This window comes from Bradyrhizobium elkanii WSM2783, from assembly GCF_000472865.1.
In the GTDB taxonomy this organism is placed as follows: domain Bacteria; phylum Pseudomonadota; class Alphaproteobacteria; order Rhizobiales; family Xanthobacteraceae; genus Bradyrhizobium; species Bradyrhizobium elkanii_A.
Map to the genome: position 1 here is coordinate 1 of NZ_AXAP01000015.1, position 107,154 is coordinate 107,154.

Below are 107,154 nucleotides of genomic sequence, written 5' to 3' on the forward strand. Positions count from 1 at the left end.
CTTCGTGCTCTCCTCGGTGACCGGGCTTTCTTGCCACCGTCGCCCTTAGGGATGTTTCCATCCCTTAAGGACTTAGCGCCAGCGTCGGGGCGCCAGGACCACACGACTTCGCCGTCCGCGAACAACCGCGCTCGTCTTTCGCGAGCCGTCGCGTCCACCGCATCTCACCGCGCGTTCGTGACGTTGCGCAACGCCCCTCTCATCGGGTGAGACGCGCGGAGTTAAATCACTGATTTGCCCGATGACGGAAGCGGAATGTTTTTCGCGCGAAGACTGGACGGGCCAAATCATGTTGTAATCGCAGGCGAATTTTTCTCCTCGTCATTCCGGGGCGTCCGAAGGACGAGCCCGGAATCCATTTCTCCACCTGCGCCCGCCGTCCGACGGATTCTCTGATGTGCATTCCACATCATAGCTCGCGACTTTGTCGCGCCCCGGAATGACGAGGAGGAGAGAATTCGCGCTACCACGCGTTTTGATGCGCCCGGCAGCCTTGCATGGCCGTGGGTTGATCCGCTGTGGCGGCTGCCGTAAGCGTCGGCGATGACCAAGCCGACCATCGGCCCCGATGCTTCAATCCAAAAATCGGATGCGAAACCAGCCCTGCTTGGGGTCGCCTGCGGCCTTGGCGCAGCGTTGTGCTGGGCGCTCGGCTTCGTCTCGACACGGCACGGGCTGAAAGTCGGATTCACGCCCGCGGACCTGCTGATGCATCGCTACGTGTGGTCGGGCATCGCGTTCCTGCCGCTCGTGCTTCGCGCCGGACTAGGCAATCTCTGCGGCATCGGATGGGGTCGTGGACTGGTGCTGATGGTGCTCGGCGGACCCGTGATGTCGATCATCAGCTATACCGGCTTCCTGTTCGTGCCGTTGGGGCATGGCAGCCTCATCCAGCCTTCCTGCGCGACGCTCGGCGGCCTGTTTCTCGCCGCCGCTTTGCTGAAGGAGCGGGTTTCGTTTTCGCGGGTGTTCGGTGCGGTCGTCATCGTCGGCGGCCTTGCCGTGATCGGGGCTGAATCGATCGGCCATATCGGGCCCCACGGCGTGCTGGGCGACCTGATCTTCGTCCTGACGGGATTGATGTTTGCGGTCTTCGGTGCGCTGCTGCGCCATTGGCGCGTCTCCGCCTTCTCCGCGGCCACCGTCATCAGCGTGCTGTCGCTCTTGCTCCTGCCGGTCTATGCGGCATCCGGCGGGCTCGGCCGCGTGGCGGCGCTGGGCCTCGGCGAAAACGCGCTGCAGGCCCTGGGGCAGGGGATCCTGGCCGGTCCCGCGGCGCTGTATCTGTTCGCATTTTCGGTCCAGCTCCTCGGCGTCGCCCGCGCCGCGGTCTTCCCGGCGATGGTGCCGGCACTGACCCTGCTCGTCGGCTGGCTCCTGCTCGGCGAGCCCCCGACGGCGCTGCAGGCGACGGGGCTGGTCCTGGTGCTGTCCGGATTCTATCTGGCGCAACGCCAGCGGTAGAGGATCATCCGGTAGTTCGGCGACAGCGCGTAGGATGGGTGGAGCGAAGCGAAACCTATCATCGTCACGGATCGCAGTTGATGGGTATCGCTTCGCTCCACCCATCCTAAGGGCTGTTACGGGTAGACCGGACATCGTCGAGAGGTGGCCAAACCGACATAGATGACCCTTGACAGACTGGACCGCGAGCGTTGGGCAACCTTTGACCGAAGGCAGGCGCGGTTTTTGAGGCCCGATCGTTCTAGTTTTTTGTGTTGAAAGAAAGTGTCAGCACATTGCTTTAGCGCGCAACTTCTGCCGTGTTGTATGGTGCCACTACCACCCAAGCTAGTAAATTTGAACTCGGGGACAACATGGCGGTCAAAAATCTCCCTCTTGGGTTACTTGAGGTTAATCGAGCCAACGACCGACACGGCGAACTTGAAAACGAGACTGCTGCAATCGCTTGGTTGTTCGCAGAGCGTGAGCAGCACATGCGTAATCTCACAAAGGATATCGTCAATTGCGGCGAGATCTACGAGATGCCGCTTGTCTCCCCGGAGAAGAGCAAATTCATCGTATTCGATGGCAACAGGCGCGTAACTTGCCTAAAGCTCCTCGAAAATCCGCGCCGAGCACCAACGACTGAGCTTCAGATGTTCTTTCGGGAGCAACGGGCGCTTTGGAACGGAGCCTTTCCTGAGAACGTTCAGTGCCAAATTGAAGCTGACCGAGATCGTATCGATGAAATTCTTTACCGACGGCACACTGGCACTCAGAGCGGTGTGGGCCAGAGCACGTGGGACGACAGGATGAAAGCGATCTTCGTCGCTCGCACGGGCAAAGGTACTGGCCCGAGCGTTGCCGACGAGATCGAGAAACGCTTGATGAATGCACATTTGCTCCCGGCTCGCGGTAAGATTCCTCGCTCCACGCTTAATCGACTACTCTCAGCAGAGCCGTTTAGAAATCGAGTCGGTTTCACCATGACGGGAGGCCGGTTTGAATTCACACACGACGAAACTGTATCGCTCGCAGCACTAGCTCGGATCGCAGGGGATTTATCGCGCCGCGAAATCGTGTTGGGAGACATTTGGGATGTAGATGGAAAGGAAAGCTACCTCAATCAACTTGAGAAAGAAGGTGTTCTTCCGAACCAGTCTCATCTAGTCAAGCAGAATGACGGCGCAACGACCAAGTCAAAAGCCGCTAGGGCGAAACCATCAGCTAAGGCCACTCCGACAGCCCGCAAAACGCTCATTCCTCAAAAGAACTTTGGTCTGAGCTGGCCCGGGCGCCTTCAACGACACCATCAAATATGGGAAGAACTTCAGTTCTATCTTGAACTGAAGAAGCATCCCAACGCAATTTCAGTACTGCTGCGAGTTTTGATCGAATTGTCGCTGGAGAACTATATCGGGGCCGAAAACGTTGCAGTTCACGAAAATGATAAGCTCGCGAATCGCTTAGAGAAAGTCGGCCACCATCTCGAAGCTGCTGGCAAAATCGATAACAAGCAGATGACGTCATAGGCATATTTGCAGTCAGCGTGCTTTGAGAGATCTTCGTAATTGTCGAAGTGCATACCTACGATGGACAGGTCATATATGCGCCCGACGAACTCGTGATTATCGGAAGGAAGAATATACTGCTTGAGAAATCTTGTGGCCACGCGGGTTACTTTCAGATCTGTATCCGTCTCGTTGCCGTTCGTCGGAACGTCGAACGTGCCATCTTGGTAAGTGCCGCTGATGGCAGCCCCTGGCCCAGGTCTGAATATGGCCCATAGCTTAGGGCCTTTCGTCCATCCGGACGTCGGCTCGTCAGCGTAGAGCGGATATAGTTCGGATCGATCGCCATTGTCCCGACCCATCGACTTCCGAAATGAAAAGCCCCGCCGTTGCTGGCGGGGCTTTGTGCGTTTCAGGCTAGGGGGCCTGCTTTGCCGCCATTGGGGAACAAACTTATAGGGAACCAACTTTGCAACGGCTGCAATGGCCAATAAGGTCTGAACTGCATAGGATCATTGCGCGATCACGAACACCCGGTCGTACTTCCGCACGTATCGCACTTCATGCACGTGCCGTTCCGCACCAGCGTGAAGTTGCCGCACTCCGAGCACATCTCGCCTTCGTAGCCCTTGGCTTTCGCTTCCGCTCGGCGTTCGGCCTTCGTCGGAGCAACCGCAGCGGCGGTGCCGGCCTTGCTCCAGTGCCCGACCTTCTCCGCAGGCGAGAGGTCGTGCTCCGTCTCCTGCTTCAGCGCGACTGCGCCTTCGATGGTGTCGGAGACGCGGGATGCGCCTTGCGAGGAGAGGGCGGTGACGCGGGAGCCGCCGGCGGGAGCGTTGTCGGCGTTTTGGCTGACCGCGGTCGAGCCGCCGCGCATGACGACGAGGTTGTCGGTGCGCGAGCGGGTGAGGCCGCGTGACAGGTACTTCGTCGCCTGGTGTTGCGGCCCCTCAGGCTCCTTGCCTTCCTCGACGCCCTTGCCGAGCGCGTCGAAGCCGCTCTCGGTGGGATCGACATGGGCGAGGTCGAAGCGGGCGAGATAGCTCACCGCGAGCTCGCGGAAGACATAGTCGAGGATCGAGGTCGCATACTTGATGGAGTCGTTGCCCTGCACCGGGCCCGCGGGCTCGAAGCGGGTGAAGGTGAAGGCGTCGACATATTCATCGAGCGGCACGCCGTATTGCAGGCCGAGCGAGACCGCGATCGCGAAGTTGTTGATGAAGGAGCGGAGCGCGGCGCCTTCCTTGTGCATGTCGATGAAGATCTCGCCGAGGCGGCCGTCGTCATATTCGCCGGTGCGCAAGTAGACCTTGTGGCCGCCGACCACCGCCTTCTGGGTGTAGCCCTTGCGGCGATCCGGCATCTTCTCGCGCTCGCGCATCACCACGATGCGCTCGACCAGCTTCTCGACGATCTTCTCGGAGACCTGCGCGGCACGTGCGGCCATCGGCTTCTCGTACAGCGCCTCCACCGCATCGTCCTCGTCCTCATCATCAGAGATGAGCTGCGAGTTGAGCGGCTGCGACAGTTTCGAGCCGTCGCGGTAGAGCGCGTTGGCCTTCAGCGCCAGCTTCCAGGACAACAGGTAGGCGGACTTGCAGTCCTCCACCGTGGCGTCGTTCGGCATGTTGATGGTCTTGGAGATCGCGCCCGAGATGAACGGCTGCGCGGCCGCCATCATGCGGATGTGGCTCTCGACCGAGAGATAGCGCTTGCCGATCTTGCCGCAGGGGTTGGCGCAGTCGAACACCGGATAGTGTTCGGCCTTCAGATGCGGGGCGCCTTCCACCGTCATCGCGCCGCAGATGTGCACGTTGGCCGCCTCGATCTCGCGCTTGGAGAAGCCGATGGCCGACAGCAGGTCGAAGCCGGGGGCGGCGATCGCCTCCGCGCCGATGCCGAGTGTGTCGCGGATGAAGTCCTCGCCGAAGGTCCACTTGTTGAAGGCGAACTTGATGTCGAACGCGGTTGGCAGCGCCTTCTCGACCTTGGCAATCGCCTCGTCGGTGAAGCCTTTTGCCTTCAGCGTGGAGGCATTGATGCCCGGCGCGTTGGACAGCGAGCCGTGGCCGACAGCGTAAGCCTCGATTTCCGCGATCTCGCTCTCGCGATAGCCGAGCGCGCGCAAGGCTTCCGGCACCGCCTGGTTGATGATCTTGAAATAGCCGCCGCCGGCGAGCTTCTTGAACTTCACCAGCGCGAAGTCGGGCTCGATGCCGGTGGTGTCGCAATCCATCACCAGGCCGATGGTGCCGGTCGGCGCCACCACGGTGGTCTGGGCGTTGCGATAGCCATGCTGCTCGCCGAGTGCGAGCGCATCGTCCCAGGCCCTGGTCGCATGCGTGACGATGTCGGCTTGCGGGCAGGAGGCGTGGTCGAGGGGCACCGGGTTGACCGCGAGCGCCTCATAGCCGGCCGCGTTGCCGTGCGCGGCGCGGCGGTGGTTGCGGATCACCCGCAGCATGTGGGCCGCGTTCTTCTTGTAGCCGGGGAAGGTGCCGAGCTCGGCCGCGATCTCGGCCGAGGTCTTGTAGGCGATGCCGGTCATTACGGCGGTCAGCGCGCCGCAGAGCGCGCGGCCTTCCTTGCTGTCATAGGGCAGGCCCATGGTCATCAGAAGGCCGCCGATATTGGCGAAGCCGAGGCCGAGCGTGCGGAATTCGTAGGAGAGCTCCGCGATCGCCTTCGAGGGGAATTGCGCCATCAGCACGGAAATCTCGAGCACGATGGTCCAGAGCCGGCACAGATGCTCGTAGGATTCGATGTCGAAGCGCTTGGTGGTGGTGCTGTAGAAGGTGAGGAGGTTCGCGGACGCGAGGTTGCAGGCGGTATCGTCCAGGAACATGTATTCCGAGCACGGATTGGACGCACGGATGTCGCCGGACGCCTTGCAGGTGTGCCAGTCGTTCATCGTGGTGTTGAAGTGCAGGCCCGGATCGGCCGAGGCCCAGGCGGCGTAGCCGATCTTCTCCCAGAGATCGCGCGCCTTCAGCGTCTTCGTCACCTTCCTGTTGGTGCGGGCGATCAGGTTCCAGTCGCCGTCGGTCTCGACCGCGCGCAGGAAGTCATCCTTCAGCGATACCGAGTTGTTGGAGTTCTGGCCGGAGACGGTGAGATAGGCCTCCGAATCCCAGTCGGTGTCGTAAACGTCGAACTGGATGTCCTTGTAGCCTTGCTTGGCGAACTGGATCACCCGCTTGATGTAGTTGTCGGGCACCATCGCGCGGCGCGCGAGCTTGATCTCGCGGCGCAGGGCAGGGTTCTTCTCGGGATCGAAGCAGTCGTCGCCCGAGCCTTCGCAGTTGACGCAGGCCTTCAGCACCGCCTTCAGGTGCTTCTGGTTGATCTTGGAGCCGGTGACGAGGGCGGCGACCTTCTGCTCCTCCTTCACCTTCCAGTCGATATAGGTCTCGATATCGGGGTGATCGATGTCGACCACGACCATCTTGGCCGCGCGGCGCGTGGTGCCGCCGGACTTGATCGCGCCGGCGGCGCGGTCGCCGATCTTGAGGAAGCTCATCAGACCCGACGAGCGGCCGCCGCCGGACAGCTTCTCGCCTTCGCCGCGCAGGCGCGAGAAGTTCGAGCCGGTGCCGGAGCCGTATTTGAACAGGCGCGCCTCGCGCACCCAGAGGTCCATGATGCCGCCGTCGTTGACGAGATCGTCCTCGATGCCCTGGATGAAGCAGGCGTGCGGCTGCGGGTGCTCGTAAGCCGATTTGGACTTGGTCAGCTTGCCGGTCTTGTAGTCGACGTAATAGTGGCCCTGGCCGGGGCCATCGATGCCATAGGCCCAGTGCAGGCCGGTGTTGAACCATTGCGGCGAGTTCGGCGCCACCATCTGCTTGGCGAGCTGGTAGCGGATCTCGTCGAAGAAGGCCTGCGCGTCTTCATCCGAGGAGAAGTAGCCGCCTTTCCAGCCCCAATAGGTCCAGCAGCCGGCGAGGCGATCGAACACCTGCTTGGCCGAGGTCTCGCCGACATAGCGCTCGCTGTCAGGCAACAGCGCCAGCGCCTCGGTGTCGGGCACCGAGCGCCACAGCCAGGAGGGGACAGTCTCCTCCTCGACCTTCTTCAGGCGCGCAGCGACGCCGGCTTTACGGAAATATTTCTGGGCGAGCACGTCGGAGGCGACCTGCGACCAGAACTCGGGCACCTCGACATTTTCCGCACGGAACACGATGGAGCCATCGGGATTGCGGATCTCAGACGTGGTCAGCCTGAAATTGATCCCGGCGTAAGGAGATTGTCCCGCAGTGGTGTTGCGCCGTTCGATATGCATGCGTCGTGCCCCGTCTTCTGCCCGGCCCCCATTGCCGCAGGGGTGATCCGGAAATGTTGTTCCTAGAGCGAGTCCCTGGTCCCATCCTTCCGTCCAAAGGGTGGGGGGGCCAGAGCCCCGCAAGCTCAGCCGGTGGACCGGCCTGTTTCTCTCGATCGCCGGTATCGGCTGGCACCGATCCGGCGACGGCACGTCCCTGACCGGCCCAGGCGGACCGTTCGGGTCATGCGTTCAACGCCTCAAAACTCGTAACGCGACAGGTCACCAATGGGCCTTTTCCGACCCGTTATTGGCGTCCCAAAATGCCCGGGAAATTCCGGGAGGAATTTCCGAAATTGCGGGCAGCAAAGCCCTTCACCCGCAGCCTGTTCGGCTGACGGAGTGGTCGTTCTGGACCCTTTTGGGAGCGACCGGCGGGGACCCGAAACACACTCGCGCCGAACAAAATGAAAGCTAGGCCAAGTCCGTGACGCCCGTCAAGGATTAGTACGAGTTCCTGAATCAAATACTAAATATGGTGGAAAAGGGAGGATAACAGGGGCCGTGCCGCGCCTGTGACCCGGCCAAGTATCAGTGAGTCCTGAAGGATTCCCAAGAGAAAAAAATCTCATGTCGGCTGTGGAACAACGGCTTCGCCCGCTTTTCACAGGGCAGGTATTTTTGGCGTCTGACGGATTGAATTCCGAAGACTCACGTGAGCTTACGGGGAAGTTACGGACAGGTATGCTGGCGGGCGCGTGGTCGGCCGCCCAAATCGAAGGCATGGTCGCCGCCGATTCCATTCCCTGCCGGGCTTCATGACAGAATCAAAACCGAGCGCGCGCGGCCGACTAGCGCCTGCGGGCTTCCTGTTCCTCGCCGTCACGTCGGTGGGCTGGGGCTTCAACTGGCCGGTGACGAAGTACCTGCTAAGCGAGCTGCCGCCGCTGACGCTGCGCGGCTCGACCGGTGTGATTGGGGCTGTGCTGCTGGCTCTGCTCGCGGTCGTTCGCGGGCAGAGCCTGTGGGTCGGGCGCGAGATGTGGCTGCGCTTGATGCTGGCGTCGCTACTGAACGTCACCGGCTGGATGGTGCTGATGGGCCTCGCACTGCTCTGGCTGCCGGCCAGCGAAGCCGCGCTGATCGCCTACACCATGCCGGTGTGGGCCTCGCTATTGGCCTGGCCGGTGCTCGGCGAACGGCCGACGCTGCTGCGCACGATCGCGCTGGTGATGGCGTTCGCCGGGCTCGCCGCCATCATGGGCGGCAACGGAATTGCCGCGAGCCGCGAAAAGCTGCCGGGGATCATCATGGCGATCACCGGCGCCTTCGGCTTTGCGCTCGGCACGGTGCTCGCGAAAAAGCTGCCGTTGAAGATGACACCGATCCCGGCGGCGGCCTGGCAGATCGGGCTCGGCTGCCTGCCGGTGGCCGTGGCCGGTCTTCTCGTCGAGACCTCGCATTTCGATCGCGTGACGACGCTCGGCTGGTGGCTGCTCGTCTATTCGATCCTGATCCAGTTCTGCATCGCCTATGTGAGCTGGTTCGCCGCGCTCAGGCGGTTGCCGGCCTCGATCGCGGCGATCGGCACCATGGCGGTGCCCGTGATCGGCGTGGTGGCGTCCGCCATCGCGCTGGGCGAGCCGCTCGGGCCGACGCAGGTCGCAGCGCTCATCTTCACGCTCGCCGCCGTCGTGCTGGCCACGCGATCGTAGCTGATCGACCCCTTGTGTCGTTACTTCAAAGCGCGCGTCGATGCCGCTGATTGACCGAGGCATTCGTTGACGGTGGTGATCAGCGCCTCCGGCGTGAAAGGCTTGCGCAGGCAGCGCGCGGCGCCGAGCTCCAGGGTCATGCGCAGGAAATCCGGCGCACGCTCGGCGTTGGCGAAGGCGTAGCCGGACATCGCGACGATCGGGATCTCGGGCGCGCGCTCGTGAAAGATCCGGATCGATTCGAAGCCGCTCATATGCGGCATGAAGACATCGATCAGCATCACGTCGAAGCTTCGATCCTCGAGCGCGACCATCCCGGCTTCGCCGCCGTCGGCGACGGTGACGTCAAACCCCTTGCGCTTCAGACAGACCTCGATGGCGGCGCACACCATGGGGTCATCATCGACCACGAGAACGCGCGGCACGATGGATCCTCTTGTTGCGATGATATCTGCATATGCCGACCCGCACGGCCGACTGTTTGATTAAGGCGGAAGCGCGATAGCACGTCTGCAAGATGCCGTGCATATGAGATTCGCTTACAGCCGAATTTATCTTCTCAACAAAAAGGGCGGCTTTCGCCGCCCTTTTTCACGCGAAAGGAATCAGCCGGTCAGGGGCAGGGATGACGCTGACCGTCATAACCGAGATAGGTTCCCGACGCCGGGTCATAGGACTTGTAGCGCTGCTGGCAGTAAGCGACGTCACCGCCGCCAGGCGCGACCGCAACCGCGGCGCTGTCATCGTAATAGCCGTCGTCGTAGTAGCTCGGTGCGTATCCATAGCCGCCATAATAGTCGTCGTAATAGGCGCTCGACGCGAGGGCGCCGCCGATCACGGCACCTGCAGCAATACCAGGCCAGACTCCGTAGCCGCGGTGACCATAGCCGCCGCGCCAGCCGGGCCGATACGCACCGCTCCACCCGGGCCGGCCACCACTCCAGCGAGGATTAGCAACCGCGCCGCCGCGGAAGGCGGGAGCGCCCGCGAACTTGGTGCCAAGGCCGGCTCCGCCGCCGGCAAAGCTGCCGCCTCGGAAGCCACCGCCGCCGCCGCCGCCGGCAAAGGCGCCGCCCCGGAAGCCGCCGCCTCCACCGGCAAAGCCGCCGCCGCGGAATCCACCTCCACCGCCTCCAATGGCCGCTCCGCCGCCGCCGACCCGCCCGGCCGAGAACTTGGTACCCTGCGCAAAGCCTTCGCTCGGCACCACGAGCGGCAGCACCAGCGCGAGCGCCGCGGCGGTGCCTAAAATCTTGAGATTGATCATCATTGGGACTCCATCTGCGGGACATGGCCCAACCCTTTCCGGGGGCCGGCGTTCCCGAGCCTCGCGCCACTTCATTGCGCGGGGTCTCAGCCTGTCAGATAAGAACTGTATGGCGAATGAACGGGTTAGACCGAATTCCGCGACAATTGGCCGCCAACACTGCGCTGTGATGTTCCGCTCTGGGGCACAACACGTGCGGCAATCTGGACAATTCGATCCGCCGGTGGCATCACAGCCCAACGATCCCGAACCGGCCGGCGCTTCATGAAACAATTCCTGCTCAAATTCTTCACGTGGTGGAACGGCCAGACCTTTGGCACGCAGCTCTGGACCTGGCGGTTCGGCGAGCTCGTCGGTACGGACGAGCAGGGCAATCGCTACTATCGCACCCGGGGCGGCAAGATCGATCCGGTGCTGCATTTCGAGCGCCGTTGGGTGATCTATAACGGCTACGCCGAAGCCTCGCGCGTGCCGCCATCATGGCACGGCTGGCTGCATCACGTGGTCGACCTGCCACCGACCGAAGAGAAATACACGCCGCGGGAATGGGAAAAGCCGCATGTGCCGAACATGACGGGCACGCCGGCGGCGTACCGTCCGTCCGGCTCGACGCTGGCGAGCGGCCGTCGCCCGAAGGCGACCGGCGACTACCAGCCCTGGACGCCCGCAGGCTGATCAACCTCATTCGTACGTTGTGCGAGCGCGCAATTGCGCGTGCAGCGCACGCGTGCCTGTGAACAGCGGTAACAGCGGGGACGAGCAACACGACCTCCTTGCACGTCACGCGCGATCGGAGCTCAATAGGAGCATCTTACGGAGATGGATGACCATCGCGTCGGATCGGGCTCCAGAATCGCGACTGCCCCGATGAGCAGCGGCCTCCGAGTGGGATGCGGCCGGGACATAGGCCCCCCGGTGCAGACGTCCTGAAATCGCCCGTTAATGTGAGGCCACCGTAAGACAGGAAAGGCCGCCCGGGAAACCTGGCGGCCTTTTTCTTTGCGTTGAAATTTATGCGAGCCGTGCCGCGGCGCGGGCGATCATCTCGCCGCGGCGCGCCTGTGACGATGCCATCTTCTCTTTCATGAAGGCGAGGATTTCGGCCGGCGCGGTGTCCGGCGAGCCGGCGTTGAACGGCGGCTTCGGATTGTATTCGAGCCGAAGCTGGATCGCTTCCGCCGTCCTGCGGTCGACGAGTTCCGACACCAGCGTCAGCGCGAAATCGATGCCGGCGGTGACGCCGCCCCCGGTGATACGGTTGCGGTCGATGCAGACCCGCATCCGCGCCGGGATCGCGCCGAACGCGCCAAGGAAATCGATCGCCGACCAGTGCGTCGTGGCGCGATAGCCCTTGAGCAGACCGGCGGCGCCGAGCACGAGCGAGCCGGTGCAGACCGAGGTGACATACTTTGCGCCCTCGGCCTGCTTGCGCAGGAAAGCGAGCATCTCCTCATCGTTTGTCATGTCGTCGGCTCCCATGCCGCCGGGGACGCAGATCACGTCGAATTGCGGGCAGTCGGCAAAGCTGACCGTCGGCATCAGCGCCAGCGCGGTGTCGCTCGGCACCGGTTCGATCCGTTTCCACACCAGATGCACCTTGGCCCCGGGCACGGAGGAGAACACCTGCAGCGGACCGGTGAGGTCGAGCTGCGTCACCTTCGGAAACACCAGAAGTCCGATCTGTAGCGGGCTGGACATGGGAGCACCTCAATATCCGTTGACCGCGACAGAATGGCATGGCGGCCTCATGTCCAAAATGGCATAATTCCCTCATTTCCGGACAATCGGTGTCCTAAAGAGTATCTTGGAGACCGACAGGAGAAGGTCAGATGATCGGCGTCCTCATCTTCCCCGAATTTCAATTGCTGGATGCCGCCGGCCCGATCTCGGTCTTCGAGATCGCCGCGCGCTCTGCCGACAATCCGCCCGCGCTGAAGGTGATCGCGGTAACGCCGGGGCCGGTGCGTTCGTCCTCGGGCGCCGAGATGCTCGCGCGAGGGCTGCGACCGTCAGCGGCGATCTCGACCCTGATCGTTGCGGGCGGCGAGGGCGTACGTATGGCGGCGAGGTGCGCGAAGACGCTGGCATTCGTGCGCATGCTGGCCAAGCGCGGGGTGCGCATCGCGAGCGTCTGCTCGGGCGCCTATATCCTCGCCGAAGCCGGCCTGCTCGACGGCCGCCGCGCCACCACGCATTGGCAGCGGACCAAGCATTTCGTTTCCGCCTATCCGAAAGTGAAGCTCGAGCCGGATCGCATCTTCACCCGCGACGACAACATCTGGACCTCGGCCGGGATCAGCGCCGGGATCGACCTGGCGCTGGCGATGATCACGGAGGACTATGGCGAGGAGATCGCGCAAAAGACCGCGCGGCACCTCGTGCTCTATCACCGCCGCAGCGGCGGCCAGTCGCAATTCTCCTCGCTGTTGGAGTTGAAGGCTGCAAACGGCCGCTTCGGCCCGCTGCTCGCCTGGGCGCGCGAGCATCTCGATGCGCCGCTGACGGTCGAGGACATGGCGGAGAAAGCCGGCATGAGCTCGCGCCACTTCACCCGCGCCTTCGTCGCGGAGACCGGCACGACGCCATCGAAAGCGGTGGAACGTTTGCGCATCGAGGTGGCGCGGCAGCGCGTGCAGTCCTCGGGGGAAGCCATCGAGCGCGTCGCGGAGGCGACCGGCTTTCGCGATCCCGAGCGGATGCGCCGCGCCTTCATCCGCGCCTTCGGCCAGCCGCCGCAATCGCTGCGGCGGGCGGCGAGGGCAGGATAACTGCCCGCTCGGTTACGCGTTGAGCTGCTTCAGCCATGCGCCGATATCGCTTGCGGCGACATTGGCCTGATTGAGCAATTTGCCCATGGTGAAAAAGCCGTGGAATTGGCCGGGAAAGTGCTTGTAGGTCACGGGCACGCCGGCTGCCTTGAGGCGTTCGGCATATTCGTCGCCTTCATCGCGCAACGGATCCGCGCCGGCGGTCAGCACATAGGCCGGCGGCAGGCCGATCAGGGTCGTCGCACGCGCCGGCGACGCGCGCCAATCATGCGCGTCAGCGGCGCTGCTGAGATAGTGATCGCGAAACCAGCGGATGACGGAGTGGGTGAGGAGGATGCTGGTCTCCGGCTCGCTGTGCGAGGGATGCGTCATCGCGAAATCGACTGCCGGATAGATCAGCACTTGTCCCGCGATCGCAGGACCATTGCCGTCGCGCGCAGCGATCGCCACGACCGCGGCGAGATTGCCGCCGGCGCTGTCACCGCCGACGCAAAGGCGCGCGGCATCGATGCCGAGCTGCTTCGCGTTTGCCGCCACCCATTTCGTCGCCGCGATGGCATCGTCGATGGCCGCAGGGAATTTGTGCTCTGGCGCGAGACGGTAGTCGACGGAGATCGCGATCAGCTCGCCTTCATCGGCAAGCTTCCGGCAGACCACATCATGGGTGTCGAGATCGCCGATCACCCAGCCACCGCCGTGGAAGAACACCAGCGCCGGTGACAGGCCGTCCTTCTGGCGCAGCTTCTTGGGCCTGTAGACCCGCGCCGGGATCGTGCCGTGGGGCGCGGGGATCGACAGCGGTTCGACCTGTGCCAGCTCCGGCGGCTCAGGATTGCTGACAAAGCGCGCCTGCGAATAATACGCACGCGCTTCCGGGGCGGTCAGCGTTTCGTAAGCGGGGCGGCCAGCCTCCTGAAAGGCCTTGAAGACGGCGGCGGCATCGGGATCGAGAACGATAGGCATATTGGGGACGGGCTTCCTCTGAATCATCCGGTCCGGTTTTCCGGATTTTTTGCTGTTTTCCGCGTGGCGGTCCGCAGACCTCGGCGAGTGCTGGAACTATCTCATGGGGCAGGGAGCCTGACCAGTGGCGGAGGCCCGCCCTTTCCCCGCCGGAAACGGCGGGTTGGACACATGTGCTTGTTTTTTAAGGGTTGTTTTAATTCTGGCGCTGCGCGGTCCCGGAAACGGTCCCGGAAACGATTGGTTTTCGGGACCGACTCAGTTTGACGCCCAGCAAGTTGTCGAACGTGCGCGGCGTCTCGTGCCGGTAGGTCTTGCGGATAGTCTCAACCGACACGCCGCAATATTGGCTCACCAGTTCGATATCCACGCCCGCGTCAAGGTACCACGTGATTGCGGTGTGGCGCAGCGTGTGGCGCACCACCTTGCGGCGCTTGTCGTCAGTCCCGAGCCCAGCCTTCTCAACGAGACTTTCCCAGCCATCGTGAACGCGCTTCACGGGCTTGCCCATGAATTCGACAACGGAGTGGTTAGAGATGCCAAGCCGCTTCCAGCGACGCATGTGCGCAAGCAGGCGAGGCGGCAGCGGCACCGTCGGCTGCTGCTTGCTGGTCGCCTCCTTGTTGTCTGGCTTGCGCTTGAAGATGCCGCGATCCAGGTCAACATAGCCGCGGCCGATGGTCGGGATTACGGCGGCGTTGCAGATGTCGCCGTTGCGCGAGCCAGTGTAGAGACCGACAAGGATGTATCGCGCGAGATGACGCAGCGTGTGGCGACCTTTGCTGGTCGCTAGTTTGGTCGCCTTGCGATATCGCCAAGCGGTCCACAACATTTTCGCGGCCTCGCCGCGCTCTAAATAGCGCTCGCGAGACTTTGGCGCGGGCGGTAGCGTCGCACTAAACTTCGGCTGGATGCCGCCCTTGGTTTTCTTAACGCAACGATTGATCGCCGCCTGCAATAACTTCAGATCACGAAACGCTGATGCGCCGGTCTCTGTTAAGCGCTCTTCGGCGTACCGTTCTTGCAGCGCGCCATCGAGATCGCCGATGGTGTAATCGGCAAACCAATTGCCGATGCGCTGTATGGCAGAGATCAGTTGGTTCTTGTACGTCTGATCGATGTTGCGCTTACTGATGTGTCGAATTTCGAGCGAGCAAACGTCGGTGATCTTAATCGTGTTTACGTCGTTAGCGCTCAGCGCCTTCTTTGGGTCGTGCTTTTTGGTGATGTACGCGGCGAGGGCTTTTTCAGCTCCTGCGCGATCATGTTCATAGCATCCCGTGCCAGCGTCTTTGTCGCCGTCGCGGATGATCCACATGGTTTCTCTACCGGCACGCTTCTTTTTGCGGAGGTAGGGCGGCTTGCTTGGACGCGGCATGACGATCTCATTTCCTCTATAGCGGCAAGCGTGACGTAATACTTGCCAGCGATCAATTCGTGCGACACTTGCCCGGTGACAACCAACCTACGCAAAGCAGAAACTGACATCGAGCCATCAGGGAAAGCCAATTGAGCTGCTACTTCGAGGCGCAATGGCGTTGACGTAGTGATGTCAGTCGGTGCTGGGATTTTGGAACGCATCACTCAACTCCCACTATATATAGGGCAAAATGCCCGCTATCAACCGTCCCGGTAGTTCTTTGATTTTGATCAGTTTTTGCCGCGCGATGCGCGGCCACCAGCATCACCGAGACGATCGCGCTCAGCGCCAGATAGAGCTTCGGTGCGGTGATCATGATCATAGCTTTCGCACCACCGGGATATCCAGCAGGGCCATATAGTTGCAGCCGCGCTGCCGGATGTTGGTCAGCACGTTGCAGCGGTCGCAGCTGCCGTACTCGTGGAAGGTGTTGGGGGTTTCCATGGTCAGCCGGGCGCCGCAGCCGGCGCAGGTGAATTTCTGGAAGACCGTGGCGCCCATGGCAATTCGCTCATCGGCCTGGCGCCGGACTTCTTCAAACGGATAGTCCTGATACTCAGTCGCTGTCGCCATTGAACTGCCTCGACGCTGGAATCTTGCTGCCGATGTTCTGATGCAGTTGATCGATGAACCAGCCATAGACCTGGCGCTTGGCATCGTTCGAAACGATCACGTCAAGCACCCGGTGAATATTGCTGCCGAACGCGCCAAGGATCACGGTGACCGGCGTGTCGTCCGGAAGCCGTTCCAGAATGTCACCGATATCGTCGGTGAGTTCGGTCAGTAGCTCACAGAGCGCTTCACGCTCTCGTTGCGTCATCACTGGCATGAGGAGTCTCCCTTGCGTGATTGGAACGCGTGCGCGCCAGCAATCGCATGACGCGGTTGGCTTCACTGATGAAGTCGTGGCGATGACAGTGCTCGCCGTCTTGTCGGCACTGATCGCCGCAGCACAGGGCGATCAATAGGTCGGTGTAGATATCGTGAGTCATGTTCCGTGAAGCCAATTGAAGAAGGGTTCAGGCGACGGGGACGAAGTCGCCGAGCGCCAGCCGGATCTCGTTGTCGTATTTGCGGCAGGTGTACATGATCGTCGTATGATCGCGGTCGAAGGCGCGACCGATCCGGCGCCACGACGCGCCCGAGACCACGTGCGTAAACGAGATCAAGATCTGACGGATATGGATGATGCGCCGGCCGCGGGACCTTGCGCGGAGATCGTCGACCTCGACACCGAAGGCGCGGGCGCCGGCATTGCGGCACGCCACCGTCGCAGACCAAGAGGGACAACCGTCGATACGGCGATGCACTTCGGCGAGCGCCCAGGCCAGGCGCTCGGCGTCGGTGGTCAGTTCAAGGCGATAGGAAAAGGGAGCGGGGGTCGCGGGCTCGGCGAGTTTCAGTAGCATCGGTAGCCCTCCTGCCGTTGTCGCTCTTGGGAGGCGACTTCACGCAGGAAAGATTAACCGACGATACTTGTCAACGAAATTTCACGCTCGATTGAAAAGTTCAACCGGCGGGATATCAGAGCGGGTGCACAACAGCCATAACGCGACCGATGATCCGCTTGTCGGGGAGCTGGGTCGTGCCCCATACCACGTTGGCGCCGTCGGCATCGCCTTGCAGATAGACACCGGGTTCGTTGTCGATCCCGGTGCGCGATTGATCGACGATTGCATAGTCGCCGCGCTCTAGTTTGGTTTCGCCCTCCGACCAGCTCGCCACCACGCGCATCACCATGACATCGGTAGGCGAGCAATTGAGACCCTTCTCTAACGTCGTGTGGGAAATCATCCAGTGGCCGAATTCGTGCGCGACGCTGAATTGGGCGGTCTGCCAATTCGTGATCAGTCGGGCAAGCTTCCGATAATTGTTGACCTCAGGAACGCGCTGATACGCTTCATCTATAGCGGTGTTGTGCGCTTCCGTCGTCGTCGGGCGGCGCTCGAGGGTTGTCATTGTGGCCGCAGTCAAACTGCTTTTGCCAGCACCTGCGGGGACCTCAATGTTAGCGAAGTCCGGTGGCGGCCCTGACCCGGTCAACAGCCAATCCAAAGACACCTTTGTCATCTCAGCAAACTTGATCAACTTGCTGATCGGAATGTTTTCCACCGCGCCGGTCTCCCACGTCGAGAGCGCATTACGGGACATATTGAGCCTTTCGGCGATCTGATCGGCATGCAGTTTCCGCCCCAGCCGAACCGCTTTGATGCGGTCGCCGATACGGTTGCCGGCTAGGAGCCTGGCTAATTCTGCGATCGGGCCGGTCATTAGATCGTCAGGAGCGTCGGAGGGCATCAAGTTCCTCTTCAATGGTGGTGGATAGCTGTCTTCACGCTTGGCTGATTTCGGCTTATCCCTGATGCCTCACCAGCAAGCGAGGCGAGGCGATGCCGAAGCGGAAGGCAAATGCCGTGATCGAGGCGATCCGGACCCAGCGCGGGCTGGCGGCCAAACTGGCAAAAGTGTGCGGAATCTCGCGGTCGGCGGTCTGGAAATGGCAGCAAGTACCGGCCGAGCACGCCCTGGCAGTCGCAACGTTCCTGCAGCTGAAGCGCCATGAAGTCCGGCCTGATCTCTACCCTGCCAACCTGCCCGAAGAACGGGTAGGTGCCTAACGACTCTGTCATCTGCACTGAAGACCTATGTCAACTTTTTCTCACGGTCAACTAACCATTGCAATGCCAGATGAAAAATTCCCAACCCGCGATCCCACTGCCGCCTCCCGTCCGGGTTGGGAAGAGTAAGTCGCGCAATCGCAGTTACCTCGGCGCGCCCAGCGAACACCAGCTCCAGGTGCGGGTCCTCGAAATTCTCGCCTACACCAAACGTCCCGAGATTTTTGTTTTTGCGATTCCGAACCAGAGCAACCGGCATATCCGCAACGCAGTGCGGATGAAGGCCGAAGGTCTTCGGTCGGGCATCGCCGATCTCTGCATTCTGTTTCCACGCGACGAAGGGTCGGTGGCCTGGCTCGAGCTAAAGAAGCGCGGCGGATCGCTCACCGACGAGCAGAAGGGCTTTCGCGCGATCTGTCAGCGGCTCGGGATCCGCTGGGCCGTGGCGAAGTCGGTCGAAGAAGCGCTCGCCGTGCTGCAGGGCTGGGGCGTGCTCAAGCCTGGCGTGGTGATTCTATGAGCCAACGCGCACGCGATAGTCACGACAACGATTGCCTTAAGGCGGCGCGCCGGTTCGTCAACTGGTTCGACGCGCATGAGGATCGTTTGCGCGAGCAATTTATCGAGGCGGATTTCTATGAGTTGCAGGAAATTGCGGATCGTTGTCGGGAGCAACTGCGATGACGCTGTTCCGCGATTCCTTATCCGACAAGTTGACCCAGCCTGATCCAACACTGACCCGGCAGGCGCGCGCGACCTATCCCGGCATGGCGCACTTCGCCGGCACCTATGGCGACAGCAACATGACCTGCCGGCAATGCCTGCACTGGGAGCACCGCGCTTACGCCTATCACAGCAAGAACGGCAAATACCACGGGCTGATCAAGCCGGCGCCGTGCCGCAAATACCGGGCGATCACCGGCAAGACCGGCCCTGCGGTGCCCGACAATGCCGAGGCTTGCAAATATTTCGAGTGGAATGTCGCACATCCGCGGAGGTTTGCCCAATGACCGACGACATCACCGCCAATTACCACGGCGGCCATCCGCGCAGCGTCGAGGCGCACGAGGCTACCAAGCCGCGCAAGAACACGGACTATATCCGGATTCTTCAGCTGCTGCGCCAAGAGCCGGCGGGTCTCACCTGCGATGAAGCCGAGATCCTGCTTGGCATGCGCCACCAAACCTGCAGTGCGCGCTTCTCTGACATGAAGCGCAAGGGTTGGTTGGTGACGCGCGGCAAGCGCAGGACGCGGTCGGGCTGCAGCGCCGATGTGCATTTCGAGGCGTCGACAGCATGAGCAACAGCTTCGAACGATATGCGGCGATGGCCGCGCCGCGTCGCGCCAAGCGGGTGCGCGCGGTGCGGTCGGAGTCCGACGCACCGCCGGTGCCGAGCGCGCTGGAGCAAGAGCAGCGCGATAACACCGCGCAGTTCCAACGCTACCAACGGGCGCTGCGGACCGAGAGCGCCGCCATGCTGACCGGAGAGCACGGCGCGGACTACCGGAGCTTGCTGGCGCTATTGAACCGGCTGACGCCGCAGTGCTCGCGCGAGCTGCTGGACTATGTGAAGGGCGCACGCTGGATCGCCGCCTGCAACCTCGAACAGAAACAGACCGTGCTGTCGATGATCGACATGGCGATCACCCGCGCGCGCGTGTGCGCCGGCCTGCCGCCATTCGACGACGCATTACCTGGTGAAGCCGACAACGTCTTCCTGATCATTCGAAGAGAAATCATCCAGGAGTTAAGCACATGAAGATTATCTCGGCCTCCGAACGATTACAGGAAGACAAGGGCGTCAAGGCGTTGATCGTCGGCCCGGCTGGCGTTGGCAAGACATCGCTGCTGCGTACGCTCAATCCGGACAACACGCTGTTCGTCGACTTGGAAGCCGGGGATTTGGCTGTGCAGGATGTTGCGGTCGACAGCGTTCGTCCCGATACCTGGGAAGCCTGTCGTGACTTGGCCTGCTATCTCGGTGGCCCCAATCCGGCATTGCCCGACACCGCGTGCTATTCGCGCGAGCATTATCGCGAAGTCCTCAACACGTTCGGCTCGACCAACACCCTGGCCAAGTATCATACCTATTTCATCGACAGCATCACCGTCGCCGGCCGGCTGTGCTTTCGGTGGTGCGAGCAGCAACCGGAATCCTTCAACGAACGTGGCAAGAAGAATGTGCTGGGCACCTACGGCTTGATGGGCCGCGAGATGGTCAACTGGTTGGTGCATCTGCAGCATGCCCGCGATCGGAACGTCATTTTTCTCGGCCTGCTCGAAAAAGAGCTGGACGACTTCAAGATGGTACATTGGGAGCTGCAGATCGAAGGCTCCAAGACCGGCAAGGAATTGCCGGGCATCGTCGATCAGATCATCACCATGCAGTTCATCGACTTCGGCGACGGCAACCCGGTTCGCGCGTTTGTGTGCACGCAGCCGAACCCGTGGGGCTACCCGGCGAAGGACCGCGCCGGCCGGCTCGAGCAGATCGAAGAGCCGCATCTCGGCAAGCTGCTGAGCAAGCTGACGGCGAACACGCCGCGCAAGCCGCTTGACCACACCCTTTCCCCAGCAACCGAAACCCAGGCAGCATAGGAGCACAGCACCATGGCTTATGATTTTAACGCAGCTGGCGAACAGCGTTCGTTCAACGAGCTGATTCCGGACGGCACCGTGTGCCCGGTGCATCTCACCATTCGTCCCGGCAACGCGGGCGAGGGTGGCTGGCTGAAGCGCGCGGCCGACGGCGGCAGCATGGCGCTGGATTGCGAATTCACCGTGGTCGAGGGGCCCTATGCCAAGCGCAAATTCTGGACCCTGATGACGGTCGAGGGCAGCACCGAGGGCCATGCCAAGGCCGGCGAGATCACGATGTCGCGCCTGCGCGCGATCCTCGAAAGCGCCCGCGGCATCAAGCCGAGCGATGAAAGCGAAGCGGCGCGCATCGCCCGTCGGGTCAATTCCTATGGCGACTTCGATGGCCTGCGGTTCCTCGCCCGCGTCTCGGTCGAAAAGGGCGGCACCCAATATAAAGACAAGAACGCGCTCGACATCGCCATCACGCCGGATCGCAAGGAATGGACCCGGGTCGAGCAGGTGGCCAAAACCGCGGGCGCCACGCCGGGCCAGCATCAAGCCGCCGCGGCAGTCCAGAAGCCGGAATGGGCGAAGTGATGGCGAAGATCACCCATCAGATGACCGATGACGAATGGCAGGTTCGCGCGACCGAATCCGCCATCGCCGCCTGCCGGGATCTGTTGAAGGGTGGGATCAATTCCCGCGCGACGCTGGCCTCGCTCGGCAATATCGAGTGGGGCTGGATCGCCGCGGCGTCGGTCTTCGCCTGGATCAAGGTCCGCGCCGAGCAGGCGGTGGCCGAAGGCATCTCGCCCGAGGTCACCATTCGCACCATGAGCCATCAAGTCCCTGGGCCATGGGAGGCGGGGGCGATCGAAAGCATCCTGCCAGCGCTCGGCGATATTAAAGGAGTCGATTGGTCGAAGCCGGTCGGCTTTTGGTCGAAGCAGGAGATCATCCGCTTCGCCTTCCACATCAACATTCTGGTCAACAAGGCGCTGGCCGCACGCGACAAGGCGCAGGTCGGCGCCATCGTCACCAGCAACAAGGACACGGTTGAGCGACTGCACAGCGCCGCCAATGGCGGACCGTTGATGTCGCATGCGGAAATACACGACGAGGACATTCCGTTTTGAGGAGTAGCCGATGGCTATGCTCGACTTCAACCGGGCGAACCTAAGCGGCAGCGAACTGAACATAGCGATCAACGGTCTGCTCGATGCTGCCGCACTTCAACAGCAACGGCTGGAGCGTAGCCGGGACTATCTCGGCGCCTCGATCATCGGATCCGAATGTCTGCGCAAGGTGCAATACGACTGGATGTGCGATTCGATCTTTCCGGCGCGCACCAAGGCGATCTTCGATCGCGGCCATGCCATGGAGGAGATCAGCGCCCGGGCCCTGGCCCAGGCCGGTTTCCGCATCGAGCGCAACACCAAGCGCACCGAATTCTCGACCGCCGATGATCGGTTCAAGGGCCATGCCGACGGCATCATCTTGGATGGACCGCAGGTGAAGGGGCTGCGCTATCCGTGCCTGTGGGAGCACAAGGCGCTCGGCGACAGCGGCTGGAAGAAGATCGAGCGGGACGGCCTGCGGCGGGTCTACCCGGTCTATTGGGATCAGTGTCAGCTCTACATGGCCTATCTCAATCTCGACGAAAATCCGGCGCTGTTCACCGCGGTCAACGCCAACACCTGCGAGCGGTTGCATCTCTTGGTGCCGTTCGATGCGGCGGCGGCGCAGGCGGCATCGGACCGCGCGGTCCGCGTGATCAAGGCAACGCTGGCCGGTGAATTGCTGCCGCGCATCACCGAGAAGCCGGACGATTGGCGCTGTCGGATGTGTTCGCGTCGCGAGCGATGCTGGAACGGAAAGGCATAGCCATGGGTGCAACGGAAAACGCTGGGTTTACCTCAGGGACGGCAGATTATTTCTGCATACAGAAAATGATGGGCCGCGGTTTCTTCGTCGTGGTGCCGAAGCATTTGAGGAGGAGGTCACGCTCGACGCGTTGAAGAGATATCCCGCTCTGTATGAAGAGGCCAAACGCTTGTTGCGAGATGAATAGAAGACCATCGTAATGTGTGGGAGCCGCGATCATGGCGAACGACCTGAAGACGAGCCACCTCGAATCGGAGATCGAAAAGCGACCCCACCTCGCCAAATTTTTCGACCGGGTCAATCCAACCCAAGGCCGATTGATCTTTGCGATTGATGCCACGGCCTCACGCCAGCCGACATGGGATATTGCCGCCGAGCTGACGACCCAGATGTTCGAAGCGATCGACAGCGTCGGCAGGTTGGAGGTTCAACTGGTCTATTATCGCGGCCGTGAGTGTGTCGCGTCACGCTGGTTTTCCGACGCCAAGTTGCTCGCGCAATTCATGTCCAAGGTGATCTGCATCGCCGGCATCACTCAGATCGAAAGAGTGTTCGCGCACGCCGTGAAGGAAAACCGGAAGAAAAAAATCAACGCTCTCGTCATGATCGGCGATGCTTGCGAAGAACACCCGAACGAACTGTTGGACCAGGCCCGCTTGTTGAGCGATGTGCCGATATTCATGTTTCAGGAAGGCGCCGACGAGCACGTCGCCAGGGTTTATGGCCAGATCGCGGATATCACCCACGGCGCGTTCTGCAAATTCGATAGCAATGCATCGCAACAACTTGCGGACCTGTTGAAAGCCGTCGCGGCGTTTGCTGCCGGCGGAATCAAGGCGCTGAGCGCTCAGAACAGTGACGCGGCAAGGTTGCTACTGACACAGATGAAATCATGACCACGGGCATGCTGACCGAAACCACCGCCAAGCGCATCGCGACGTTGTTTCGCATGCTGAGCAGCGAGTACCCGGGCGAGATCCTTGGTGCCGTGGCGGCCATGAAGCGGCTGTTTGCCAATGAGGGTCTGAGCTTTCATGAGATCGCCAACGTCATCGAAAGCTGCAATGGTGAGATCGAGGAGCGCAAATACAGCGATGCCGATGCCGAGATCATCTTCCAGCGCGGGGTCGAAAAGGGGCGCAGCGAGCAGCAGCCACCACCGTTGGACTATTATGAAGAGGATGGCTCACCGCGCTGGCATGAGATCGCGCTGTTCTGTCGGAATAACACAGCAAAACTGAAAGGTGATTGGGAGCAGGAGTTCATCACCGACATGGTCAGCAGGACGCTGGTCAAAACGTTGACACCTCGACAACAAAAATTTCTGTTCGCGATCTTTGTGCGGCTTGGGGGTCCCTATGATGCCGCCAGGCCATTGAATTTCGGGTGATGCATGACCGAGTCCGGCGGCATCATCGACTTCAACTTTGCCAAGCTGCAAAGCGAATTGGGCAAGGCGAGCCTTGATGTCGGCGATATCCGCGAACGGCTGAACGCCAGCGCGCGGTCGTTCGTCGAATGGCTGTTCTCTGGTCGCGCGCTGATCACGCGCGGCGGCCATGAGGCCCGGATCGGCGATGTCGACGGTAATGTCGGAACGTCATTGTCGATTCATCTGACCGGATCGAACACCGGCCTGTGGAAAGACCACGCCACCAGCGAGAGCGGTGACCTGATCACGCTGTACCGCATGTACATGGGCTACGGCGAAAGCAAGGATGATTTCAAGCAGGCGATCAAGGAGATCGCCAAGGATTTTCTGCACGATCCGATCGAGGTCGAGCGGCCAACCTTCAGGCCGACGCCGGAGATGGTGATCCGGTCCAAGAAGGAGAAGTTCGGCACCAAGCCGCGCGATGACGATGTCGAATTGGGCGCGCCGGTCGCCACCTTTAAATATTTCAACACCCGGGGCGAGATCACGGCGTCGGTGGTGCGCTATGAGCCGGACGGCACCCGCGCCAGCAAGACCTTCCGGCCGTTCTGCTACCGCGACTTCGACGGCAAGAAGCGCTGGGCCGCGGGCGCACCGGATATCCGGCCGCTGTACCGGCTGCCCGAGATCTCGCTGAGCGGTTCGGTGATCCTGGTCGAGGGCGAGGGCAAGGCCGACGCCTTGGCCAGGCTCGGCATCGAGGCGACCTCGGCGATGCAGGGCGCCAATGCCCCGATCGACAAGACCGATTGGTCGCCGCTCGCCGGCAAGCGGGTGACGATCTGGCCGGACAACGATCAGCCGGGCTTCGACTATGCCAACACCGTCGCCAAGCGGCTGCTACAGCTGAACTGCACCGTGTACGGCATCAACCCACCGGCCGATGCCCCGATCGCCTGGGATGCCGCCGACTGTATCGCCGAGGGCCGCGATCCGCACGAGCTGATCAACGCGGCGGTTTTGTATTCGGGGCAGGACGATATCCGCACCCGGGTCCGAATTCGGATCATCGATATCGATGATCTGGAAAACCTGCCGGCGCCGCAATTCCTGATCGACAACGTCATCACCGAAGGCGGGTTGTCGGTGCTGTGGGGCCCGCCGGGCGCGATGAAGTCGTTCGTTGCCCTCGACATGGGCTTGTGTGTCGGCACCGGTTACTTATGGCATGGCAAAACTACCAGGCTTGGCACCGTGGTCTATCTTGCCGCTGAAGGCGCGCACGGTCTCGGCCAGCGCGCGGTAGGCTGGCGCAATATCCGCGGCAAGGGCCTGGCAAAGCCGAAGTTCAAGATCATTCCGCATTCAATCGCGATGACTGGTGTCGACGATTTGAATGCGCTGATCGAGGCCATTCTCAAGCTCGATGAACTGCCGATCCTGATCATCATCGATACGCTGGCGCGCACGTTCGGGGCCGGCAACGAGAACCAGCAGTCCGACATGAATGCCTACGTCAACGCCGCCGATAAACTGCGCGAGGCAACCGGCGCGCATGTGATGATCGTGCATCATTCCGGCGTGCACGAGGTCAATCGCGAGCGCGGCTCCAACGTGCTGCGCGGCGCCGCCGATACGGTGATCAAGGTCGCCCGCAAGGGCAACAAAATCGACATCGTCAACCGCGCGCCGGCCGGCAAGCAGAAGGATTTCGAAGAGTTCGACACTGTCAAGCTGCGCGCGGTGATCGAGCATTGGCAGACCGGCGAGAACGGGGAGGTCGACCATTCGACGGTCATTCTCACCTTGCGCGAGGACGGCGACAAGGAGGTGGACATGGATCAAGAGCCCAAGACCGAGACGGCACAGGAGACCAAATCGAGGGTGACCGGCAAGAACCAGAAACTGGTGCTCAGCGCCCTCAAGGCGTCCGCTGAGCCGCTGACGGCAACCACCCTGATCCTGCGCACCGGGCTGGACAAAAATCGCATGTACGAGGTTCTGAACGATCTGGTCGAGAAGGGTCTGGTGGCTTGTGAGGACAGCGCTGACGGCAACGCCGCGCTCTGGAACATCACCGATGAGGGCCGCGATGTTCTGTAGCTGTTCATGGTCCGAAAGCACGTTTCGGATCCGTTTCGGACTGCTGTTTCGGACTTTGCAGGCTCGCATTTGGCCAGTCCGAAAGTCCCGACGTGGCTCCGACCTGCTTTACCTAAAGGTACGCAGTCGGGACATTCGGACTGGCCAAATTCGAAGCAACGAGGTCCGGAAAGGGGAGGTTTTCAGAAAAATGGGTCGTTCGATAAATCGACGCGAGCAGTTTCCAAACACGATGAAGCTTATTGCAGAGCGGGACGACCTTCAGCTCTTTAATCGCGATTTTGCCGACAAGGGGGAGTGGAGATCGTTAAGGCTGATCAAAGGTGGCAGGAAGTCGCGTCGAGTTCCAAAGCGAAGCTTCTGGCTTGGTTGGAATGGTCAACGTCTTGCACGCAACCATGATACCGGCGTGCTCGCCGAGCATTACCCGGAAATCTATGATTGGGTGGTTGCGGAATTGGAGGCCGCGCAATGGTGAACGTGAATCGCCACCCGGTCGACCAGCTCGCCGACGTGCGCGCCGAGATCAAGACGCTGCAGGAGCGCGAGACCGAACTGAAGGAAGGCTTGCTGCTCGAGGACGCCGATCTGTCGGGCAGCGAATACTACGCCCGGATCGTGCCGCTGACCCAGCATCGGCTGGATCGGAAATTGTTGGAGCAACGTTTTGGCCAGCGAGCCGTGGAGGAGTGCTGCAAGGATGTCGAGACGGTGCAGATCCGGTTGGTGCATCGGGAGGAGGAAGGTTGAATGACGACCTTATTACGACGCGCTCAAGATCTGCTGCCATTCGATCCGCTTGACGAACAACCGATGCTGCCATCGGTTTGGACTGGCGAGCATGTTGGTCTGCGGTTGGTCGAAGCGATGCAGACGTTGCGATTGCTGCCGGGCGAGGGGCTTGGATCGCGGAGTGCGTGGCCGCCGTACCTCTATGAGTTCGATGATCTGGTCGAACAGCAGCGGCAGGGCGAGCTGGAGCGTACACAGCAAATCCAGAACCGCACGCGGGTGTCGCCGAGCCTGACGGAGATTTCGCGGATGGAGTTGGTGATCTGGTGGCCGATGCATTTTCTGATGTTCGGCGCGCCGCATCTGGTCGAATCCGTGATGTGGCTCTCGCACGCCTACTCGATCGAGCGCGATGCCGAGTGGGTGGTGCGCAAGCGCGGCGGCTTCGCTGACACCTGGCGCGCGCGTCATGCGCGCGGGTGCGAGATCATCGCCGAGGGTTTGATGGCCGAGAAGGTGAGGGTATTCTGATGGGCAAGCACAAGGAAAGGCTGGTTGACATCGCGGGCGATAAGACGGGCGAGACCGAGAGGGCCTATCGGATTTTCGACGGTAAGAAAACCGAATGGGTGCCGAAGTCCCAGGTTGAGTACAACGAGGATGATGGCACGTTCACGATGCCGGAATGGCTGGCGAAGGAAAAGGAATTCATTTGAGATTGCCACAGGGCGATCGAAAGGAAGGTTGCTGCATATGGCCCCGCCGCGAAAGAAACACAGAAAGCCTGGTGAAACGCATGCCGTTCATTTGCGGTTGCCGGCGGACGTCTTCAGACGGATCGAGGCGAAGGCCGCGATGGCAGGCTGGCCACTCAATCGCGTCGTCGTCAAGGAGTTGGTCGCTTTCCCAGATCTGGAAAAGCTGAAGAAACTTGGCGAGCTGATCGCGGACATGGAAGTTGTTTTGGCGCGACACGGAGCTAGGCTCAAGGAAAAGGAATTTATCTGATGATCGAGCTGCCACAGGGTGCCGCGCGCGACTATCTGCAGGTGTTCGGTGTGGCGGCGATCTATGTGGCGGTGTCGCCCGATGGCCAGTGTTGCCGGATTGGCAGCTCGCTCGATCTGGCGCGGACGCAGGGCTTCCTGGGCAGGTTTGAGGTTGATCAGGTGTTTTGGGTGCGAGACGCCAGGACGGCGCGGCTGGTGGCGCGATTGGCGCGGGCCGGTCTGCCGACGTTGGGTGGTGGCCTGGTGCGAGCGTCGAGGGAGATCGCCGGCCGGGCGGTTGAGGCGGCGGCAGGGCGCCTGGGCATGCGGCTGACCGAGCACCAGGCAGCGCTAATGAGGGTGTCCAGCGCCCTCGACCAGGTTGATGCGATGTTGGCGCTGGCCCATGCCGACGGCGCGCTGAGCTGGTTTAACCGGGCCTACAGGGCTTATCGGCTGGCCAGCACTGGAAGGACCATGCTGTACGGGGAAGCCAAGGTGAGGCTCCGCAACGCCGTGGTGAGGCGGATCATGGCCGGTGGCGACCTGCAGGATCTGCGGGAAGAGATCTTCGGCGAGGCTATCCACCACCAATTCAAAAAATCTGCTTGAACCGTGAGCTGGGGAGGGGGTTCTATACGCGCGCACGGGCTCCGCCCGAGGTGTGTTTGATCGGCTTCCTGGGCGTTGCCCTAGGGACCGGTTTTTTCATTCGTCACCATCGTCATCGCCATCGTCGTCATCGTTGACGACGCGCTTATCGCTGAGCCGGTCGAGGATGAACCTGATTTGGGCGGGCTTGACGCCCGCGGTTCTCAGCACTTCTTCCGGCCCGATGTCCTTGGCCAGCATCAGCTCGAGCACCATGGCCACCGGCCGCGCCACGTGATTGTTTTGCTTCCATCGCCGTGCCGTGCGTTCGTTGACACCGAAGAAAGTGGATGCGCCGCGTTCGGTCCAACCCAGTCGGGTCAGGATCTCGAGATAGCGTTTCGTATTCATGGTCGGTGCTGCCATCATGGCGTTGATCCCTTAGGGCTTCTTGGCGATGGTGTTTCGTACTGCGCACCAGGAGGGTGCGCAGGGTCGAAACATCACCCGTCGACTAGATCGTTGCTTACGACGATTCTGAGCAATTGACCATCAACGTAACGGTAGTTCACCGGGTCATCGCTTTCGGTGGCGCGATATTCCCGCACCAAGGTCCAGCGCATCGCGAGATCGCGCACATTGGCCTCGGCCTCTTCTTTGGTGGCAAAGCGCAAGGCGTTGCCGACCCATTGGCCGCTATTGTCGGCGATGACTTCTGGCTTCCAAGACATTGCAAGGTATCCTTCCGGGCTTGGCCCATTTGAATGAAGCGGGAGCGCTTCGTTCTGCGCACCGAGCGATGCGCAGGGTCGAAAAGCTCGCAGCCTTGCGTTGTCAGTTCGGCTTGTTGCGATAGCTTCGTTCGATGATCCGACCGCGTGGGTCGTAGGTGGTCGTGGTGCTGCCGCTGGTCGATGAGCGCGCCGAGACGCGCCCGCCGGCATCGTAGAACGTGGTCGTGCCTTGGCTATCGGTAGCGGAGCGGCCGATCACCCGGCCGCCCGCGTCGTAGTGGGTTCGCTGCCGCGCCTGGGCGGCGGTCAACGTGACCGCAACCAACGCGGCAGCAGAGATCATCAACTTGATCATTCTCATTTTTGCTTCTCCTTAGCGTAGCGATGGCGAGATGGTGTAGCAGCGCGACATATTGCCGGATGAGCACACCATCTGTGGCCGCATCGGAATTTTGATGATTTCCGGGTCAGGCCATATGCTGCCGTTCACGATCAGCGGCGCTGCAAGGATCGCAAGGCTGGTGCTTCTGGGATCGAATATCGGAAGCTCCGGTGGTTTGGTGTGTTTTGGCAATACCGGGATCGGCACGCTTGCCCAGATGCTGTCGCTTTGCGCGTGGCTCGCGCCACTCAACGCGATGACAGCGGCAACAGTAGCTATGATCAGTCTCATTTCAGGTTATTCCTTTGTGATGCAATGTGAGAAATTTATCCGGAGGCGCGCTCATCACACCGACCCGTCGTCTTTCTTGCCGGGCCTCACCGGTGCGCTCGGCACGGGCGATGTCGGCGGTACGGGCGACGTTGCCTGCGGCTGTCGCGGCACAGGCGACGTGGCGGTGCCCCCGCTGTTGGCGATCTTGGCGATGCAGAACTTGAACCATTTCGTTGCATGGCGACTGCCAATCATCTGCGCTGTCCAAGGCGGCTCATTGCCTTCCTTGAACGAGATCACAAGTTGATCGGCATCGGCGAAGTCTTGAACGAACCCGACAGCCTGCTCGCTCGCGATGCTGATCTGGATCAGCGAGCTGCCGCTGGTTGAGGTTATCGTCGTGCCAGAGCCCTCGCGCACGCCCCTGTCGAATGAGATCGACATCGGGACACTGATGTCGGCCGGGAATGCCCAGTTCGACTTGCTGATGTGCATGAACAGCCCGGTTTCGTTGGACCATTTCATCGATGCGGTGCCGATTGCGCCGCTGGGGAACGTCCATTGGCCGGAGATGACGCACATCGGCCTCCCTTCACTGTTCCGCGCGTAGTGGCTCGTTTGCCAGTAATTACCCGTATAGAGCCGCGTGACGTTCTCAGCCTGGGCGGCGGTGGTAGTCAGCAGCGCCGCGGCTGCGGCCATAACAAGATGTTTCATTCCTAGTTTCCTTCCGGGCTTAGCCCATTTGAATGAAGCGGGGAGCGCTTCGTGCTGCGCACTGGGAAATGCGCAGGGTCGAAAAGCTTCCGACGATTAGCGGGGACCAAACGGAAACGGGGATGGCACCGCGATTTGTGGCGATGACGGCGGTCCGTCTGGCCGGCATTCGGCGGCGGCGCGGATCGAGATCTTGTGCCCCTGCAGTTCGCGCTCGATCACGCTCGGATACAGATCGCGCGCCGCGGCCTTGCAGGCTTCGCGATTGGCGAAGTCGGTCACGACCGACGACACCGAGACCGAGCCGGTATCGGTGAGCGCGAGCACGGTGGCGAACAGTTTCCACATCGGCTTAGCCTTGCAGCGGCGGCACTGAAGAGGTGACGGGCAGGGGTGGTTGGCTGACTTCGATCCAGCCCTTGCGCCGATAGCTATCGACGATGATGCGATAGGCGAAGAAGGCATAGACGAACCAGCCGACCAAAACGCCGAAGCCGCCGAACGGTACCAGGAAGATAAATATCAACGCCGTGATGCCGGCGTGCAGCCACGCTTCTTTGTAGGCCAGATAGAAACAGCCGAAGAAGAACGTCAGCCAGAACGCCGAGCCTTTGTTGATCCTGACGACCGCACCGGTCTGAGGGTTGCGAAAGGCAGTCTCGTAGGCTTGCGGCTGGGACGGCACGCTGAAGGGCCGGCCGGTGCTGCCCATCGCCGGCATTGCGATCACTTCGGCGCGCAGCTTCTCGAATTCGTCTTGGCTGATCAGCCCCTGGTCGCGCATTTCGGCCAGCTCTTTGATCTTGTCGATTTTGTTGGTCATCTAATCCAATCTTTCCGGGCTTAGCCCTTTTGAATGAAGCGGAGTTGCTTCGTGCTGCGGCGACATGCGCCGCAGTGTCGAAACATCCCGGCTAGTGCAGTTTGGCGTTCGCCGGTTTCTGATGCAGTTGCGCTAAAAAGGCTTCGATCAGCTTTTGCATGCGTTCCAGGTTGGCGAGCCGTTGCATGATCAATTCGATTTCCGACATCGTTAGTATTCACTCGGTGAACCAGAGGTCGATGTGGTCGAGCGGAAAGTCGGTGAATGCGATTTCCTCGCGATAGACGACGTTGTCGTTGCCGTCTTCGCACACCAGCGTGGCTCGATTGTCCGCGACCTTCAGTTTCCAGACCTGAAATTCTTCGGTGCGAACGACCGGCTCGAGCTGCAGCGTCGCGACCTTGTCGACCAGCCAGTATGCGCCGGCCTTCTCGGCGAGATACTGCACGCCTTCGGTGTAAGTGATGTTGCGCATCAGGCTGTGGCGAAACCACTGCTCACTGCCAGTGAACTGCGCCAGATCAGCATGGGTAATGCTCGTCATGGAATTCCTTTCCGGGCTTAGCCCTTGAATGAAGCGGAGCGCTTCGTGCTGCGCAGGTGACGAGCTGCGCAATGTCGAAAAGCTCGCCTTCCTATGTAAGCGGGCATTTTGCCCGCTTTCTATAAGTAGGGCATTTTGCCCGGTTTATCAAGGTCAGCTGCAGAAGGAACTGCGCCATGTGCTTTACCCTCGGATGGCTCGAGCAACTGATTGTTTGGCTGATCGTGGTTGGCGCGGTGGTCGCCATCATCAAGCTTTTGATTCCCTTCCTCGACAGCCTGACCGGCATGCCGATCATCGGGCGGATCCTGATCATCGTGCTGTGGGCCATCGTGGCCATAGCGGTGGTGATCCTGGTGTTTGGGCTGCTGTCCTGCCTGTTGGGAGGGACAGGCACGCTTGGCTTTCCCCACCCAATCCGGTAGCCGCGTCGAGGATCTGCCGCCTTATCCGCCTGCACCGCCTTCAATCTGCAAGGGCTGTTGAGCCTGACCGGTAACCAATAACCTCGTTGTATCAATGGGTTGCATGCGTAGAAGGCCATGCTACGTGGGACAGGTCAGGTTCCCTATGAGAACAGTTGTTCACGTGAGGGAATACAACGAGAACACGTGCTTGGCGTGCAATGCCCATGCGTTTGCATGGATAATGGAATTAAACAACTGAAATTATTGAGGAATATTCTTCCAAGGGGAGGGGGGAGGTTCGGAAAATCCGAAGTTCCTTAAGTTCCCAGCGCGGCGGCGCTCCAAAATCTGCGGCCGGAAAATGGAAATTCTGGGTTCCGGGATAAATCTTCTACAGATCTAAGATATCGAGATCACGACAAAAATAGCTACAAACGCAAAATCGTCCAAATCCACTTAGCAGCAGCCGTCCCTCCTAAGTGAGTTGCCCGTCGCCCCCCCCCCCCCCCGCGAACGGTAATAGCGCACCACTCGCAGAGCTAGAGGAATTTCTCTTTTGCGTCAGCGGGATACCGTTGGTGAGAAGGGCCGGAGTTCCGTTCTGATTATCCGAAAATGCAGGAGTTCCCATGCCCGGACCGCCCAAAACCCCGACGCAGCTGCGCATGCTGCGCGGGAATCCCGGCCACGAGGCCATCCCGAGAGGTGAGCCGAAGCCGCGGGGTTACGACAAGGTGCCGCCGCCGCCCAGCCGCCTCAAGGATGAGGCCCGCGACGAATGGCTCCGCCTGGCGCCGGAGCTGCACCGGCTCGGCCTGCTGACGGTCGCCGACATCGCGCCACTGATGCTGTACTGCGACGCTTACGGCACCTGGTGCGAGGCCCAGGACGCCATGACCGCGATCAAGGCCGATGACCCGCACCATTTCGGCCTGCTCACCAGGACCGAGCGCGGCATCGCGGCCAACGCCCTGGTCAAGATCGCCCGCGACGCCGCCCACGACCTGCTGCGCTACGCCCAGGAATTTGGCTTCACGCCGGCATCCCGGACCCGGATCTCCGGTGGCGCTTCCGCCGAGCCGGAAAGTAAATTCGGCGAACTGCTCGCGAACTGAATATGAGCGCGCTGCAGCGGATCACGACGCGCCCCGATCGCGTCATCCGCTTCATCGAAAAACTCACGGTGCCGAGCGGCATCGGAAGCGGCAAGCCGTTCCGGCTCGAGCCGTTTCAGAAGCAGTTCATCCGCGACATCTACGAGCCGCACATCGGCGCCAATCGTGCAGTGCGGCGGGCGATCCTGTCGATCGCGCGCAAGAACGGCAAGACCGCGTTGATCGCGGCGATCGTGCTGGCGCACCTGGTCGGCCCCGAGGCGATCGTCAACGGCGAGATCTATTCAGCGGCCAATGATCGTGATCAGGCGGCGATCGTGTTCAAGTTTGCGAAACAGATCGTTGAGCTGGAGCCGGAGCTGCGCGCCCAGATCGAGATCATCCCGTCGACCAAGACGATGGTGGCGCGGCGCACCGGCTCAGTTTATCGCGCGGTCTCCAGCGAGGTCGGCACCAAGCACGGCTATTTGCCGAGCGTCGTGATCTATGACGAGCTGGCGCAGGCCCGCAACCGCGACCTCTACGACGTGCTCGACACCGCGTTTGGCGCCCGCGAGGAGCCGCTGTTCATCGTGATCTCGACCCAGTCGAATGATCCGGAGCACGTGCTCAGCAAGCTGATCGATGACGGCATCAGCAAAATCGATCCCTCGATCGTCTGCCATTTACATGCCGCCGACGAAGAATGCGATCTCGACGACGAGACACAATGGCTGAAGGCCAACCCGGCGCTCGGCGTCTTCCGCAACCGCGAGGATTTGGTCGCCGCGGTCCGCAAGGCCAAGCGACTTCCGGCCGAAGAGCCCAAGGTCAGAAACCTTTTCCTCAACCAGCGGATCTCGCCGATCTCGAGCCTGATCTCCAGAGCGGAATGGATGGCGTGCGGCGGCACCGCTGACGACGCCGCGCTGGTCGACGGCGAGGATATCTATTTGGCGCTCGACCTTTCCAGCGTCGCCGACCTGACCGCGCTGGTCGCCGGCAGCGCGGAGGAGCCGGTGCGGATCCAGCCGTTCTTCTGGAAGCCGGCCGATCATCTTGCCGATCATTCGCTGCGCGACTTCGGCGCCGGCACCCACCGCTATGAACAATGGCGCGACGCCGGCCATCTGCTGGCGTCATCCGGCCGTTCGATCGATCCCGAAGCCATCGCGCTTACGATCGCCGAGCTGGTCGGCCGCTACAACGTCAAGGGCCTGGCCTACGATCGCTGGCGCATCGCCGATCTGATGCGCGAGTTCGATCGCATCGGGTTGGCGGCGTGGGAGGACAAGGGCGCCGAGGCCGCGAAGAGCCATGAGGACGGCTTGCGCATGGTGCCGTGGGGTCAGGGCTACCGCGACATGGGGCCGGCGATCGACGCGCTCGAGCTGGCGGTGATCGAGCGCAAGCTGATCCATCCGCACAATCCGTGCCTGACCTGGAACATGGCCAATGCGGTGGCGACGATGGATCCGGCCGGCAACCGCAAGCTCGACAAGGACAAGGCGCGCTTCCGGATCGATGGCGCGGTGGCGCTCGCGATGATGCTGGGCCTGCGCTCGCGCGACCGCGTCACTGAGCAGCCTGTCGATATTGAGGCGCTGATTGCGTAGGAGCCGGAAGATTGCGTGTGCTGGTGTGCGGTAGCCGGAAATACCGCAATCGCGATCATGTCTGGCGAACGCTCGACCAGCTGCATTGGGTGACACCGATCACTTGCCTGATCCATGGCGGTGCAACCGGAGCCGATGCGTTCGCGGCAGCGTGGGGCAAGGCCTTCGACATCGAGGTGCTGGAATTTCTCGCCGACTGGCACAGGCTGGGGCCGAGCGCCGGACCAAAGCGCAATGCCGACATGATCAAGTATGGCGAGCCCGAGCTGGTGATCGCGTTTCCCGGCAACAGCGGCACCAACAACATGATCGAAAAGGCCGAGGCTGTCGGGATCCCGGTTGTGAGGCAGGCATGAGACCGCTGGACAACATCACACCCAAGATCTGGGTCGTGCTGATCATTGGTGTGGTGGTGCTGATCGCGATGGTCTGGCTGCTGCCGCCATGATCGATCGCGACGACTGGAGCGAGCGCGAGCTGCAGGATGCCGAGGCCTACGCCACCACTTGCAGCAACGTGATCAGCCACATCCTCGGTCAGCTCGGCGCTGTCGAGGTGGCGCTGTCGGAGGATAAGCGTGCTGCGGTCGAGGTCGCCGCGCTGCTCGAGGCCGCGGTGCATCTGGCGCAGGACAAGCTGCAGCTCAATGCCGACGACTTCGCTGTTGCGGCTTGCGAGATGTATATGCGGATCAGGTCATGAGCTGGTGGAAGCTGCAAACCTTCTACGGTGTCGAGGAGCCGGAGAACGGCAAGCATCGCGGCGACTGCGCGATCCAGACGATGTTCACCGACGACCGCGCGCTGCAGGCCGCGATAGCGGCTTCCCGTTTGCGCGACGACATCGGCTGGGTCGACGTCACCGACATGATCACCCACAAGCTCCGACGCGAGTATATGCGATGAAGAGGAGAGGCAGAATGCGAACCATGGTCTTTGCTGTGGCTTTTGCCGTTTTTGGCTTCCTGGCCACCGAAGCCTCCGCCGGCACGGTGCTCAACACCACGCAGGCCGATGTGAAAAAGCAATGCGAGGGCAAGACCAAGTGCAGCACCGCCTGCGGCTCCACGCTCTGCAACTATGTTTGCGATGATCCGAAGCAGCAATGCACGGTCGCGATCTACATCAAGCGTCCGCCGAAGCCGCCGACGCGTCCGATCCCGCCGATCGGCACGGACGGCACGACTCGGCGCTGAGTCGCCCACCGATGATCGCCGCTCTGATCGTGCTTCGCCTGGTGCTGTTGCATGGTCCGGACGGTCACGAGATCGCGCTCAATCCGGAGCAAATCACGACGATGCGGGCGGCGTTGCCTAGCGGTCAAAACAAATATCTGACCGGCGACGCGCGCTGCATGATCTCAACCAGCGACGGCAAGTTCGTCAGCGTGGTCGAGACCTGTGACCAGGTGCGTCAATTGATCGAGGACGCGGAGAAATCCCAATGAGCGATCATCCGGGCCGAATGCTTTTGGTCATGATTGCCGGTCTCATGCTGCTGCTGACCTCTGTCGCCGCTCCGGCGAGTCCACAGAGCAGGGGCTTCCATGGCGGCTCCGGCTTCCGGGCGGCGACCATCAGGCCACCCGTTGTGCAGCCGCAAAGCCGCAAGTCCTGCTACCGCCGCCGGCTCCACCAGCTACTTGCACTCGGCCATGATTACGACCTGGCCCAGGAAGAGGCGTTGTTGATTTGCGGATGATGAATTCATGGGGAGTTCGTATGGCATGAGTGACCATCCTTCCTGCATCGATATCTCGCACTGGCAGGGCTTTCCGGATTTTGAGGATGTTGCGGCGCAGGGCGTCGTCGCCTGCATCATGAAAGCGACCGAGGGCACGAGCTACATCGACCCCAACCGCGCCACCAATTATGTCAACGCCACCGCCGCCGGCATCGCGTGCTGTACCTACCATTGGATCAAGCCAGGCAATGCTGCCAAACAGATGGAATTCTATCTGTCGGTGGTTGATCCGGTTGGCGGCGAGAGAATGGTCATTGACTATGAGGAAGATGGCCTTCGACTTCAGGAGCTTTTGGAAGCGGTGGAGGTTCTGAAGGCCGATCCGCGCGAGCTGCAGGTCACGGTTTACAGCGGTCATCTCCTGAAAGAGCAGCTTGGCACCGACTGCAACGACTATCTCGCCGAGAACACCGACCTTTGGCTTGCGCAATATACCGACGGCACGCCGAGCTGGCCGAGCGGCACCTATCCGCATTGGACCTTGTGGCAGTACTCAGAGAGCGGCGAGGTCGACGGCATCGACGATACCAATGTCGATCTCAACCGCTTCGATGGCGACAACGATGAGCTGGTGCGGTGGATCAGCCCGGCCGGGTTCGCGCCGCCGAAGCCGCCGGAGCCGGAGCCCAGCGAGGCTGTGATCGTCGACATCACGGCACCGACCAATCTCCCGGTGCTGGTGACGGTCAACGGTGCCGAAGTGCAACAGCGGCGTCGCCGCCCTCGGTTGCGGGTCCCGCGCGGGCCTGATCTCAGATGAGCCGATGGCGCCACTGGCTCGGCAGCCCGACCGGCGCGCTGTGGTACTTCGGCACGGCGTGGGGCCTGATCCTGCTGTACTGGTTCTGGTTTTGGTGGACCGAGCCATAGATGGACGAAAGCTCGACCCGCACCCAGTGGCAGCACTTCTATGACACCGCGGTCTGGCAGCGTCTGCGTCGGCTGCAGCTCACCCACGAACCGCTGTGCAAGATGTGCCTGGCGCGTGGCGTGGTCACGCCGGCCCGGGTTGCCGACCATGTCGAGCCGCACAACGGCGACTGGAATAAGTTTCGGCTCGGCGCGCTGCAGTCGCTCTGTTTCGACTGCCACGACATCCATAAGCGGCGCATCGAGTTGCGCGGCTATTCGAGCGACATCGACGAAGACGGCTGGCCGATCGATCCAAAACATCCCGCGAACAGGAGAGGGTGACATGGCACTGCAGGTTCTGAACGGCCCGTTCATTCAACCGGGCGAATCCTTGTCGGACGCGCACGACTGCACTGCCGGCAGCATCATCCGCCTGACGATGCCTGGCGTATGGACGCCGGCCAACATCTCGTTCCAAATTTCGACCGATGGTGCGCTGTTCAACGACCTCGTCGATTTCGACGGCGATTATGTGCAGGTGCCGATCGTCGCCGGCTCCGCGCTCGTGGTCGCGCCGCTCGTCGACTACCTGAAGGCGGTGGCGTTCCTGAAGATCAGATCCGGCACGCCGGATCATCCGGTGCCGCAAGCCGACCTGCGCGAGTTCGCGGTGGCGATCGAGGTCGCCGGAGCGTGACTTGCCGATTTTGCAATGGCGTTGCGCGCATGGTGAGGCTCCAGCTGTCACGCTTCCGTGCGCCGCGACGGTCGCCATTGCGCCGCACGACGACAGCGTCGATAGCAACGTCGTCCTCATCACCGGCAAAGGCACCATCGAGTCCTTCGGCGACGGGCCGCATATCATCAAGCGGGTCCTCTTCGAGCCCGGCATCACGCTGAAGCATTCGGCTCAGCTGCAGCTACTGAGCTGCACCGACCGCGAGATCTCCACCGCGGCAGTCGGTTGGTATGCCTGCGATGGCGCCGGCCACTGGCATGAAGTCCATTTTAGCGCGACCGGTGCGGCCGAGCTGACGCGCCGGCTCGAGGTCATCCTGCGCCGTTTCGACGAGATCGAGGCGCGGCTAGAGCGGCTGGAGCAACGCAGCGATGTCGACCATTGAGCGGCAACGTGCGGCGTTGCGGCGTGAACGGTGGATGCAGACCAGCGCGCATTCGCTTCGCCTGCTCGGCCGGCTTTATACGCGCGACTTCGATCCGAGCCAGCCGCGCGACGAGCACGGCCGCTGGGTCGATGCCGGCGGCAGCGATGGCGGCGGTGCGGCGCCCGTGATCGACACCGCCAAGGTCGAGGCCAAGACCCAGAGCAACGTCACCGCGGCCAGTGCCAAGGCGCTCGCCAACGGCGTTGAACCATTGCCGGGCAGCAAGGGCGAGCATCCCAACACGATCGGCTCCCGGCAACCGACGGCGAAGGGCGCCAAGCTGGCCTACGGCCAACCCGACGTCGCGTCGATGAAGCTCGACCCGAAGCGCTACGCCCACGACATCGCGCTGCTCGGCAACGCCGACTTCTATCCGAACTTCCGCGCCAAAGAGATGGCCGGTTCGACCGATGCCGCAACCCGCGCCGCGGTCGAGCACATGAAGGACAATCTGAAATTCCTGTACAGCTTCGCCGATAAGTCGACCCAGGTCTGGTACGACGGCGCCCGCGCCCTGGTCGACGACCGCGCCAAGCTCTGGGGCTTCAACGACGCCAGCGTTGCCGGGGTCTATGCCGCGCTGTCGCCGACCAAGGACTGGGATCAGAACGTCCACATCGCGGACATGCTGATGAAGACCTACAAGACCCAGCAGGGCCACCGCTGGGACGACGCGATGGAGGAACAGGCGAAGACGCTGTGGTCGGACAAGAACCAGGCCGTGGTCGACCTGGTGCGCGGCAAGACCCTCGGCGAACTGACGAGCCCGGCCGAGAAGGCGCTCTGGATCCGGACCTACGACGAGACCCACAACTCGACCGACTACCGCACCGTGCTGCCGAACGGCGCGCTCGGCGCCATCGTACGCAACAAGGACGGCAGCAACGCCAAGGTGGTCTGGCAGTCCCTGGCCTCGATCACTAACGCGGTGAAGGCGCTGGAGGCCAATGGCGATACCGCGACGATCTCGGCGGCGATGGGGACCGCGCACAAGGTGCGGTCGTTCTACAACAACATTCTTGATCCGCATTCCGCCAATGGTGACGTCACCATCGACACCCATGCGGTTGGCGCCGCGCTGCTGCGTTCGCTCAGCAACAAGACAGTGCCGGTGCTGCACAATTTCGGCCTGGCGCCCGACAAGGCCGACAAGCCGGAGGGCTGGGAAGCCGCCGGCTCATCGGTCAAGACCGGCTTAAGCGGGCTTTATCCGGTTTATGCGGAGGCCTACCGCGAGGCCGCCAAAGAGCTGGGGATTCAGCCGCGTCAATTGCAATCGGCGGTGTGGGTGGTAAAACGCGAGGCCTTCGGCAACCTTAGCAAAAAGCAGATTGCCGCCGTCGAGGACGCCTGGCGCGCCTATCACGACGATCCGAAGGTGACGCTCGAGGCGACGCAAGCGACGATCGCCGAGCTGGCTGGATTGAGGAAGCATGAACGACACGACCCAGAACGACATCATCAAGCTATTGAAGGAAGCCGGCGTCCCGGTGACCCGCGAGAATTACATCAATCTGAATTGGGGCGAGCCGCTGCCCGAGTGGACGGCGGAGCTGGAAATGGAATTGCCGAAAGAATTGCAGGACTGGTCGCTGTTCGAGACGCGCGACGGCGAGCTGCAGCTGAAGAAGTAGCGCAGGCGGAGCGCGCCCGCCGCTGGAGGCAGCTGCGGCAGAAGTGGGACGAAAGCCAGCACCCGCGCGATCCCGCCGGCACTTCGACCGGCGGTCAGTTCACCTCAAGCGGTGGCGGTAGCAGCAGCGGTGAAGCCGCCGCCGCGGTCCCGGTCGACGCCGAAGTCGTCAACGTCGGCGGCGATAAATGGAATCAGGAAATTGCCAAGGAGCTGGAGCGCGAGTATCAGGCGGCGCGCCCCGAGCTTGAGGAATTGGCGGCAGGGGCGGTTGGCGAATCCACCGTAACCGACGCGGATGAAGACGAGGAAGATCCGCCCTACGTCCCGGAAGAATGGGATTCGCTCTCGGGCGATGACCAGGAAGAGGCCGCGCAGGAATACAAGAGCAAGAACTACGACGACTACCTGCAGAGCGAGAGCGATAATTGGTACAGCGAGTATGCGCCCGACGATGCCCGGGTCTTGGTCGCGGAAAATTACAACGACGGCACCACGACTGACTGGGTGAGCGAAACGCTCGATGATCTGCGCAGCGACCGCAAGGCCGATGGGCTGCCGGACTTTCCGTTCACCGATCAGCAGATGATGGATGCGCTGACGATTGACTACGAAGCCTATGGCGGCGGCTCGACCAACGATCCGGAATTTTCCTGGGATGACGACAAGCTGACGGCGCCGGCCGGCTACGATCCGGCACAGCAGACATTGCCTGGCGTCGAGCCGCTGAAGCCGGAAGATTATCTGACGCCGAAGATGCGCGACGAGATCGAGAAGGCGCTCGCGGCGGAGTTCAACAAGCAGGGCGACGATCTCGCCGGCAAGATGGATCCGCCGGATTACCTCGGCGACAGCGCCAATGAATTCCTCGAGGAGTCCTGGAATTCGATGCAAGATTCGGAAAAGTTCGCCTGGCTCGAGAGCAACACCAACATCCTCGAAAAATACCAGGAAGCCGCCGAGACAGCGGACGCGCCGCAGGAGCTGGTGGTCGAAGCGCTGCCGAGCAAATTCGATCCGTTGCAGCAGAACGCCAGCGCCGAGCAGTATCAGCGCACCCAGGCTTTAGCGCGCTATCTCTCCGCCGAACGTGCCGTGCAGGTGCTGGAAGATCGCAAGTTGCCGGTGCCGAGCCGGCAAGCGCTGGCCAATATCGACAGTCAATTGTGGGGCGCCTGGAAGAGCAGCTCCACCTCCAAAAACGGCATGCTGCTGCAGGTCGCGACCGCCGATGAGCTGGAGGGCCGGCTCAATGCCAAGACCGCGACCGAGATCAACCGCGATGAGATGAAACGCTACGCCGATCAGTATTATGCGAACATCGGCGGCTACAACGGCGTTAAGGCCTACGTGCGCGCGAAATGGGAAGTGACGCAATATCTGCTCGACAAGGGCGGCATCAAAACCCTGCAGCTCTATCGTGGCATTCGGTTGCCGCCCGATGTGATTGCGAAACGGTTCAAGCATCTGCCGGCCGGCCGCCAGATCGAGGGCCACACTTTGATGCCGACTTTGGAGGTGGTGCGCAACGGTGCCGCCTCGACGTCGCTCAATGCCGGTGTCTCTAACGGTTGGGGCAATAGCGACAACCGGATCGTGTTGCGATTGGAAGTGCCGCGCACCGCAGCGCTGTCGGTGCCGGCCTACGGCATCAACGTCCATAGCGAGCGCGAGGTGGTGGTCGCCGGCACCGCCTGGAAGGGCTGGGATGCCTGGAAAGACACGGCCCCAGAATTTCATAAGGTACCGTTGGCGGCATAGCGATGGCCAACAAGCCCGAGCCCTACAAGATCGACATTGTGCTGATGGAGCTGCAGCAGCATCTGCCGCACTGGCTCGACCCCAAGGAACGCTATCCGGAAAAGTTCGACGCGATCCGCGACAAGCATCGCGAGCGCTGGATTGCTGAGCAGCAAGCCAGGGGCAAGAAGGCAAAGCGCGCCAAGCGCTTCCGAGACCTCAAGCGAAAATTTCTCGCGCGCTGACTGTCTGAAACCTTAGCGGAATTTCTGACGTCCGGAGTCTCTGGCTCCGGCGGGAGGCGGAGCTATGCCGATTTCACCACCGCACAACGGCGAAAGCCAGAGTGCATTTATGTCGCGCTGCGTCCCCGAGATGATCGGCGAGGGCGCCGACAAGCGACCGCAGGAGCAGGCCAACATTTGGCGCGAGAACAAGACGGCCAAGCAGATCGACCCCGAGGACTACGACGATCGGAGTGAGTTCATGTCCGATTGTCTCGAGGAAATTGGCGATCAAGACCAATGCCAGCTGATGTGGGATGAACGCGCGGCGAAAGGCGTCGTGCACAAGACCCACGCCGAGACCGTCAACGGCATGGACTTCGTGCTGTCGGACGAAACGCCGGATCGCATGGACGACATCATTATGTCGGACGGCTGGGATCTCGAACATTTCAAGAAAAATCCGATCGCGCTGTTCAACCACAAGAGCGATTTCCCGATCGGCAAATGGAAGAACCTGCGCGTCGAGGGCAGGGCGCTTCGCGGTCACCTCGAGCTGGCGCCGGCAGGCACTTCGCCCAGGATCGACGAGATCAGGCGCCTGGTCGAGGCCGGCATTTTGCGCGCGGTCAGCGTCGGCTTCCGGCCGATACAGCGCCGGTCGCGCAACGAAAAGGACGAACACGGATTCGGCGGCAGCATCTTCACCAAGAGTGAACTGGTGGAGACCTCGCTGGTCGCCGTGCCGGCCAACCCCAACGCATTGGCGGTGGCCAAGTCACTGAAGATTTCTCCCGCAACCATCGATCTCGTCTTCGCCGGGCAAGGCAAAGGGGACGGCATCAAGCGGCGCGGGCTCAACGGCGGGCAAGCCAATCGATCATACGGGAGTGATGGAAAGGGCACGACGATGTCGCTTGCTCAACAGTTTTCTCAACGCATTACCGCTGCGGAGAGTCGCCTGGTCGATCTCCGCGACAAGCTGACCGAACATTTCGCCAACGTCGACGATGAAAACGTCAGTGACGAGCAGCTCGAGACCGCCAGGGATCTCAACGCCAGGATCACCCAGGAAGAGCGTAGCCTCGAACAGCTGCGGATGTCCGAGCGGAATCTGGCCCTGGCCAGCAATGATGGTGGCCGCACCGTCATCCACAACAACGTGACGCGCAGCAACGACGACGATCGGTCGCAGCAGCGGCCGTTCAGCATGCCGAAAAAGAAACTGGATCCGCTCGACCTGTTGGTTCGCGCGGGGACCGTGCAGTTGTTCTCGCACCTGCGCCATGAGCCGCTCGACCAAGTTCGTCGCGCGATCTATGGCGAAGACGAGATGACCAGGGCGGTGATTGACTGGGCGACCAGGGCCGCCACCGCGCCGGCCAAGACCACGGTCACCGGCTGGGCGGCGGAGCTGGTCGGCCAGATCAACGCCGACTTCATGGAGCTGCTGCAGGCCAAGGCGATTTATCCGCGGCTTGCAGGGATGGGGCTCGGCCTGACGTTTGGTCGTAATGGCCGGATCATCATTCCGACCCGGAGCCGGACGCCGACCGTTGCCGGCTCGTTCGTCGGTGAAGGCATGCCGATCCCGGTGCGTCAGGCCGCGTTCACGGCGGCGACCCTGACGCCGAAGAAGATGGCGGTGATCACCACCTGGACCCGGGAAATCGACGAGCACTCAGTGCCCGCGATCGAGGGGCTGTTGCGCAACGCCATCCAGGAAGACACCGCGGTGTCGCTCGACAGCGTGCTGCTCGATACCAACCCGGCGACCACGATCCGGCCGGCGGGCATCCTCAACGGTGTGGCGGCTCTGCCGGCGACCGCTGGCGGCGGCTTCGCTGCGCTGGTTGGCGACATCAAGCAGGTCTCTGGCGCGTTGCTCACGGCCACGATGGGCAATGTGCGGAAGCCGGCCTGGCTGATGAACCCGCAGCAGGTGATGAGCGCTGGTCTCACCGCGGCGCCGGGCGTGGGTGCTTTCCCGTTCCAGGCCCAGATCGCGGCCGGCAACCTGCAGGGGTGGCCGATCATCGATTCCGGCACGGTGCCGCTCGGCACGGTGATCGCGGTCGATGCGGCGGACTTCTGCACGGTCGGCGGGGAAGGGCCGCGGTTCGAGATCTCGGACCAGGCCACGCTGCACCTGGAGGACACCACGCCGGCCGATATCGGCACGGCTGGTACGCCTCCGGTGGTCGCAGCTCCGGTCAAGTCGATGTGGCAGACGGACTCGCTCGCACTTCGTCTAATCCTGCCGATCAACTGGACGCTGCGCCGGAGTGGTGTTGTGGCCTGGGTGCAGGGCGTGACCTGGTAGACGACACAAGGGGCCGCAACGTGCGGCCCCTTTTGTTTTGAGGGGTGTGAACATGGATCGCATTGAAGAAGCGGCGCGGCAGCAATTGGCCGACGACCGAGAGCTGCGGCGCCTGATGCTGGAAGCTGCCCTTGCTGCATCGGACGTTCAACCGACTCCGACGCAGCTCGAAAACGACATGGCTGTCGTGATCCGTATCCCTTTGGAAAAAACTTATGACGGCAGCCCGATCGACCCCAGCTCTCCGGATCCGACCGAGCCGAGTCCGCCTGAGCTTCCACCGCCGACGTTGGCAAGCTTCACCCCAACCACAGCCGTGGCGCCGGCAACACTGACGCTGACGGCAACCGGCGCCAATTTCGGGCCGGACTGCAAGATCGTCTTCAACGGTAGTGAGTGTGCGACGACGGTCGTGTCCTCGAGCGAAGCGACGTGCTCGGTCACTGGCGATGTTGCCGCCACTTACGATGTGCTGGTGCGTGGCTTGAAGGGCGACAGCACCACTCAGCAATTCACGTTTACGGCCGTGCAACCGGAGGAGACCAAACGATGACCGATCAAGCCAACGAGCAGAGGGAAGCGGCCAAGAAGAAACTCGCCGAAGCGCGCGAGGCCCGCGACAAGGAGAGTGAGCGCATGGCCAAAGCCAAGCCGACTCCGACCCAGGAGGAGAATGACCTGGCGCGGCTCGGGGTCTACGTCGGCGAGCACGAGGACGATGGAAGCGGCCCTGATCCACATCAGCCTGGTGCGGCGCGCAAACCCGTGGACCATCAGAAGCGTCAGGTGGAGGCGGACAGATCGGCGCAGCGCAGCCCCTACAGCACCAGGGCCTCGTCGCCAAGCCACGAATGACGGTGCGTGGTTGGCTGTCACGGGCAGCTGGTCGCCTGATTGGCAAGGCCGAGGGCGAGTATCGCCGCGGACCCTGGTATTTGCCGGTGACCGGCGGGTGGTTGCCTGCCGGCGTCGGCGACAGCATCAACTGGTGGCAGAACGGCTACAATGTCGTCGGCCCGTCGACCCAGTCGGCGATGGTGGAGGCCTGCGTCTCGGCCTATTCGCAAACGGTGGCGATGTGCCCCGGCGATCACTGGCGGCTGAATAGCAAGGGCGGACGGGAGCGGGTGAAGAATTCGGCGCTCGCCCGCCTCTTGCGCCATCCCAACGAATACCAGTCGATTTCCGACTTCCTGCTGAACGCGACCCGCTCGCTGTATCTCGACGGCAATACCTATGCGCTCGGATTGCGCAACGACCGTTACGAGATCGACGAGCTGCATCTGATGAATTCGACGCTGTCGCACCCGCGATTGGCGGACAATGGCGAGATCTTTTATCAGCTCTACGGCAACGACGTGATCAACCAGAAGCTCGGCGAGACCGCGCTGCTGGTGCCGGCGCGCGACGTGCTGCACATCCGGCTGCACACCGTCCACCATCGGTTTCCGGTGCCGTTGGTCGGCGAGTCGCCGGTCGTTGCCGCCTATGATGACATCGGTGTCGGCGCCGCCATCGCCAAACAACAGATGGCGTTTTACCTGAACGAAGCGCGGCCCAGCGCGGTGCTGTCGACCGATCTGAAGCTCGACAAGGACCAGGTGCAGGCGCTGCGCGACCGCTGGAACGACCAGGCGCGTCAGCTGCATCAGGGCGGCACGCCAATCCTGACCGCAGGTCTGAAGGTGCAGCCGTGGTCGGTCGGCGGCAAGGACGCTGCGACCGCCGAGATCCTCAAGCTGTCGAATGAGCACATCGCGCTGGCGTTCCGGATCCCGCTGCAGATCCTCGGCATCGGCGGCACCACCTATTCATCGACCGAGCTTTTGATGCAGAGCTGGATCGCCTCCGGTCTCGGCTTTGCGCTCAACCACATTGAAGAGGCCTTCGGCGTGCTGTTCGCGCTGAAGGGCCAGCCGGACGAATACATCGAATTCGATACCGCGGCGCTGCTTCGGTCGGCGCTGAAGGATCGGATCGAGGCGCTCGCGCGCGGCGTACAAGGCGGCATCTATGCACCCAACGAGGCCCGTCAGAGCGAGGGCCTCGATGCCGTTCCGTTCGGCGATGAACCCCGCGTCCAGCAGCAAGTCGTGCCGCTGTCGGCGGCGGCTGCGATCCCCGCGGCGCCGTCGCCGAACGCGCCGCCATCGGCTGAACCGGTGCCGCCGCCGCCTCCCGAGAAGGGCAATCGCGATGCAATCCAACGGGAAGTCCGAAACCTATTTAGAGTCGCCGACCGCGCCGGCCGCCGAATGTCTTCTTGATGCATGGCGCGAGGCGCTCGGCGATGCGCTTGATATCGAGCGGCGGCAATGGCAGCGCGAGCGCGCGCTGATCGAAGCCCAGGCACAGACCGCGATCTCGAAAGCTGAGACTGTCATTGCGGAGCTGCGCGCCGAGTTCACCGCCTTCCGCACCGAGATGGCCGAACTGGTCAGGACACGGCTGGCCGAGCTGAAGGACGGCGCCCCTGGCGAGCGCGGGCCGATCGGTCCTGTCGGTGAGAAAGGCGATCCCGGGCCCGCGGGAATTCCCGGAGAGCAGGGTTTGCCTGGACCGGCAGGCCCGCCAGGCGCCAGTGGAGAGTCCGGTGAGCCGGGTTTGCCGGGGCCGGTCGGTGAGCCCGGGCCGGAGGGAAAGCCGGGCCCGGCAGGGCCGCGCGGCGAGCCGGGGGCGGCTGGACCACAGGGCGAGCCAGGAGCGCCAGGCGAAGCCGGCGAGCGCGGCGAGCGCGGCGAGCAGGGCCCGCAAGGTGAACGCGGAGAACGGGGCGAACGGGGCGAACAAGGAGAGCGAGGCGAACATGGCGAAAAAGGCGAACAAGGCGAAAGCGGCGCGCAAGGGCCACAAGGCGAGCCGGGCGAGCAAGGCGCTCGCGGCGCTCAAGGTGTCCCCGGTGAAAAGGGCGAGCGCGGTGAAAAGGGCGAACCCGGTACGGCGGGCCAGCCGGGGCCGATAGGTCCGCGCGGCGAGCCGGGCGAGCAAGGCGCTCGCGGCGCTCAAGGTGTCCCCGGTGAAAAGGGCGAGCGCGGCGAAAAGGGCGAACCCGGTACGGCGGGCCAGCCGGGGCCGATAGGTCCGCGCGGCGAGCCGGGCCCCCAAGGCGCGCGCGGCGAAAAGGGTGAACCTGGTGCGGCGGGCGCGCCGGGGCCGATAGGTCCGCGCGGCGAACCCGGTCCCCAAGGCGAGCGCGGTGACGACGGGCGCGACGGCGCCCCAGGCGAGCGCGGCGAGAAGGGGGACAGGGGCGAGACCGGTGCATTGCCGATGGTCCGCGCCTGGACCGACGACGACGTCTCCTATGCGGGCGACGTCGTTTTCTGCGATGGCGCCACCTGGCAAGCCAAGAAAGACACCGCGCAGAAGCCGCCGCACAAGGATTGGATCTGCCTGGCCGCCGCCGGCCAGGATGGCCGCGATGCCGTGATGCCGACCATCGTCGGCACTTACCGCGATGGCGGGATCTATTGCGCGTTTAACATCGTCGCGTTGAACGGCTCCAGCTTCATCGCCCGCAAAGACAATCCCGGACCATGCCCCGGCGACGGTTGGCAGCTGATCGCCTCCGCCGGCAAGCCTGGCAAGCCGGGACCGAAGGGCGAGCAGGGCGCACCAGGGCAGCGCGGCGAGCGCGGCCTGCCTGGTCTGACGGTGGTGGGCTGGAAGGTCGACCCCGAGGACTATTCGGTCACGCTGGTCACGTCGGACGGCGAGATCGAGCCGCTGCGGTTGCGCCGCCTGTTCGAGCAATTCCACATCGAGACACGCTAATGGCTGACATCACGATCAAGGTGCTGGCGCCGGCCGACAGCTATGATCTGGTGACGCTCGACGAGATGAAGATCATGCTCGGAATCTCGCCCTCGGCGACGACCGACGATCCCCAACTCGAGACGTGGATCACGCAGTATTCCGACGTGATCGCGACGATGTGCAATCGGGTGTTTGCCAAGGAGAAGGTCGAGGAGACCTGGCGCGGCGATCTGCCGCCTTACGACACGCAAAATGGTCGGATCTTTCTCACCCATTATCCGGTCGCCGATGCCGACGTCGAATTGGTGAGCGCGAATGGCACCGTGATCGATCCGGTGAGCTATGAGATCGAGAACCGCACTGGCAAATTGCAACTCTTCAGCTCCTGGTCGGAGCCACTCCGCATCACCTATTCCGGCGGCTACGATTTGCCCGAGGAGACGCCGCCGGCCTTGAAGCAGGCCTTGGCGATCATGGTCGGCGCGGCGCGCATGCAAGCCGCGCAACAGCTCACCAGCGGCATCCGCTCGATCTCGCACCGGGAAAGCCGCGTGCAATTCTTCGATGTCAACGCCGCGATGGCGAAGATGGGCGGCAGCGGCCCGATCGGCATGGCCGGCGATACCGTCAACGCGCTGCTCTACAAGTACATGCGGATCTATGTTTAGCGTCGTACTCGACGACGTCATCAATCTGGTGACCAAGTTCGACACGCTCGCCAAACAGGTCAGCAATCTGCATCAGGCCGTGCCGCAAGAGCTGACCACCTGGCAGCGCGAAGACATGCGCCGCAAATATCCGAACATGACGGTCGCCGCGCCCGGCAACCAGACCGCGGCGATCACCCTGATCTGGCCGCGCGCGCGGTTCGAGCGACCACAGCAGTCCGGCAAGCAGCCGAACACTGCGCGTGGGCCGAAAACCTATCGGCCCAAGGGCGCCGGTCCTGGCCGGCAGCCGGCTTCGAACCGGCCGATCCTGCGCGAGGTGCTGAAGGATCAGCTTGACCAGCGCATGCTCACCTTGACGCAAGAGGCAATGCAATGGCCGTGAACCTCGACGTGCTGCTGCAGGCGTCGATCTTCGACGTCTGGGCGGTGCCGGTGACGTTCGTGCCGTTCGCCTCGCAGCCGATGGCCGGCAGCTATCAAGGGCGCGGCATCCTCAACACCTACAGCGCCGATGTGATGGGGATGGACCATCACATCTATTCCGATCAGCGCACCATTCTCGACATCCGCGAGAGCGAGTTCAGCGTGCTGCCGCAGCAGAACGATCACGTCATCATTCCGGCGGACTGCAATGGCGTGCCGAAAGGCGAGTACCAGGTCACCGACACCACCAGCGACGGCGGTGGCCAGACCGTGCTCGAATTGAAGAAGATCGACACCAGGACCGGCTGATGGGCATCACCGACACCCAGAGCTATTCCCTGGTGATCCGCGACATTTTCTACGACGTGCTGGCTGCCGATCTGTTCTTCGCCAACTACCACAAGCGCAAGAACAAGATGCTGCAGGTGCAGAGCGAGCTGATCCCTTATCTCGGCGTCTACATCATCGACGAGACCATGTTGCCCGACGGTGATCCCAACGCCGGCTGCATTCGGTTCTCACATACATTGCGGATCGGCTTCTCGGTGATCATCGCCCACAACGATCCGGTGGTCGCGGAGCAGACCATCGACGCCGCGTTCTGGCACATCATGCAGCGACTGTGGCGTGACCAGTACATCATGAACGTGCTGGACACCTACAATCCACATACCGGCATTTCGAACCCGGACAACACGCGGATCGAGAGTATCACCCGCGGCACCCGCCGCCATGTGTTCGGCACCGCGCAGTTCAACAACGAAACCCCGGTCGCCGAGCTGCAGTACGACGTCTCGTGTTTCTATCGCACCGACTGGTGGCCGGAGATCACCGACACGCTCGACGAGATCGACGTCAGCACCGGGATCAAGATCGGCGATACCCCCGAAGAGATGGCGCAGCGTCAACAGCTGCATGCCAAGTACGTCTTCGCCCCTGCACCTGAAAAGGAAACGGAGAAAGCAGATGACTGAGAAAAACATTTCGCTGCGCAAGCAGCGTCAGAATGAGCGCCTCGCCAAGGTGCGGTCGTTCCAACCGAAGGGCGTGCGGGTGCTGCCGGCCAGTGATGAGCTGCGCAAGGTTTTGAAGCATCCGAACGGCATGGGCTTCCGGCCCGAGGGCTCGAGCGAATGGCCGAACGATCGCTTCACCAAGCGACGGATCGCCGATGGCTCCGTCACGCTCGAGGGGAGCGGAGCGAAGAGCGAAGAGAAGCCACCGCCACGACGATACAGCCAACGATCCGAACCCAGCAGCGCCGCCTAACCAGCGGCGCTTTTCATTTGAGAGGAGGCGTTCATGCCGATCAGCTTTGCCAACATCCCTGCCAACATCAAGGTGCCGCTCTACTGGGTCGAGGTCGACCCGTCGATGGCCGGCCTGCCCTCGATCAATCTCCGCGCGCTGATGGTCGGCATCATGACCGCCGATGGCGACGCCACGCCCGACGTGCCGATTCCGATCGGCAGCCAGGCGCAGGCCGACATGCGGTTCGGCCAGGGCAGCGAACTGTCCCGCATGTTTCAGGCCTACTACGCCAACAACTTCGCCAACGAGGTCTGGGGCCTGCCGCTGGCAGAGCCGGTCGGCGCGGCGGCAGCATCCGGGACCATCACCGTAGTCACGGCGCCGGCTGAGGCCGGCACCATTCATCTCTACATCGCCGGCACCCATGTGCCGGTTAATGTCACGCCGACCGACACGATCGATGTTATCGCCGCGGCGATTGCTGCCGCGATCAATGAGGATGACACCTTGCCGGTCACGGCGGTGGCAGCTCCAGCGCCAGCCGCCACGGTCACCTTGACCGCGATGTGGAAGGGCATTCTCACCAACGACATCACGGTGTCGCTGAACTATTACGGCGCCCGCGGTGGCGAGAAGCTGCCGCCCGGTCTTGAGATCACCCTGCCGACCGACGGTCTGTTGACCGGCGGCTCCGGCACGCCCGTGTTCGACGACGCCATCAACAACATGGGGGAGGAGCCGTTCGAATACGTGGCGATGCCCTACACCGACAGCTCGTCGCTGTTCGATTGGGACCAGGAGTTCGGCTTCACCGATGACGGCCGTTGGGGTTGGCAGCGCCAGCTGTTCGGCCACGTGTTCTCGGCCAAGCGCGGCACCTACGCCGACCTGCTGTTGTTCGGTCAGCTGCACAACTCCGGCGTCGAATCGATCATGGCGTTCGAAGTGGCGTCACCGTCGCCATGCTTCGAATGGGCCGCCGCCTATGCCGCCAAGGCCCAGCGCGCCCTGGTCAATGATCCGGCCCGGCCGCTGCAGGCGCTGTCGTTCAACAAGATCAAGGCCGCCGGCATCCACGAGCGGTTCAATTTCGCCGAGCTGAATTCGTTGGCCTCGAACGGTCTTGCGATCCAGAAAATCGGCGCCGACAAGCAGCCGATGATCGCCCGAGAGCAAACCACCTATCAGTGGAATCTCTACGGTCAGACCGACGATGCCTACGAGCTGGTGACCACTTTGGCGACGCTGGCCAAGCTGCTGCGCAACCAGCGCCACGCCATCACCTCGAAATTCCCGAGGCATAAGCTTGCCAATGACGGCACGCGGTTTGGACCCGGCCAGGCCATCGTCACGCCTGGCATCATCAAGGGCGAGCTGATCGCGCAATATCAGCAGGATATGTGGAGCGGCCTGGTCGAAGATCTGCGCAACTTCAAACGGCACCTGCTGGTGGAGCGCGATCCGGACAATCCGAACCGCGTCAACGTGCTGTATCCGCCGGACCTCATCAACCAGCTGCGCATCTTCGCCGTGCTGGCGCAGTTCCGCCTGCAGTACGACCGCGGCATCGACAACGTCATCATCGGCCAGAACCAGCCGCCCTACAACGCCGCGTCGAACGCATAACCATTAGGAGGGAAACATGGCACAGAGAATTGCGGGCATCGCCTTCCTGACGGTGGACGGCGTGCAAATGGCAGTGCGCGGCAACTTCACGGTCAGTCCGTCACCGGTCGAACGCACGATGATCGCGGGACAGGACGGCGTGCACGGCTATCAGGAATTGCCGCGCGTGCCCTACATCGAAGCCGATCTCTCGACCATGCCAGGCTTCTATCTGGAAGACCTGATGGACGAGACCGACGTCACCGTGGTGGCGCAGCTCGCCAACCACATGCAGTACACGCTGATCGCGGCCACCTGCAAGGGCGGGTTCGAGAACAACACCCGCGACGGCCAGGTGCGGGTGCGCTGGGAAGGCGTCACCTGTGAGGAGGTCAGCATATGAACGTTAGCCCGAAGCGCGAAGGCTTCATCAACGACGAGGGCGACAATCGGATCGCGCGTCCGATGGTCGACGTCACGCCGGAGAAGCCGGCGGCCGAGAGGAAGTCGCGCCCCGTCCAGGAGCCGGCGATCGAGCCATCGCCGGCCGAGCAGGATCCGGGGTCGACCGAGCTAGAATGGCCGATCACCGTCAAGCTGCTGCACAAGCCGATCCGCAACAACAAAGGCGAGAAGATCCGCGAGATCACCCTGCGGGAGCCGCGCGCCGCCGACATCAACCGCTATGGCAATCCGGTGCGGATCGACCAGGAGGGCGAGGTGCGGATCGAGGAGCGCAAGATGACCTTCATCATCGCCGCGCTGTCCGACATCCTGCCGCCGTTCATCGAGGACATGCATCCACGGGATTGGAACAGCGTGGCGTTTCGCCTGCAGCGTTTTTTTCTTCCCGATCCAGCGGCTTGGTAGGCAGCGAGGACGACGTCATCCTCGACTGCTATCGGCTGGCGCGCTGGTACCACGTCAACCCCGACATCTTCCTGTCCATGCCACTGACTGAGGTCGCGACGCATCTGCATCGCACGGCGCAACTCGATCGCGAACAGCAGCAGGCCAAGAGTGAAGACGACTAATGCCAACGGAAGAGGAAGAGCTACGCTTAACCGTTAGCCTCGTCGACAATGCGTCGGCGGGGATCGCGAAGCTGCGCGAGGAAATGCAGAGCCTCGGCGGCGGCGCGACCGCGCAGGGCGTGGAGAAGTTCAAGCGCGAACAGAGTGCGCTGCAGGAATCCGCCAAGGGGCTCGAGGGCGAGGTTTCTAACCTAGCCGGCGGGCTCGCCAACATGGGCAAGGTCTCCGCCACCACGGCCTTGGGCGTTACGGCGCTCGGTTATGCGTTCTACAAAGGAGTCGGCTTTGTAAAGGACTGGGCGGCTAGCCTGCGCGAAATTCAGCAGGTAAGCCGCGCCATCGGTGTCGGCGGCTCTCACATCAAGAACATGATCGAGCAGTTCGGCGCGGTTGGCGTCAGCGCCGAGACGGTGGTGTCCAACATCGCCAAGATGTCCGACACCATCGCGGAGGTCGGGAGAGCGGGCAGCCAGCTCAAGGACGAGATGATCCGGAATGCCGGCGTTGCCGGATCAGGTGCTGCTCAAGCCATGAAGGAGCTGCTCGAGCAGCTGCCGAAACTGGATTCTGCGGAAAAGCAATATACCGCCATCGCGCAGGCGCGACATAACATCATTCTCAATTTGATGCGCGACCAAGGGAAGTCGCTGCAGGAAGCGACCTCGATCGCGAATAAGTGGGCAGCGCCGTTCCTGGACAAGAGCCTGCTCGGCGCGCTCGAAGCAGTCAAGGAGCAGACCGACGCCTGGTACAAAGCCGAAGAACGGCGGATGCAATTGGGGACCGAGTTTTCCAACCAGCTCGGTGAAATGGCCCAGACGTGGTCGTCGATCAGCGACATCATCAAGACGTTGCCGCTGCCGGCGCTGACCGAAGGATTGAAGGTCATCAATCAAGACCTCAGGGATATCCTCTCGGTATTCCAGGCGATCGAAAAAGTCGTCATTTTCATCGAGGAGACATGGGCGAAAGTTACACAAACGAAGCCGGATGAGGCGAAACGGAATATTCAGGAACGGTTCGGTCGGTTTGGTCTGGGCGTTACACCAGAGCAGCAGGAGCAACTGAGGCAACAGCAAGGTCAGCAAAAGCAGGCCGACGAACAAAAGCAATCGATCGACGACAATAAGAAGGCGACCGAAGAAAATACCGGGGCGCTGAATTCGATCGGCAATATGTTCAAGGGGCTGTTCCATCGATCGGCCTATGGCGGTATCGGCGCTGGCGGCGAAGGTTACGGTGGCATGGTGCAACGGGCTTCGTTGACCGGCGCCAACAATGCGCTGGTACAGCAGGCATCGTTCCGAGACATGGTGCAGCAAGCCGCCTTCACGCCCGGCGGTGGCTTGGGACGGACGCCGGGCGGCGCGCCGATGTTCGGCGGTGGTGGTGGCAGTTGGGGCGGCGGTGGTGGTGCCGCCGACTACAGCGGCGCGGGCGGCGTCGTCGGTGGTGGGGCCTTTGGCTATAGCGGCGACGCGCAGGGCGGCGCTGGTGCGTTTCCATCCGCTCCCGGAGGCGGTGGCGCCGGGGCGGCCGATGGCAGCGGCGGCACGCCGAACGGCAGCAGCGTCGGCCCCGGCCAATCCGCCGCGGGCAATGCAGCCTCCGGCAACGGTGAGGTCGGACCGGCGGCGGCGCTGGCCTTTGCGCGACAGCATCTCGGCGAAGACGAAATCAAAGATCAGACCAAGCTGAGCGGCTTTTTCCGCGAGCAGGGCATCAAGGTCAATCCGGCAACCACCGCATGGTGCGCGGCCTTCGTCAACGCCAATCTCAAACAGGCCGGCCTCAAGGGTTCTGGCTCGCTGGTCGCGACGAGTTTCTTGAACTACGGCTCGGCGGTCAAATCAGGGGACGTGCAGGCGGGCGACATTGGCGTATTGGCGCGGGGCCGCCGCGCCGGTCAAACCGGCGGCCATGTTGGTTTTCTCACGGGCAACACGCGGAAAAATCCGCGAACCGGTGAACTGGAAGTGGAGATGCTCGGCGGCAACCAAGGTGGCACCGCCTCCGGACGTGGCGGCGTCTCAACTCAGTGGCGGCCGGCATCGCAGGTAACGGTGCGCCGCCCGGACTATACGCCCAACGGGCAGACCGCCGGTCCCGGCACCGGCAAGGGCGCGGGCGAAACACCGGCCCCGGCCGATGGTGCACAGGCTGCCGGCGGGTTGACGGCAAATCCGCATGATCCAAGCGACAAGAGCATTCCAGCTTCGATCCGCAATGCCAATGTCGGGGCTTCATGGCCGCGTGCTGCAGATGCAAAGTATGGCGGCAGCGTTGGCGTGCTCGGCGATCCCGCCAACAAGATCGGGAAATTTTCGACCGTTGAAGGCGGCATGGCCTCCAACATGGAATTGCTGGCACAAAAATATCAGGGAATGACGGTCTCCTCGGCAATCTCTAAATGGAGCGGAAGTCATCGGTCTCGCGTCCCCGGATTTGCACCGGGAGAGACGGTCACGGCGGACATTCTCAACGATCCGGAAAAACGCCGCGCATGGTTTCACGCGCTGGCGAAAGCCGAGGCTGGCAAGGATTGGGTCAGCGACGAGCAGATCGATCGCGCCTACGACATCTACAAGGCCGGCGGGATCAAGCAGTGGCAGGCTCAAAGAGAAGGGGCTGGCGCAACAGCGTCCTTACCGGGTGGCAGCTCTCAGAGCGCTTTCCGCAGCGGCGGTGGCTATAGCGTTCTCGCCGAAGACCGCCAGCAGATCGACAAATCGCAGGCCGCATCCACCAAGGTCGAGGGCAGCGGCAAGATCCGCGTCGATGTCAACGCGCCGAAGGGCACCAAGGTCGGCGCCGAAGGCGGCGGCCTATTCAAGGACGTCGAGGTCAACCGACAGACCCAGATGGAGCCGGCGCGACGTTCGGCGCAGGCCGCCGACGAACCGATGAACATCTAAAGAGGAAAACGATGGCAACGGTGTTCGACCTGCCAACGGCGTGGCGCGATCGGTTGATGCAGGCGTCGTTCCGCAACGCGCGCTTTCACTGCGAGGTCAACAGCCAGGAGAGCGGCCGGCGCATCGTCGAGCACGAGTTTCCGAAGAAAGAGCTGCCTTACGCCGAGGACATGGGCCGCGTCGCGCGCGCGTTCACGCTACGCGGCTACTGCATCGTCTATCCCTACGACGACGAAGCCAACGACATCCTGTACCGCCGCAACTACCAGCTGGCGCGCAACCGCTTGATCCTCGCGCTCGAGGAGGAAGGCCCGGGCCGGCTGCGGCTGCCGACCCTCGGCGACAAGATTGTTGTCTGTCCGCGCTACCGGGTCACCGAGGAAGAGCGCTTCGGCGGCTTTTGCGTGTTCGACATGACCTTCCAAGAGCAGGGGATCGATCCGGCGCTGTGGGTGCCGATCGTCGACACCGCGGGCGCCCTAATGAATGAAAGCCGGAACATGCGCAACGAGGCGCAACGTGTGCTCGCCAATCCGCCAGCCGAGATCAATGCATGAAACGGCAGGACGCGATCGAAGCCGCCGGCATCGTCGATCGCATGCTGGCGAATTTGATCGCGACCGTGCCGTCGAAAGGCCGCGCCTGCTCGCAGGCCCGCACCACGATCGGCGACACCCGGGCCAACGCCTTCAAGCTGCTGATCGAGGACGCGATCGGGCCGCCGCTCGACGCCTGCTTCGATGAGGCCAGGTTGGCCGGCACGACATTGCAACAGATCGAAAGTGTGCGGCGGCAGCTCGATGCCGAGATCACGACGACGTTGGGCGGCATCCTGGTGAAGAATGCCAGCGTACGGTTCTGCCTCGCCACTTCCGGCGCGATCATCGCGACAATGGATTTCGTCAGCCGGCAGGACGTCGCCCAGCGGAAGAGCGAGATGTCGCAGCCCTTCGCCGAGGCCGCCGAGATCGCCGCCGACGACATGGACTCGATGAGCTACCAGGCGCTGGTGAGGCTTCATGCCGCGATCACCAACCACCTGGTCGAGACCGCGCGCCCCTTGCCCAGGATGCTCAACTATCAGTTTGCCGATGTGCTGCCGTCGCTGGTGCTGGCCTATCGGCTCTATGACGACGCCTCGCGCGCCGACGAAGTCCGCGAGGAAAACAAAATCGTGCACCCCGCGTTCTGTCCAATACAAGGCCAGGCGTTATCGCAATGACCCCACGCGAGCGCTGATCCATGCCGAGGCCGCAGGAAGTCGCGCAGCTGGCGGTCGCCGGCAACATCTTCGAAGATTGGGAAACCGTCGAGGTGTGGAGCGATTGGGCGGAATCTTTCAGCCACTTTCGGTTCACTGCGGCCGAGCGCGATACCCTGGTGACGACCGCACGCGGCAAGGTGCCGTTATGGACCCGGCTGCAATTCAAGCCGGATGATCCCTGTACCATCCTGCTCGCCGGCCGGCTCGCGATCACCGGCTTCATCGAGACCCGGCAGGTCGCCTACGACGCGCATCAGCACGGCGTGATGCTGATCGGCAAGAGCCTGACCGCCAATGCGGCGAAATCCAGCGTCGACACCAAGACCGGTAATTTCGACAACAAGAATATCGTCCAGGTCGCGCAGGAAGTGGTCGCGCCCTACGGCGTCGGCATCAAGGTGATCGGCGCGCCAGATCTGACGCCGTTCCCGAAACTGCAGAACAGTCCCGGCGAGCTGGTGTGGGATTTCCTCGAGCGCATCGCGCGCCCGCGCGGCGTGGTGATGGGCTCGGATGCCCACGGCAATTTCCTCTTGATCGGCGAGCACACCGGCCAAGTCGTCACCGAACTGGTCGAGGGGATCAACATCAAGTCGTGCCAGTGCATCATCAATCATGAGCACGTCTACACCGAGCACGACGTGCGGGGCCAACACGCCGCCAGCGACGACAACTCCGGCACCAAGGCCAGCGAGCTGAAATGCATCGCCAAGGGCATGTCGGGCGCGATGTTCTCGAAACTGATCACGCCGGCCGAACAGCCGGTGAAGACCCAGGCCGAAGTTTGTAACCGCGCCAGGTACGAGGCGATCTGGCACAACGGCACCAACGTCACTGCGACGATCACGGTGTACGGCTGGCTGCGCGATGAGCAGGCGCTATGGGCGCCAGGCGATGACGTCCACGTCTATTCGCCGATGGCGATGCTGGACATGCCGATGAAGATCCAGCGCGTCACCTTCACCCAGGACAGCCAAAGCGGCACGCAGACCAAGCTCGATCTGGTCGCGCCCTGGCTGTTGCGCGATAGCCTCGGCTGGGATGTGCGTCATCCCAACCAGCCCGGCGGCCAGATCATCAACGAAGCGACGCCATCGGCGATACAGACATCAGCATAACGGAGTTACCCATGCACCGTGCCACACCGCTCAATTCATCGTTCGTCGGCTACGTGTCCGGCGGCGCCCGCAGCGTCGTCGACAAGGTCGATGACACCAAGCTGATGCAGGAGATGGGCGGCAACTTCATGGCCAACGAAACCCGGCAGGCGATCGAGGCCGCGCAGAACTACGGCTTCTCGTCGGTGACGTTCGATGCCGAGAAAGACCAGATGGGCAAGATCATCGGTAGCGCCGAAACCTTCGTGAACTTCAACGGGGGCAATCGGTCGTTCCCGTCTGCGGGTACGATCGACGATCGCCGCCACCGGATGTTCAAGCTGGAGAAGGGCGACACCGCGATGTTTCGCGGGCGCGGCGACAAGCAGCAATTCCACATGACCAAGGACGGCGGCTTCTGGACTGCACCGCAGGACAAGACCGTGCGCATGCATTTGCTCGAAAAGGACAGCGAGAGCAATGACAGCGTGCAGCAGCAGAGTGATGAAGAGATCGCCGAGCTGGCCAAGCGTGGCGTATTTGTCAGGCCGCTCGCCGAGGGCGGCCAGGAATCCACCACCGAGGATGGCAAGAAGCAGAAACGCGGCCAGGAAGCGCTCTACAAGGACGGTCAGAAATCGAAGATGTTTGTCGAAGTCACCAAGGACAAGACGCGGATGGGTGGCAAGACCTGCCACATGGCGCTCGACGACGGCAACACCTACGTCCATGCTCATTCCGACAAGAACGTCTATCTCGGCGCCGAAGCCGGCAAGGGCACGTTTTCGATGCTGGTGACGCTCGATGGCCCGTGCGTCAACAGCAAGGGCAAGATCGGCTGAGCCGATGGCCGGCGAGATCAATGTCCCTGACATCCGGCTGGTCCAGAACAACGTCTTTCCGAAATACTCGGTCACGGTTGACTGGTCGTTGCTGCCGAACGGCACGCTGGACGATCGCCAGGCGCTGGCGACCGCGGTGATCGTCGCGCTTGGCACCGACGCGCTGGCCGACAAGGACGACATCCTGCCCGATCCGGATTCCACCAACCGCTGCGGCTGGTGGGGCGACCTCGACGCCGAGCTGATCTGGAAGGGCTGGCCGATCGGCTCCAAGCTCTGGCTGTTGCGGCGGGCCAAGATCAACTCTGCCGCCTCGCGCGAAGGGGCGACGCTGGTGCTGGTCGAGGAATACATCCGCGACGCCATCCAGCCGTTCGTCGATCGCAGGATTTGCACCGGCTTCGATGTCTGGGCGACGCGGGTCGACAAGCAGCGCATCGACGCACTGATCCGGATCTATCGCGGCCCGGAACGCGAGATCGAGCTGCGCTACGCCGTGCTGTGGGACGCATTAGCGGGGTCATAGATGCCTTGGGAAACACCGGCCCTGCGCGAGGTGCGAAGCCTCGTGCGGGACAGCATCCGCGTGTCGCTGCCTGGCGCCGACGCCAACGTGCCCAACAGCGTGCTGCGGGTGCTGTCGGACAACCAGGGCGCGCTGTGCCATCTGACCCTGCAATACATCGACTGGCTGGCGCGGCAGCTATTGCCCGACACCGCCGAGACCGAATGGCTCGATCGCCACGGCCAGATCTGGCTGGTCAACGCCGACGGCTCCAAGGGTCGGAAGATGGCGACGCTGGCCTATGGCACCGCGCGCTTTGTCGGTGACGGCGCCGTGATCCCGGCTCACACCCAGATGCAAAGCGGCGTCGCCATGCCGCCCGGATCGGACTCGCCGTACAACGTGGTGACGTTCGAGACCTTGGAGGACATCGAGACCTCGAGTGGCGGCGTCAACGGCAGCATCCGGGCACTCGATCCTGGCTCGTACGGCAATCTGCCGGCCGACAGCGCGCTGGCGATTTATCCGCCGGTCCCCGGCGTCGAGACCATCGCCACCGTGGTCGGGATGACCGGCGGCACCGACACCGAGACCGACGAGCAATTGCGCGACCGGATCCTGCGCCGGATCCAGAAGCCGCCGATGGGCGGCGCGGTGCATGATTACGAAGCCTGGGCGCTGGCGGTGCCAGGCGTGACCCGGGCCTGGGCCGCGGTCGAGATGGGCATCGGTACCATGACGGTGCGCTTCCTGATGGACGATCTGCGCGCCGACAATGACGGCTGGCCGGAGCAACAGGACATCCACGCGGTCGCCGGCTACATCGACAAGATGCGGCCGGTCACGGTCGAGGATTGCTTCGTGCTGGCGCCGATCAAGCAGTTCCTGGACATCACGATCGCCGAGCTGGTGCCCGACACCGAGGAAGCCAGGGCGGAGATCGAGGCCAGCGTCAGCGAAATGCTGAAGCTTCAGGCCGCGCCAGGCCAGACCATCTACGCCGCCTGGATCAGCTACGCCATCATGAATGCGCCGAGCGTGCAGTCGTTCCGACTGGTGACCGACGACGATTTTGTCATGCAATCAGTGGGGCACATGGCGGTGCTGGAGAACATCATTTACGAGCAGCCATGAGAGTGCGCCGATGAGTGATCGCCATATTCGCCGCTCCGGTGACGAATACCGCGATGCCTTCCTCGAGCTGTTGCCGCAGGGCCAGGCTTGGCCGAAGCACACGATCGACAGCGTGCTCTGGCAAACGTGCGACGGCCTCTGTCAATATTGGGGCACGGTCGACGGCCGCGCCGCCGATCTCCTCGAGCGCGAGAGCGACCCGCGCATCACCATGGAGCTGTTGCCGGACTGGGAGCGCAATTGGGGTCTGCCCGATCCATGCTACGCCGAGCCGCAAACCATCGGCGAACGACAGCGCGCCTTGGTGCAGCGGATGACGCTGTGGGGCGCGCAGTCGCGCCAATTCTACATCGATTTCGCGGCCCAGCTCGGCTACGGAATCACGATCTCCGAATTTCGCACCTTCGAATGCGGGCTCGATCGCTGCGGGGACAGCCGCGTCGTTGGCGACGGCTCCAACCCGATGTTTCACGACAATTTCGTGCGCGGCTATCTGCCGGTCTACAACCCGAACGGCGAACGCATCGCCGATGGCGAATTATCGGAATGGCCGAACTACGGATTGGGGCCGCCGGAGAACCGTTACTATTGGACGGTGCATGTCCACACCACCAGCCTGGTCTGGTTTCGCTGTGGTGGCGGTGGCGGCCAGACCGGCATCGATCCGCACTTACGTATCCGTCGCGCTGAGGATTTGGAGTGCGTCTTGGAGCGCTGGAAGCCGGGCCACACGATAATCATTTGGGATTATTCCGGCCTACAGCCGAGCGATCCGATGGCGGGCACGCCGTAACGGCTCATTGAACCCTTCTCGACCTGAAACACGGTGGCCCCGGCGCGGGCCGCCGCAAAAGGACGCGCGCGCATGAAGTACAATCAGCCCTACGGTTTGGCAGAAGAGGACGTGCTCTATAGCGTTCCCTTCGTGAACGGCGATCCCTCGATCGGCCGCGCCGGCTCGATCCCGCCAGCGGAGAGTATCGAATACGACCAGCGCGAGATCATCGCGGTGATCCAGTGGGCCTACGACCACGGCTACGTGGACTACGCCGCGCAGCTCTGTCAGGCCCCGACCAACGCCGACCTGACGCAACTGCTTAAGGCAATCTGGGGTCTCGTCAATTCGCGCTTTCTGCAAGCGCCGCGCGACTACTATGTGAATGCCGTTACTGGGAACGACGCCAACGACGGGCTCTCCGCTGCCAAGCCGTTCAAGACCTTACAGAAGGCGCAGGACACCTTGGTGCGGTTCAATTTGAACGGCTACAACGTTACCGTCCATGTCGCGGCAGGCACCTACGCGCCGGTCAATATCGGCTCAATCGGTGGCGCTGGAACGGTCTCGTATGTCGGGGACACGTCCAACCCGGCCAACTGCCTGATCGCAGCAAGCGTCGGCCCTTCTGTCGGCGTGATCGGGACCGGCGACTATCGCTTCTATGGCTTCAAGTGTACATCGGCGGCGAATGACGTGGGCGTCCCGTCAACCTGCTTCTGGGTGTGGGGCACCGCGACCGTCGCTCTATATCAAATCGAGTTCGGCGCGACCATCGACGCCCACATGATCACGGTCAACGGCGGCTACATCGGGTGCTTCGGGCCGTTCAAGGTCACGGGAAACACCAACAACCATTATTATTGCGGTAGCGGTGGGCGCATTCTCAACACGACCTATGCGCCAGCGCTGCTGGCCTTGACGATCCCCAATCCAATCACCGTGACCCGTTGGGTCTATTGCGACGGTGCCAGCGGCACCGTCATGAAGTACGGCACCATCACCGGCTTCGCCAATGTCACCGGCCAAAAATATACCGCCGTGCAAAACAGCATCATCGATAGCGTGGGAGGCGGCATCAACTATCTGCCCGGAACGATTGCCGGTACAACCGCGAGCGGAGGACAGTACACATGAGCGCCTATGATCCTTACAATTGGTACTGGCTCGCCGACGATGCGCGGCTGTTCGCCAGCGCGACCTCGGCGCTGATCCAGTCCGACGATCCGGCCTATGTGGCGTGGACGCAGCAGGGCAACGCCGCAACACCGTGGCCAAGGGATGACGCCGGGGAGCAGACGCCCGCCGAGCTGCAGCGCGCGCTGTTTCCGTATCGCATCCACGTCGATCTGAAATCCTACGCCTTCATGGTGCGCGAGCAGAAGGAACTGGGCGGCATGCCGGTGACCGGCATCGCGGGCTTGACGGAAATCCGCACCGGTCCTTCGACGCAGACCTTGCTTGAGCGCTATCACTCGGTCGCCGCCGCCGACCCGCAATTCACCGTCACGTGGGTGCAGCCGGATCGCAGCACCGTCACGCTGGACGCGACCGCCATCAACAGCCTGTGGAGCCAGCTCGCGACGTTCATCGCCGGCACTTACGATTCCTACGCTCAGGCGGTCTCCGGCGTCGACGGCGGTACCATCACGACCACGGGGCAGATCGATGCCATCTTTGGCGTGACGCTGCAGCGGGCTCAAAAAGTGGACATCGGCTGGACGTCGTGACATGGCCATCGTCAACATCACGACCATCAACGACGCCGACTTCTATCGCAGCTTCATCTACAAGACGGTTGCTGACGTGCCGATTGATCTGACCGGCGTGCAGCTGCGCATGATGCTGCGCAAGCGCGCCACCGACGTCACCGTGTGGCTGCACCTGTCGAATGGCGACGAAGGCGGCATCACCATCATCGATGCGGCGGCCGGGCGGTTCAGCGTGCTGATCACACAGGCGCAGCTGGAGCGGTTACCGATCGATGAGTACGAGCACTCGCTGGTCATGACCTCGGCGGGCGGCACCGAGCAAACCTCGGTGTGGCGCGGCACGCTGACCAATCAGGCGGGGCCGTCGCGATGACCGACATGGACATCGTGACCGAACCGGTCTCCGATGTTGAGGTCATCAACGACAGCGACGTCGATGTGATCCTCGTCCCCGAGCAGGGACCGCCCGGACAACAGGGACCGCCCGGTCCGCAGGGGATACAGGGACCGGTCGGCCCGATGGGTCCGCAGGGGCCAACGGGCACATCCGGCAACACCGTGCGCTATGGCGCGACCGATCCGACCGCAAGCGTCGGCGTCAACGGCGACTTCTACGTCAACACCACCACGCATTTCATGTTCGGCCCGAAGGCGGGCGGCGCATGGCCAGCAGGCACCTCGCTCGTCGGGCCGCAGGGACCGCAAGGCCCTCAGGGCATTCAGGGCGTGCAGGGACCGCAGGGCACTCAGGGCGTGCCCGGAGCCGATGGCAACACAGTGCTTTATGGCACCAGCGATCCGGCAGCGGGCGTCGGCGTCAACGGCAACTTTTACATCAACACGACCACGCATTTCATGTTCGGCCCGAAGGCTGGCGGCGTGTGGCCCGCTGGCACCTCGCTGGTCGGGCCGCAGGGTCCGCAAGGCATTCAAGGCCCGCCGGGGGTCGGAAGTCCGGCGACTGCGCTGCCATTGATCGATGGTGTTGCAGCGGTCGGCGTCTCGACCAACTTCGCGCGCGAGGATCACATCCACCCGTCCGACGTGGCGGCGCAGGCGGTGCGTTTCGATGTCGCGCAGTCACTGACGGCGGCACAGCAACAGCAGGCGCGGCAGAACGTCTACGCCGCCCCGTTCGATGCGCTGGCGTTCAACGGCATGCAGATCAACGGCGGGATGGAGGTCAGCCAGCAATTCGGCACGGGCGGCGTTGCAGTCCCCGGTTATCCGGTCGATGGTTGGTATTACAGCAAGGTCGGCACTGCCGTCGTGGGCATAGGCCAGTACGCCTTTGGCGCTTCGGGTTTCGGCTTCAACAACCTGCTGGCGCTGACCGTTTCGACGGGGCAGGCGGCGATGGCGGCGGGCGATGTCTTCCTCCTCCAGCAAGTCATCGAGGGGTTTCGCGTGGCGCGGCTGGCGTGGGGCACGTCGGGGGCGCAGCCGATCACCATCGGCTTCTGGACCGCGCATGCACGGCCCGGTCTCTACTGCGGTGCGGTTCGCAACATCGCGGCCGCGCGCTCCTATGTCTTCACCTACACCCAGAACGCGGCGGGTGTGTACGAGTACAAGACGGTGACGATCCCCGGCGACACAACCGGGACCTGGAACAAGGACAACAGCAACGGCCTGTCGGTCACCTTTGCGATAGCGTGCGGAACGACCTTCACCGCGCCTTCTGCCAACAGTTGGCTCGCCGGAAATTTCGTCGCCGCGCCCGGTCAGGTCAACGGTGTCGGGGCCACCAGCGATGTCTTCCGCCTGACCGGCGTGATGGTGTTACCGGGCGTTGAGGCACCACCCTCTGCCCGCACACCGTTTATCATGCGCTCGTATGATCAGGAGCTAACGATTTGCCAGCGCTATCTCCAAGCGCCGCTTACCACTAATTACGGTCTGTCGGGCTACCTTGCGGCGGCCAACATTGCGCGCATCTCTGTTCCGTTCCGCACGGTGATGAGGGCAGCTCCGACGTTATTGGTTGTGAATGTAGGACTATGCATTGTCAATTGGAGTGGAGGCAATCCCGCTGCAACCAGCGCCTCGCTGCTTCAATCTGGCCTTGGTGCAGCCGGTGTCGATCTCACTTGCGCTGGTTCTACATTCTCAGTCGGTCAAGGCTGCGTTGCAGGCATGCCAGCCGTTTCGCTCCTTTTCGATGCGAGGCTCTGATGGCGGACTATCAGCTCACCGCAACCGACATCGTGATCCGCACCGCCGATGGCGCGTACATCCCGAACGATCCCGCCAACCGCGATTGGCAGGAGTATCAGGACTGGCTCGCGGCCGGCGGCGTGCCCGATCCGGTGAAGCCGCCGATCAATCCGCAGCTCGACACCAAGCCCGCAAAGACAGCCGCTGAAATCTTGGGAGCAACCTAAATGTCCGCGCTCGACCAGATTGCCACGGCCTCCGATCCGACCTTCGCCGGTCGCGTCATGATGCTGATGTTCAAGACCGCGCAGAACGTCGCCAGCGAGGACCCGGCCACCGCCAACCACGCCGAACGCATCAACTACGCAGGCTTGGTGATCCGGGGCGAGGAGAAGCCGCAGCTGGTCGCCGCCCACGTCATCTCATCGAACCCCACCATCTCGGCAGCCATCGAAAGCGACCCGGCGGCGCTGGGCTCCAACGTGCCCGACGGCGACATCGAGTTCGCGCTGGCCTCGATTTGGGACGCGCGTTCGCTGGCGTTTGCGGCGGCTTGATAGACGCCCTGACGGAGGAAGAAAAAGAAGAGCTGCGCCTGCTGCGCGCGGTGGTGATCTGGGCGATAGCCATGGCCGCAGTGATCCTGCTCGGCATGTGGGCATTGTCCTGAATGAATCGGACGGCGTCGCCATTCGGGCGGCGTCGGGACCGATCCTGGAGTGAAAGGCAAGCTAAACCTGCTTCTTTGTTTAACTCCCAAACGCGACTCCTTTAGCCCTCGCTTCGGCGAGGGCTTTTTTTGTGGCCGGAAAAACCAACACGAACGACAGTCGATCACAGCCACACCTCAACGATCTGCGGCTGGTCGCCTTCCATCCGTGCCAGCGGCGTCAGCCCGGAACGGGCGAGACATTCGTGCAGCGGCTCCAGTTCATGGGCCACAATGATGTCGTCGGTCGGCACCGGCTCCGGAGTGCCCTTGCCGGATTCAAACCGTCGTGCCACGAACGCAGCGGGAAAGTCGCGCGGGTGGTCGAAGACCGTCCACGTCGACAGCATACCCCGCTGCGCGGCCTCCCACTGGCGCGTCATCACGAGCTGAACCGGGTCCCTCACGGCTGCACACCCAGCCGCTTCGCAATCGCGGTTGCTGTCGGATTGTTGAGCGCGTCGCGGAAGTCGGCCGGGTCGAGTTTGTCGGCATATTTCCGTGCCACCTCCAGCATCCGCAAGCTCAATCTTCTCGATGCGGCCGTGTTGCCAGCGACGATAGCCTGCTCGGACGCGATCAGTAGCGGCTCAAGCTCGGCGATGAATTGTTGCTTCAGGTGCGTCATGCGTGACCCTCTTCCTTCGGCGCGTAGAGCGACACCAGATTGACCGCGTACTCGCCGGGGGCGTATTCCTCCATCCACATCTTGTCGGCCGGGAACGGGACGCCGAACTCCTTGGCAATCATCTTCACCGCCTCCGGGTTCGGGCACGCGCCTTTTGTCGAGCGGCCCACGACGCTGACCGAGAGGTGCGCGCAGAGACCGGCGGGCTGATCCTCAATCGAGAACGCGGCGCGGAAGCCGCCGGGGAAAACGACGTGTTGCGACGCCGGACGTTCGTAACCGGCCTTGCGGTCTTTTAGCTCCAAGACATCGGTATCGGCGACCATGCCGTCGCGGAGCGTTTCAAACGACAGCGGGTGGGCCTTGGCGTAGGCGACGAGTTCGGCAATCTTTTCGCGCTCAGTCGCACCAATCATCAGTACAGCCATTGGTCTCTCTCACTCGATAATCTTCACGGTATCATCCCAAATCGCCGTCATCGTCTGACTGCATCCCTCGTTCTGTCAGCCAACGTTTCGAGTGCATCCGCGCCTCCAGCGGCAGACTGACGACCGCGGTGCGCGCCTTGTGCATCATGATCTCAAGCACCTCGCGTGACGGACAGGGAACGCCCGGTCGCGCCAGGCGGAAGAAGTACGCGCAGCGATCTATGTCCAGCGACATAAGCATCTTGTTGCGCTCCTCGTTGAACCGCTTAACCGCTGCGTTTTGCTCTTCGGTGTTCATTCATCGTCTCCCGTCAATTTAAACGCGTGCGCCGGCGGCAATTCCTTTCTGGAATTGCCGGGGCCCGCTAGGAGCGAGGCAGCGCGATCTTGGCGGAGGCACTTTTTGGTTTTTGATTTTGCCGTTCTGCTTCCAGGACCGCCGAACGCGTCGCATCCAGCGACTTCTTAAAGTGGGCCAACGTGGCAATTGTTCTATTGATGATTGTTTGTTTTGCGTTAACGCGCGAGAGCGCGCGCGAAAGCTCATGGCGTTCTTTCGCACCCATTCCAATTGCCTATTCCAAGTAAACACCGAAGGCTTTTCGCAGTGCCTTCATCACTGCAATCCGACGTGTGTTGCGCACGCGGAAATCCTCTGACCTGCGCCAATTCAGTTCGGGCCGGTCCAAATCGGACATCACCGCCAAGTCGCCGAGATGGAAATGAGGCATGGGCATCTGCAAGGTTCTTCGTAAAAAAACGCGAGGCAGGTCCGGCTCGTCATGGCAACTTACCGTTCCCGCCCCGCGCCTCAACAACGACTGACTGGGGTCTGGGGGCAGAGGCAGGTCAGTCGCCGTCGATCTCTTCGACCATTTCGTGCATTCGGAATTTGATCAATCGGAAGATCGGTTTCATTGCCTACCACTCCCGATCCTTGACGCGCCGGTTCAGCGTCCAGCGCTGGCTGGCTGGATGCCATTCGCCTTCGAAGTAGGCCTTCGGATCGGTGCCCATCAGTTTCAGGATCGTGTAGTCGAGCTTTTGTTGCGTGACGTGCTTCTGATGGCGGTCATAGATCAGGGCAGGCGCCTTCGGATCATTGCTGGCCAACGGCACCTGGACTTTGACAATTTCGGTCATGACAAATCTCCTGATTCGATCTTCTACCAGCGTCATTGCCATCCTCGCTTTAGCATGAAGCCGTGTGCCCATTGCTGGGTGTAGTCGCAGAACGGACAAATCCAACCGCGCACGGTCGGAAACAGCGCGCCAAGATCGCCACCGACAATGCGATGATTGCCGTCGTTGCGGTTGGGACAGGTAAACGGATGAAAATTGCCATGACGTTGGTAGAAGTCGAGGTTGACGACTTCGTCGGGGGTGAACGCGCTCATGATGCGCGTCCAATTTTCCAATCGACGACGAAGACCGGCACGCCGGGCAGGTGCGACCACTCGACGAAATAGCCCAAGCCGACGTCCGGATGCGAGATTGAGCCGAGCACCTTGCCGCGCGTGCCAATTGGATTGGCGTCGCGTGGCTCAGACTCGACCTTGACGATCTGTGTGCCGTTCGGCAGCGCGCCTGGCGCCTGCTTGGTGCTGAAGATGATACGCGTCATTGCTCACCCCGCAGTCGGGCTTTCATCTCGGCAGGCATGTCTGGCATCATCTCCCGGATGACGCGGCAAACGCCGCACACGTTGATGCCGTCGTGGGTGCCGAAGTTAATGATGGTGCGGCAGCATTCTTCGCAGATGAATTCGACGCAGGCTTCTTTTTGTGGGCTCATGGCTAAAACCAGTTTTCAAGGATCTGTGGTTCATCGGCGAAGTCGCGCGGCAAGCGCATCAAACCGCGATGGAGGAGGGACCGACGCAAATCGGTGAGATCGGATGACCGGATCGTGCACTGGGTGGCGTGGTCGCCGTCAACGCTGACAAGAAACTTTCGAGCGATATACCCGACCGGGTAATCGGTGGGATGATCGAAAATGACCCAGATGGCAAGCATTATGCCGACCCCCTCGAACGCGCGACACGTAACTCGAATTCTCGAGCGAACTTGCGCAGTTCCTGGTCGATCAAGTCCATCTTGTGCAGATCGGCCGGCGTCGGCTCGCGGTCGGAATCCATGATCACCATGATGCTGCTAAACAGATGCTGTGCCCCGGCGAAAAACGCCATGCGCATTTCATCGAGCTGATCCTTCGGCGCGTTGGGATGCAGCACCGCCAAACGGAGGCCGACCCAACCGGCTTCGATCAGCAAGCCATTGTCAGCGAGTTCTTTGGACAGACGTTCCAGGTGCGCACGGTCAGCCATCATTGAACTTCCTGTGCTGCTCGCTGCCGCGTGGTGCGCGGCGTATCGAGGTGAGATCGATGTCGATCAGCGGCAAAGCAGTGATCGCAAATGAAAAACCACCGGTTCTCCGGGTCGCGCCAGATGCCCTTGGCGGCGTGGCACAGGACGCAATCCCGCTTGTGGGACGTGGCGCGCGCGATGAAGCGGCGGCGGGTGCTGGTGTTGTCGGTCATTCCTCGGCCTCGGTCGCTATGAGGACAGTTTCCGTCGCGGCAGCAATCCCACCAAGCGGCCTTCAGTCGTGCCCTGCTCGAGGGAGTAGAATTGCAGGGGGCCGAGGCGCGGCTTGGCGTCGTCCTTGCGAAGAATTAACCGGGTCGCCATCGTCAAGCCTTCTTTCTCGTCTTCACCCGAGAACATCAGCACCTCCACGCGCCTGGGATGAGAGTTGGCGCCGAAACGATGCAGACGTTCGTGATCTTCGGCGCTCAACTCGCCACCGACCATCCAACCCTCGTCGATGAAGACGACGCGGCTGGCATTCACCGTCTTCAAGACCACGCGAATCAAACTTGCGATCATGTCTTTATCGTTCTCCGGCGGGATCGTGATGACGACGTCCTCGCCTTCGCCGTCGACGAAATGAAGGATCGGCCTGATTGAGCCCATTCGTTCGAAGCGCTCGCCAACCAGCTCTGACGCGATCTCGATGAATTCGTGCAAGCCCATTTTGCATTCCCACGCGCGTTATCGGTGTTCCACGTCGTTCAGCTGGCACAGTCGGATGCCTTTGGTGGTCAGCTGATAGATGTCGCAGTCGATCCGGTACTCGCTCACGTCGGCGCGGGTGATCCAGACAATACAGCCATGACGCATCAACCACGAGACGGCAGGCAGCACATCCTGGTGGAGGAGCGCGCAAGAGCGTGGGACAGCGATCTTGTCCAGGGCGCTGCGGCGCTCCAGCACCCGACGCACTTGCGGCGTGATCGTTAGCTCTGGTCCATCAGGCTGTGCTTCCATGGCTGTGGGTTTCCTCTATCGTTTTTTGCTGTTGGTCTTGGCCTTCTCTCGGGCACGCGCCTGTTGTTCACGCCACTTTGCAGCGGCTTCCAATTCCTTTTCGAAATCGAGCTTTTCGGTTTTGACGAACTTCTCTTCGTAACCGAGTGCCGACATCGTCGCCATGATGGTGGCGTGCTTCGGGTCCTTGGTGTCGCCCTCGAACCAGCCATCGAAGGTCGAGAGAGCAACGCCAGACAGCTCGTGCAGCATCTTGCGTTTGTTTTTGGCGAACATCCCTTCGTCCTGGAGAACGGTTCGCATTTTATCGATCACCGGGTTTTTTGTTTTCCAATTGTAGGTACGGTACGACATGATGAAGCGTGCCATGATTTTACGCCTCGTCCCCTGGTTCTGGTTGCGGATGTGGTTCGGATGCTGTTGCTCGATTGTGGGCGCGCTGCTCTTCATCCTCCTTCAGGATGACCCGAACTCTGTCGATAGCCGGATCCTTGTCTAGAAGATTGTACGTTCGATACATCTTGATGACGCGTGCCATGACTTACGTCTCGCCCCCGAGTTGCAGTTGCGAGGATTCTGGTGATGCGGGCAGCGCGCCTTTTGCCGTCAGCTCGAATTCTCCGCTTGGGCGTTTCTTGAGGAAGCCATCGCGGCGCGCGCGGTCAATGATGCCTCTAACGCTTTTTGACGAGACGGTTTCGCCAAGCGCGGCCCTGATCTCGGCGAACTTCATCGGCCCGCTGTCGGAAAGCACCTGACGTAGCGCGGTCAGGCCGGTGCCGCGTTCGGCGCGTCCGCTGTTTGGCTTGAGGACAGCGTGTCCGTTCCTCTTAGCGGGAGGATGGGATCGCGGTTTCGGCAGGGCAGGGGTCGTCGGTTTGGCGGGCGCATTGGTGGGCGCTTTGCCGGTCATCAACTGCATCGCCTTAGCGCTGAGCTTGTATTCGCCCTTGCCAACCTGTTGCAGCACGCCTTTCTTCTTCAGTGCGTAGAGGGCGCTATACGTCTTGCTGCGAGCGCCGCCAAGTTCGGCCTGCACCTCATCGACGGAGATCGGCCCGCCGTTCCGGTCGGCAAACATTGCGACCATGGTTTGCTCGGTGCTCATGCCACCGGGACGCGCGGCCGGCGTCGGCTTTTCATCGAGCAGCGCCAGATGCAGCTTGATAATGCCCGGCATTTTCTTCAGCGCGATCAGCACCGGCCCGACCGCGATGTCTTCGACTTCCAGATAGATGGGTAGAGTTGCCATGACGATTCTCTCTCTAGTGTTGGTCACATCTGCTCAATGCACAAACTGCATAGTGAGTGGTCCCGGAATCCAAATGCAGTGTTTCAAAAAATCCAAATGTTTGGATTGTGTGAAGGGCGTGTTTTCAGCATCGTTGCAATACTTCCTCATACCCACGAACGAATTCGCAGATCAGCAGTGCAGATCAACCGCAGTGTTTTCAGCATTGTGATTGGATACGCGCGGCAGTGTGTTCTCACATCGCCCTTGCGCAGGCGCAGCAGGTTCGCTCCCAACCAGTTGTGTCCCGTGTTGCGTCCGTAACAAAATCCAAATTTTTGGAAAGGACGATCACGTGTTGGTTGCAAGCTTGGCGCAAGTCACCCGAATGTGTCCAGTGCCTCACGCAAAGAAAAAAGTGCCAACTCGTGATACATTGCCGAGCGCTCGTGATTGCGTCGCGGATCAGTTCGGAAAATGTTGTCGCGGCAAATCGTGAAGCCGCAAAGTTGCTGCAATGGGAGGGGAGACCGAACGCGCAATTCGGTTAGAAAGTAAAATGAAAAATAAGAAAGCAAGAACGGCGACCGCAACGGTCGGACATGATCAGCACATTGAACTGTCCGCCTACGCTGCAATGGCACAATTCGTCCTGAACTTTCGCCGCATGAACAGCCAAGACCCGGTGTTCGCGGATGAGGATGTGAACCTGCCGGCGTCCAGGGGTCGCGCGTTGACGCTGATGGTTGTTCGCATTGCAACGGCGAGCCAGCGCACCGTCACCATCGCCGAGATCGCATCTCAACTCGGAATGCCGCATTCGACCGTGAGCGGCCACGTCGAGTGGTTGGAGCAGAAAGAAGCGATCAGGCGACGACCGGATAAGCGGATCGAAGCGGCGCCGTTCGATATCGAGGCATTGCTGGAGTGGCTCGACATTCTGGCAGCGGATAGCAATCGCTTGCAAGCCGCGATCAATCTGCTGCAGACCAAAATCGATCGGGAGTATCCGGTGGGCGAAAACGGTCGTAAGAAAAAAATCTAACGCCGTTTGACGTTGACGGATCGCAACTGACTAGCGGGAATCCGGAGCGCCTTCGCCAAGGCGGGGATGTTCTTTTCGATAATGCGGTTCGCAACTTCCCATTGATAAAGCCGGCTGGTGGTAACGTTGCATTCGAAAGCGACAAGTTCGGCGCTTAGTCCTTTGCGCTTGCGGGTTTGGCGGATCAACTGGCCGATGGTCTGCTTGGTCGGCCTCGGCGGACGTTTCCCATTGATCTTCTTTTTCTTCATCAGGAAACGTCGCCTCTCTAGCCATGGGCTCAACATAGGGTTGTTTATATCCACGCCCCACGCGGGCGACAATTTGAACAATTCTAGAAGACCGTGGAATGACACAGGGACACGGCAAAGTGAAAAATTTGGAGTGGCACGACGAATACCAGAATCGGTCAGAAGTAGGCCGATCAAAGGGAATGCAAGTGAGCAACATATGTCGAAACTGGCCACAAGAATATTGATTGTCGACGACCACCCGGTGGTGTTGTCCGGATGCCGGGCGTTGTTCGCTTCCGACCGTGCAATCAAGATCGAGGAAGCCACCGACGCCAGGTCAGGCCACCGGGTTTATGTTAGCAGGAAGCCCGATGTGGCCGTGATCGACATCAACCTCCCGGATGTTTCCGGCTTTGAGTTGATGCGCTGGATTCGCAAGGACGATCCGGCAGCCAGGATCATGATGTTCAGCACGAACAAAGACCCGGCCGTCGTGGTCCGCGCGGTGGAAGCGGGCGCCCAAGGCTATGTTTCCAAGGCCGACGACCCCAGGGTGCTCGTGAAGGCCGTCCGCACGATCGCGGCAGGGGGCACGTTCATATCGCCGCACCTGACGAAGGCCGTGACCTTTTCGGGCGCCGCCATCAAGGCCAATCCAGTCTCGCTGATGTCGCCGCGCGAACTGGAGATCCTGCGGCTGCTCGGCCGGGGCGACAAGATTGGCGAGGTCGCCGCGGCGCTCAGCATCTCCTACAAGACCGTCGCCAACACCACCTCGCGTCTGAGAGAGAAGCTCGGCACCAAAAATCATTCCGACCTGATCCGCATCGCCGTCGAAATGGCGTTGGGCTGATCCTTCATCCACCGCGACGCAGGCGTTATGTCCGGAAAGTTGGCGCGCCGCCCTTGACAAAGCCGCAATGCGGGCGCTTCTACCGCGCCGCCACGCCGTAAGCTCTCGGTTACTTCGCACTAGCAACTATGCACCAAGCACCGGGCGCGTCACTTGCTGGCACCCCTGAGACAGACGCCGTAGAAGTCGGATACTTCGCTTGAAGAGCCCCGGTCGTTGGTTCGATTCCAACCCGGCCCGCAAGGGCCGGTAGCTTAGTGGTAGAGCAGGGAAAAGGTGCCGGTTTCGCCTTTTGCTCTGTCTCACCGGTTGCGGTCGTGGTCCCGGACGATTGGAGTGGCCGCCGTAGGAAGCGGTTACTTCGTTGGATGAAGCGCCTGCCGCTGGCAGGCTTGGCCGTTCGAGTCGGCAAGTCCGCTTTCCGCCTCTCGCGCCATTCCACCCGTCTCGGGAGAATGCAAACAGGAGCGACCGATGCGAACCAACATCCGCGCGACGAACGCCCTTCGCACCCACGAGGGCGCCATGGCCCATCCCGTCAATACCGAGCAGGCGCTGCGGCGCTCGGTGCTGTCCTGCCTCCTGTTCGAGAAGGAGTTCTATGAGGACGGCGTCGAGATTTCCGCGCGCATCAAAGCGCTGGCGGAGAGCCTGCCGCCGGAGATCGTGGCCGCGCTCGCCGTCGAGGCGCGCACCGTCATGCATCTGCGCCATGTGCCGCTGCTCCTGCTCGAGGTGCTGTCGCGCACCGCCGCCGGTCGCACCGACGCGCTGGTCGCCAGGACCATCGCGCAGGTGATCGCGCGCGCCGACGAGATGGCGGAGTTTCTGGCGATCTACACCGCAGGCGGCGACCGCCGCGCGGCCACGGCTGGCCATGGCCGCCAGTTCACCGCGCAGGTGATGCGCGGCCTCGACCTGGCGCTGCGAAAGTTCGATGCTTACCAGCTCGCCAAGTACGACCGGGCCGGCAAGGTCAAGCTGCGCGACGTCTTCCGCATCGTGCGGCCGAAGCCGGAGGACGATGCGCGGGCGGCCTTCTTCAAGGCGGCCAAGGACGGCGCCCTGCCGGCGCCCGATACGTGGGAGGTGGCGCTGTCGTCCGGTGCCGAGACCAAGCGGGAGGTGTTCGAGCGTCTCCTGACCGGCGACAAGCTCGGCTACCTGGCGCTGCTGCGCAACCTGCGCAACATGGCGGAGGCTGGCGTCGATCGCGACCTCGTCACTGACAAGATCGCACTGCGCAAGGGCGCGGCCCGCGTGCTGCCGTTCCGCTATGTCGCGGCGGCACGCGCAGCTCCGCAGTTCGAGCCGGCGATCGATCGGGCGCTGCTGGCGGCGATCGGCGAGATGAGCAAGTTCGGAGGTAAAACTGCCATCCTCGTCGACGTCTCCGGCTCGATGAACGAGAAGCTGTCGGCGAAGTCGGACCTGACGCGGATGGACGCGGCGGCGGCGCTGGCCGCGATCCTCCCCGGCGACGACGTGCGGCTGTTCTCGTTCTCGAACCATGTCATCGAGGTGCCGGCGCGGCGCGGCATGGCTGGCATTGATGCGATCCTGCGCAGCCAGGGCCATCAGGGCACTTACCTGGGCCGGGCGGTGGCGTATATGAACGGCCTTGGCGCTGACCGCCTGGTGGCGATCACCGACGAGCAGAGCCACGACACCGTGCCGCCGCCAGAGATGAAGTACGCGTACATGATCAACGTCGCCTCGAACCGGAACGGCGTTGGCTATGGCCGCTGGACCCACATCGACGGCTTCAGCGAGAACGTGCTCCGCTTCATGCATGCGCATGAGGCCGACGACTGAAGATAGAAGGGGGCTCGCCGCAAGGCGGGCCTCCTAGCCGGATCAGCCTTTAGGACAAAAGATTTGATTCGCCGTGGCTGATACATAGATCAGCGCCATGACCAAGAACCTTGAATTTGCCCTGCCGAAGAAGGGCACCACGGTGCCGGCAACCGCCGACTGGTTCCACGAAGTCAAATACGACGGCTATCGGCTGATGGTGATCCGTGACGGCGCCAGCGTGCGGCTGCGGACCAAGGGCGGCCACGATTGCACCAAGCGGTTTCCTTGGATCGCCGAGACCGCCCGCCAGATCCGCACCAAGCAATTCGTGCTCGATGGCGAGGCGGTGCTGCTCGGGGTCGACGGCGTCAGCGACTTCGACGGGCTACATTCCGGCAAATACAACGAAGAGGTGCAGCTCTACGCCTTCGACATCTTGGCCGACAATGGCGAGGACGTGCGCAAGCTGCCATTGTCGATGCGCAAGCTGAACCTGGAGCGGCTATTGGCGCGGCGCGCCAGCGGCATCTTCGCGGCGCCGTTCGAGCGTGGTGAGATCGGGCCGGATCTGTTCCGGGCCGCCTGCAACATGGGGCTGGAAGGGCTGGTGTCTAAGCACAGCGGGCGCTGGTATGGTGCCGGACCATGCAGTCACTGGATCAAGGTCAAGAACCCGCAGCATCCGGCCTATCGACGAGTGCAGGATCAGTTCTAGGAAAAAGATCGAGGGAGGCAAAAATGCGTTTCTCTCCGGCCCTTATCGCGTTCGCTCTTATCCCCTCGCAATCGTTTGCGCAGTCGCCTCTCAAAGACGGTCACTACGTGATGCCGCCGCACGACCTGTTCGTCTCGGGCGGCGGTACAAACATAACAGTCAACTTTCGCTTTAGGCCGGACAGACGCTGCCCCAACACACTCGACAACGCTCTCGACTACGTGCTTCCGGCCGGCTATGCGGGTACTCCAATCAATTATGTTGCCGGGCGTTGCAACAGTAAATTCGACTGCGATGGCATTACGTATAGATGTTCTAGTCCGACACCAAAAGAGCATCCCAACCCGACGACATTCCGCCAGCCGCCCGCGGCAAATCTCGTAAACGTCCAGTCCTCCTGGGTAAGCGGCGATTTCGCCTTTACGACGCCCGTTATGCCTGTTTCAACGAAGCGCGCACCAATGGGCAAGTTCGAGATCGTTGAGCAGTCGCCGGACAAAAAGCAATGGACGGTCCGGCTAATTGGGCCGCTACGCGCTAGACGTTGATCAGTTTGGATATTTCGCGTGGAGTATGCGTATGCGTTTCTCTTCCTCAATTGTCCCACCCTCTGACGACATTGATGTCTATCTGGTCCTGGATGAGGTAGGCCACCAGTTGGGCCGGGTGTGGCGCGAGACCGACGAGGGTGACACCGACCGCGCCACTCTGCTGCGCAATCTGATGGAGGGCCAGTACAGCAGCCCGGTTCGGATTGTCAGCTTCAACACCGCGGAAGGCTGGTCGCGCGATGTCTCGGAGGAGATCGCCATCGAGCTGAGCCAGCGGTGCGCCGAGCGCGGCGAGATCCCAGAGCCATTGGCGGCGTTCATCGGCCGCCATGGTGAACCGCCGGCAATCCAGCTGGCGTTGCCGATCCAGCTATAAGCGATCGAGTTGGAACGGGCGTGTTCTGGCGGGGTTCTATTGTCGCACGCACGCTGGCTCACAACGTGTGTGTACGGTGACGAACTTGGCAGCTCCGGCCGATGCGACGGCTGGGCTGCTTTTTTTGGTGAAGGACCCACGTGACGAAACCGAATTGCCCGGTGTGCCATGGGCTGGGCTGGGTGTGCGAAAATCACCCTGATCGTCCTTGGACAGAGGAGGTTTGGGGATGCCAGTGCGGCGCCGGCATGCCATGCGAGGAATGTAACCGCGGCGACGGGATTGATGAGCCTGATGTGAGTGGGGTTCTTGACGAGACGCCGCCGATCAAACACTAGGGCGCGTACTCATTAGATCATCGTCGATGTCCGTTCGCCTCCACACCAACCGCCTTGTGCAACCGCAGCAAATGTCGCGACTGGCCACAAGGAGGCACTTTATTTCGGCCGGTTCAGCCATTCGTCGCGGGTGATCTCCCAAATCTCTTCCATCTGTCGGCCTGATACATACTCGTGATATTGAGTTCTTATCACTCGCATTCCGCTGCGCTCCGAAATCCGGCGTGATTTGAGATTGGCTACAGCTTTGGGCGCGCGAAGCACGGCTTTTCCGAGAACGCCAAACCAATAGTCCGTAACCGCGTCGCTTGCCTCTTGCATGAGGCCCTGGCCCTGCATGGTTGGGTCGAGCCAAAATGCGCGGTTTGCGTCAGACCCATCTATCAAACTGATTGCGCCGATCAGCCGATCGGGCTTTGCCGATAATCTTATTGACCAATGCCACTGTGTTCCTTCTTCGATCGCTGGCAAAGCGATGTCGCGGATGTATGTCAGTGCTCCGTCGGAGGGATAGGGCCAAGGAACTCGGTTCGTCAAAAACCGAACGACTTCCCACTGTGGGAAAAGACGCTGCACTGCATCGGCATCCGCGATTTCTAGCGGCCGGAGAAGCAGGCGAGCGGTTGTTAGAACTGGTACCTGAGCCTTCATAGTAATTGAGTATTACACACAACAAGGGCTCTCGCCACTCGCACTCAAGGCGAGGCTACGCTCGCTGGTTGAGACATTGCTCTGTCAGCGCCCCTAGCATGTTTGCTGCCCCTGAAGAGACGCTCCGGGGCTTTCTTTTTGGGCGGCGAGGGCGGAAACGAATTTGAGTAGCACGTGTCACAAGTGCACAGACGTCCTGCCCATGCCGCGCTTGGCTTGGCACGCAACCTCTCGGCCGATCGTCTCGATCCTCAAGCCCGGTGGTCGGCCAAAGAGGAGGCCGGCCCCGGCGCGCTCTCCAGTCGCGTCGCTGTGCACGATCCGTCCTGTGGAGACTACGCAACGAAGCATTGAACGCGCTGATCGATCAGAACTGATCCTGCACTCGACGATAGGCCGGATGCTTCGAGTTCTTGACCTTGACCCAGTGCGTGCACCGGCCTGCGAGGTAGGCGCGCTCGCGATGTTTCGACACCAGCCCCTCCAGCCCCATGCGGCAGGCGGCCTCGAACAGTTGAGGGCCGATATCGCCTTGCTCGAACGGGGCGACGAAGATGCCTTCGGAGTGACCGCGCAACAGCCGCGCGAGGTTTGCCTTGCGCATCGATAGCGGCAGCTTGCGGTGGTCGTCGCCATCGCCGGCCAGGATGTCGAAGGCGTAGAGCTGCACCTCGTGGTCGTGCTGTCGCGAATGCAGGCCATCGAAGTCGGAGATACCATCGACACCGAGCACCACTGCCTCGCCATCGATCACAAAGTGGCTCTGCCGGATCTTGCGCGCGGTCTCGACGATCCACGGGAAGCGCTTGGTCCAGTCGGACCCGCCCTTGGTTTTCAGGCGCACGCGGTCGCGCTCGCGGATCACCATCATCCGGTAGCCGTCATGCTTGATCTCGTGGAGCCAGTCCTTTCCGGCGGGAACGGATATGCCGCGGGTAGGAATACAGGGCTGAAAGATGTGCGCGGGCACGTTAGCCCGCCTTGCGCTTTTTCGCCGACTTCTTTGCTGGCGTCTTGGTCGGCCGTGCCGCCGGCGCGCCCTTCTCTGAGGCGAGGCTTTGGCGGAGCGCGTCCATCAAGTTGATGACGTTACCGGGCGCGACCCTTTTCACCGCGGCGATCGGCAGCCCATTCTGCTTCTTAGCCAGCAGTTCGGCTAACGCCGCCTCGTAATGGTCCTCGAATTTATCCGGCTCGAAATGGCCGCTCTTCTGCTCGACGATGTGCTTTGCGAGGTCGAGCATGTCCTTCGTGATCTTGACGTCCTGGATATCGTCAAAATATTCGGACTCGTCGCGCACCTCGTAGGGGTAGCGGAGCAGCATGCCCATCAAACCCTTGTCGCGGGCCTCAAGCGCGATAACGTGCTCGCGGTTGGTTAGCACGACGCGGGCGAGAGCGACTTTATCAAGAGAGCGGATGGTTTCGCGAATGACGGCATAGGCATCGTGTCCGACCTTGCCATCAGGCACGATGTAGTAGGGCCGGACCAAGTAGAGGTCGTCGATTTCGCTCCGCGGCACGAATTCATCGATCTCAATCGTTCGCGTCGATTCTAGAGCGATGTTGTCCAGCTCGTCTTTTGTGACCTCGAGGTAGCGGTCCTTGTCGACCTGATAGCCCTTGACGATGTCCTCGTTGGAGACTTCTTCGCCGGTCTCGGCATCGACCTTCAGATACCGGATCCGGTGCCCGGTCTGCTTATTGATCTGGTTGAAGCTGATCTTCTCGGATTCCGAGGTCGCCGGAAACAGTGCGATGGGGCAGGTCACCAGGGACAGCCGCAGAAAGCCCTTCCAATTGGCGCGCGGGGCCATTTACTCAAAACTCCACCTGTACTGAATTGGCTCAATATAGGGGGAGGCGAGGGGAAGTGGAGTCGGAACTGCGATTTAGCAGTCCGGACAGGTATCCCCGATGCTTGCCCTGACCTCATCCAGCGCGGCGATGCAGGCCTCGGGTGTAGCGCCTGGGAAGGGGTTCCTCCATGCTTCTTCGCGGGCTCGCTGCCAGGCATCCGGATCGCTTCGATCGATCCGGTGGCCATGATGAGGGCATTCGACCACCGCACCCTGGTCGATCAACGCGCCGAGGGCCCAGCCTTGCAATGTGCGGTAAGCCGGGCGCGCTGATTGCAGCGGGAGCTTGCGTTGTGGGTGGGTTGGCATATCGACGGCCCCGAATCGTTTCGATGCCGTGAAATATACCATTCCTGTCAACTCGCCCCGTTCGCGAGAGAGTTATTCCCGTTGTCCCGTGCTCCGGAGCTTGGAACACTACGGGCATTCGTCATCTCTCTTCGGGAAGGGCTCGTAAGCCTTATGGCCCAAGAACGTGCTTGCAAAACTTGCAGAGCCCGGCGCGTATCAAGCGCCTCTTTCGCCCTAGCTCGGCATTCGCCGATCTTGTCAACAATGTCCTGACGGTGCACCATCGCTTGAACCCCTCCAGCAGACGCGGCGGCTCGCCAGGTGCCGGGACATTGCAGACCGCGAATAGCCGACCCGGCATGTAATTCAACGGCGAGGACGGCCTCTACGGGCGAAGACCAGACCAGCGAGTTTATCCGCCTCAGCTCGAAGCGCGCCGGCCTGTTTCATGGCTTCTATCCGATCTGGCCCCGGCGGCATGGCCCGCGCGTTCTCAAGGGCTTTTGTCGCTTGGGCATCCAGTTCGGCGCGCGACTGCCCATTTATGACACTGTCTTCCTTCATCTAGCGCTTTGAGTTGCCCCGATCTTCGCCGAAGCCATGAAGAAAGGCTCGCTGCTGTTACCCAACCTCAATAGCATTTGACCTTCCTAGCCATAAAAGAAGTCGTCGAATGGAGTCCCCTCCAAGGCCGTGCGCGCCTCAAGACGCCGGACGATTCAGGACAGCGGGCGTGACCGACTCAGGAAGACGAACGACTCCCTTGCACCCGCAGCTTGTCCGATACTGGGGCTTTTTCTTGGCGGCGGCCAAGTTAGGAACGGAGCTGTCGTCGCGTCGTTATGCCGGTGCGCACACGAACACCAACCGTGTGAGCGACGCGCAAACAGCAGCTCGGTCCGACCCCCGGCCGGGCTGCTTTGTTTGTCATAACATGACCAGCCATGTCCGCGAGCTAGTACAGGTCGAGGCCGTCGGATGCTAGCTGCTTGCGCTCGTGGAAGGGGTCCTCGGAGACGTCGGGCTGAGAGGGAGGCCGGTACGGGCGAGGGCCTGAAGGGCTGACTCTTCTTCCGACAGCCGTCGCTCGATGTACTGTCGCTCCAGCTCCGTCAGCCGAGTTCTGAGCAATTGGCGATAGCGGCGAATATTGTTGCGATGCGAGCGCATGCGAGCAATGGACTCGTCGATCATCGTCGGTTCACCTAGTGTTGGCTATGTCGATCCTCTGGTGTTTAAGGGGAGGCCCCGTCAACGAAAATAGGTGGGACTGCGCGCCGATCAAGGAGCAATACTGACCCGATTCAGGCAAACAGCTCGGCACCTTCCGGCGTGATCTTCACCGCGCGCGATCACGCAAACAGCAGCTCGGCCGCGCTGCTTTGTTTAGCTTTGTCATTGTCCTAATTTGGCTGCACCAAGCGACCGGCCATGCATTAAGACGTTCATGGCTGAGTCATTCGGCACCGAATACACGATTGTTGAAGTAACGGCGGACGACGCGATGACCCGCCCAAGCCAGCAACTTTGGGCCGCTGCCGCTAAACCGAGCCAAGCCCTTACTCTAGTTCTGACAGCGGTCCCAGAAGGTTGGACGGCGGAGGTTGCGACTGGACACGTGAGGCTCCAGCAATTGAAAGAGCTGCAAAACCTACACCTCAAGCCTGGCGAAGTGCACAAGCTGACGAGGTAGCCTCGGCTCATTGCCTTCACCGGGAAATGCGGCCTAGTTTATCGGGGAAGTGGCCGCGACGGGCGACACTAGTGGTGCCGGCGCGCCTGCCCCGTCTGCAATGTTCCGCAACCGGGCGAAGCACCGCGCCTTCCAAGGGGCTACGCGACGTCGTTTCAAACAGCTTCAACCACTCGAAGAGCGGCTGATGGATGAGGCGAAGCGCCTCCGCGATGAAGCTAAAAAGCTCCCACTTGGTCGTGAACGGGAGAAGAAGTTACGTAAAGCGCGCTACGACGAAACCGCCGCCCAATTAGCCGAGTGGCTAACATCTCCCGGGCTAAGATCGCCGGTCTAGGTAAATAGCTCGGCGCCTTCCGGCGTGATCTTCACATAGGTGCGTAAGCCAGGGCAATCCGCGCTCGATCGCGGCGGCTTTCCTCGCAAAGAAGGCACTTCATTGGTAATCCCCACGTTCCAAGGCTGGACATTGCCGTCAGCGGCGTATCATTAGCCTCAGCAGCTTCCCCCGATTCCCCCTGATGCTGGGGCTTTTTTGGGCGGCTGCACCAACTTCGGAACGGGCCTTTCGTGGCGAAGTTATGTAGATGCACACGGGAGCATCAGACCGTGTGAGCAGGCGCAAACGGCAGCTCGGTCCTACACTCGGCCGGGCTGCTCTATTTTGGTGATTCGATGCCCGTCATGTCAGTGGTCGGCCCGGGGACTCCGCTGACTCCTTGTTCTGGCCCGGCGCATTTGCGCAATTGCCCCTGTTGTTGCAGGCCTGCGCAGGCGGAGCAACCGTCGTCAGGGCGACGACAAGAGCGGCAACCATCTGACGTCTCCTTTCTGACTGATATTAAATTTGAAATAAAATAACATATAAAAAATTTTAAACATAATTAGTTAAATGCCAAACCTTCCTGACCATATCAAGTTCCGCTCCTTCCAAGGAGGGCGGCTCGTATGCGCATTTCAATACGCACTGCCAAAAAGCTTCGCGAGCAAGTGGCGTCAGATAGGGACATACTCGCACGGAAGATGTCGGATTTACGTTTGCTTCGAAAAATCGTAGCCGACGCTGAAATTGCCGCTAGTTCCCGCGGCAGCAGACTGCGGGCATCGCTAAGACGAACCGCGCGCCCGGCGAACGTGGCAGAGGCCACAAATGCGGTCTGATCGCTTCGGTGATTCTCACAAACCCAACCTCTGTCTTCGCAAAGAAGGCACTTCATTTTCCGAGCGGTCTCCTATTCCCTAGGGACTCCAGCAACCTACATGCTGCTGGAATGTTAACGGCTATCACCAACTATCGGTGATGAGAACGCCGGGCAGCGCTCTCGCCCACTGTACGGAGCAGCGCCATGTTTAAGCGGCGTCGTTTCAAACAGCTTCGACCGCTCACAGAACGCCTGATCGAAGAGGCGAAGTGGCTCCGCGAGGAGGCTAAGGTGCTGCCACCCGGCAGTGAGCGGAACAAGAAGTTACGGAAAGCGCGTGAGGACGAAGCCGCCGCCCATATCGCTGAGTGGCTAACATCTCCCGGCTAAGACCGCCGATCTGAGTGCAATTCGCGCTTGGCACTTAACGCATGTTGCAGCGGCTCTACCCCGCCCGTGATTGTCTATTGGCGGTAGCCTCTGCGGCGTCTGCGCCGCGCCTCCATGCCCACTTAGATGCGCGGGCGCGGCACTGTAGCGGTAGCCCTTGTCAGCCCCAGCCCGTGCGCCTTAACGCGCGCCAATATTGCCTCCAACGAACCACAAGAGGTGCGCTTGGGGTGCACGGCTCGGGCTGCGAGTCGGAGATTTCTAGACAAACAGCTCGGCACCTTCCGGCGTGATCTTCACGTAGGTGCCGCTCTCGTGCATCCAGAGCCACCCGCGCTCGATCGCGAGCTTTAGGCCCGCCCCGTATTCCGCCGGCTTGGCCTTGTCCTGAAAGAGCATCGGGTAGTTGATCTTCTCGATGTGGATGCGGCCGTCCTGCACGGGCTCGACGGCGTGCGCGATCTCCATCAAGCGGCGCGCCGCGGCTTCTGGATCGGCGTAGGTCCTATCTTCGACGAATTTCATGCTGCGAGTTTATCTTCCTTGTCGGGGCCGCGCATGACGATCTTTAGGGCGTCGTCCGGCAGCGGCCGCTGGAGCGCCTTGGCCTCATCCCATGGCGCGCGTAGCCAGACGTCGCGCTCCTCGTCCGTCGTGAGGATGACCGGCATGGCCTTGTCATGGATCGGTTCGACGACCGCGTTCGCCTCGGTGGTCAGGAAGCCATAGACGAGGTGAGGGCCGGGGACAGGCTTCGACTTGGTGCCGCGGTCGCCCTTGAACTCCGTCCAGATGCCAGCAAAGGCGGTAAGCGGCCGATCGTCGTTCAGCGCGAACCAGACCACGTCCTTTTTCTTCGTCTCCGGGTTAGGCTCGGGCGCGTATTCAGCAAAGCTGTTGAAGGGTACGAGGCAGCGGTTTTCTGGCTTGAGCCAGGCGCGCCAGTATTTTGAAGCGGTATTGCGGATATTCGTTACTGGTCCTCCGGGCTTTTGCGGTGGCGGCGGCATGCCCCATCGCATCATGACCATCTCGCGACCGTCAGAGGCGTCGCGGATGACGGGCGCCGGATAGTCTGGAAATACGCCTGGCATCGGCGGCAAATTACCCACGTAGCGGTTGAGGACGCGGAAGAGGGCGCGGATCGCTTCTTGGTTGGTCGTGATCGAGTAGAGATTACAGATGGCGCACCTATACCGTTTATTTTGCGGGTCGATTGTGTCTTGCCAGCCAAAGCAGGAATGCGGCCAGCGCCAAGCCTGGCAAGCCAAACCAGAGCCATATTACGAAAGCTACGTCGTAGTCGACGGGTTCTCGTGCGCTCAATGCGATCCAAAGCGCTAAGGCCGTCGGGAAAAGGCAAAAAACAGCCGTCAGACTAAACGCGTTTGATCTCATGCTGACATCAGTCTGCGGTGCCTCTGATCATGTGCTCGGAATAAACGTGCGCCTCAGTACCAGCAATGTCGATTGTGGCACCGCAGAAACAACGTGAAACTCCGGATGTCGTCTGCGTCGGTAGCTTCATCCCCGCTTCCCACATTGCGTGTTTCCAGGCGGTGAAGACCTGTGACTGTTGCCATGCCTGGAAATCGGCCTCGGTGCGGTTCGCCAGCAGCGCCTCCCAAGCGGCTTCAAAATCGGCGCGGGCGGCCTCGAAGGTCTCGGCGGTGCCGGTCTGGTGCTCGCCTGGTTTGGTCCCGGGATAGAAGCCGCAGCTCCACTCCCACGGGGGCTCGGATCCCGGGGCGCCATTGCGCCTCGCAATGGTGCCGACGCACACGTCGCCGTAGTGAACGCGCCAGCATTCCTCCGGCCGCGTTGGATCGCGCCGGCGCGTCAACTCGAGCATTAGTCCTCTCCGGGATAGCGCCGTTGCCGCGGCGCCACTTGATGCAGCTCCGTCGGTGGCCGCCTTCCCGCCTTGGCGCACTTCACACAGCGCAGCCTGCTTGCAAGATCATGGATGAACGTGGTGGCGGCGTGGGACAGGGTGGCGAGATCGACGCTGCGCGGCGTCTTGCAGCGGGAGCACCTGATCTCGAGCCAGGCGTAGCCGCCATTGATGGCCTGATCGATCGTGGGCGACGGATCGATCGGGCCGCCATCAGCCCACATCCGCTCGTTCCAGCTCTGGCAGGCGAGGCCGTCCGCCTCCCGGATCAGCGCCTCACCGGCGGCGCGCTTTTCGGCGGCGCGCTCCGCGAGAATCTTGGTCATCGCCCGCGCTTTCGTCAGCTCCTTTGCGAGCGCTTTCCGGTCGCCGCCGGATAGTGGGGTAGGGTGATGTTTCGGGGCCATGGTAAGGGATAATAAGCCTGTGAACAGGACGTGAACATGGCGGGCTTTTAGCGCATCCGACAAAACGTCCAACACGCTTCACCGCCGGTTTTTAGTCCTTGATTTTTCGACTATCTCTCCAATTACTTAGATGCCTCTCACGTCGCAAATGTGAGACGTTCCGTAAGACACGCCTCGCCCCAAATATATGACTGCGCCTTCCATCGGACCGTTGGCCGCCGTCTTATTCGGCTCTAAACTGAAAATCGGTCAAGCTGTAACCAAGTTCACCAGCGAATCAGATAAGCCAAGGCACTGGCAGCCTTCAAATAGGAGCGGGATCATGACCAAATTGCTAAGCCGAGTTGACTCCGCTGCAACCAAAGGTGCAAGAAGGCAAGCGGCGCAATCCCACGCTTCTATGCTCTTGACCTATTCCTCCAAAGAAACGTCCAACACGACAGTTCGAGCGAAAAGCGGACATAGCGGTGAAAAACGGAAAATCTCGAGCCAGACTAAGCAATCCCGCGATAAATAAAGGAACAGTCCTCCCACCACTTTACGGACCGGGAGATGTTGGTCGCGTTGCGTCCGTGGCGAGCGCAAATGATCTCCCTCCAGAGCAGTATCGCAGTCAGTTCAGGCGCGACTATGCGCGCTTGATCCACTCCCCCGCGTTCAGGCGTTTGCAGGGCAAAGCACAACTCTTCCCCTGTCAGGAGAACGATTTCTTCCGTAATCGAATGTCACACTCGCTGGAGGTGGCGCAGATTGCGAAGTCTATCGCGATTAAGCTCAACGATCAGCATCCGTATTTTCGGTCCAACAACATCAACACCGATCTCGTCGAATTTGCTGGACTAGCGCACGATATTGGTCATCCACCCTTCGGTCATAATGGCGAGGAGGAGTTGGATCGGCAGGTAATCGAACACGGCGGGTTCGAGGGAAACGCCCAAACGCTGCGCATACTTGCGCGCCTAGAGAAAAAACAAACGTCGCAATATCCGCACAGCGACAGTGTGCCTACCCCTGTCGCAGACGGTGGCGATTGCAGACTGGGATTGAATCTGACGTATCGATCACTGGCTGCGATCCTTAAGTATGACCGTCAAATCCCAACGAATGAAGATGCGCGCAAACGGAACGGGAGCGAAAAAAAGCCGGTAAAGGGCTATTACGCGGCCGAGAACGCGCTAGTAGCGAAGATACGGACCCACGTAGCAGGTTTGGACGTTACGGAGGGCATGAAAACAATCGAGTGTGCGATCATGGATATTGCAGATGATATTGCATACTCGACCTACGACCTTGAGGACGCATTCAAAGGAGGCTTCTTAACGCCATTATCGATCATCTCAATGCCAGATGCCGCTAAACAGGCAATTGTGGCCAAGGTAAAAAAGCGGATTGATGAAAATTACTCCGACTTGCCAGGCCACGAGCGCGAGTTCAGCTTGACCGAGTACAACGCCACACTGCGTAGCATCTTCTCCGGTGTGCTGAATATCGAACTCCCACAGTTTAACGGCAATGGTGAGGTTGATGTAGTTGACCGCAACGCTGCGATTATTTCGCTTACGGCGGATATCTCAAACAACTTGTGCAACAACGGATATTATAGGACCGAGTTTACATCTGAACTGGTCGGCAGGTTCGTGCGTGCCGTCGATGTCTGGCACTTGGACGAGGCTAGGCCGATGCTGTCTAAAGTGCGCCTATCCATCGACGCATTCATCGCCGTCGAAGTCTTGAAGACCGTTGCGTTCAACGCCGTTATCATGTCGTCTCGATTAAAATCTGCGGAGAATCGGGGCCAATCGGTCATCGAACAGATTTTTCAGGAACTGAAGGAGGATGACGGCTACCTTTTGATGCCAGAGGATTGGCGTGCGCTGATCGAAGCGAAGCCTGGTGATACGGAATGGAAGCGGCGAGCGATTTGCGACTACATTGCAGGCATGACAGACGCGTACTGCATCGAGTTCTATGAGAGGATTTTGGGGCGGTCCGCACCTTCGATCCAGAAACCGCACTGAAGATGGGCTCACCCGACAATGGTGTTGGATCGCCAAGCGCAGGTCCGCTGCTTACTCTCGCTACGTCCCCGTACGGTTGTACCCATGGCGTTGGGGCGGCTCATTTCTTATGGTGCTCAGCAACCCGGGAACAAAAATCGTGTTCGAACAGACCTTTAAAAACATTGACGACGTGTTGTGGAAAGAGGCTGGCTGCGCCACCGAGCTTGACTACACCGAGCAAACGTCGTGGATATTGTTTCTCAAATACCTTGACGACCTTGAGAGAGCCAATGAGCAAAAGGCCGAACTTCAGGGCAAGAAATACACTTACATCATTGACAAGCCGCACCGTTGGTCAGCATGGGCTGCGCCCAAGAAGCGCGACGGGACTTTCGACCACGACAAGGCACTGACTGGCGACGACCTCATCGACTACGTCAATCGCGAATTGTTTCCATATCTGCAAAGCTTCAGGACGCGTGCCGAAGGTTCGAACACTGTCGAATACAAAATTGGCGAAATTTTTGGTGAGATAAAGAACCGCTTTCGAAGCGGCTATTCGCTGCGCGACGCGCTCGAATTGATGGATGGTCTGAGCTTCCGCTCCCAGGACCAGAAGCACGAGCTGTCGCATATCTACGAAGCCAAGCTCAGAAACATGGGCAATGCGGGCAGGAACGGCGGCGAGTACTACACGCCGCGCCCGCTCATCCGCGCAATGATAAAGGTGGTCAGGCCGGAAATCGGGCAGCGTATCTATGACGGCGCGTGCGGCTCAGCTGGCTTCCTGTGCGAGGCTTACGATTACTTGCGTGCCAAACAGGACCTGTCGACCAGGGATCTGAAGACGCTTCAAGAAAGGACATTCTTCGGCAAGGAAAAGAAGAGCCTCGCGTACGTGATCGCGATCATGAACATGATCCTGCACGGTATCGAGGCGCCAAATGTTCTGCACACAAACACGCTTGCCGAAAATATCAACGACATTCAGGAGAAGGACCGTTTCGACATCGTGTTCGCCAATCCACCGTTCGGGGGTAAGGAGCGCCCGGAGGTTCAGCAAAATTTCCCGATCAAGACCGGCGAAACCGCGTTCCTGTTTCTTCAGCACTTCATCAAGTCATTAAGGGCCGGTGGTCGGGCGGCCATCGTGATCAAGAACACCTTCCTGTCGAATACCGACAACGCTTCGGTGGCTCTTCGCAAGGAGCTGCTGGAAGGCTGCAATCTGCACACCGTTCTCGACATGCCGGCCGGCACGTTTCAGGGCGCCGGAGTGAAGACGGTTGTGTTGTTCTTCGAGAAGGGCGCGCCCACACGCAAGGTCTGGTTTTACAAGCTTGATCCCGGCCGCAACCTTGGCAAGACCAATCCGCTCAACGACGACGACTTGAAGGATTTTGTCGCGTTGCAGGCGAAGTTCAAGGACAGCGAGAATTCCTGGACGGTCGATGTGAAGAGCGTCGACAAGGTGACCTGTGACCTCTCAGTGAAGAACCCGAACAAGGCCGACGAAACGGAATTGCGCGATCCGAAGGATATCATCGCCGAGATGGCGGTACTGGATGCAGAGAGCGCGGAAATCCTCGCAGGTATCGGGAGGATGCTGTGAGGGATGAATGGAAATCGAAACCTCTGGGGGAAGTAACAATCTTCCTAAATGGCTTGTGGAAAGGTGAAAAGCCTCCGTTTATCACCGTAGGCGTCATTCGAAATACGAACTTTGCCAAGGATGGCTCCATCGACGATTCAGACATTGCTTGGTTGGATGTCGAGGCAAAGAAATTCGAAAAGCGGAAACTCAAATTGGGCGACATCATCTTAGAGAAATCAGGTGGTGGCCCAAAGCAGCCAGTAGGGAGAGTTGCTCTCTTTGAAAAAGAAGAGGGTGATTACTCGTTCAGCAATTTTACCTCTGCGATTCGAGTGAACGACCCGCGGGAGTTGGATTTTCGGTTTCTGCATAAATTTCTCTTTTGGAAATACACTTCTGGCGTCACCGAATCGATGCAAAGCCATTCGACCGGCATCAGAAATCTGAATGCGGAGGCATACAAGGACATTGCGGTGCCGCTTCCCCCACTCCCCGAACAACAACGCATCGTCGCCATTCTGGACGAGGCCTTTGCGGGTTTAGTGACCGCGACCGCCAACGCTGAGAAAAATCTCAAGAACGCCCGCGAGTTGTTCGAGAGCTATCTGAGTTTCATCCTTACCCAGACTGGAGCTACGTGGGAGAAAAGGAAGCTTTCAGAAGTGGCGCGAGAGTTTGGTCGGGGTAAATCGAAGCATCGCCCGCGTAACGATCCTAAGCTTTACGGCGGGCCTTATCCATTCGTGCAAACGGGTGACATCAGCAACGCCGATCACTGGCTTACCGACTATACTCAAACCTATAGCGCTTTCGGAGTAGCGCAAAGCCGCTTGTGGCCTAAAGGGACAGTATGCATTGCCATCGTGGGAGCAACTGTCGGCGAAACGGCGATCCTAAATTTTGAAGCTTGTTTCCCAGATAGCGTGATTGGGATCGTGGTTGATGAAAAGATCGCGGATGCCGAGTATGTGGAGTACCTTCTTCAATCCTTTAAGGCTTTCTTAAAAGAAAAAGGCAAGGGCACTGCTCGCGACAATATTAATCTAGGGACGTTTGAAAACCAGTTATTTCCGTTTCCAGCTCTCAAAGAGCAGCGGCTGATTGTGGATCGCTTGAATCAGATGGCATCGCGGAAACGAGACCTCGAAGAGTTCTACACCAAGAGGCTGACAGCAATTTCGGAGCTTAGGCAATCCATCCTGCAAAAAGCGTTCTCCGGTGAACTGACCTCACCGCTATCCCGCGCGACCAAACAGGCCGCCGAGTGAACGAGGCGGAGACCCGCGCTGAACTGATCGACCCTGCGCTGCGGTCGGTGGGATGGGGCGTCGTCGGCGATAGTCGAATGCGTCTTGAAGTGATCTGTCCTGGCCGCATAGAAGGCGCCGGGCGGCGGGGCAAGAGTGACGTTGCCGACTACGTTCTCACCTTTCGCAATCACAAACTGGCGGTGATTGAGGCCAAGGCGCGTGACAAGTCCGATACTGAAGGTGTGGGGCAAGCCAAGGAGTATGCCCAAAAGTTGCAGGCGCGCTTCGCCTACTCCACAAATGGGCGACGCATCTACCAGATCGACATGCAGACCGGTGCGGAGGGGTATATCGACAGATATCCAACGCCGGACGAACTGTGGGCCAAGTCCTTTGCCGCGCCAAATGAATGGCGAGACCGATTTACCTCCATCCCATTTCCCGACAAGAGTGGAAGTTGGTCGATCCGCTACTACCAGCAAAACGCAGTAGAAAACGCCCTGGAGGCAATGGCCACGGGCCGCAAGCGCATACTTCTGACGCTCGCCACCGGCACTGGCAAGACATCGATCGCGTTTCAAATCTCGTGGCGACTATTTCAAACGCGCTGGAACCTCAGTGGTGAACCAACTCGGCGGCCTCGCATACTGTTTCTTGCCGACCGGAACAATTTGGCCAATCAAGCCTACCTCGATTTTACATCTTTCGCGGCGTTCGAAGATAAGGCGATGATCCGAATTAGACCGGACGAGATTGCGAAGAAAGGTAGCGTGCCAAAGAATGCAAGCATCTTCTTCACGATCTTCCAAACATTCATGAGCGGGACCGGACCTGACGGCCAGCCTGCGCCGTATTTTGGTGAGTATCCGAAGGACTTTTTTGACTTCATCATCATCGATGAGTGCCATCGCGGCGGCGCAAACGACGAAAGTAATTGGCGCGACATTCTCAACTATTTCCAACCGGCTGTTCAGCTCGGCCTCACCGCCACACCGAAGCGCCGCGACAACGTTGACACCTATGCCTATTTTGGCGAGCCAGTTTACACCTATTCGTTGAGAGAGGGCATCAACGACGGATTTCTAACACCGTTCAAGGTGAAGCAGATCGCCACTACCCTGGACGACTACGTTTACACGCCTGATGACAAGATCATCGAAGGTGAGGCTGAGGAGGGAAAGCGCTACCGGGAGCCCGAGTTCAACCGCACCATCGAGATCGAAGAGCGCGAGCGCTATCGCGTTAAGCTATTCATGGACCAGATCGACCAGCGCGAGAAGACGTTGGTGTTCTGCGCGACGCAGGCACATGCGCTCCTGGTGCGCGACATGATCAACCAGTTGAAGAAAAGTAGTGACCCAAATTACTGCGTGCGGGTCGCGGCCCACGATGGTGAACGTGGCGAGCAATGGTTGCGCACGTTTCAGGACAACGACAAGACGATCCCGACAATTCTTACGAGTTCGCAAAAGCTCTCAACTGGAGTAGATGCCCGCAACGTGCGCAACATCGTTCTGATGCGCCCGATCGGCACCATGATAGAGTTCAAGCAAATCATCGGGCGCGGCACGCGGCTATTCGACGGGAAGGACTACTTCACAATCTATGATTTTGTGAAAGCCTATGAGCATTTCAACGATCCCGAATGGGATGGCGAACCGGTTGAGCCAACGGAAGCGAAGCCAAAGAAGCCGGCAGAGCCCGGTGCTGATACGAGTGAAGGTGAGGGAGACGATCCGACAGAGCGACCAAAGAAAATCAAAATAAAACTAGCGGATGGCAAAGAGCGAACCATCCAAAATATGATAGCAACCAGCTACTGGAGCCCCGACGGAAAACCTATCTCGGCTAACCAAATGGTTGAAAGGCTGTTTGGTGAACTCCCACGCTTCTTCAAGGATGAGGACGAGCTGCGGCGAATTTGGAGTAAGCCAGATACGCGGAGGGCATTGCTCGATGGAATGACTGAGAAGGGCTTCGGCAGGGAACAGCTAATTGAAATCAGCCGCGTGATCAACGCAGAGAACAGCGATGTATACGACGTGCTTGCCTATGTCGCTTTTGCGCTCGCTCCGATTGCGCGTTCTGAGCGCGTAGAAGCGAGGCGCGCCGAAATCTTCTCTCATTATGAAAGCAAGCTTCAAGCGTTTCTCGATTTCGTCCTCGGACAATACGTGAAACAGGGCGTAGGAGAACTAGATCAGGAAAAGCTCGCGTCGTTGCTCCAGTTGAAGTACCACACTGTAGACGATGCACTGGTGCAATTGGGTAGTGCCGCAGTGATACGCGATGCCTTCGTCGGGTTTCAGCAATACCTTTATGCTGATCGAAAGTAGATGGAAAAGCTGCCGGACTTGCGACAGGCCGGGGATGGACGGCCAAAGAAGGCGTTAAGTCTGCGGGTTAGCTCACCGGCCGCCCAATTTCCACCCTGTTAGCCCCCAGGCAGGGGCGGGTCGTCTCAGCGGGCCCGTGAGGACCAACTACTAAGCAAGGTTTCGTCGGTTGACCAACGGATGCGCCTTGGAATATGTCGGCTTTCGCCAACTGCGGACGTGCCGTCCCACACGTCCGGGGCCGAGCGTCTGGTGGTGGCTTCAAACCGGACATCGGCAATCCAGTAGCGCTTGCGCCGGCTCAGGCGGGCTTGTTCATTCTCAAGGTTGCCGGCGCGCGTCGGAGCAGCGCAGATTCTACATTCTCGAATGCGTTGACGCTGACGACGGCGTAGAGGCAGCCGTCGATTCGGCTGGTGACCACCGGCACCACGCCACACGCGGTGCACACGTGAAACTCGGCAGTCTTGGTGCCGAACGCGTATTTTGATACTCGTGTGCGATCCTTGACGCTCACCTGAGCGATCCGGTCGTGAGGGCTACACTTTATCACATCGTTGAATGAGTATTGGCGGCAACTCCTGCCAATCACTCAACGGGAATTTACTGGTTCGCCCGTGCGGCGGCGGTGGCCATGTATTTCGAATAGAAATCAGCAACCCGGTCGCGCCACATTCCGACGAACGCCCCCGATGTCAGCTTATCGACCGATTTCCACGCGCGTTTGACGGCCGGAAGGGTATTCCGCCAGATCGCGCGTTTGCACCATTTTTCGCCTTTCTCCATGCCTTCGCTGGTGGCACACATGGATCTCCAAGCGATGCGATCAGGTTGGCTGATGTGCTCGGCGGCGCCTTCCCAACCTTGTTGATGGATTAAGTAAAGATCGCTCAAGGTCGGCTTCTTGTGCGTCACCCACTCGAACAGAATGCCTTCCGTAATGACCTTGTAGGCCGCCGCAACGGCGTTGTCGCGGGGATCACGAATCTGCCCGGAGCCGAATTTGTTGAACTCGTATTCGCTCAGTTGGAACAGGCCGATATACGACCCAGTGCGTTGCTTGGGGTCGAAACCGGACTCGATCTTGGCAACCGCTTTCATGAAATTGAAATCCAGACCGAAAGCCTCGGAAGCGCGCTTGATCTCCTCGACCGGCGTTCCGACCGGAGTGTCCTTGAGCGAATTTAAGACGACAGCCGCCGGCTTCTCAGCAGGCGGCAGTTCGGACCAGACGTAATAGATGAGATACCGGAAATCCTGCGTCACCGGGTTGGGGGCATCGTCGGGCGCATCGCGCGTTGTCGGCATCGGTTGGGGGGCAGCATGGTGGCCCAAGGCCATCCATTTTGCCTCGAAAGAATCATCGCCGATTTCTGCTATCAACGACTCTTCGGAAACCGTCCCAGGCACCGAGCCAAGCTCTGCTCCTGGCGCTGTTCCAGGTCCGGCAGATGCCTCCACGGTGGCGGAGAGCGCAGGCGCACCGGGTGTCTCGGCGCTCACAGCCGCTTCCGGCATTGCGTCCGGCACGGTCACGCCTGGCGTATGTCCGCCGACCTCGTGGATTATCCCCGTGAATGTTATGGCACCCACGATGCAGGCGGCCTGCAAGGCTTTCATTGCCCCAACTCCGCGGCACGGTCCCCGAAGAACGCTACACGCATGGTCCCCGTAGGAGTCCGTTTTTAGTGGAATGTCCCAAGCGAGGCGACGGACAAGATTGGGAGGGGTCACATTTACTGGAGCTGTTGCCTAAATGCGACATTCTTCTCGCCGCTCGCGACTGCCCGCGACGCGCGAAAGGATTGCCCCAAGAAGCGTTGGCTGATGCATGTGGGCTTCATAGGACCTATGTGGGCTCTGTCGAACGGGGGGAGCGAAACGTTACATTGAGCACGCTCGAAGTGTTCGCAGCTGCTCTTAGGGTCTCGGTGATCGACTTGTTGACCAAGGGCACCAATGAGTCTCGCCAGTCGCGATGATGCGCGTCATCATGTGAACGCGACCGACTAGCAATCCGCCAGGCACGGGATCGTAAACTCAAACCCTAGCGTCAAGCTCGTTCGAATCAGAAGGTATCGTCTTGAGCGACATTTCAGAGCTAGTCTTGCGTGCGGCCGAAAGCCTTGTGACAGCTTCCATTGAGGAGTTTGCCGCCAGCGTTCGAGCAGCGCTGCAACAATTCGTTAGCTCGGACTTCGCGGTTCGCGCGGCTGCCGTGGTTGACGATAGAGGAAGGACGACACCGAACTATCCGGTGGTGATTTATCGGAAGGCCGCCGAGCACGCTGTCGAACACGCGCAACCGTTACCTGCCGATCGCGTCGCCGTAGTAATCGAGATTTGCGAAGATCTGAATGAGGAGCGTCTGCGTGAGGCCTATTCACGAATAGCGCAAGTGAAGCAGCTCTCCAAAACTCCCGTCCCGAAAGGCGAGAGGCGAAGCAACATTACTTTGGGACTCGTTTTGGCGGCGAACTCTTTGGTCTCGCTCGACCAACTTGCCGATCAACTCTACAAGCTTGATTGCGCGACACCGCACAAGGAATGGCTTGACATGATTGTTGTCGCGTCCACCGGCGTCATCAATTATGCAATGCAGTTTCCAGGCGAAAATCTCGCGGGTGACTTTTTGCCGCCGGCGGAAGGCGCCTTTGCGTCGCCAGCTCCGCCGGCATTTTATGTCGTCATCGTAATGCGTCCAACCGGTCCAGTTTCATTCAGCAAGATGGTTGCCTTTATTGTCGCCCACCTGGGCTTGTTTGCGCCGGACGTTGCGGGGAAGCAAGTTAACTGGAGCGCAATGTTGGACGGCCAGCCGACTGGCGCGATCACTACGTTGGGTTTTCAACCCAGCGTGCAGGGGCAGCTCGTTCCCGCGCCGCCTGAGAGCTACAACGGAAGGTTTATACCAAACAAGCCGGTTCAAATCGAAGGTTCAAACGGCGAGGTGCTTGGTGCAATCCAGTTTATGAAGTGGCATACTGGCGGCGTTATCTTGTTGGCTGGCAAGCTGCCGCTCGACGGGCTGTTGGTTTTTCTTCCAGACGTTAGACCTGAATACGCAAGGGTCATAAAGCGCCCATCGCATCAAATTTCCCCGGTTCTCCCGATCTCAAACCTGGAATTTGATCAATTTCTTTCGAATATTCAGCAACGTTCGAACCTTCGAGTTCGGAAAGAGATAGGCAGCATCGTCAAGGAAAAGTTCTTGGATGAGGGAGCGAGCAGTCCTTTCATCGCGCGATGTACTCTTGGATTGCTGCGCATCCGAGAGAACGTATTGACCGATCCTGCACGACGAGACGATTTCGACAAGAGGTTCGAGAGCGCTTTTTCCTCGCTACTGACTGCCAGAGCAGCAAGCAAGAGCCTTGTAGAGATTTGGAAACGTCATAACGAGCGGGTTGCCTCAGGAGAAGTCGCTCAGATTGAGGGGCGCGACATTCGCATTCTTGAGAACATCAATAAGCAGCTTAGCGAAGGCTTCGAGTCATTCTTGAATGCATCAACGCGTGTGATCAAGACTGGCGTTCAAGGCCTCTGCACCTTTATGGGGCTAGACATCGGCTTTCTGTTCAAGAAGGAAGCTACATTTGAGACCGGTGCAGAGCGATTGCATCTCGTTGATGCGCCGCTCGCGAACTACCTCGTTGAGGCCAGAAAGTGGACACAGCGCCTAATACTTCTACGAAATAATCTAGAGCACGAAATCTGGCAGTTTCCTAAGGTGCAGTACTCGATCAAGGGGGCAGAGGTGTGCGCAGCCGAACCGAAAATTGAAGGCGATCGCGTAACTGTGCTGGTGGACTTTTTGCTCGACCGCACGCTGTGCTTTTTTGAAGAGATGATCGCTCACGTTCTCCAGCGTAAGTTTCCCGAAGGAAGCACGATCACGGAGATAGGCCGCGACCTGCGCGTGGCTGAGGCGCCTGAGCGTTTCAGAATCACTCTCGCGCAAGGCGGCGAACCACCATGGCAGATTAGCTATCACGCCAATCGGTTCGATGACACGTAAGTGCGCCGACAATTTGCCAGGCAATATGCTTATTGCAGCTAGTCTTTTTGAGTCCAAAAGGAAAAAAGTTACCGGACTCAAAGGAAGAGTCAAAAGCGGGGTTCCAAATTGAGGAAGTCCTTGCGCCAAAGTCGCTTTCCACGCGGTCCGATTGCTCCCGCCACAGTCGATGCCGCACGTCAGTGCATTATGTACCCGAAGGGCTCAGAAATCGATTCGGCGCCACGGCCTGGGGGTGTCAGGCGAGCTTCATCCGGCCGGCCGGCGTCAGCGAGACGGCGCGGTACATCATGCCGTGGCCTTTTGGCGGTGGCGTTGTCGGTCTTGCTTGCGGGATCGTGCACCTGTGCCAGACCTCTGGCGATCAGGCTGTCCAGTGTCGAACCGTAGCATTCGCTGTACCGAAAGAATTCTTCCTCGCCGAGCCATGCGAGCAGGCTCACTTGCTGCGGCGTCAACTCGTTGGTCATCGCATCGCTCTTACGGCTATGGCCGTCTCCCGACTGGCGAAGTCGAGCGACCCGTCACGTTGCCGCGGGAATTATAGAAGGTGGTGGTGCCTCCGGCGGTCGACGACGTTCCCAGGCTGCGGCCCTGGGCGTCGCGGAAGCGGACATTGCCGGCGCTGTCGAGCGTCGCGGTGCCGAGGCTCTTGCCGTCCGGCCCGTAGATCCGGGTCTGCTCGCCGGCCTGGGCGGGCAGGGTGAGCAGGGCGAGGATGGCTGCGGCGGTGATACGTGCTGCGATCATTGGGACTGTTTGGCGTGGCGACGCTCGATCTGCCGATTGCCGTGCAGCATGTAGAGCCAGCTGCCGATGGCGAGCGTGGCGGGCGCACCGAAGTAAACCCAGATTTCCAGCCAGCTCATTTGTCCAGCTCCTTCAGGTGCCGCAGCGCGGCCTGATGCAAGATCAGGGCAGCGGCGAGATAGACCACAGTTGCCAAGAACGAACCCAGCCGTCGGCACCGGTTCCACCATTATATAGGACGTTGGCCATCGGGGCCAACAATGTAGGCGACAAAGCCTGCACCTACGATCCAAAGAACCGAGATCAAAACCCCAGCGCGAAACAGTCCTCTACCGACATTCATTAGAAAATCCCGCTTGGCTCTAAGTATCGAGCATGTCCCAGTCATCGCCGAGCACCCATCTGAGTGCCGATAGCTTGCCGTTGATCATGCCCCACTCAAAATCATCCCAAGGACCCAATTCACCGGGGCCGTATTTCGCTTCCATCTTTCTCGCTGCACGTTCAGCGCCTTCCCAAACGTAGCGATGTATCCGCAGTCCAAAGGGGTCTTTGCCACGTTCCTCGTTGTTCTCGATCAACGCCGCTTGCCCGCACTCCAGTTTTGCGTTCCAGACCTGATGCCGGTTGTACCAAACCTGATCGAGCAGTTTGCTGCTCGCTTCCGTTATCTCGACAAGCCGCCGTGGCGGAAACTCCATCGTGTGCTCGACCATGATGTCCTGCAATTCGATAGGGCGATAAGCGTTGAGAGCATTTCCCAGTTTGGTGAAATATCGCGATCTGCTCTTGGGGAAGAACTTGGCGATGTCCGGGTGCGGCTCCTGTTCGTTGACGCCAATGTTGCTGAAGTCCTTGATGTTGTGACTCACGAAGGCATAGTGGCCAGCGGCGCGCCTTTGAATCTCTCCGTAGGCTTCGATCAGCGTTGCGTCGCCCATACTGTTGCGCTGTCGATGAAATGGAGCTTTGTTCTGCAGCGCGCGCTCAGCCGCTCCGAGCTTCATTGAAGGCGTGATTTCCACTATCTCGGCTGCGCCAAAGATTAGCCTCTCAATTCGTTCAACGGCCTTCGTCGCGGCATCACGATAGTTGACGGACTTGTGATCGATCTCAGTGAGCTGCCGGATGGCAACTTGCTTTTCACCATCGTTGCCATAGCGGGCCAGCATTTCCTTTGCCCGTCGCAAAGTACCTGCAATACTTCGTCCGCTTTCCTCGATCACACGCTCCCTGTTTCGGCCTAGCTCATCCACGACTATCTTTGGAACGACGAGGCTGACGAAATTCATGCGCACCAGGTCCTCCAGTGCGCTCAGCAGCGGCTCTTGGCTATAGTCCTTCGCAAGGTCCAGCCAAACGCAGGTGTCTACCACGAGAAAAACGGGCTTGCGCTGTCGTGCCATGTGTCCTCAGCTTCGGGCGATTCTCGCCCATCGTTGACAAAATGAATTACCTCAAGTTGAGGTGGCATCGCCACGCGCTTTTGGGCCGGCGCTGGCTCCGGGGCTGGAAATGCGGGGAAAACACGTGGGGACCGGGGCAAGTGAGCGACAATAGTCCTGAAATAGATGCGTCATCCGAAAAGCTGACCAGCAGTTTCTTGGAGGGGTTGTACGGCGATCCGCTGCGATCCGAGACCATGCGCACCGGCCGCCAACTCATCATCGCTTCGGCAGTGTGTGCAGCGGTCGTGCTATTCAATGTGCGTCTTCAATCCACCAGCTTAATTCCGCTCGATTTTGGAAACCGGATCGACGTTCTCCCGATGCTTCTGGCGCTGGCGGTCATGTTGCTGCTGCTGAGTTTCGTCTTGCGTGCGGCTACCGATCTACTGCGGGAACGTGAGACAGCGAAATTGGTTGTCGAATACATAGAGGGAGAGCGCGTCAAGGCCGCCGAAAGAGCCGCTCAAGAAACAGAAGAAAGCATCGCACAAAGTGAACGCGAGTACCGCGAGGGTCGCCCGGACTCGGATCCGGACCCATGGTGGGAGCCATACATTGCGGTGAAAGAAGCCGCAGATGCGGCGGTACTGAAGGCAGAAAAACGACTGGGAATTAGGCGGCTGCCTCGGCACCTGAGGCAAGCGCTCAAAACCCTAGAAGTCAGTGTGCCCATCGTCTTCGCTGCTCTCGCGATCGTCTTGTCGAGAGCGTCGGTGTATACGTTCGGCGCCGCCTTGGTCTCTGCTTTCGCGCCCTAGCCGTTCGCGGCCAGTCCCGCCCATGCGACCGTCCGCGCGGCCGAAAAAATGTGACACCCGCTGGCGGAATCCAGCGATATTCAGCGACACGTTTGCGCCGGATGTGACAGTGCTGGCCAGCGAAACGGCAGTGTCACATCGATGCGAATGTGACACTTTTCGAGGCGTTCTGTTGAGTTTACAGACCCCCAATCCCTCATGTTCTCTCTCGCCCCCGCATAGCTTCACGTCGGTGAAGCTCGTCAATGCCGATGCCCATTGCCGCGACGTTTCTTTCTAAACGCTGGATGCGTCGGTCTAACAACTGGGTGTGCAGCGCGTCGCGCAGGGCCAGTCTCCGGACGCAGTTCTGGAGCATCCAGCACCCGATGAATAACCCCCCAGCCACCCACCAGAGGTTTGGCAGTTCGAGCACATAGGCGACCGTGCCAGCCCCGACGACCGCGACGATCTCCCACCATTTGGGTTGGAATATATCGTCGTTATCAATCAGGCTCGCATCGACCTCTGGAATGTCGTCCATATCGGCTCCCCTACCTTTGCAAATCGTCGCAGAAGGTCTTTAACGGCCCTAGACCCTCCCCGCCATCGCCGCGCGGGTGTTCCGCGCCCGATCAGCCATGCGGGTGTATCTTTCCACTTCTTTCATCGTCACGTGGCCGCTCACCGACATGATCTCATGGATGGTGCGGCCCTGTTCCGCGAGATCGGTCAGGCACCGCTTGCGAAGTCCGTGCGGCGTGCAGCGTGCGGGCAGGCCCGCCTTGGCAATCTCCGCGCCGAACCAATCGGTAAAGCCCTGATTGCCGAATGCGCCGCCGCGAGCGCCGACCAGCCACGTCTTGATGCCGGTGGGCTGCGTAGCCTTGATGATCGCGAGCAGCTCCGCCGGCACCGGCGTATCGACCGTGACCGGCTTGCGCCCGCTGTTCTTATGCTGCGTGTATTTCAGGAACGTGGCTGGGCGTCCGTCCTCAAGGCGGCCGGCATAAGTGTTCGGCAGCCCGACGCGGATCACGTCGGAGCGGCGGAAGGCCAAACCCCACAACAAGGCAGGCGGTCGAGCCCCGGTCCAGCGCATTGGCGCGGGGCTTGATGCGCTCTTTTTCGCCGTCGGTCATGGGTGGGTCTCAGTGTGTCAGGAAGGCGAGAAGGGGATTTAACCGAGCCAACTTGTCAACGTCGGGCGGATGAGAACAAGCCGTGATCGCGGTCCCGGATTGGTCCCGGAAACCCCTGTAAAAGGGGGGTAGCAAACGATAAAAGACGGCACCAAATCGCTTGAAAATACAGTATTTTTCCCCGACAACAAAAACCCGCCGTATTCGGCGTGTTAACCGATGATCCTGCGAGCGGCATGTAGCCAATAATTGATTAGTATGTTCAAAGCCCGATTCGTTCCTTGAAGCCGCGCGAGATGCTCCGAACCGTTGCCCTGACTGGCTTTGCGGCCCTGATCGCCGCCTCAACCCTCCCGCTTGCGCAGCCTGCGCGCGCGCAGATCGGTACTATTTTCTCCGATCCCGCCCCGCGCCCGCCGGGCGCGATTCCGCGTGGCGGCCAGCAGCCGGCTCCCGACGATGAAGAGGAAGTGCCGGAATTGCCGCGCGGCCGATTGTTGCCGACACCGAACCGGCCGCCGCCGGGGCAGGGGGTGCCGCCACCGGGCAGCTTCCAGTCGCAGCCTCTGGCGCCGCCGCCGGGCACCCAGGGGCCTCCTCCGAATGCGCCGCCCGCGGTCGCCGTGCAGCCGCCATCGCCCGGGGCGCCTCCTAATGTCGCCAATGCGCCGCCCGGTGCCAACCCGTTGCCGGGACTGCCGCCCGGACAGCGCCAGCCCAAGAGCGTGCCGCAGACGCCGGCAACGCTGCAGCCCGGCGACGAGGTGGTGAGCGAGCCGCCGTCGACCAAGATCGCGAACAAGAAGGCGACCTTCTCCGGGCTCGACAAGATCACCGGGCGCATCATCAATTTCGAGGAGGATATCGGCGAGACCGTGCAGTTCGGTGCGCTGCGTGTGAAGACGGACGCCTGCTACACGCGGCCCTCGACGGAAGCCGCCAACACCGATGCCTTTGTCGAGGTCGACGAGATCACGCTGCAGGGCGAGGTGAAGCGGATTTTTTCGGGCTGGATGTTCGCTGCAAGTCCGGGCCTGCACGGTGTCGAGCATCCGATCTATGATATCTGGCTGACCGACTGCAAAGGGCCGGAGCAGACCATCGTCAACGCGGCGCCCGATCTGCCGAAACAGCCGGCCCCACCGCCGGCGGCGCAGAAGCGGCCGCCCGCGCAAAAGCAGGCGACCCCGCGTCCGCCGCCGCAGCAGCAGCCGCAATACCAGCAGCCGCCGGCGCAGCCCCAACCGCCGCCCCCTCCACCGCAGCAGCGGCCCGGCGGGCTCTTCAGCATATTCGGGAACTGAGTGGAGATGGCTTAGCCCGGATGGAGCGAAGCGCAATCCCGGGTTCGCGCCATTTGAGAGATGTCCCGAGTTGCGTTGCGCTCCGGGCTACGAAGGTTCATGTGCGCGCTGCGATGATCGCGAGCGCATCACCGCCCTTGATCCGCTGATCGGTTGGCAACTTCAGGAAATCAGCGGGCGCACCCGAGATCGCCTGGTCGAGCAGCGCGCGATAGCGGCGGCGCGGGATTTCGAGCGCGCCGAAGCTGCGCAGGTGCTCAGTGACATATTGCGTGTCGAGCAGCTGAAAGCCGCCGGCAATCAGCCGCGCCACCAGATGGACCAGGGCGACCTTCGAGGCGTCGCGCGCCGTATGGAACATGCTCTCGCCGAAGAAGGCGCGCCCCAGGCTGACGCCGTAGAGACCGCCGACCAGTTCGCCGTCCTGCCAGGCCTCGACGCTGTGGCAGTGGCCGAGCCGATGCAGCCCGACATAGAGGTCGCGGATGCGGTTGTTGATCCAGGTGTCCTCGCGTCCTTCCGCCGGAGCGGCGCAGCCGGCGATAACGGCCTTGAACGCGGTGTTGACCGTCACGGTGAACGCATCGGAACGCACCGTGCGCGCCAGCCGCGAGGTGATGCGAAAGCCGTCGAGCGGGATCACGCCGCGCATTTCCGGTTCGACCCAGAACAGCGTGGGATCGTCGGCGCTCTCGGCCATCGGAAAGATGCCGCAGGCATAGGCGCGCAGCAGCACGTCGGGTGTGATCTCGGATGCGGCGGAGTCGCGCGATGTCATGGTTGGAGAATAGCAGGCGAGCGGGGGCGGCGCGATAGGGGCCGAGCTAGCTCGCGGCGGCGCTGGCGGATTTCGCCGTTGCGCCGCTGGCACGCGGAAAGCGTACCAGGATGCGCGTGCCGCTATGGTTGGGGTCGCGCTCGACGCTGGCCTCGAGCTTGGAGGCCATGGCGCTGACGATGCGCTGGCCCAGGCCCGTGGAGCGCGGGTCGGCCTTGACGTTGAGGCCAACGCCGTCGTCGGAAATCGCCAGCAGCAGATCATCGCCCTCGGCCTTGAGCTCCACATGGATCGGGCCGGCGCCGTCGGGATAGGCGTATTTCACCGCATTCATCACCAGCTCGTTGACGATGATGCCGATCGCGACCGCGCGATCCGGATCGATCTCGATCGGTTCGGCCTTCGAGGTCAGCCGCGACATCCGGTTGCCTTCAGCCGAGCGGCGGAGATCTTCGAGCAGGGATTCCAGATATTGGTTCAGCAGCACGCTCTTCAGGTCGTGCGAGGTGTAGAGCCGACGGTGGACCTGGGCGACGGCAGCGACGCGGCCCATCGCGTTGGTGAGCGCCGCCTTGACGTCGTCCTGTGTCGCCGAACTCGCCTGCAGGTGCAGGAGCGAGGCGATGATCTGCAGCGAGTTGCCGACGCGGTGATTGACCTCACGGAGCAAGACCTCGCGCTCGGCGGCGAGCGCAGCGAAGCGGTCGCGCGAGGCGTGGATCTCAGCTTCCGCCTCGTCGCGCGCCCGCTGCAATTCCGCCTGACGCAGCGCGCCATTGACGGCGACCTGGAGCAGCGGAATGAATTCGCCGTGGATGTCCTTGACGAGATAGTCCGCCGCGCCGGCCTTCAGCGCGGTGACGGCGATCGCGGAATCCTGTGAGGCCGTGACGAACACGACCGGTGGCGCGTCGGGAATTTTCAGGATCTGCTCGAGCGTCTCGAGCCCGTCGAGACCCGGCATGTACTGGTCGAGCGCGACCACGTCGATGCCGCCTTGTGCGATGCGATCCAGCCCCTGCTGGCCGCTTGCCGCGTGCACCACCTTCAGCCCGAGCCGCGTCAGGCCGCGGTCGACAAGCCGCGCCAGCGCCTCGTCGTCGTCGATGTAGAGCAGGGTGGGGCTCGTGGTGCTCATGCTGCTGCTGGCGGAACCTGAATGACCGAGAAGAACAGTCCGAGCTGGCGGATCGCGTTGGCGAAGCTCTCGTAGTTCACCGGCTTCGTGATGTAGACGTTGCAGCCGAACTCGTAGCATCGCTTGATCTCCTGCGAATCGTCCGTGGTGGTCAGCACCACCACCGGGGTCGACTTCAGGTGCTTGTTCTCCTTGACCCGTTTCAGGATATCGATGCCGGTCATGTCGGGCAGGTTGAGATCAAGCAGGATGAGCAGCGCGCGGCCCTTTTGGTCGATGCCGCTTCCATCCGGGCCGAAGAGGTAGCCGACCGCATCTGTACCGTTCCTGAACGGCAGGATCTCATTGTTGACACCGGATCGGCGAATATTCCGCTCAATCAGCCGCGCGTGGCCTTCATCGTCTTCGATCATGATGATGGTGACTGGATTGCTCATACATCTGCCTTCCGCTTGGCGGCCCAGTTGACTGGAAGTGTTATCGTGAATGTGCTGCCCTTGTGAAGTTCCGAGGCGACCGACATGGTTCCCCCAAGACGCCGCACCAGCGCCCGCACATGTGCGAGCCCGATGCCCTGGCCGGGCTTGTCCTGGGTTCCGGCCCGGCGGAACAGCTCGAAAATGCGCTGGTGATCCTTGGGATCGATACCGCGGCCATTGTCGCTGATTTCGAAGATCGCAAAGCCAAGCTTGGTGCGTCCGCGGATTGCGATGTCGCCGGGAACACCGTCCCTCAGATATTTGAGCGCATTGTCAATGAGATTGGAGAAGATCTGCTCCAGCGCAAGACGGTCGCTGGTGATATCAGGCAATGGCTCGATGCGGATTTGCGCATTCGCCTCGGCCGCCTGATGCGCCACGGTGGCGGCGATGCTCTCGATCAGCTCGCGAGTGTTGATCCGGTCGGGACTGAACTCGCGCCGACCTTCGCGGGTGAGATTGAGGATCGCGGTGATCAGGCGATCCATCTTGGCGATCGAGGATTTGATGAAGCCGAGCGCCTCGGAGAAATCGTCGGAGAGCTGCTTGTCGGCGCTCTCGAGCACAGGCTCGGCGCTGTCAGTGGCGTTCTGCGGCAATGCGGCAGCTTCCGAGGCGCTGTGGCTCAGGGCGGCGATCCGCTTGAAGATGTCGCCGCGCAGCTCCTCGAGCTCGCCGGTAAAGCCCATGATGTTGACGAGCGGCGAGCGCAGGTCGTGGCTGACGATATAGGCAAAGCGCTGGATCTCGTCATTGGCCTCGCGCAGATCGGCGGTGCGCTCCTGCACGCTGGTCTCCAGGGTGACGTTGAGGTCCCGGAGCTTGGTCTCGGCCTCGTCGCGGACGCGCGTGGAGCGGCGCACCTGGAACGCCGCGATCGCGCCAAGCGCAATCACGATGCACGATCCGGCGATGGTGACGGAGGACGCCAGTATCTGCGAGCGGTCGGCATTGGCCGTCCGCAAATCGAACAGCCGCTCTTCCTCGGCGTGCATCTTGTCCGTCACGTCGCGGATGATGGCATTGGTGTTGCCGGCGGCCGCCTCGCGGACCAGCGCCGCGGCGCTGGCGGGTTCGTCCCGCTTGATGAAATCCATTTCGCGCCTGAACTGATCGAGCCGGATGTCGATTGCCGCGCGCATCTTCTTCACGTTCTCGACCTGAAGCGGATTGTCGACCGTGAGCTGCGCCAGCTTATCCGCATAGGGGACGACGTTGGCCACCGCCTGCTCATGGTCGGTCAGGAATTCCGGCCAGCGGGTCAAGAGATAGGCGCGGGCCGCGCTTTCGGCACGGCGGAGCTCGAGCAGTACGGCATTGATCTGGTTTTCCACCTCGACGGTGTGGACCACCCAGGCGCTATCCTGGCGCGCCTTGTTCACCAGCAGGACCGACCCGGCGCTGATCGCAACCAGCACCAGGAGCCCCGCCGCGAGCAGCAGGATCTGCCCCAATGCGCGCCGGCGCTTGGCGTCAGACGTCACGGGTGCCTCGTGTCATGGATCCAGTGGAATGCAAGCGGTCCTCGGGGATGGGAAATCCCGGTCGCTGCAAACGCACGGTTCCGTGCTTTGTTCCATGCGTAATGGAACTGGCTTGGGTGTCTGACTTGGGCCGTCAGCCGATGGTCGGCTGCCCGGCGAGATACTGCTCCAGCCAGTGGATGTGATAGTCGCCATCGATGATGGAGGGCTCGCGCACCAGGGCGCGGAACAGCGGCAGCGTGGTCTCGATGCCGTCGACGACCATCTCGTCCAGCGCCCGGCGCAGCCGCATCAGGCATTCGCCACGGGTCTTGCCGTGCACAATCAGCTTGCCGACCAGCGAGTCGTAATAGGGCGGGATGACATAGCCCTGGTACACGGCGGAATCGATCCGGACGCCCAGGCCGCCGGGCGGGTGGTACTGCGAGATGCGTCCAGGCGAAGGGCGGAAGGTCTGCGGGTTCTCCGCATTGATGCGGCATTCGATGGCGTGGCCGATGA

139 protein-coding genes (1 of these 139 only partly in view) are annotated in these 107,154 nt (G+C 61.1%); 82 read left to right on the forward strand and 57 right to left on the reverse strand.

The genetic code is table 11. The annotated features are described in order from the left end of the window. Positions 1-543: 543 nt before the first annotated feature. Both YY7_RS0115550 and YY7_RS56540 read left to right on the forward strand, forming a co-directional pair. The gene (locus YY7_RS0115550; protein ID WP_028164068.1) at positions 544-1,464 is read left to right on the forward strand and encodes a DMT family transporter; all 921 of its coding nucleotides are present in this window, start codon (positions 544-546) and stop codon (positions 1,462-1,464) included. Positions 1,465-1,817: 353 nt separating this feature from the next. Further along, positions 1,818-2,975, forward strand: a complete 1,158-nt coding sequence (locus tag YY7_RS56540) for a hypothetical protein (RefSeq protein ID WP_155255188.1) — start codon at positions 1,818-1,820, stop codon at positions 2,973-2,975. Positions 2,976-3,477: 502 nt separating this feature from the next. On the opposite strand, the gene YY7_RS0115560 is transcribed toward YY7_RS56540, so the two are convergent. After that, entirely contained in the window at positions 3,478-7,236 is a 3,759-nt protein-coding gene (locus YY7_RS0115560; RefSeq protein ID WP_028164069.1) for a vitamin B12-dependent ribonucleotide reductase, read from the reverse strand. Positions 7,237-8,033: 797 nt separating this feature from the next. Between YY7_RS0115560 and YY7_RS0115570 the strand changes: the two genes are divergently transcribed. Further along, positions 8,034-8,930, forward strand: coding sequence for a DMT family transporter (locus YY7_RS0115570; protein ID WP_028164071.1), 897 nt, complete (start codon positions 8,034-8,036; stop codon positions 8,928-8,930). Positions 8,931-8,950: 20 nt separating this feature from the next. Here the strand turns inward: YY7_RS0115570 and YY7_RS0115575 are convergent, their stop codons facing one another. Both YY7_RS0115575 and YY7_RS0115580 read right to left on the reverse strand, forming a co-directional pair. Further along, positions 8,951-9,355 (reverse strand): response regulator, encoded by a 405-nt coding sequence (locus tag YY7_RS0115575; protein ID WP_035690207.1) that lies wholly within the window; start codon positions 9,353-9,355, stop codon positions 8,951-8,953. A gap of 188 nt (positions 9,356-9,543) precedes the next feature. Further along, positions 9,544-10,200, reverse strand: coding sequence for a BA14K family protein (locus YY7_RS0115580; protein WP_349642658.1), 657 nt, complete (start codon positions 10,198-10,200; stop codon positions 9,544-9,546). A gap of 261 nt (positions 10,201-10,461) precedes the next feature. On the opposite strand from YY7_RS0115580, the gene YY7_RS0115585 reads away from it, so the two are divergent. Further along, positions 10,462-10,872, forward strand: coding sequence for an NADH:ubiquinone oxidoreductase subunit NDUFA12 (locus tag YY7_RS0115585; RefSeq protein WP_028164074.1), 411 nt, complete (start codon positions 10,462-10,464; stop codon positions 10,870-10,872). Between the two features lie 336 nt (positions 10,873-11,208). Here YY7_RS0115585 and YY7_RS0115590 read toward each other — a convergent pair whose 3' ends face one another. After that, the gene (locus tag YY7_RS0115590) at positions 11,209-11,895 is read right to left on the reverse strand and encodes a DJ-1/PfpI family protein (RefSeq protein WP_028164075.1); all 687 of its coding nucleotides are present in this window, start codon (positions 11,893-11,895) and stop codon (positions 11,209-11,211) included. A gap of 131 nt (positions 11,896-12,026) precedes the next feature. Between YY7_RS0115590 and YY7_RS0115595 the strand changes: the two genes are divergently transcribed. Beyond that, positions 12,027-12,965 (forward strand): GlxA family transcriptional regulator, encoded by a 939-nt coding sequence (locus YY7_RS0115595; protein ID WP_028164076.1) that lies wholly within the window; start codon positions 12,027-12,029, stop codon positions 12,963-12,965. A gap of 12 nt (positions 12,966-12,977) precedes the next feature. Here the strand turns inward: YY7_RS0115595 and YY7_RS0115600 are convergent, their stop codons facing one another. The 5 genes from YY7_RS0115600 to YY7_RS0115625 all read right to left on the reverse strand — a co-directional run bounded on the left by YY7_RS0115600 (position 12,978) and on the right by YY7_RS0115625 (position 16,177). Further along, positions 12,978-13,928, reverse strand: coding sequence for an alpha/beta hydrolase (locus YY7_RS0115600; RefSeq protein WP_028164077.1), 951 nt, complete (start codon positions 13,926-13,928; stop codon positions 12,978-12,980). A 196-nt stretch (positions 13,929-14,124) separates the two neighbouring features. Next, positions 14,125-15,246 (reverse strand): tyrosine-type recombinase/integrase, encoded by a 1,122-nt coding sequence (locus YY7_RS51685; RefSeq protein WP_080663703.1) that lies wholly within the window; start codon positions 15,244-15,246, stop codon positions 14,125-14,127. A 262-nt stretch (positions 15,247-15,508) separates the two neighbouring features. Continuing rightward, positions 15,509-15,670, reverse strand: a complete 162-nt coding sequence (locus YY7_RS60350; RefSeq protein ID WP_155255189.1) for a hypothetical protein — start codon at positions 15,668-15,670, stop codon at positions 15,509-15,511. Next, complete coding sequence (locus YY7_RS0115620) at positions 15,667-15,921, reverse strand: hypothetical protein (protein WP_028164078.1); 255 nt, start codon at positions 15,919-15,921, stop codon at positions 15,667-15,669. Before YY7_RS0115620 ends, YY7_RS60350 begins: the two co-directional genes overlap by 4 nt. Continuing rightward, positions 15,905-16,177: a hypothetical protein gene (locus tag YY7_RS0115625; RefSeq protein ID WP_155255190.1), complete on the reverse strand. Its 273-nt coding sequence runs from the start codon at positions 16,175-16,177 to the stop codon at positions 15,905-15,907. Before YY7_RS0115625 ends, YY7_RS0115620 begins: the two co-directional genes overlap by 17 nt. 16 nt (positions 16,178-16,193) lie before the next feature. On the opposite strand from YY7_RS0115625, the gene YY7_RS64400 reads away from it, so the two are divergent. After that, positions 16,194-16,316, forward strand: a complete 123-nt coding sequence (locus YY7_RS64400) for a hypothetical protein (protein ID WP_283807004.1) — start codon at positions 16,194-16,196, stop codon at positions 16,314-16,316. Between the two features lie 51 nt (positions 16,317-16,367). Here the strand turns inward: YY7_RS64400 and YY7_RS0115635 are convergent, their stop codons facing one another. Both YY7_RS0115635 and YY7_RS56545 read right to left on the reverse strand, forming a co-directional pair. Next, a complete protein-coding gene (locus tag YY7_RS0115635) occupies positions 16,368-16,757 on the reverse strand; it encodes a helix-turn-helix domain-containing protein (RefSeq protein ID WP_028164080.1) in 390 nt (129 codons plus the stop codon). A gap of 115 nt (positions 16,758-16,872) precedes the next feature. Then, positions 16,873-17,646 (reverse strand): helix-turn-helix domain-containing protein, encoded by a 774-nt coding sequence (locus tag YY7_RS56545; protein WP_080663705.1) that lies wholly within the window; start codon positions 17,644-17,646, stop codon positions 16,873-16,875. Positions 17,647-17,738: 92 nt separating this feature from the next. On the opposite strand from YY7_RS56545, the gene YY7_RS0115645 reads away from it, so the two are divergent. The 18 genes from YY7_RS0115645 (at position 17,739) to YY7_RS0115740 (ending at position 28,243) form a co-directional block, all read left to right on the forward strand. Next, complete coding sequence (locus YY7_RS0115645) at positions 17,739-17,966, forward strand: YdaS family helix-turn-helix protein (RefSeq protein WP_035690211.1); 228 nt, start codon at positions 17,739-17,741, stop codon at positions 17,964-17,966. Between the two features lie 70 nt (positions 17,967-18,036). Then, complete coding sequence (locus YY7_RS0115650; protein ID WP_028164082.1) at positions 18,037-18,486, forward strand: VRR-NUC domain-containing protein; 450 nt, start codon at positions 18,037-18,039, stop codon at positions 18,484-18,486. 160 nt (positions 18,487-18,646) lie between these two features. Beyond that, complete coding sequence (locus YY7_RS0115660) at positions 18,647-18,976, forward strand: hypothetical protein (protein WP_028164083.1); 330 nt, start codon at positions 18,647-18,649, stop codon at positions 18,974-18,976. After that, positions 18,973-19,266 (forward strand): hypothetical protein, encoded by a 294-nt coding sequence (locus YY7_RS0115665; protein WP_028164084.1) that lies wholly within the window; start codon positions 18,973-18,975, stop codon positions 19,264-19,266. Before YY7_RS0115660 ends, YY7_RS0115665 begins: the two co-directional genes overlap by 4 nt. Further along, entirely contained in the window at positions 19,263-19,727 is a 465-nt protein-coding gene (locus YY7_RS0115670; RefSeq protein WP_028164085.1) for a hypothetical protein, read from the forward strand. The genes YY7_RS0115665 and YY7_RS0115670 overlap by 4 nt, the downstream gene beginning before the upstream one ends. Then, complete coding sequence (locus YY7_RS51695) at positions 19,724-20,566, forward strand: ATP-binding protein (RefSeq protein WP_035690214.1); 843 nt, start codon at positions 19,724-19,726, stop codon at positions 20,564-20,566. Before YY7_RS0115670 ends, YY7_RS51695 begins: the two co-directional genes overlap by 4 nt. 12 nt (positions 20,567-20,578) lie before the next feature. Then, on the forward strand, positions 20,579-21,145 hold the full coding sequence (locus tag YY7_RS51700; RefSeq protein WP_051396724.1) for a hypothetical protein: 567 nt from the start codon (positions 20,579-20,581) through the stop codon (positions 21,143-21,145). After that, a complete protein-coding gene (locus YY7_RS0115685) occupies positions 21,145-21,684 on the forward strand; it encodes a hypothetical protein (RefSeq protein ID WP_155255191.1) in 540 nt (179 codons plus the stop codon). Before YY7_RS51700 ends, YY7_RS0115685 begins: the two co-directional genes overlap by 1 nt. A gap of 10 nt (positions 21,685-21,694) precedes the next feature. Further along, positions 21,695-22,432: a hypothetical protein gene (locus tag YY7_RS0115690; protein ID WP_155255192.1), complete on the forward strand. Its 738-nt coding sequence runs from the start codon at positions 21,695-21,697 to the stop codon at positions 22,430-22,432. Between the two features lie 218 nt (positions 22,433-22,650). Continuing rightward, positions 22,651-23,328, forward strand: a complete 678-nt coding sequence (locus YY7_RS51705; RefSeq protein ID WP_051396725.1) for a hypothetical protein — start codon at positions 22,651-22,653, stop codon at positions 23,326-23,328. After that, complete coding sequence (locus YY7_RS0115705; protein ID WP_028164088.1) at positions 23,325-23,822, forward strand: hypothetical protein; 498 nt, start codon at positions 23,325-23,327, stop codon at positions 23,820-23,822. Before YY7_RS51705 ends, YY7_RS0115705 begins: the two co-directional genes overlap by 4 nt. Positions 23,823-23,825: 3 nt before the next feature. Continuing rightward, complete coding sequence (locus YY7_RS56550) at positions 23,826-25,910, forward strand: AAA family ATPase (RefSeq protein WP_028164089.1); 2,085 nt, start codon at positions 23,826-23,828, stop codon at positions 25,908-25,910. A 190-nt stretch (positions 25,911-26,100) separates the two neighbouring features. Then, on the forward strand, positions 26,101-26,388 hold the full coding sequence (locus YY7_RS0115715) for a hypothetical protein (RefSeq protein ID WP_155255193.1): 288 nt from the start codon (positions 26,101-26,103) through the stop codon (positions 26,386-26,388). Further along, positions 26,382-26,660 (forward strand): hypothetical protein, encoded by a 279-nt coding sequence (locus YY7_RS0115720; protein ID WP_028164091.1) that lies wholly within the window; start codon positions 26,382-26,384, stop codon positions 26,658-26,660. The genes YY7_RS0115715 and YY7_RS0115720 overlap by 7 nt, the downstream gene beginning before the upstream one ends. Further along, entirely contained in the window at positions 26,661-27,173 is a 513-nt protein-coding gene (locus YY7_RS0115725) for a hypothetical protein (protein WP_028164092.1), read from the forward strand. After that, positions 27,173-27,358: a hypothetical protein gene (locus YY7_RS0115730; RefSeq protein ID WP_028164093.1), complete on the forward strand. Its 186-nt coding sequence runs from the start codon at positions 27,173-27,175 to the stop codon at positions 27,356-27,358. Before YY7_RS0115725 ends, YY7_RS0115730 begins: the two co-directional genes overlap by 1 nt. A gap of 28 nt (positions 27,359-27,386) precedes the next feature. Beyond that, positions 27,387-27,650, forward strand: coding sequence for a hypothetical protein (locus YY7_RS0115735; RefSeq protein ID WP_155255194.1), 264 nt, complete (start codon positions 27,387-27,389; stop codon positions 27,648-27,650). Next, positions 27,650-28,243, forward strand: a complete 594-nt coding sequence (locus tag YY7_RS0115740) for a hypothetical protein (protein ID WP_028164095.1) — start codon at positions 27,650-27,652, stop codon at positions 28,241-28,243. Before YY7_RS0115735 ends, YY7_RS0115740 begins: the two co-directional genes overlap by 1 nt. A gap of 96 nt (positions 28,244-28,339) precedes the next feature. Here YY7_RS0115740 and YY7_RS0115745 read toward each other — a convergent pair whose 3' ends face one another. The 8 genes from YY7_RS0115745 to YY7_RS0115785 form a co-directional block, all read right to left on the reverse strand. Next, positions 28,340-28,651 (reverse strand): hypothetical protein, encoded by a 312-nt coding sequence (locus YY7_RS0115745; RefSeq protein ID WP_028164096.1) that lies wholly within the window; start codon positions 28,649-28,651, stop codon positions 28,340-28,342. A 74-nt stretch (positions 28,652-28,725) separates the two neighbouring features. Next, the gene (locus YY7_RS0115750) at positions 28,726-28,953 is read right to left on the reverse strand and encodes a hypothetical protein (RefSeq protein WP_028164097.1); all 228 of its coding nucleotides are present in this window, start codon (positions 28,951-28,953) and stop codon (positions 28,726-28,728) included. A 103-nt stretch (positions 28,954-29,056) separates the two neighbouring features. Then, entirely contained in the window at positions 29,057-29,317 is a 261-nt protein-coding gene (locus YY7_RS0115755) for a hypothetical protein (protein WP_155255195.1), read from the reverse strand. 12 nt (positions 29,318-29,329) lie between these two features. Then, complete coding sequence (locus YY7_RS0115760; RefSeq protein WP_028164099.1) at positions 29,330-29,629, reverse strand: hypothetical protein; 300 nt, start codon at positions 29,627-29,629, stop codon at positions 29,330-29,332. 54 nt (positions 29,630-29,683) lie between these two features. After that, on the reverse strand, positions 29,684-30,328 hold the full coding sequence (locus YY7_RS0115765) for a hypothetical protein (RefSeq protein WP_155255196.1): 645 nt from the start codon (positions 30,326-30,328) through the stop codon (positions 29,684-29,686). A 96-nt stretch (positions 30,329-30,424) separates the two neighbouring features. Next, a complete protein-coding gene (locus YY7_RS0115770; protein ID WP_028164101.1) occupies positions 30,425-30,676 on the reverse strand; it encodes a hypothetical protein in 252 nt (83 codons plus the stop codon). Positions 30,677-30,680: 4 nt separating this feature from the next. Then, complete coding sequence (locus YY7_RS0115775; protein WP_028164102.1) at positions 30,681-31,151, reverse strand: SHOCT domain-containing protein; 471 nt, start codon at positions 31,149-31,151, stop codon at positions 30,681-30,683. A gap of 217 nt (positions 31,152-31,368) precedes the next feature. After that, positions 31,369-31,695, reverse strand: coding sequence for a DUF6876 family protein (locus YY7_RS0115785; protein ID WP_028164103.1), 327 nt, complete (start codon positions 31,693-31,695; stop codon positions 31,369-31,371). A gap of 176 nt (positions 31,696-31,871) precedes the next feature. Here YY7_RS0115785 and YY7_RS0115790 point away from each other — a divergent pair, with 176 nt between their 5' ends. From YY7_RS0115790 to YY7_RS51735, 19 genes are all read left to right on the forward strand, one after another. Beyond that, on the forward strand, positions 31,872-32,120 hold the full coding sequence (locus YY7_RS0115790) for a hypothetical protein (RefSeq protein ID WP_028164104.1): 249 nt from the start codon (positions 31,872-31,874) through the stop codon (positions 32,118-32,120). A 611-nt stretch (positions 32,121-32,731) separates the two neighbouring features. Further along, the gene (locus YY7_RS51715; RefSeq protein ID WP_051396726.1) at positions 32,732-33,217 is read left to right on the forward strand and encodes a phage terminase small subunit P27 family; all 486 of its coding nucleotides are present in this window, start codon (positions 32,732-32,734) and stop codon (positions 33,215-33,217) included. Between the two features lie 2 nt (positions 33,218-33,219). Continuing rightward, positions 33,220-34,812, forward strand: coding sequence for a terminase large subunit (locus YY7_RS51720; RefSeq protein ID WP_035690219.1), 1,593 nt, complete (start codon positions 33,220-33,222; stop codon positions 34,810-34,812). 17 nt (positions 34,813-34,829) lie between these two features. Next, entirely contained in the window at positions 34,830-35,168 is a 339-nt protein-coding gene (locus YY7_RS0115805) for an SLOG family protein (protein ID WP_245287292.1), read from the forward strand. Between the two features lie 88 nt (positions 35,169-35,256). Then, on the forward strand, positions 35,257-35,514 hold the full coding sequence (locus tag YY7_RS0115815) for a hypothetical protein (RefSeq protein WP_028164106.1): 258 nt from the start codon (positions 35,257-35,259) through the stop codon (positions 35,512-35,514). Next, positions 35,511-35,717 (forward strand): hypothetical protein, encoded by a 207-nt coding sequence (locus tag YY7_RS0115820; protein WP_028164107.1) that lies wholly within the window; start codon positions 35,511-35,513, stop codon positions 35,715-35,717. The genes YY7_RS0115815 and YY7_RS0115820 overlap by 4 nt, the downstream gene beginning before the upstream one ends. 14 nt (positions 35,718-35,731) lie before the next feature. Then, positions 35,732-36,007, forward strand: a complete 276-nt coding sequence (locus YY7_RS0115825; RefSeq protein ID WP_155255197.1) for a hypothetical protein — start codon at positions 35,732-35,734, stop codon at positions 36,005-36,007. A gap of 11 nt (positions 36,008-36,018) precedes the next feature. Continuing rightward, positions 36,019-36,258, forward strand: coding sequence for a hypothetical protein (locus YY7_RS0115830; protein ID WP_028164109.1), 240 nt, complete (start codon positions 36,019-36,021; stop codon positions 36,256-36,258). Next, entirely contained in the window at positions 36,255-36,512 is a 258-nt protein-coding gene (locus tag YY7_RS0115835) for a hypothetical protein (RefSeq protein ID WP_028164110.1), read from the forward strand. The genes YY7_RS0115830 and YY7_RS0115835 overlap by 4 nt, the downstream gene beginning before the upstream one ends. Before the next feature lie 25 nt (positions 36,513-36,537). Further along, positions 36,538-37,314: a glycoside hydrolase family 25 protein gene (locus YY7_RS51725; protein WP_051396727.1), complete on the forward strand. Its 777-nt coding sequence runs from the start codon at positions 36,538-36,540 to the stop codon at positions 37,312-37,314. A 110-nt stretch (positions 37,315-37,424) separates the two neighbouring features. Beyond that, positions 37,425-37,748, forward strand: a complete 324-nt coding sequence (locus tag YY7_RS51730) for an HNH endonuclease (protein ID WP_035690222.1) — start codon at positions 37,425-37,427, stop codon at positions 37,746-37,748. 1 nt (position 37,749) lies between these two features. Further along, positions 37,750-38,103: a hypothetical protein gene (locus YY7_RS0115855; RefSeq protein ID WP_028164111.1), complete on the forward strand. Its 354-nt coding sequence runs from the start codon at positions 37,750-37,752 to the stop codon at positions 38,101-38,103. Between the two features lies 1 nt (position 38,104). Beyond that, positions 38,105-38,530: a hypothetical protein gene (locus tag YY7_RS0115860; protein ID WP_028164112.1), complete on the forward strand. Its 426-nt coding sequence runs from the start codon at positions 38,105-38,107 to the stop codon at positions 38,528-38,530. Then, the gene (locus YY7_RS0115865) at positions 38,517-41,966 is read left to right on the forward strand and encodes a DUF7178 family protein (RefSeq protein ID WP_155255198.1); all 3,450 of its coding nucleotides are present in this window, start codon (positions 38,517-38,519) and stop codon (positions 41,964-41,966) included. Before YY7_RS0115860 ends, YY7_RS0115865 begins: the two co-directional genes overlap by 14 nt. A gap of 2 nt (positions 41,967-41,968) precedes the next feature. Next, a complete protein-coding gene (locus YY7_RS0115870; RefSeq protein ID WP_028164114.1) occupies positions 41,969-42,190 on the forward strand; it encodes a hypothetical protein in 222 nt (73 codons plus the stop codon). 64 nt (positions 42,191-42,254) lie between these two features. Next, a complete protein-coding gene (locus YY7_RS0115875) occupies positions 42,255-44,492 on the forward strand; it encodes a phage major capsid protein (protein ID WP_080663707.1) in 2,238 nt (745 codons plus the stop codon). A gap of 52 nt (positions 44,493-44,544) precedes the next feature. Beyond that, a complete protein-coding gene (locus YY7_RS0115880) occupies positions 44,545-45,045 on the forward strand; it encodes an IPT/TIG domain-containing protein (protein ID WP_028164116.1) in 501 nt (166 codons plus the stop codon). Continuing rightward, the gene (locus YY7_RS0115885; protein WP_028164117.1) at positions 45,042-45,347 is read left to right on the forward strand and encodes a hypothetical protein; all 306 of its coding nucleotides are present in this window, start codon (positions 45,042-45,044) and stop codon (positions 45,345-45,347) included. The genes YY7_RS0115880 and YY7_RS0115885 overlap by 4 nt, the downstream gene beginning before the upstream one ends. Then, positions 45,344-46,759 (forward strand): phage portal protein, encoded by a 1,416-nt coding sequence (locus YY7_RS51735; protein ID WP_080663708.1) that lies wholly within the window; start codon positions 45,344-45,346, stop codon positions 46,757-46,759. The genes YY7_RS0115885 and YY7_RS51735 overlap by 4 nt, the downstream gene beginning before the upstream one ends. Here the strand turns inward: YY7_RS51735 and YY7_RS63150 are convergent. After that, a complete protein-coding gene (locus tag YY7_RS63150; protein WP_051396730.1) occupies positions 46,719-47,678 on the reverse strand; it encodes a hypothetical protein in 960 nt (319 codons plus the stop codon). The two genes, YY7_RS51735 and YY7_RS63150, sit on opposite strands and share 41 nt — an antisense overlap. A 78-nt stretch (positions 47,679-47,756) precedes the next feature. Between YY7_RS63150 and YY7_RS63155 the strand changes: the two genes are divergently transcribed. From YY7_RS63155 to YY7_RS0116010, 24 genes are all read left to right on the forward strand, one after another. After that, positions 47,757-48,266, forward strand: a complete 510-nt coding sequence (locus tag YY7_RS63155) for a hypothetical protein (RefSeq protein WP_245287290.1) — start codon at positions 47,757-47,759, stop codon at positions 48,264-48,266. Continuing rightward, positions 48,266-48,916: a hypothetical protein gene (locus tag YY7_RS0115900; protein ID WP_028164118.1), complete on the forward strand. Its 651-nt coding sequence runs from the start codon at positions 48,266-48,268 to the stop codon at positions 48,914-48,916. The genes YY7_RS63155 and YY7_RS0115900 overlap by 1 nt, the downstream gene beginning before the upstream one ends. Continuing rightward, complete coding sequence (locus tag YY7_RS0115905; protein WP_028164119.1) at positions 48,909-49,301, forward strand: hypothetical protein; 393 nt, start codon at positions 48,909-48,911, stop codon at positions 49,299-49,301. The genes YY7_RS0115900 and YY7_RS0115905 overlap by 8 nt, the downstream gene beginning before the upstream one ends. Next, entirely contained in the window at positions 49,292-49,651 is a 360-nt protein-coding gene (locus YY7_RS0115910) for a hypothetical protein (RefSeq protein WP_028164120.1), read from the forward strand. The genes YY7_RS0115905 and YY7_RS0115910 overlap by 10 nt, the downstream gene beginning before the upstream one ends. After that, positions 49,651-50,316 (forward strand): hypothetical protein, encoded by a 666-nt coding sequence (locus YY7_RS0115915; RefSeq protein WP_028164121.1) that lies wholly within the window; start codon positions 49,651-49,653, stop codon positions 50,314-50,316. Before YY7_RS0115910 ends, YY7_RS0115915 begins: the two co-directional genes overlap by 1 nt. After that, a complete protein-coding gene (locus YY7_RS0115920) occupies positions 50,309-50,611 on the forward strand; it encodes a hypothetical protein (protein ID WP_028164122.1) in 303 nt (100 codons plus the stop codon). Before YY7_RS0115915 ends, YY7_RS0115920 begins: the two co-directional genes overlap by 8 nt. A 33-nt stretch (positions 50,612-50,644) precedes the next feature. After that, a complete protein-coding gene (locus YY7_RS51745; protein ID WP_051396732.1) occupies positions 50,645-52,219 on the forward strand; it encodes a phage tail sheath C-terminal domain-containing protein in 1,575 nt (524 codons plus the stop codon). A gap of 16 nt (positions 52,220-52,235) precedes the next feature. Then, entirely contained in the window at positions 52,236-52,601 is a 366-nt protein-coding gene (locus YY7_RS51750) for a phage tail tube protein (RefSeq protein WP_051396733.1), read from the forward strand. Then, positions 52,598-53,068, forward strand: a complete 471-nt coding sequence (locus YY7_RS0115935; RefSeq protein WP_028164123.1) for a phage tail assembly protein — start codon at positions 52,598-52,600, stop codon at positions 53,066-53,068. Before YY7_RS51750 ends, YY7_RS0115935 begins: the two co-directional genes overlap by 4 nt. Then, positions 53,062-53,232, forward strand: a complete 171-nt coding sequence (locus tag YY7_RS60355) for a hypothetical protein (protein ID WP_155255199.1) — start codon at positions 53,062-53,064, stop codon at positions 53,230-53,232. The genes YY7_RS0115935 and YY7_RS60355 overlap by 7 nt, the downstream gene beginning before the upstream one ends. Continuing rightward, on the forward strand, positions 53,232-56,147 hold the full coding sequence (locus tag YY7_RS56565; protein ID WP_028164124.1) for a hypothetical protein: 2,916 nt from the start codon (positions 53,232-53,234) through the stop codon (positions 56,145-56,147). Before YY7_RS60355 ends, YY7_RS56565 begins: the two co-directional genes overlap by 1 nt. Positions 56,148-56,158: 11 nt before the next feature. Further along, on the forward strand, positions 56,159-56,704 hold the full coding sequence (locus YY7_RS0115950) for a DNA circularization N-terminal domain-containing protein (protein ID WP_028164125.1): 546 nt from the start codon (positions 56,159-56,161) through the stop codon (positions 56,702-56,704). Beyond that, positions 56,701-57,369, forward strand: coding sequence for a hypothetical protein (locus YY7_RS0115955; protein ID WP_028164126.1), 669 nt, complete (start codon positions 56,701-56,703; stop codon positions 57,367-57,369). Before YY7_RS0115950 ends, YY7_RS0115955 begins: the two co-directional genes overlap by 4 nt. A 20-nt stretch (positions 57,370-57,389) precedes the next feature. After that, positions 57,390-58,529, forward strand: coding sequence for a phage baseplate assembly protein (locus YY7_RS0115960; protein ID WP_028164127.1), 1,140 nt, complete (start codon positions 57,390-57,392; stop codon positions 58,527-58,529). A gap of 11 nt (positions 58,530-58,540) precedes the next feature. Continuing rightward, on the forward strand, positions 58,541-59,350 hold the full coding sequence (locus YY7_RS0115965) for a phage baseplate assembly protein domain-containing protein (RefSeq protein ID WP_028164128.1): 810 nt from the start codon (positions 58,541-58,543) through the stop codon (positions 59,348-59,350). 4 nt (positions 59,351-59,354) lie between these two features. Then, positions 59,355-59,876 (forward strand): phage GP46 family protein, encoded by a 522-nt coding sequence (locus YY7_RS56570; RefSeq protein WP_051396734.1) that lies wholly within the window; start codon positions 59,355-59,357, stop codon positions 59,874-59,876. After that, positions 59,877-60,989, forward strand: a complete 1,113-nt coding sequence (locus tag YY7_RS51765) for a baseplate J/gp47 family protein (RefSeq protein WP_051396735.1) — start codon at positions 59,877-59,879, stop codon at positions 60,987-60,989. A gap of 10 nt (positions 60,990-60,999) precedes the next feature. Continuing rightward, positions 61,000-61,782, forward strand: coding sequence for a YmfQ family protein (locus tag YY7_RS56575; RefSeq protein ID WP_051396736.1), 783 nt, complete (start codon positions 61,000-61,002; stop codon positions 61,780-61,782). Between the two features lie 72 nt (positions 61,783-61,854). Further along, positions 61,855-62,901, forward strand: coding sequence for a hypothetical protein (locus YY7_RS0115985; protein ID WP_155255200.1), 1,047 nt, complete (start codon positions 61,855-61,857; stop codon positions 62,899-62,901). Further along, positions 62,898-63,494 carry a DUF4376 domain-containing protein gene (locus YY7_RS0115990; RefSeq protein WP_028164130.1) on the forward strand — a complete coding sequence of 199 codons (597 nt, stop codon included), beginning with the start codon at positions 62,898-62,900 and terminating at the stop codon, positions 63,492-63,494. The genes YY7_RS0115985 and YY7_RS0115990 overlap by 4 nt, the downstream gene beginning before the upstream one ends. Position 63,495: 1 nt before the next feature. Further along, the gene (locus YY7_RS0115995) at positions 63,496-63,849 is read left to right on the forward strand and encodes a hypothetical protein (RefSeq protein ID WP_028164131.1); all 354 of its coding nucleotides are present in this window, start codon (positions 63,496-63,498) and stop codon (positions 63,847-63,849) included. Continuing rightward, positions 63,846-65,651, forward strand: a complete 1,806-nt coding sequence (locus tag YY7_RS56580) for a hypothetical protein (protein ID WP_028164132.1) — start codon at positions 63,846-63,848, stop codon at positions 65,649-65,651. Before YY7_RS0115995 ends, YY7_RS56580 begins: the two co-directional genes overlap by 4 nt. Then, positions 65,651-65,860 (forward strand): hypothetical protein, encoded by a 210-nt coding sequence (locus YY7_RS61905; RefSeq protein ID WP_035690225.1) that lies wholly within the window; start codon positions 65,651-65,653, stop codon positions 65,858-65,860. The genes YY7_RS56580 and YY7_RS61905 overlap by 1 nt, the downstream gene beginning before the upstream one ends. Further along, entirely contained in the window at positions 65,861-66,190 is a 330-nt protein-coding gene (locus YY7_RS0116010; RefSeq protein ID WP_028164133.1) for a hypothetical protein, read from the forward strand. A 277-nt stretch (positions 66,191-66,467) separates the two neighbouring features. On the opposite strand, the gene YY7_RS0116020 is transcribed toward YY7_RS0116010, so the two are convergent. The 16 genes from YY7_RS0116020 to YY7_RS0116100 form a co-directional block, all read right to left on the reverse strand. Continuing rightward, entirely contained in the window at positions 66,468-66,728 is a 261-nt protein-coding gene (locus YY7_RS0116020) for a hypothetical protein (protein WP_196237278.1), read from the reverse strand. Positions 66,729-66,745: 17 nt separating this feature from the next. Further along, the gene (locus tag YY7_RS0116025) at positions 66,746-66,970 is read right to left on the reverse strand and encodes a hypothetical protein (protein ID WP_028164135.1); all 225 of its coding nucleotides are present in this window, start codon (positions 66,968-66,970) and stop codon (positions 66,746-66,748) included. Next, positions 66,967-67,398, reverse strand: coding sequence for a hypothetical protein (locus tag YY7_RS0116030; protein ID WP_028164136.1), 432 nt, complete (start codon positions 67,396-67,398; stop codon positions 66,967-66,969). Before YY7_RS0116030 ends, YY7_RS0116025 begins: the two co-directional genes overlap by 4 nt. Before the next feature lie 31 nt (positions 67,399-67,429). Then, complete coding sequence (locus YY7_RS0116035; protein ID WP_028164137.1) at positions 67,430-67,696, reverse strand: hypothetical protein; 267 nt, start codon at positions 67,694-67,696, stop codon at positions 67,430-67,432. 67 nt (positions 67,697-67,763) lie between these two features. Further along, positions 67,764-67,964, reverse strand: coding sequence for a hypothetical protein (locus YY7_RS60365; RefSeq protein WP_155255201.1), 201 nt, complete (start codon positions 67,962-67,964; stop codon positions 67,764-67,766). A 355-nt stretch (positions 67,965-68,319) separates the two neighbouring features. Then, entirely contained in the window at positions 68,320-68,541 is a 222-nt protein-coding gene (locus tag YY7_RS0116045) for a hypothetical protein (protein WP_028164138.1), read from the reverse strand. Between the two features lie 32 nt (positions 68,542-68,573). Beyond that, entirely contained in the window at positions 68,574-68,795 is a 222-nt protein-coding gene (locus YY7_RS0116050; protein ID WP_028164139.1) for a hypothetical protein, read from the reverse strand. Beyond that, complete coding sequence (locus tag YY7_RS0116055; RefSeq protein ID WP_028164140.1) at positions 68,792-69,022, reverse strand: hypothetical protein; 231 nt, start codon at positions 69,020-69,022, stop codon at positions 68,792-68,794. The genes YY7_RS0116050 and YY7_RS0116055 overlap by 4 nt, the downstream gene beginning before the upstream one ends. After that, entirely contained in the window at positions 69,019-69,192 is a 174-nt protein-coding gene (locus tag YY7_RS60370; RefSeq protein ID WP_155255202.1) for a hypothetical protein, read from the reverse strand. The genes YY7_RS0116055 and YY7_RS60370 overlap by 4 nt, the downstream gene beginning before the upstream one ends. Positions 69,193-69,194: 2 nt before the next feature. Next, positions 69,195-69,413, reverse strand: a complete 219-nt coding sequence (locus tag YY7_RS0116065; protein ID WP_028164141.1) for a hypothetical protein — start codon at positions 69,411-69,413, stop codon at positions 69,195-69,197. Beyond that, positions 69,413-69,724, reverse strand: a complete 312-nt coding sequence (locus YY7_RS0116070) for a hypothetical protein (RefSeq protein WP_028164142.1) — start codon at positions 69,722-69,724, stop codon at positions 69,413-69,415. The genes YY7_RS0116065 and YY7_RS0116070 overlap by 1 nt, the downstream gene beginning before the upstream one ends. Next, positions 69,724-69,939 (reverse strand): hypothetical protein, encoded by a 216-nt coding sequence (locus YY7_RS60375; protein ID WP_155255203.1) that lies wholly within the window; start codon positions 69,937-69,939, stop codon positions 69,724-69,726. The genes YY7_RS0116070 and YY7_RS60375 overlap by 1 nt, the downstream gene beginning before the upstream one ends. A 16-nt stretch (positions 69,940-69,955) precedes the next feature. Further along, a complete protein-coding gene (locus tag YY7_RS0116080; RefSeq protein ID WP_028164143.1) occupies positions 69,956-70,435 on the reverse strand; it encodes a hypothetical protein in 480 nt (159 codons plus the stop codon). 18 nt (positions 70,436-70,453) lie between these two features. Then, a complete protein-coding gene (locus YY7_RS0116085) occupies positions 70,454-70,729 on the reverse strand; it encodes a hypothetical protein (protein ID WP_035690228.1) in 276 nt (91 codons plus the stop codon). Positions 70,730-70,744: 15 nt separating this feature from the next. Then, positions 70,745-71,179, reverse strand: coding sequence for a hypothetical protein (locus tag YY7_RS0116090; protein WP_155255204.1), 435 nt, complete (start codon positions 71,177-71,179; stop codon positions 70,745-70,747). A gap of 91 nt (positions 71,180-71,270) precedes the next feature. Next, positions 71,271-71,930 (reverse strand): hypothetical protein, encoded by a 660-nt coding sequence (locus YY7_RS0116100; protein WP_155255205.1) that lies wholly within the window; start codon positions 71,928-71,930, stop codon positions 71,271-71,273. 589 nt (positions 71,931-72,519) lie between these two features. Here YY7_RS0116100 and YY7_RS0116105 point away from each other — a divergent pair. Beyond that, positions 72,520-73,005 carry a MarR family transcriptional regulator gene (locus YY7_RS0116105; protein ID WP_028164147.1) on the forward strand — a complete coding sequence of 162 codons (486 nt, stop codon included), beginning with the start codon at positions 72,520-72,522 and terminating at the stop codon, positions 73,003-73,005. On the opposite strand, the gene YY7_RS0116110 is transcribed toward YY7_RS0116105, so the two are convergent. Next, complete coding sequence (locus YY7_RS0116110; protein WP_028164148.1) at positions 73,002-73,256, reverse strand: helix-turn-helix domain-containing protein; 255 nt, start codon at positions 73,254-73,256, stop codon at positions 73,002-73,004. The two genes, YY7_RS0116105 and YY7_RS0116110, sit on opposite strands and share 4 nt — an antisense overlap. Positions 73,257-73,455: 199 nt before the next feature. Between YY7_RS0116110 and YY7_RS0116115 the strand changes: the two genes are divergently transcribed. The 5 genes from YY7_RS0116115 (at position 73,456) to YY7_RS0116130 (ending at position 77,530) form a co-directional block, all read left to right on the forward strand. After that, a complete protein-coding gene (locus tag YY7_RS0116115; RefSeq protein WP_035690232.1) occupies positions 73,456-74,091 on the forward strand; it encodes a response regulator transcription factor in 636 nt (211 codons plus the stop codon). 474 nt (positions 74,092-74,565) lie between these two features. Continuing rightward, a complete protein-coding gene (locus YY7_RS0116120; RefSeq protein ID WP_028164150.1) occupies positions 74,566-75,906 on the forward strand; it encodes a TROVE domain-containing protein in 1,341 nt (446 codons plus the stop codon). A gap of 97 nt (positions 75,907-76,003) precedes the next feature. After that, on the forward strand, positions 76,004-76,603 hold the full coding sequence (locus YY7_RS0116125) for an RNA ligase family protein (RefSeq protein WP_028164151.1): 600 nt from the start codon (positions 76,004-76,006) through the stop codon (positions 76,601-76,603). Between the two features lie 23 nt (positions 76,604-76,626). Beyond that, positions 76,627-77,151 (forward strand): hypothetical protein, encoded by a 525-nt coding sequence (locus YY7_RS60380; RefSeq protein WP_155255208.1) that lies wholly within the window; start codon positions 76,627-76,629, stop codon positions 77,149-77,151. A 31-nt stretch (positions 77,152-77,182) separates the two neighbouring features. Next, positions 77,183-77,530, forward strand: coding sequence for a hypothetical protein (locus YY7_RS0116130; RefSeq protein ID WP_028164152.1), 348 nt, complete (start codon positions 77,183-77,185; stop codon positions 77,528-77,530). Between the two features lie 437 nt (positions 77,531-77,967). On the opposite strand, the gene YY7_RS0116135 is transcribed toward YY7_RS0116130, so the two are convergent. The 3 genes from YY7_RS0116135 to YY7_RS51785 form a co-directional block, all read right to left on the reverse strand. Further along, on the reverse strand, positions 77,968-78,519 hold the full coding sequence (locus YY7_RS0116135) for a GNAT family N-acetyltransferase (protein WP_028164153.1): 552 nt from the start codon (positions 78,517-78,519) through the stop codon (positions 77,968-77,970). 367 nt (positions 78,520-78,886) lie between these two features. Then, positions 78,887-79,489 carry an RNA ligase family protein gene (locus YY7_RS0116140; RefSeq protein ID WP_035690235.1) on the reverse strand — a complete coding sequence of 201 codons (603 nt, stop codon included), beginning with the start codon at positions 79,487-79,489 and terminating at the stop codon, positions 78,887-78,889. 1 nt (position 79,490) lies between these two features. Next, a complete protein-coding gene (locus YY7_RS51785; RefSeq protein ID WP_035690237.1) occupies positions 79,491-80,336 on the reverse strand; it encodes a Ku protein in 846 nt (281 codons plus the stop codon). Positions 80,337-82,549: 2,213 nt separating this feature from the next. Between YY7_RS51785 and YY7_RS64755 the strand changes: the two genes are divergently transcribed. Continuing rightward, on the forward strand, positions 82,550-82,699 hold the full coding sequence (locus tag YY7_RS64755) for a hypothetical protein (RefSeq protein ID WP_349642659.1): 150 nt from the start codon (positions 82,550-82,552) through the stop codon (positions 82,697-82,699). Positions 82,700-84,155: 1,456 nt separating this feature from the next. On the opposite strand, the gene YY7_RS0116165 is transcribed toward YY7_RS64755, so the two are convergent. The 4 genes from YY7_RS0116165 to YY7_RS0116180 all read right to left on the reverse strand — a co-directional run bounded on the left by YY7_RS0116165 (position 84,156) and on the right by YY7_RS0116180 (position 86,195). Next, complete coding sequence (locus YY7_RS0116165; RefSeq protein WP_028164157.1) at positions 84,156-84,419, reverse strand: hypothetical protein; 264 nt, start codon at positions 84,417-84,419, stop codon at positions 84,156-84,158. Further along, positions 84,416-85,078: an SOS response-associated peptidase gene (locus YY7_RS0116170; protein WP_028164158.1), complete on the reverse strand. Its 663-nt coding sequence runs from the start codon at positions 85,076-85,078 to the stop codon at positions 84,416-84,418. The genes YY7_RS0116165 and YY7_RS0116170 overlap by 4 nt, the downstream gene beginning before the upstream one ends. 221 nt (positions 85,079-85,299) lie before the next feature. Beyond that, positions 85,300-85,746, reverse strand: coding sequence for a hypothetical protein (locus YY7_RS0116175; RefSeq protein WP_028164159.1), 447 nt, complete (start codon positions 85,744-85,746; stop codon positions 85,300-85,302). Further along, positions 85,746-86,195 (reverse strand): hypothetical protein, encoded by a 450-nt coding sequence (locus YY7_RS0116180; protein ID WP_028164160.1) that lies wholly within the window; start codon positions 86,193-86,195, stop codon positions 85,746-85,748. Before YY7_RS0116180 ends, YY7_RS0116175 begins: the two co-directional genes overlap by 1 nt. Positions 86,196-86,662: 467 nt before the next feature. Here YY7_RS0116180 and dgt point away from each other — a divergent pair, with 467 nt between their 5' ends. The 4 genes from dgt (at position 86,663) to hsdR (ending at position 93,375) form a co-directional block, all read left to right on the forward strand. After that, a complete protein-coding gene (dgt, locus tag YY7_RS51795; RefSeq protein WP_210164697.1) occupies positions 86,663-88,213 on the forward strand; it encodes a dGTP triphosphohydrolase in 1,551 nt (516 codons plus the stop codon). A 139-nt stretch (positions 88,214-88,352) separates the two neighbouring features. Continuing rightward, positions 88,353-89,807: an N-6 DNA methylase gene (locus YY7_RS0116190; RefSeq protein ID WP_028164161.1), complete on the forward strand. Its 1,455-nt coding sequence runs from the start codon at positions 88,353-88,355 to the stop codon at positions 89,805-89,807. Beyond that, on the forward strand, positions 89,804-91,057 hold the full coding sequence (locus YY7_RS51800; RefSeq protein ID WP_051396738.1) for a restriction endonuclease subunit S: 1,254 nt from the start codon (positions 89,804-89,806) through the stop codon (positions 91,055-91,057). Before YY7_RS0116190 ends, YY7_RS51800 begins: the two co-directional genes overlap by 4 nt. Then, a complete protein-coding gene (gene hsdR, locus YY7_RS0116200; protein WP_028164162.1) occupies positions 91,054-93,375 on the forward strand; it encodes an EcoAI/FtnUII family type I restriction enzme subunit R in 2,322 nt (773 codons plus the stop codon). The genes YY7_RS51800 and hsdR overlap by 4 nt, the downstream gene beginning before the upstream one ends. Positions 93,376-93,676: 301 nt before the next feature. On the opposite strand, the gene YY7_RS51805 is transcribed toward hsdR, so the two are convergent. Both YY7_RS51805 and YY7_RS0116210 read right to left on the reverse strand, forming a co-directional pair. Continuing rightward, a complete protein-coding gene (locus YY7_RS51805) occupies positions 93,677-93,892 on the reverse strand; it encodes a hypothetical protein (RefSeq protein ID WP_051396739.1) in 216 nt (71 codons plus the stop codon). 86 nt (positions 93,893-93,978) lie between these two features. Beyond that, on the reverse strand, positions 93,979-94,995 hold the full coding sequence (locus YY7_RS0116210) for a transglycosylase (RefSeq protein ID WP_028164163.1): 1,017 nt from the start codon (positions 94,993-94,995) through the stop codon (positions 93,979-93,981). On the opposite strand from YY7_RS0116210, the gene YY7_RS58100 reads away from it, so the two are divergent. Beyond that, entirely contained in the window at positions 94,953-95,357 is a 405-nt protein-coding gene (locus tag YY7_RS58100) for a helix-turn-helix domain-containing protein (RefSeq protein ID WP_080663715.1), read from the forward strand. The two genes, YY7_RS0116210 and YY7_RS58100, sit on opposite strands and share 43 nt — an antisense overlap. A 101-nt stretch (positions 95,358-95,458) precedes the next feature. After that, positions 95,459-97,393, forward strand: coding sequence for a DUF6602 domain-containing protein (locus YY7_RS51810; RefSeq protein WP_051396740.1), 1,935 nt, complete (start codon positions 95,459-95,461; stop codon positions 97,391-97,393). 179 nt (positions 97,394-97,572) lie between these two features. Here YY7_RS51810 and YY7_RS0116220 read toward each other — a convergent pair whose 3' ends face one another. The 4 genes from YY7_RS0116220 to YY7_RS0116240 form a co-directional block, all read right to left on the reverse strand. Then, entirely contained in the window at positions 97,573-97,863 is a 291-nt protein-coding gene (locus YY7_RS0116220; protein ID WP_028164164.1) for a hypothetical protein, read from the reverse strand. A gap of 16 nt (positions 97,864-97,879) precedes the next feature. Next, positions 97,880-98,143 (reverse strand): hypothetical protein, encoded by a 264-nt coding sequence (locus YY7_RS0116225; protein WP_028164165.1) that lies wholly within the window; start codon positions 98,141-98,143, stop codon positions 97,880-97,882. Continuing rightward, a complete protein-coding gene (locus tag YY7_RS64405) occupies positions 98,140-98,262 on the reverse strand; it encodes a hypothetical protein (RefSeq protein WP_283807005.1) in 123 nt (40 codons plus the stop codon). Before YY7_RS64405 ends, YY7_RS0116225 begins: the two co-directional genes overlap by 4 nt. 243 nt (positions 98,263-98,505) lie before the next feature. After that, positions 98,506-99,549, reverse strand: coding sequence for a PIN domain-containing protein (locus YY7_RS0116240; RefSeq protein ID WP_028164166.1), 1,044 nt, complete (start codon positions 99,547-99,549; stop codon positions 98,506-98,508). A 140-nt stretch (positions 99,550-99,689) separates the two neighbouring features. Between YY7_RS0116240 and YY7_RS0116245 the strand changes: the two genes are divergently transcribed. Continuing rightward, complete coding sequence (locus tag YY7_RS0116245; RefSeq protein ID WP_155255209.1) at positions 99,690-100,349, forward strand: hypothetical protein; 660 nt, start codon at positions 99,690-99,692, stop codon at positions 100,347-100,349. Between the two features lie 196 nt (positions 100,350-100,545). Here the strand turns inward: YY7_RS0116245 and YY7_RS0116250 are convergent, their stop codons facing one another. Both YY7_RS0116250 and YY7_RS51815 read right to left on the reverse strand, forming a co-directional pair. Continuing rightward, a complete protein-coding gene (locus YY7_RS0116250) occupies positions 100,546-100,872 on the reverse strand; it encodes a hypothetical protein (RefSeq protein WP_028164168.1) in 327 nt (108 codons plus the stop codon). A gap of 48 nt (positions 100,873-100,920) precedes the next feature. Continuing rightward, positions 100,921-101,388, reverse strand: a complete 468-nt coding sequence (locus YY7_RS51815; protein WP_051396741.1) for a site-specific integrase — start codon at positions 101,386-101,388, stop codon at positions 100,921-100,923. A gap of 378 nt (positions 101,389-101,766) precedes the next feature. Between YY7_RS51815 and YY7_RS0116260 the strand changes: the two genes are divergently transcribed. After that, positions 101,767-102,774, forward strand: a complete 1,008-nt coding sequence (locus YY7_RS0116260; protein WP_035690302.1) for a DUF2155 domain-containing protein — start codon at positions 101,767-101,769, stop codon at positions 102,772-102,774. Positions 102,775-102,871: 97 nt separating this feature from the next. On the opposite strand, the gene aat is transcribed toward YY7_RS0116260, so the two are convergent. From aat to accC, 5 genes are all read right to left on the reverse strand, one after another. Next, positions 102,872-103,552 (reverse strand): leucyl/phenylalanyl-tRNA--protein transferase, encoded by a 681-nt coding sequence (gene aat / locus YY7_RS0116265; RefSeq protein WP_028164170.1) that lies wholly within the window; start codon positions 103,550-103,552, stop codon positions 102,872-102,874. 46 nt (positions 103,553-103,598) lie between these two features. Beyond that, a complete protein-coding gene (locus tag YY7_RS0116270) occupies positions 103,599-104,690 on the reverse strand; it encodes a sensor histidine kinase (RefSeq protein WP_028164171.1) in 1,092 nt (363 codons plus the stop codon). Continuing rightward, entirely contained in the window at positions 104,687-105,127 is a 441-nt protein-coding gene (locus YY7_RS0116275; RefSeq protein WP_028164172.1) for a response regulator, read from the reverse strand. The genes YY7_RS0116270 and YY7_RS0116275 overlap by 4 nt, the downstream gene beginning before the upstream one ends. Next, a complete protein-coding gene (locus YY7_RS0116280) occupies positions 105,124-106,653 on the reverse strand; it encodes a sensor histidine kinase (protein WP_028164173.1) in 1,530 nt (509 codons plus the stop codon). Before YY7_RS0116280 ends, YY7_RS0116275 begins: the two co-directional genes overlap by 4 nt. 133 nt (positions 106,654-106,786) lie before the next feature. Continuing rightward, positions 106,787-107,154: the end of an acetyl-CoA carboxylase biotin carboxylase subunit gene (gene accC, locus YY7_RS0116285; protein ID WP_028164174.1), read on the reverse strand. Its footprint extends 985 nt past the window's final position; the window shows 368 of its 1,353 coding nt (coding positions 986-1,353); its start codon lies beyond the right edge, outside the window — the gene reads right to left on this strand; its stop codon occupies positions 106,787-106,789.

Coding starts and splice junctions, on each gene's coding strand:
- YY7_RS0115550 (WP_028164068.1), top strand. CDS start 544: ATGACCAAGCCGACCATCGGCCCCGATGCTTCAATCCAAAAATCGGAT.
- YY7_RS56540 (WP_155255188.1), top strand. CDS start 1,818: ATGGCGGTCAAAAATCTCCCTCTTGGGTTACTTGAGGTTAATCGAGCC.
- YY7_RS0115560 (WP_028164069.1), bottom strand. CDS start 7,236: ATGCATATCGAACGGCGCAACACCACTGCGGGACAATCTCCTTACGCC.
- YY7_RS0115570 (WP_028164071.1), top strand. CDS start 8,034: ATGACAGAATCAAAACCGAGCGCGCGCGGCCGACTAGCGCCTGCGGGC.
- YY7_RS0115580 (WP_349642658.1), bottom strand. CDS start 10,200: ATGATGATCAATCTCAAGATTTTAGGCACCGCCGCGGCGCTCGCGCTG.
- YY7_RS0115585 (WP_028164074.1), top strand. CDS start 10,462: ATGAAACAATTCCTGCTCAAATTCTTCACGTGGTGGAACGGCCAGACC.
- YY7_RS0115590 (WP_028164075.1), bottom strand. CDS start 11,895: ATGTCCAGCCCGCTACAGATCGGACTTCTGGTGTTTCCGAAGGTGACG.
- YY7_RS0115595 (WP_028164076.1), top strand. CDS start 12,027: ATGATCGGCGTCCTCATCTTCCCCGAATTTCAATTGCTGGATGCCGCC.
- YY7_RS0115600 (WP_028164077.1), bottom strand. CDS start 13,928: ATGCCTATCGTTCTCGATCCCGATGCCGCCGCCGTCTTCAAGGCCTTT.
- YY7_RS51685 (WP_080663703.1), bottom strand. CDS start 15,246: ATGTGGATCATCCGCGACGGCGACAAAGACGCTGGCACGGGATGCTAT.
- YY7_RS60350 (WP_155255189.1), bottom strand. CDS start 15,670: ATGATCATGATCACCGCACCGAAGCTCTATCTGGCGCTGAGCGCGATC.
- YY7_RS0115620 (WP_028164078.1), bottom strand. CDS start 15,921: ATGGCGACAGCGACTGAGTATCAGGACTATCCGTTTGAAGAAGTCCGG.
- YY7_RS0115625 (WP_155255190.1), bottom strand. CDS start 16,177: ATGCCAGTGATGACGCAACGAGAGCGTGAAGCGCTCTGTGAGCTACTG.
- YY7_RS0115635 (WP_028164080.1), bottom strand. CDS start 16,757: ATGCTACTGAAACTCGCCGAGCCCGCGACCCCCGCTCCCTTTTCCTAT.
- YY7_RS56545 (WP_080663705.1), bottom strand. CDS start 17,646: ATGCCCTCCGACGCTCCTGACGATCTAATGACCGGCCCGATCGCAGAA.
- YY7_RS0115645 (WP_035690211.1), top strand. CDS start 17,739: ATGCCGAAGCGGAAGGCAAATGCCGTGATCGAGGCGATCCGGACCCAG.
- YY7_RS0115650 (WP_028164082.1), top strand. CDS start 18,037: ATGAAAAATTCCCAACCCGCGATCCCACTGCCGCCTCCCGTCCGGGTT.
- YY7_RS0115660 (WP_028164083.1), top strand. CDS start 18,647: ATGACGCTGTTCCGCGATTCCTTATCCGACAAGTTGACCCAGCCTGAT.
- YY7_RS0115665 (WP_028164084.1), top strand. CDS start 18,973: ATGACCGACGACATCACCGCCAATTACCACGGCGGCCATCCGCGCAGC.
- YY7_RS0115670 (WP_028164085.1), top strand. CDS start 19,263: ATGAGCAACAGCTTCGAACGATATGCGGCGATGGCCGCGCCGCGTCGC.
- YY7_RS51695 (WP_035690214.1), top strand. CDS start 19,724: ATGAAGATTATCTCGGCCTCCGAACGATTACAGGAAGACAAGGGCGTC.
- YY7_RS51700 (WP_051396724.1), top strand. CDS start 20,579: ATGGCTTATGATTTTAACGCAGCTGGCGAACAGCGTTCGTTCAACGAG.
- YY7_RS0115685 (WP_155255191.1), top strand. CDS start 21,145: ATGGCGAAGATCACCCATCAGATGACCGATGACGAATGGCAGGTTCGC.
- YY7_RS0115690 (WP_155255192.1), top strand. CDS start 21,695: ATGGCTATGCTCGACTTCAACCGGGCGAACCTAAGCGGCAGCGAACTG.
- YY7_RS51705 (WP_051396725.1), top strand. CDS start 22,651: ATGGCGAACGACCTGAAGACGAGCCACCTCGAATCGGAGATCGAAAAG.
- YY7_RS0115705 (WP_028164088.1), top strand. CDS start 23,325: ATGACCACGGGCATGCTGACCGAAACCACCGCCAAGCGCATCGCGACG.
- YY7_RS56550 (WP_028164089.1), top strand. CDS start 23,826: ATGACCGAGTCCGGCGGCATCATCGACTTCAACTTTGCCAAGCTGCAA.
- YY7_RS0115715 (WP_155255193.1), top strand. CDS start 26,101: ATGGGTCGTTCGATAAATCGACGCGAGCAGTTTCCAAACACGATGAAG.
- YY7_RS0115720 (WP_028164091.1), top strand. CDS start 26,382: ATGGTGAACGTGAATCGCCACCCGGTCGACCAGCTCGCCGACGTGCGC.
- YY7_RS0115725 (WP_028164092.1), top strand. CDS start 26,661: ATGACGACCTTATTACGACGCGCTCAAGATCTGCTGCCATTCGATCCG.
- YY7_RS0115730 (WP_028164093.1), top strand. CDS start 27,173: ATGGGCAAGCACAAGGAAAGGCTGGTTGACATCGCGGGCGATAAGACG.
- YY7_RS0115740 (WP_028164095.1), top strand. CDS start 27,650: ATGATCGAGCTGCCACAGGGTGCCGCGCGCGACTATCTGCAGGTGTTC.
- YY7_RS0115745 (WP_028164096.1), bottom strand. CDS start 28,651: ATGATGGCAGCACCGACCATGAATACGAAACGCTATCTCGAGATCCTG.
- YY7_RS0115750 (WP_028164097.1), bottom strand. CDS start 28,953: ATGTCTTGGAAGCCAGAAGTCATCGCCGACAATAGCGGCCAATGGGTC.
- YY7_RS0115755 (WP_155255195.1), bottom strand. CDS start 29,317: ATGAGAATGATCAAGTTGATGATCTCTGCTGCCGCGTTGGTTGCGGTC.
- YY7_RS0115760 (WP_028164099.1), bottom strand. CDS start 29,629: ATGAGACTGATCATAGCTACTGTTGCCGCTGTCATCGCGTTGAGTGGC.
- YY7_RS0115765 (WP_155255196.1), bottom strand. CDS start 30,328: ATGAAACATCTTGTTATGGCCGCAGCCGCGGCGCTGCTGACTACCACC.
- YY7_RS0115770 (WP_028164101.1), bottom strand. CDS start 30,676: ATGTGGAAACTGTTCGCCACCGTGCTCGCGCTCACCGATACCGGCTCG.
- YY7_RS0115775 (WP_028164102.1), bottom strand. CDS start 31,151: ATGACCAACAAAATCGACAAGATCAAAGAGCTGGCCGAAATGCGCGAC.
- YY7_RS0115785 (WP_028164103.1), bottom strand. CDS start 31,695: ATGACGAGCATTACCCATGCTGATCTGGCGCAGTTCACTGGCAGTGAG.
- YY7_RS0115790 (WP_028164104.1), top strand. CDS start 31,872: ATGTGCTTTACCCTCGGATGGCTCGAGCAACTGATTGTTTGGCTGATC.
- YY7_RS51715 (WP_051396726.1), top strand. CDS start 32,732: ATGCCCGGACCGCCCAAAACCCCGACGCAGCTGCGCATGCTGCGCGGG.
- YY7_RS51720 (WP_035690219.1), top strand. CDS start 33,220: ATGAGCGCGCTGCAGCGGATCACGACGCGCCCCGATCGCGTCATCCGC.
- YY7_RS0115815 (WP_028164106.1), top strand. CDS start 35,257: ATGATCGATCGCGACGACTGGAGCGAGCGCGAGCTGCAGGATGCCGAG.
- YY7_RS0115820 (WP_028164107.1), top strand. CDS start 35,511: ATGAGCTGGTGGAAGCTGCAAACCTTCTACGGTGTCGAGGAGCCGGAG.
- YY7_RS0115825 (WP_155255197.1), top strand. CDS start 35,732: ATGCGAACCATGGTCTTTGCTGTGGCTTTTGCCGTTTTTGGCTTCCTG.
- YY7_RS0115830 (WP_028164109.1), top strand. CDS start 36,019: ATGATCGCCGCTCTGATCGTGCTTCGCCTGGTGCTGTTGCATGGTCCG.
- YY7_RS0115835 (WP_028164110.1), top strand. CDS start 36,255: ATGAGCGATCATCCGGGCCGAATGCTTTTGGTCATGATTGCCGGTCTC.
- YY7_RS51725 (WP_051396727.1), top strand. CDS start 36,538: ATGAGTGACCATCCTTCCTGCATCGATATCTCGCACTGGCAGGGCTTT.
- YY7_RS51730 (WP_035690222.1), top strand. CDS start 37,425: ATGGACGAAAGCTCGACCCGCACCCAGTGGCAGCACTTCTATGACACC.
- YY7_RS0115855 (WP_028164111.1), top strand. CDS start 37,750: ATGGCACTGCAGGTTCTGAACGGCCCGTTCATTCAACCGGGCGAATCC.
- YY7_RS0115865 (WP_155255198.1), top strand. CDS start 38,517: ATGTCGACCATTGAGCGGCAACGTGCGGCGTTGCGGCGTGAACGGTGG.
- YY7_RS0115870 (WP_028164114.1), top strand. CDS start 41,969: ATGGCCAACAAGCCCGAGCCCTACAAGATCGACATTGTGCTGATGGAG.
- YY7_RS0115875 (WP_080663707.1), top strand. CDS start 42,255: ATGCCGATTTCACCACCGCACAACGGCGAAAGCCAGAGTGCATTTATG.
- YY7_RS0115880 (WP_028164116.1), top strand. CDS start 44,545: ATGGATCGCATTGAAGAAGCGGCGCGGCAGCAATTGGCCGACGACCGA.
- YY7_RS0115885 (WP_028164117.1), top strand. CDS start 45,042: ATGACCGATCAAGCCAACGAGCAGAGGGAAGCGGCCAAGAAGAAACTC.
- YY7_RS51735 (WP_080663708.1), top strand. CDS start 45,344: ATGACGGTGCGTGGTTGGCTGTCACGGGCAGCTGGTCGCCTGATTGGC.
- YY7_RS0115900 (WP_028164118.1), top strand. CDS start 48,266: ATGGCTGACATCACGATCAAGGTGCTGGCGCCGGCCGACAGCTATGAT.
- YY7_RS0115905 (WP_028164119.1), top strand. CDS start 48,909: ATGTTTAGCGTCGTACTCGACGACGTCATCAATCTGGTGACCAAGTTC.
- YY7_RS0115910 (WP_028164120.1), top strand. CDS start 49,292: ATGGCCGTGAACCTCGACGTGCTGCTGCAGGCGTCGATCTTCGACGTC.
- YY7_RS0115915 (WP_028164121.1), top strand. CDS start 49,651: ATGGGCATCACCGACACCCAGAGCTATTCCCTGGTGATCCGCGACATT.
- YY7_RS0115920 (WP_028164122.1), top strand. CDS start 50,309: ATGACTGAGAAAAACATTTCGCTGCGCAAGCAGCGTCAGAATGAGCGC.
- YY7_RS51745 (WP_051396732.1), top strand. CDS start 50,645: ATGCCGATCAGCTTTGCCAACATCCCTGCCAACATCAAGGTGCCGCTC.
- YY7_RS51750 (WP_051396733.1), top strand. CDS start 52,236: ATGGCACAGAGAATTGCGGGCATCGCCTTCCTGACGGTGGACGGCGTG.
- YY7_RS0115935 (WP_028164123.1), top strand. CDS start 52,598: ATGAACGTTAGCCCGAAGCGCGAAGGCTTCATCAACGACGAGGGCGAC.
- YY7_RS56565 (WP_028164124.1), top strand. CDS start 53,232: ATGCCAACGGAAGAGGAAGAGCTACGCTTAACCGTTAGCCTCGTCGAC.
- YY7_RS0115950 (WP_028164125.1), top strand. CDS start 56,159: ATGGCAACGGTGTTCGACCTGCCAACGGCGTGGCGCGATCGGTTGATG.
- YY7_RS0115955 (WP_028164126.1), top strand. CDS start 56,701: ATGAAACGGCAGGACGCGATCGAAGCCGCCGGCATCGTCGATCGCATG.
- YY7_RS0115960 (WP_028164127.1), top strand. CDS start 57,390: ATGCCGAGGCCGCAGGAAGTCGCGCAGCTGGCGGTCGCCGGCAACATC.
- YY7_RS0115965 (WP_028164128.1), top strand. CDS start 58,541: ATGCACCGTGCCACACCGCTCAATTCATCGTTCGTCGGCTACGTGTCC.
- YY7_RS56570 (WP_051396734.1), top strand. CDS start 59,355: ATGGCCGGCGAGATCAATGTCCCTGACATCCGGCTGGTCCAGAACAAC.
- YY7_RS51765 (WP_051396735.1), top strand. CDS start 59,877: ATGCCTTGGGAAACACCGGCCCTGCGCGAGGTGCGAAGCCTCGTGCGG.
- YY7_RS56575 (WP_051396736.1), top strand. CDS start 61,000: ATGAGTGATCGCCATATTCGCCGCTCCGGTGACGAATACCGCGATGCC.
- YY7_RS0115985 (WP_155255200.1), top strand. CDS start 61,855: ATGAAGTACAATCAGCCCTACGGTTTGGCAGAAGAGGACGTGCTCTAT.
- YY7_RS0115990 (WP_028164130.1), top strand. CDS start 62,898: ATGAGCGCCTATGATCCTTACAATTGGTACTGGCTCGCCGACGATGCG.
- YY7_RS0115995 (WP_028164131.1), top strand. CDS start 63,496: ATGGCCATCGTCAACATCACGACCATCAACGACGCCGACTTCTATCGC.
- YY7_RS56580 (WP_028164132.1), top strand. CDS start 63,846: ATGACCGACATGGACATCGTGACCGAACCGGTCTCCGATGTTGAGGTC.
- YY7_RS61905 (WP_035690225.1), top strand. CDS start 65,651: ATGGCGGACTATCAGCTCACCGCAACCGACATCGTGATCCGCACCGCC.
- YY7_RS0116010 (WP_028164133.1), top strand. CDS start 65,861: ATGTCCGCGCTCGACCAGATTGCCACGGCCTCCGATCCGACCTTCGCC.
- YY7_RS0116025 (WP_028164135.1), bottom strand. CDS start 66,970: ATGACGCACCTGAAGCAACAATTCATCGCCGAGCTTGAGCCGCTACTG.
- YY7_RS0116030 (WP_028164136.1), bottom strand. CDS start 67,398: ATGGCTGTACTGATGATTGGTGCGACTGAGCGCGAAAAGATTGCCGAA.
- YY7_RS0116035 (WP_028164137.1), bottom strand. CDS start 67,696: ATGAACACCGAAGAGCAAAACGCAGCGGTTAAGCGGTTCAACGAGGAG.
- YY7_RS60365 (WP_155255201.1), bottom strand. CDS start 67,964: ATGGGTGCGAAAGAACGCCATGAGCTTTCGCGCGCGCTCTCGCGCGTT.
- YY7_RS0116045 (WP_028164138.1), bottom strand. CDS start 68,541: ATGACCGAAATTGTCAAAGTCCAGGTGCCGTTGGCCAGCAATGATCCG.
- YY7_RS0116050 (WP_028164139.1), bottom strand. CDS start 68,795: ATGAGCGCGTTCACCCCCGACGAAGTCGTCAACCTCGACTTCTACCAA.
- YY7_RS0116055 (WP_028164140.1), bottom strand. CDS start 69,022: ATGACGCGTATCATCTTCAGCACCAAGCAGGCGCCAGGCGCGCTGCCG.
- YY7_RS60370 (WP_155255202.1), bottom strand. CDS start 69,192: ATGAGCCCACAAAAAGAAGCCTGCGTCGAATTCATCTGCGAAGAATGC.
- YY7_RS0116065 (WP_028164141.1), bottom strand. CDS start 69,413: ATGCTTGCCATCTGGGTCATTTTCGATCATCCCACCGATTACCCGGTC.
- YY7_RS0116070 (WP_028164142.1), bottom strand. CDS start 69,724: ATGGCTGACCGTGCGCACCTGGAACGTCTGTCCAAAGAACTCGCTGAC.
- YY7_RS60375 (WP_155255203.1), bottom strand. CDS start 69,939: ATGACCGACAACACCAGCACCCGCCGCCGCTTCATCGCGCGCGCCACG.
- YY7_RS0116080 (WP_028164143.1), bottom strand. CDS start 70,435: ATGGGCTTGCACGAATTCATCGAGATCGCGTCAGAGCTGGTTGGCGAG.
- YY7_RS0116085 (WP_035690228.1), bottom strand. CDS start 70,729: ATGGAAGCACAGCCTGATGGACCAGAGCTAACGATCACGCCGCAAGTG.
- YY7_RS0116090 (WP_155255204.1), bottom strand. CDS start 71,179: ATGAAGAGCAGCGCGCCCACAATCGAGCAACAGCATCCGAACCACATC.
- YY7_RS0116105 (WP_028164147.1), top strand. CDS start 72,520: ATGAAAAATAAGAAAGCAAGAACGGCGACCGCAACGGTCGGACATGAT.
- YY7_RS0116110 (WP_028164148.1), bottom strand. CDS start 73,256: ATGAAGAAAAAGAAGATCAATGGGAAACGTCCGCCGAGGCCGACCAAG.
- YY7_RS0116115 (WP_035690232.1), top strand. CDS start 73,456: ATGTCGAAACTGGCCACAAGAATATTGATTGTCGACGACCACCCGGTG.
- YY7_RS0116120 (WP_028164150.1), top strand. CDS start 74,566: ATGCGAACCAACATCCGCGCGACGAACGCCCTTCGCACCCACGAGGGC.
- YY7_RS0116125 (WP_028164151.1), top strand. CDS start 76,004: ATGACCAAGAACCTTGAATTTGCCCTGCCGAAGAAGGGCACCACGGTG.
- YY7_RS60380 (WP_155255208.1), top strand. CDS start 76,627: ATGCGTTTCTCTCCGGCCCTTATCGCGTTCGCTCTTATCCCCTCGCAA.
- YY7_RS0116130 (WP_028164152.1), top strand. CDS start 77,183: ATGCGTTTCTCTTCCTCAATTGTCCCACCCTCTGACGACATTGATGTC.
- YY7_RS0116135 (WP_028164153.1), bottom strand. CDS start 78,519: ATGAAGGCTCAGGTACCAGTTCTAACAACCGCTCGCCTGCTTCTCCGG.
- YY7_RS51785 (WP_035690237.1), bottom strand. CDS start 80,336: ATGGCCCCGCGCGCCAATTGGAAGGGCTTTCTGCGGCTGTCCCTGGTG.
- YY7_RS64755 (WP_349642659.1), top strand. CDS start 82,550: ATGGATGAGGCGAAGCGCCTCCGCGATGAAGCTAAAAAGCTCCCACTT.
- YY7_RS0116165 (WP_028164157.1), bottom strand. CDS start 84,419: ATGAAATTCGTCGAAGATAGGACCTACGCCGATCCAGAAGCCGCGGCG.
- YY7_RS0116175 (WP_028164159.1), bottom strand. CDS start 85,746: ATGCTCGAGTTGACGCGCCGGCGCGATCCAACGCGGCCGGAGGAATGC.
- YY7_RS0116180 (WP_028164160.1), bottom strand. CDS start 86,195: ATGGCCCCGAAACATCACCCTACCCCACTATCCGGCGGCGACCGGAAA.
- YY7_RS58100 (WP_080663715.1), top strand. CDS start 94,953: ATGTTATGGCACCCACGATGCAGGCGGCCTGCAAGGCTTTCATTGCCC.
- YY7_RS0116210 (WP_028164163.1), bottom strand. CDS start 94,995: ATGAAAGCCTTGCAGGCCGCCTGCATCGTGGGTGCCATAACATTCACG.
- YY7_RS0116220 (WP_028164164.1), bottom strand. CDS start 97,863: ATGACCAACGAGTTGACGCCGCAGCAAGTGAGCCTGCTCGCATGGCTC.
- YY7_RS0116225 (WP_028164165.1), bottom strand. CDS start 98,143: ATGATCGCAGCACGTATCACCGCCGCAGCCATCCTCGCCCTGCTCACC.
- YY7_RS64405 (WP_283807005.1), bottom strand. CDS start 98,262: ATGAGCTGGCTGGAAATCTGGGTTTACTTCGGTGCGCCCGCCACGCTC.
- YY7_RS0116240 (WP_028164166.1), bottom strand. CDS start 99,549: ATGGCACGACAGCGCAAGCCCGTTTTTCTCGTGGTAGACACCTGCGTT.
- YY7_RS0116250 (WP_028164168.1), bottom strand. CDS start 100,872: ATGGACGACATTCCAGAGGTCGATGCGAGCCTGATTGATAACGACGAT.
- YY7_RS0116260 (WP_035690302.1), top strand. CDS start 101,767: ATGCTCCGAACCGTTGCCCTGACTGGCTTTGCGGCCCTGATCGCCGCC.
- aat (WP_028164170.1), bottom strand. CDS start 103,552: ATGACATCGCGCGACTCCGCCGCATCCGAGATCACACCCGACGTGCTG.
- YY7_RS0116270 (WP_028164171.1), bottom strand. CDS start 104,690: ATGAGCACCACGAGCCCCACCCTGCTCTACATCGACGACGACGAGGCG.
- YY7_RS0116275 (WP_028164172.1), bottom strand. CDS start 105,127: ATGAGCAATCCAGTCACCATCATCATGATCGAAGACGATGAAGGCCAC.